Annotated in this window: 105 protein-coding genes, 2 tRNA genes and 1 riboswitch (1 of these 108 running past the window's edge); of the genes, 76 read left to right on the top strand and 31 right to left on the bottom strand. The window is 69.6% G+C overall.

Annotated features, from left to right (window positions below):
* Positions 1-63 precede the first annotated feature (63 nt).
* The 22 genes from J2Y42_RS08440 to msuE all read left to right on the top strand — a co-directional run bounded on the left by J2Y42_RS08440 (position 64) and on the right by msuE (position 29210).
* The gene (locus J2Y42_RS08440) at positions 64-1404 is read left to right on the top strand and encodes a DUF1254 domain-containing protein (protein ID WP_309856863.1); all 1341 of its coding nucleotides are present in this window, start codon (positions 64-66) and stop codon (positions 1402-1404) included.
* Position 1405: 1 nt separating this feature from the next.
* Positions 1406-3541: a phosphate acetyltransferase gene (gene pta / locus J2Y42_RS08445; protein WP_309856866.1), complete on the top strand. Its 2136-nt coding sequence runs from the start codon at positions 1406-1408 to the stop codon at positions 3539-3541.
* Positions 3538-4740, top strand: a complete 1203-nt coding sequence (locus J2Y42_RS08450) for an acetate kinase (protein WP_309856868.1) — start codon at positions 3538-3540, stop codon at positions 4738-4740. The genes pta and J2Y42_RS08450 overlap by 4 nt, the downstream gene beginning before the upstream one ends.
* A gap of 14 nt (positions 4741-4754) precedes the next feature.
* The gene (locus tag J2Y42_RS08455; protein ID WP_309856870.1) at positions 4755-6116 is read left to right on the top strand and encodes an acyl-CoA thioesterase/BAAT N-terminal domain-containing protein; all 1362 of its coding nucleotides are present in this window, start codon (positions 4755-4757) and stop codon (positions 6114-6116) included.
* Between the two features lie 8 nt (positions 6117-6124).
* A complete protein-coding gene (locus J2Y42_RS08460) occupies positions 6125-7414 on the top strand; it encodes an acyl-CoA thioesterase/BAAT N-terminal domain-containing protein (protein ID WP_309856875.1) in 1290 nt (429 codons plus the stop codon).
* Positions 7411-8649 (top strand): acyl-CoA thioesterase/BAAT N-terminal domain-containing protein, encoded by a 1239-nt coding sequence (locus tag J2Y42_RS08465; RefSeq protein ID WP_309856877.1) that lies wholly within the window; start codon positions 7411-7413, stop codon positions 8647-8649. Before J2Y42_RS08460 ends, J2Y42_RS08465 begins: the two co-directional genes overlap by 4 nt.
* Positions 8650-8697: 48 nt before the next feature.
* A complete protein-coding gene (locus J2Y42_RS08470; RefSeq protein ID WP_309856880.1) occupies positions 8698-11241 on the top strand; it encodes a DNA polymerase III subunit gamma and tau in 2544 nt (847 codons plus the stop codon).
* Between the two features lie 3 nt (positions 11242-11244).
* On the top strand, positions 11245-11841 hold the full coding sequence (recR, locus tag J2Y42_RS08475) for a recombination mediator RecR (RefSeq protein WP_309856881.1): 597 nt from the start codon (positions 11245-11247) through the stop codon (positions 11839-11841).
* 463 nt (positions 11842-12304) lie between these two features.
* A complete protein-coding gene (locus J2Y42_RS08480; protein WP_309858078.1) occupies positions 12305-13591 on the top strand; it encodes an aspartate kinase in 1287 nt (428 codons plus the stop codon).
* A gap of 70 nt (positions 13592-13661) precedes the next feature.
* Complete coding sequence (locus J2Y42_RS08485) at positions 13662-14747, top strand: aspartate-semialdehyde dehydrogenase (RefSeq protein ID WP_309856885.1); 1086 nt, start codon at positions 13662-13664, stop codon at positions 14745-14747.
* 119 nt (positions 14748-14866) lie between these two features.
* Positions 14867-16342 carry a malate:quinone oxidoreductase gene (locus J2Y42_RS08490; protein WP_309856888.1) on the top strand — a complete coding sequence of 492 codons (1476 nt, stop codon included), beginning with the start codon at positions 14867-14869 and terminating at the stop codon, positions 16340-16342.
* 242 nt (positions 16343-16584) lie between these two features.
* Positions 16585-18198 carry an ABC-F family ATP-binding cassette domain-containing protein gene (locus J2Y42_RS08495; protein WP_309856891.1) on the top strand — a complete coding sequence of 538 codons (1614 nt, stop codon included), beginning with the start codon at positions 16585-16587 and terminating at the stop codon, positions 18196-18198.
* Between the two features lie 27 nt (positions 18199-18225).
* Positions 18226-19410 carry an Rv2578c family radical SAM protein gene (locus J2Y42_RS08500; protein ID WP_309856894.1) on the top strand — a complete coding sequence of 395 codons (1185 nt, stop codon included), beginning with the start codon at positions 18226-18228 and terminating at the stop codon, positions 19408-19410.
* A 133-nt stretch (positions 19411-19543) separates the two neighbouring features.
* Complete coding sequence (locus J2Y42_RS08505) at positions 19544-20863, top strand: ATP-binding protein (RefSeq protein ID WP_309856896.1); 1320 nt, start codon at positions 19544-19546, stop codon at positions 20861-20863.
* Positions 20860-22104, top strand: a complete 1245-nt coding sequence (locus tag J2Y42_RS08510; protein ID WP_309856898.1) for a hypothetical protein — start codon at positions 20860-20862, stop codon at positions 22102-22104. Before J2Y42_RS08505 ends, J2Y42_RS08510 begins: the two co-directional genes overlap by 4 nt.
* Positions 22101-22808 (top strand): response regulator, encoded by a 708-nt coding sequence (locus tag J2Y42_RS08515; protein WP_309856901.1) that lies wholly within the window; start codon positions 22101-22103, stop codon positions 22806-22808. The genes J2Y42_RS08510 and J2Y42_RS08515 overlap by 4 nt, the downstream gene beginning before the upstream one ends.
* Positions 22809-22852: 44 nt before the next feature.
* A complete protein-coding gene (locus J2Y42_RS08520) occupies positions 22853-23527 on the top strand; it encodes a thymidine kinase (protein ID WP_309856903.1) in 675 nt (224 codons plus the stop codon).
* Between the two features lie 46 nt (positions 23528-23573).
* A complete protein-coding gene (locus J2Y42_RS08525; RefSeq protein ID WP_309856905.1) occupies positions 23574-24881 on the top strand; it encodes a UDP-glucose/GDP-mannose dehydrogenase family protein in 1308 nt (435 codons plus the stop codon).
* A gap of 159 nt (positions 24882-25040) precedes the next feature.
* A complete protein-coding gene (locus J2Y42_RS08530) occupies positions 25041-26825 on the top strand; it encodes a DUF4012 domain-containing protein (protein WP_309856908.1) in 1785 nt (594 codons plus the stop codon).
* A 51-nt stretch (positions 26826-26876) separates the two neighbouring features.
* Positions 26877-27440, top strand: a complete 564-nt coding sequence (locus J2Y42_RS08535) for a hypothetical protein (RefSeq protein ID WP_309856910.1) — start codon at positions 26877-26879, stop codon at positions 27438-27440.
* A 77-nt stretch (positions 27441-27517) separates the two neighbouring features.
* On the top strand, positions 27518-28528 hold the full coding sequence (locus tag J2Y42_RS08540) for an LLM class flavin-dependent oxidoreductase (protein WP_309856911.1): 1011 nt from the start codon (positions 27518-27520) through the stop codon (positions 28526-28528).
* An 88-nt stretch (positions 28529-28616) separates the two neighbouring features.
* Entirely contained in the window at positions 28617-29210 is a 594-nt protein-coding gene (msuE, locus tag J2Y42_RS08545) for an FMN reductase (protein WP_309856912.1), read from the top strand.
* Positions 29211-29404: 194 nt separating this feature from the next.
* On the opposite strand, the gene J2Y42_RS08550 is transcribed toward msuE, so the two are convergent.
* From J2Y42_RS08550 to J2Y42_RS08560, 3 genes are all read right to left on the bottom strand, one after another.
* Positions 29405-29478: transfer RNA gene (locus J2Y42_RS08550), tRNA-Pro, on the bottom strand.
* Between the two features lie 68 nt (positions 29479-29546).
* Positions 29547-30527 (bottom strand): metallophosphoesterase, encoded by a 981-nt coding sequence (locus J2Y42_RS08555; RefSeq protein ID WP_309856913.1) that lies wholly within the window; start codon positions 30525-30527, stop codon positions 29547-29549.
* A complete protein-coding gene (locus tag J2Y42_RS08560) occupies positions 30527-33049 on the bottom strand; it encodes a transglycosylase domain-containing protein (protein ID WP_309856915.1) in 2523 nt (840 codons plus the stop codon). The genes J2Y42_RS08555 and J2Y42_RS08560 overlap by 1 nt, the downstream gene beginning before the upstream one ends.
* 81 nt (positions 33050-33130) lie before the next feature.
* On the opposite strand from J2Y42_RS08560, the gene J2Y42_RS08565 reads away from it, so the two are divergent.
* Both J2Y42_RS08565 and J2Y42_RS08570 read left to right on the top strand, forming a co-directional pair.
* Positions 33131-33298 (top strand): DUF4177 domain-containing protein, encoded by a 168-nt coding sequence (locus J2Y42_RS08565; protein ID WP_157694628.1) that lies wholly within the window; start codon positions 33131-33133, stop codon positions 33296-33298.
* Entirely contained in the window at positions 33298-33768 is a 471-nt protein-coding gene (locus J2Y42_RS08570; protein ID WP_309856919.1) for a RidA family protein, read from the top strand. The genes J2Y42_RS08565 and J2Y42_RS08570 overlap by 1 nt, the downstream gene beginning before the upstream one ends.
* 56 nt (positions 33769-33824) lie before the next feature.
* Here the strand turns inward: J2Y42_RS08570 and acs are convergent, their stop codons facing one another.
* Positions 33825-35774 carry an acetate--CoA ligase gene (acs, locus tag J2Y42_RS08575; protein WP_309856920.1) on the bottom strand — a complete coding sequence of 650 codons (1950 nt, stop codon included), beginning with the start codon at positions 35772-35774 and terminating at the stop codon, positions 33825-33827.
* A 345-nt stretch (positions 35775-36119) separates the two neighbouring features.
* Between acs and J2Y42_RS08580 the strand changes: the two genes are divergently transcribed.
* From J2Y42_RS08580 to J2Y42_RS08600, 5 genes are read left to right on the top strand one after another with little or no spacing between them, the layout of a single operon-like run.
* A complete protein-coding gene (locus J2Y42_RS08580) occupies positions 36120-37139 on the top strand; it encodes a TadA family conjugal transfer-associated ATPase (RefSeq protein ID WP_309856921.1) in 1020 nt (339 codons plus the stop codon).
* A complete protein-coding gene (locus tag J2Y42_RS08585) occupies positions 37136-38047 on the top strand; it encodes a type II secretion system F family protein (protein WP_309856922.1) in 912 nt (303 codons plus the stop codon). The genes J2Y42_RS08580 and J2Y42_RS08585 overlap by 4 nt, the downstream gene beginning before the upstream one ends.
* Positions 38048-38106: 59 nt before the next feature.
* On the top strand, positions 38107-38379 hold the full coding sequence (locus J2Y42_RS08590; RefSeq protein ID WP_309856924.1) for a DUF4244 domain-containing protein: 273 nt from the start codon (positions 38107-38109) through the stop codon (positions 38377-38379).
* Positions 38376-38729, top strand: coding sequence for a hypothetical protein (locus tag J2Y42_RS08595; RefSeq protein WP_309856927.1), 354 nt, complete (start codon positions 38376-38378; stop codon positions 38727-38729). The genes J2Y42_RS08590 and J2Y42_RS08595 overlap by 4 nt, the downstream gene beginning before the upstream one ends.
* A complete protein-coding gene (locus J2Y42_RS08600) occupies positions 38726-39118 on the top strand; it encodes an Rv3654c family TadE-like protein (protein WP_309856932.1) in 393 nt (130 codons plus the stop codon). The genes J2Y42_RS08595 and J2Y42_RS08600 overlap by 4 nt, the downstream gene beginning before the upstream one ends.
* A gap of 44 nt (positions 39119-39162) precedes the next feature.
* On the opposite strand, the gene J2Y42_RS08605 is transcribed toward J2Y42_RS08600, so the two are convergent.
* The gene (locus J2Y42_RS08605) at positions 39163-39408 is read right to left on the bottom strand and encodes a hypothetical protein (RefSeq protein ID WP_179453764.1); all 246 of its coding nucleotides are present in this window, start codon (positions 39406-39408) and stop codon (positions 39163-39165) included.
* 251 nt (positions 39409-39659) lie between these two features.
* Here J2Y42_RS08605 and topA point away from each other — a divergent pair, with 251 nt between their 5' ends.
* The 8 genes from topA (at position 39660) to J2Y42_RS08645 (ending at position 49756) form a co-directional block, all read left to right on the top strand.
* Positions 39660-42500, top strand: coding sequence for a type I DNA topoisomerase (gene topA / locus J2Y42_RS08610; RefSeq protein WP_309856933.1), 2841 nt, complete (start codon positions 39660-39662; stop codon positions 42498-42500).
* The gene (tmk, locus tag J2Y42_RS08615) at positions 42497-43117 is read left to right on the top strand and encodes a dTMP kinase (RefSeq protein ID WP_309856934.1); all 621 of its coding nucleotides are present in this window, start codon (positions 42497-42499) and stop codon (positions 43115-43117) included. Before topA ends, tmk begins: the two co-directional genes overlap by 4 nt.
* Positions 43118-43174: 57 nt before the next feature.
* Positions 43175-44365: a DNA polymerase III subunit delta' gene (locus J2Y42_RS08620; protein WP_309858081.1), complete on the top strand. Its 1191-nt coding sequence runs from the start codon at positions 43175-43177 to the stop codon at positions 44363-44365.
* On the top strand, positions 44362-45936 hold the full coding sequence (locus tag J2Y42_RS08625; protein ID WP_309856936.1) for an alpha/beta hydrolase: 1575 nt from the start codon (positions 44362-44364) through the stop codon (positions 45934-45936). The genes J2Y42_RS08620 and J2Y42_RS08625 overlap by 4 nt, the downstream gene beginning before the upstream one ends.
* A gap of 62 nt (positions 45937-45998) precedes the next feature.
* The gene (locus J2Y42_RS08630; protein WP_309856937.1) at positions 45999-46688 is read left to right on the top strand and encodes a TetR family transcriptional regulator; all 690 of its coding nucleotides are present in this window, start codon (positions 45999-46001) and stop codon (positions 46686-46688) included.
* Between the two features lie 80 nt (positions 46689-46768).
* Positions 46769-46844: transfer RNA gene (locus tag J2Y42_RS08635), tRNA-Thr, on the top strand.
* Positions 46845-46952: 108 nt separating this feature from the next.
* Positions 46953-49505, top strand: a complete 2553-nt coding sequence (locus tag J2Y42_RS08640) for a PKD domain-containing protein (protein ID WP_309856940.1) — start codon at positions 46953-46955, stop codon at positions 49503-49505.
* A gap of 38 nt (positions 49506-49543) precedes the next feature.
* Positions 49544-49756, top strand: coding sequence for a DUF2945 domain-containing protein (locus J2Y42_RS08645; RefSeq protein WP_020075491.1), 213 nt, complete (start codon positions 49544-49546; stop codon positions 49754-49756).
* Between the two features lie 13 nt (positions 49757-49769).
* Here J2Y42_RS08645 and J2Y42_RS08650 read toward each other — a convergent pair whose 3' ends face one another.
* Together J2Y42_RS08650 and J2Y42_RS08655 are read right to left on the bottom strand one after the other, a co-directional pair.
* Positions 49770-51392 (bottom strand): hypothetical protein, encoded by a 1623-nt coding sequence (locus tag J2Y42_RS08650; RefSeq protein WP_309856943.1) that lies wholly within the window; start codon positions 51390-51392, stop codon positions 49770-49772.
* Positions 51389-51988 (bottom strand): sigma-70 family RNA polymerase sigma factor, encoded by a 600-nt coding sequence (locus J2Y42_RS08655; protein WP_309856946.1) that lies wholly within the window; start codon positions 51986-51988, stop codon positions 51389-51391. Before J2Y42_RS08655 ends, J2Y42_RS08650 begins: the two co-directional genes overlap by 4 nt.
* 113 nt (positions 51989-52101) lie before the next feature.
* Between J2Y42_RS08655 and J2Y42_RS08660 the strand changes: the two genes are divergently transcribed.
* The 11 genes from J2Y42_RS08660 (at position 52102) to J2Y42_RS08710 (ending at position 63759) form a co-directional block, all read left to right on the top strand.
* Positions 52102-53709: a D-alanyl-D-alanine carboxypeptidase gene (locus tag J2Y42_RS08660; RefSeq protein WP_309856948.1), complete on the top strand. Its 1608-nt coding sequence runs from the start codon at positions 52102-52104 to the stop codon at positions 53707-53709.
* A 40-nt stretch (positions 53710-53749) separates the two neighbouring features.
* The gene (locus J2Y42_RS08665; RefSeq protein ID WP_309856950.1) at positions 53750-54325 is read left to right on the top strand and encodes an isochorismatase family protein; all 576 of its coding nucleotides are present in this window, start codon (positions 53750-53752) and stop codon (positions 54323-54325) included.
* 79 nt (positions 54326-54404) lie between these two features.
* Positions 54405-56606, top strand: coding sequence for an efflux RND transporter permease subunit (locus tag J2Y42_RS08670; RefSeq protein ID WP_309856953.1), 2202 nt, complete (start codon positions 54405-54407; stop codon positions 56604-56606).
* Positions 56607-56673: 67 nt separating this feature from the next.
* Positions 56674-57705 (top strand): thiamine pyrophosphate-dependent enzyme, encoded by a 1032-nt coding sequence (locus J2Y42_RS08675; RefSeq protein WP_309856956.1) that lies wholly within the window; start codon positions 56674-56676, stop codon positions 57703-57705.
* A gap of 10 nt (positions 57706-57715) precedes the next feature.
* Positions 57716-58690 carry an alpha-ketoacid dehydrogenase subunit beta gene (locus J2Y42_RS08680; protein WP_309858083.1) on the top strand — a complete coding sequence of 325 codons (975 nt, stop codon included), beginning with the start codon at positions 57716-57718 and terminating at the stop codon, positions 58688-58690.
* Entirely contained in the window at positions 58683-59006 is a 324-nt protein-coding gene (locus tag J2Y42_RS08685) for a biotin/lipoyl-containing protein (protein ID WP_018189959.1), read from the top strand. The genes J2Y42_RS08680 and J2Y42_RS08685 overlap by 8 nt, the downstream gene beginning before the upstream one ends.
* A 6-nt stretch (positions 59007-59012) precedes the next feature.
* Positions 59013-59741 (top strand): alpha/beta fold hydrolase, encoded by a 729-nt coding sequence (locus tag J2Y42_RS08690; protein ID WP_309856961.1) that lies wholly within the window; start codon positions 59013-59015, stop codon positions 59739-59741.
* Between the two features lie 46 nt (positions 59742-59787).
* The gene (locus tag J2Y42_RS08695) at positions 59788-60297 is read left to right on the top strand and encodes an Lrp/AsnC family transcriptional regulator (protein ID WP_309856963.1); all 510 of its coding nucleotides are present in this window, start codon (positions 59788-59790) and stop codon (positions 60295-60297) included.
* Entirely contained in the window at positions 60297-61760 is a 1464-nt protein-coding gene (locus J2Y42_RS08700) for an NAD-dependent succinate-semialdehyde dehydrogenase (protein ID WP_309856965.1), read from the top strand. The genes J2Y42_RS08695 and J2Y42_RS08700 overlap by 1 nt, the downstream gene beginning before the upstream one ends.
* A 7-nt stretch (positions 61761-61767) precedes the next feature.
* A complete protein-coding gene (locus J2Y42_RS08705; protein WP_309858086.1) occupies positions 61768-62952 on the top strand; it encodes a thiolase family protein in 1185 nt (394 codons plus the stop codon).
* Between the two features lie 45 nt (positions 62953-62997).
* Positions 62998-63759, top strand: coding sequence for a 3-hydroxyacyl-CoA dehydrogenase (locus J2Y42_RS08710; protein ID WP_089874720.1), 762 nt, complete (start codon positions 62998-63000; stop codon positions 63757-63759).
* Positions 63760-63875: 116 nt separating this feature from the next.
* On the opposite strand, the gene J2Y42_RS08715 is transcribed toward J2Y42_RS08710, so the two are convergent.
* Positions 63876-65330, bottom strand: coding sequence for a helix-turn-helix domain-containing protein (locus J2Y42_RS08715; RefSeq protein WP_309856969.1), 1455 nt, complete (start codon positions 65328-65330; stop codon positions 63876-63878).
* Positions 65331-65445: 115 nt separating this feature from the next.
* Between J2Y42_RS08715 and J2Y42_RS08720 the strand changes: the two genes are divergently transcribed.
* Positions 65446-67278: a phosphoenolpyruvate carboxykinase (GTP) gene (locus J2Y42_RS08720; protein WP_309856970.1), complete on the top strand. Its 1833-nt coding sequence runs from the start codon at positions 65446-65448 to the stop codon at positions 67276-67278.
* A gap of 84 nt (positions 67279-67362) precedes the next feature.
* Here the strand turns inward: J2Y42_RS08720 and J2Y42_RS08725 are convergent, their stop codons facing one another.
* Both J2Y42_RS08725 and J2Y42_RS08730 read right to left on the bottom strand, forming a co-directional pair.
* Positions 67363-69354 (bottom strand): ABC transporter ATP-binding protein, encoded by a 1992-nt coding sequence (locus tag J2Y42_RS08725; RefSeq protein WP_309856971.1) that lies wholly within the window; start codon positions 69352-69354, stop codon positions 67363-67365.
* Between the two features lie 52 nt (positions 69355-69406).
* Entirely contained in the window at positions 69407-69622 is a 216-nt protein-coding gene (locus tag J2Y42_RS08730; RefSeq protein WP_309856974.1) for a hypothetical protein, read from the bottom strand.
* A gap of 96 nt (positions 69623-69718) precedes the next feature.
* Here J2Y42_RS08730 and J2Y42_RS08735 point away from each other — a divergent pair, with 96 nt between their 5' ends.
* From J2Y42_RS08735 to J2Y42_RS08745, 3 genes are read left to right on the top strand one after another with little or no spacing between them, the layout of a single operon-like run.
* The gene (locus J2Y42_RS08735) at positions 69719-70645 is read left to right on the top strand and encodes an ATP-binding cassette domain-containing protein (protein WP_309856977.1); all 927 of its coding nucleotides are present in this window, start codon (positions 69719-69721) and stop codon (positions 70643-70645) included.
* Positions 70642-71523 (top strand): ABC transporter permease, encoded by an 882-nt coding sequence (locus J2Y42_RS08740; RefSeq protein WP_309856979.1) that lies wholly within the window; start codon positions 70642-70644, stop codon positions 71521-71523. Before J2Y42_RS08735 ends, J2Y42_RS08740 begins: the two co-directional genes overlap by 4 nt.
* Before the next feature lie 47 nt (positions 71524-71570).
* A complete protein-coding gene (locus J2Y42_RS08745; RefSeq protein WP_309858089.1) occupies positions 71571-72350 on the top strand; it encodes an ABC transporter permease in 780 nt (259 codons plus the stop codon).
* Positions 72351-72371: 21 nt separating this feature from the next.
* Here the strand turns inward: J2Y42_RS08745 and J2Y42_RS08750 are convergent, their stop codons facing one another.
* Positions 72372-73766, bottom strand: coding sequence for an MFS transporter (locus J2Y42_RS08750; RefSeq protein WP_309856980.1), 1395 nt, complete (start codon positions 73764-73766; stop codon positions 72372-72374).
* 169 nt (positions 73767-73935) lie between these two features.
* On the opposite strand from J2Y42_RS08750, the gene J2Y42_RS08755 reads away from it, so the two are divergent.
* From J2Y42_RS08755 to J2Y42_RS08775, 5 genes are all read left to right on the top strand, one after another.
* Complete coding sequence (locus J2Y42_RS08755; protein WP_309856982.1) at positions 73936-74364, top strand: DUF2269 family protein; 429 nt, start codon at positions 73936-73938, stop codon at positions 74362-74364.
* A 96-nt stretch (positions 74365-74460) separates the two neighbouring features.
* On the top strand, positions 74461-74817 hold the full coding sequence (locus J2Y42_RS08760; RefSeq protein WP_309856985.1) for a metalloregulator ArsR/SmtB family transcription factor: 357 nt from the start codon (positions 74461-74463) through the stop codon (positions 74815-74817).
* Complete coding sequence (locus J2Y42_RS08765) at positions 74814-75296, top strand: SRPBCC family protein (protein WP_309856987.1); 483 nt, start codon at positions 74814-74816, stop codon at positions 75294-75296. Before J2Y42_RS08760 ends, J2Y42_RS08765 begins: the two co-directional genes overlap by 4 nt.
* Before the next feature lie 28 nt (positions 75297-75324).
* Positions 75325-75963 carry a dihydrofolate reductase gene (locus J2Y42_RS08770; protein WP_309856991.1) on the top strand — a complete coding sequence of 213 codons (639 nt, stop codon included), beginning with the start codon at positions 75325-75327 and terminating at the stop codon, positions 75961-75963.
* Entirely contained in the window at positions 75960-76373 is a 414-nt protein-coding gene (locus tag J2Y42_RS08775) for a VOC family protein (RefSeq protein WP_309856993.1), read from the top strand. The genes J2Y42_RS08770 and J2Y42_RS08775 overlap by 4 nt, the downstream gene beginning before the upstream one ends.
* Positions 76374-76410: 37 nt before the next feature.
* Here J2Y42_RS08775 and ribH read toward each other — a convergent pair whose 3' ends face one another.
* The 5 genes from ribH to J2Y42_RS08800 all read right to left on the bottom strand — a co-directional run bounded on the left by ribH (position 76411) and on the right by J2Y42_RS08800 (position 81241).
* On the bottom strand, positions 76411-76887 hold the full coding sequence (gene ribH / locus J2Y42_RS08780; protein WP_309856996.1) for a 6,7-dimethyl-8-ribityllumazine synthase: 477 nt from the start codon (positions 76885-76887) through the stop codon (positions 76411-76413).
* Positions 76884-78185, bottom strand: coding sequence for a GTP cyclohydrolase II (ribA, locus tag J2Y42_RS08785; RefSeq protein ID WP_309856999.1), 1302 nt, complete (start codon positions 78183-78185; stop codon positions 76884-76886). Before ribA ends, ribH begins: the two co-directional genes overlap by 4 nt.
* Positions 78182-78811, bottom strand: a complete 630-nt coding sequence (locus J2Y42_RS08790) for a riboflavin synthase (protein WP_309857002.1) — start codon at positions 78809-78811, stop codon at positions 78182-78184. Before J2Y42_RS08790 ends, ribA begins: the two co-directional genes overlap by 4 nt.
* Before the next feature lie 5 nt (positions 78812-78816).
* Positions 78817-79923, bottom strand: coding sequence for a bifunctional diaminohydroxyphosphoribosylaminopyrimidine deaminase/5-amino-6-(5-phosphoribosylamino)uracil reductase RibD (ribD, locus tag J2Y42_RS08795; RefSeq protein WP_396427142.1), 1107 nt, complete (start codon positions 79921-79923; stop codon positions 78817-78819).
* A gap of 71 nt (positions 79924-79994) precedes the next feature.
* Positions 79995-80150, bottom strand: a riboswitch (FMN riboswitch).
* A gap of 65 nt (positions 80151-80215) precedes the next feature.
* Positions 80216-81241 carry a sugar-binding domain-containing protein gene (locus J2Y42_RS08800; RefSeq protein WP_309857007.1) on the bottom strand — a complete coding sequence of 342 codons (1026 nt, stop codon included), beginning with the start codon at positions 81239-81241 and terminating at the stop codon, positions 80216-80218.
* Positions 81242-81386: 145 nt separating this feature from the next.
* Between J2Y42_RS08800 and J2Y42_RS08805 the strand changes: the two genes are divergently transcribed.
* From J2Y42_RS08805 to J2Y42_RS08820, 4 genes are all read left to right on the top strand, one after another.
* Complete coding sequence (locus tag J2Y42_RS08805; RefSeq protein ID WP_309857010.1) at positions 81387-83126, top strand: glycerol-3-phosphate dehydrogenase/oxidase; 1740 nt, start codon at positions 81387-81389, stop codon at positions 83124-83126.
* A gap of 180 nt (positions 83127-83306) precedes the next feature.
* Entirely contained in the window at positions 83307-84035 is a 729-nt protein-coding gene (locus J2Y42_RS08810; protein ID WP_391507457.1) for an MIP/aquaporin family protein, read from the top strand.
* 72 nt (positions 84036-84107) lie between these two features.
* Positions 84108-85628 (top strand): glycerol kinase GlpK, encoded by a 1521-nt coding sequence (gene glpK, locus J2Y42_RS08815; protein ID WP_309857014.1) that lies wholly within the window; start codon positions 84108-84110, stop codon positions 85626-85628.
* 101 nt (positions 85629-85729) lie between these two features.
* Complete coding sequence (locus tag J2Y42_RS08820) at positions 85730-86668, top strand: RelA/SpoT domain-containing protein (protein WP_309857015.1); 939 nt, start codon at positions 85730-85732, stop codon at positions 86666-86668.
* A 19-nt stretch (positions 86669-86687) separates the two neighbouring features.
* On the opposite strand, the gene J2Y42_RS08825 is transcribed toward J2Y42_RS08820, so the two are convergent.
* The 11 genes from J2Y42_RS08825 to sdhC all read right to left on the bottom strand — a co-directional run bounded on the left by J2Y42_RS08825 (position 86688) and on the right by sdhC (position 95517).
* Positions 86688-87419, bottom strand: a complete 732-nt coding sequence (locus tag J2Y42_RS08825) for an HAD family hydrolase (protein WP_309857016.1) — start codon at positions 87417-87419, stop codon at positions 86688-86690.
* Positions 87416-88009, bottom strand: coding sequence for a GNAT family N-acetyltransferase (locus tag J2Y42_RS08830; protein ID WP_309857019.1), 594 nt, complete (start codon positions 88007-88009; stop codon positions 87416-87418). Before J2Y42_RS08830 ends, J2Y42_RS08825 begins: the two co-directional genes overlap by 4 nt.
* The gene (gene trpS, locus J2Y42_RS08835; RefSeq protein ID WP_309857021.1) at positions 88009-89019 is read right to left on the bottom strand and encodes a tryptophan--tRNA ligase; all 1011 of its coding nucleotides are present in this window, start codon (positions 89017-89019) and stop codon (positions 88009-88011) included. The genes J2Y42_RS08830 and trpS overlap by 1 nt, the downstream gene beginning before the upstream one ends.
* Positions 89020-89063: 44 nt before the next feature.
* Positions 89064-89900, bottom strand: a complete 837-nt coding sequence (locus tag J2Y42_RS08840) for an exodeoxyribonuclease III (RefSeq protein ID WP_309857024.1) — start codon at positions 89898-89900, stop codon at positions 89064-89066.
* Between the two features lie 33 nt (positions 89901-89933).
* A complete protein-coding gene (locus tag J2Y42_RS08845) occupies positions 89934-91163 on the bottom strand; it encodes a YihY/virulence factor BrkB family protein (RefSeq protein WP_309857027.1) in 1230 nt (409 codons plus the stop codon).
* A gap of 95 nt (positions 91164-91258) precedes the next feature.
* Positions 91259-91603, bottom strand: a complete 345-nt coding sequence (locus J2Y42_RS08850) for a DUF4190 domain-containing protein (protein ID WP_309857029.1) — start codon at positions 91601-91603, stop codon at positions 91259-91261.
* Positions 91604-91611: 8 nt separating this feature from the next.
* Positions 91612-92043 (bottom strand): hypothetical protein, encoded by a 432-nt coding sequence (locus J2Y42_RS08855; protein ID WP_309857032.1) that lies wholly within the window; start codon positions 92041-92043, stop codon positions 91612-91614.
* Positions 92044-92129: 86 nt separating this feature from the next.
* Positions 92130-92891, bottom strand: a complete 762-nt coding sequence (locus J2Y42_RS08860) for a succinate dehydrogenase iron-sulfur subunit (RefSeq protein WP_309857034.1) — start codon at positions 92889-92891, stop codon at positions 92130-92132.
* Positions 92891-94693: a succinate dehydrogenase flavoprotein subunit gene (gene sdhA, locus J2Y42_RS08865; RefSeq protein ID WP_309857037.1), complete on the bottom strand. Its 1803-nt coding sequence runs from the start codon at positions 94691-94693 to the stop codon at positions 92891-92893. The genes J2Y42_RS08860 and sdhA overlap by 1 nt, the downstream gene beginning before the upstream one ends.
* A gap of 40 nt (positions 94694-94733) precedes the next feature.
* Positions 94734-95177: a succinate dehydrogenase hydrophobic membrane anchor subunit gene (locus J2Y42_RS08870; protein WP_309857039.1), complete on the bottom strand. Its 444-nt coding sequence runs from the start codon at positions 95175-95177 to the stop codon at positions 94734-94736.
* A 1-nt stretch (position 95178) separates the two neighbouring features.
* Positions 95179-95517: a succinate dehydrogenase, cytochrome b556 subunit gene (sdhC, locus tag J2Y42_RS08875; RefSeq protein WP_018189999.1), complete on the bottom strand. Its 339-nt coding sequence runs from the start codon at positions 95515-95517 to the stop codon at positions 95179-95181.
* Positions 95518-95756: 239 nt separating this feature from the next.
* On the opposite strand from sdhC, the gene J2Y42_RS08880 reads away from it, so the two are divergent.
* Positions 95757-95981 carry a hypothetical protein gene (locus tag J2Y42_RS08880; protein WP_309857044.1) on the top strand — a complete coding sequence of 75 codons (225 nt, stop codon included), beginning with the start codon at positions 95757-95759 and terminating at the stop codon, positions 95979-95981.
* A gap of 16 nt (positions 95982-95997) precedes the next feature.
* On the opposite strand, the gene J2Y42_RS08885 is transcribed toward J2Y42_RS08880, so the two are convergent.
* On the bottom strand, positions 95998-97137 hold the full coding sequence (locus tag J2Y42_RS08885; RefSeq protein WP_309857046.1) for a mannose-1-phosphate guanylyltransferase: 1140 nt from the start codon (positions 97135-97137) through the stop codon (positions 95998-96000).
* Between the two features lie 74 nt (positions 97138-97211).
* Here J2Y42_RS08885 and J2Y42_RS08890 point away from each other — a divergent pair, with 74 nt between their 5' ends.
* From J2Y42_RS08890 to J2Y42_RS08940, 11 genes are all read left to right on the top strand, one after another.
* Positions 97212-98381, top strand: a complete 1170-nt coding sequence (locus tag J2Y42_RS08890) for a glycosyltransferase family 1 protein (RefSeq protein WP_309857049.1) — start codon at positions 97212-97214, stop codon at positions 98379-98381.
* 64 nt (positions 98382-98445) lie between these two features.
* On the top strand, positions 98446-99579 hold the full coding sequence (locus J2Y42_RS08895) for a magnesium and cobalt transport protein CorA (RefSeq protein ID WP_309857051.1): 1134 nt from the start codon (positions 98446-98448) through the stop codon (positions 99577-99579).
* A gap of 177 nt (positions 99580-99756) precedes the next feature.
* Positions 99757-100839 (top strand): BMP family ABC transporter substrate-binding protein, encoded by a 1083-nt coding sequence (locus J2Y42_RS08900; RefSeq protein ID WP_309857053.1) that lies wholly within the window; start codon positions 99757-99759, stop codon positions 100837-100839.
* A 212-nt stretch (positions 100840-101051) separates the two neighbouring features.
* Positions 101052-102572 carry an ABC transporter ATP-binding protein gene (locus tag J2Y42_RS08905; protein ID WP_309857056.1) on the top strand — a complete coding sequence of 507 codons (1521 nt, stop codon included), beginning with the start codon at positions 101052-101054 and terminating at the stop codon, positions 102570-102572.
* Positions 102569-103861, top strand: a complete 1293-nt coding sequence (locus J2Y42_RS08910; RefSeq protein ID WP_309857058.1) for an ABC transporter permease — start codon at positions 102569-102571, stop codon at positions 103859-103861. Before J2Y42_RS08905 ends, J2Y42_RS08910 begins: the two co-directional genes overlap by 4 nt.
* Complete coding sequence (locus J2Y42_RS08915) at positions 103858-105150, top strand: ABC transporter permease (protein WP_309857060.1); 1293 nt, start codon at positions 103858-103860, stop codon at positions 105148-105150. Before J2Y42_RS08910 ends, J2Y42_RS08915 begins: the two co-directional genes overlap by 4 nt.
* Positions 105147-105584, top strand: a complete 438-nt coding sequence (locus tag J2Y42_RS08920; protein ID WP_309857062.1) for a cytidine deaminase — start codon at positions 105147-105149, stop codon at positions 105582-105584. The genes J2Y42_RS08915 and J2Y42_RS08920 overlap by 4 nt, the downstream gene beginning before the upstream one ends.
* A 16-nt stretch (positions 105585-105600) precedes the next feature.
* Positions 105601-106908: a thymidine phosphorylase gene (locus J2Y42_RS08925; RefSeq protein WP_020075449.1), complete on the top strand. Its 1308-nt coding sequence runs from the start codon at positions 105601-105603 to the stop codon at positions 106906-106908.
* Between the two features lie 10 nt (positions 106909-106918).
* Positions 106919-108037 carry an adenosine deaminase gene (locus J2Y42_RS08930; RefSeq protein WP_309857066.1) on the top strand — a complete coding sequence of 373 codons (1119 nt, stop codon included), beginning with the start codon at positions 106919-106921 and terminating at the stop codon, positions 108035-108037.
* 24 nt (positions 108038-108061) lie between these two features.
* Positions 108062-108520, top strand: coding sequence for a PTS sugar transporter subunit IIA (locus J2Y42_RS08935; RefSeq protein ID WP_309857068.1), 459 nt, complete (start codon positions 108062-108064; stop codon positions 108518-108520).
* Entirely contained in the window at positions 108517-108789 is a 273-nt protein-coding gene (locus tag J2Y42_RS08940; RefSeq protein ID WP_018190012.1) for a PTS sugar transporter subunit IIB, read from the top strand. Before J2Y42_RS08935 ends, J2Y42_RS08940 begins: the two co-directional genes overlap by 4 nt.
* Before the next feature lies 1 nt (position 108790).
* Here the strand turns inward: J2Y42_RS08940 and J2Y42_RS08945 are convergent, their stop codons facing one another.
* A complete protein-coding gene (locus tag J2Y42_RS08945; RefSeq protein ID WP_309857073.1) occupies positions 108791-109093 on the bottom strand; it encodes a helix-turn-helix domain-containing protein in 303 nt (100 codons plus the stop codon).
* Positions 109094-109143: 50 nt separating this feature from the next.
* On the opposite strand from J2Y42_RS08945, the gene J2Y42_RS08950 reads away from it, so the two are divergent.
* Complete coding sequence (locus tag J2Y42_RS08950; RefSeq protein WP_309857075.1) at positions 109144-110331, top strand: MFS transporter; 1188 nt, start codon at positions 109144-109146, stop codon at positions 110329-110331.
* A gap of 73 nt (positions 110332-110404) precedes the next feature.
* On the opposite strand, the gene J2Y42_RS08955 is transcribed toward J2Y42_RS08950, so the two are convergent.
* On the bottom strand, positions 110405-112126 hold the full coding sequence (locus J2Y42_RS08955) for a phospho-sugar mutase (RefSeq protein ID WP_309857077.1): 1722 nt from the start codon (positions 112124-112126) through the stop codon (positions 110405-110407).
* Positions 112123-112956 carry a purine-nucleoside phosphorylase gene (locus J2Y42_RS08960; RefSeq protein ID WP_309857079.1) on the bottom strand — a complete coding sequence of 278 codons (834 nt, stop codon included), beginning with the start codon at positions 112954-112956 and terminating at the stop codon, positions 112123-112125. Before J2Y42_RS08960 ends, J2Y42_RS08955 begins: the two co-directional genes overlap by 4 nt.
* A gap of 84 nt (positions 112957-113040) precedes the next feature.
* On the opposite strand from J2Y42_RS08960, the gene J2Y42_RS08965 reads away from it, so the two are divergent.
* Positions 113041-114474, top strand: coding sequence for an NAD(P)H-quinone dehydrogenase (locus J2Y42_RS08965; RefSeq protein WP_309857082.1), 1434 nt, complete (start codon positions 113041-113043; stop codon positions 114472-114474).
* Between the two features lie 15 nt (positions 114475-114489).
* A protein-coding gene (locus J2Y42_RS08970; RefSeq protein WP_309857084.1) for a sodium:proton antiporter crosses the window boundary here: on the top strand, positions 114490-115343 show its start. Its footprint extends 1102 nt past the window's final position; 854 of the gene's 1956 nt are visible here — the first part of the coding sequence; it begins with the start codon at positions 114490-114492; its stop codon lies off the right edge, out of view.

The raw sequence follows: 115343 nt of genomic DNA on the forward strand, positions 1-115343 counted from the left end.
TCTTCTACACCCCGTAGAATGATCCGTGTCTTCCGTGGAGCGATGGATGGACGGGGTGCCGCAGTGACCGAACAGCTGACCGAGCTGGCGACCGAGGCGTACGTGGTGGGCTTCCCGCTCGTGTTCGACCTGGAGCAGGTCGTGCGGTTCACGGAGGAGGGCATCGGGTCGATCCCTCCGACGTCCTACAACTCGTTCGGGCACGCTCGTGAGCTGGCCGGACCGGACGACACGTTCGTGTCCATCAACAACGACACGGTGTACTCGATCGCCCAGGTCGATCTGGGGGTCGGGCCGGTGAGGCTCAGCGTTCCTGCTGCCGGTGACCGCTATTTCGTCCTGCAGTTCGTGGACGCCTGGACCAACAACTTCGCCTACATCGGCACCCGGGCGACCGGGGGAGACGGTGGCGAGTTCCTGCTGCTGCCGCCCGACGATGACGAGACCCCGGCCGCGCCCGACACCTCCGGACTCCCGGCCATCCGCTTCCCCACACGCGTGGCGACGATCGTCGGACGCTGGGCGGTCGACGGCGCCGATGACCTCCCTGCCGTCCACGCGTTGCAGGACGCACTCACGCTGACGCCGCTCCACCAGACGCTCGTTCCACCGCAGGGCGTCCCCGCGGTGGACGGCGGCCAGGGCGAGGCGCTCGACTTCTTCGAGAAGCTGCGCGTGTGGTCGCAGGCGTTCCCGCCGGCGCTGCGCGATCGGCCCGCGCTCGAGTCGTATGCGCCGCTCGGGCTGGTCAGCCCGTACACGATCGCCGAACAGCCCGAAGGGGTGCGCCAGGCGCTCGCCGCCGGGTACGCCCTCGGCAAGGACGCACTGGAGTCGGCCCTGCGCACCTCCGGGACGCTGACCGACCATTGGGCGGTCAACCTCCACGTCTTCGACTACAACCTCGACTTCTTCGAGCTCGGCGCCATCGACGCGCCCGAGTGGAAGCTGCACGACCCGCGCACCCGGTACGCGCTCCGGGCGGCCGCGGCGCTCGGCGGGCTGTGGGGCAACCACGCCTACGAAGCGGCCTACATCATGACCTACGAGGATGCCGACGGCGAACCGCTCAGCGGCGAGCACGTCTACCGCCTGCGGCTGAGCCCCACGCCGCCGGTGGGCGCTTTCTGGTCGCTGACCATGTACGACCTCCCGCACTACTACCTCGTCGCCAACCCGATCGACCGCTACTCGGTCGGCGACAGGACCCGCGGGCTCGTGTACGACGACGACGGAGGACTGACCATCACGATGAGCGCCACCCGACCGACCGACGAGAAGGCGGCCGCCAACTGGCTGCCGGCGCCCACCGGGCGCTTCCGCCCCATCCTCCGCCTGTATCTGCCGGGCGACGAGGTGCTGGACGGGCGCTACGGCATCCCGGCGATCGAGCGGATCGGCTGACGTGGCGCGCTCCATCTACATCACCTCGGCCGAAGGCCACACCGGCAAGTCGACCGTCGCCCTCGGCGTGCTCGAGTCCCTGCGTCACTCCGTCGAGCGGGTGGGCGTGTTCCGCCCGATCGCGCGGTCGACAGACGAACGCGACTACGTTCTCGAGCTGCTCCTCCAGCGGATCACGGCGGACATCTCCTACGAGGACGCGCTCGGCGTGACGTATGAGGACGTCCACACCGACGCGGACGCGGCCCTCGCCGAGATCGTCCAGCGCTTCCGCGCCGTGGAGGCGCGCTGCGACACCGTGGTCATCCTCGGTTCCGACTACACGGACGTCGGCAGCCCGACCGAGCTCGGGTACAACGCCCGGATCGCGGCGAACCTGGGCGCACCGGTGCTGCTGGTGCTCGGCGGGCGGATCGGCCAGGGCTTCGGGGAGCGCCTCGGGCAGGCCGACCCGCGCTCGCCGGAGGAGCTCCGCCAGCTGGCCGAGATCGCCGTCGCCGAGCTGCGCACCGAGCACGCCGGCCTGCTCGCCGTCATCGCGAACCGGGCGGACGACGGGATGCTGGATGAGATCGTCGACGCGGTCGGATCGGTCGTCGGTGCGGCGGCGGTCGCGGCCGGCAGTGCGGACCGCCCGCCGGTGTGGGCGATCCCGGAGGATCCATTCCTGGTGGCGCCGAGCATCCGCTCCATCATGGAGGAGACCGGCGCGACGCTGATCGCCGGCGAGGAGGCGCTCCTGGCCCGCGAGGCGCTGGGAGTGGTCGTCGCCGGGATGTCGATGAACAACGTCCTCCCGCGCCTGGTCGACGGCGCCGTCGTCGTGGTGCCGGGTGACCGCACCGAGGTGCTGCTGGCGGTGCTGATGGCGAACGCGTCGGGCACCTTCCCGTCGATCGCGGGCATCGTCCTCAACGGCGGGTTCGACCTGCCGGAGCCCATCCAGCGGCTGCTCGCGGGACTGCGCTCGCCGCTGCCGATTGTGCGGACCGGGCTCGACACGTACGACACGGTCGTGCGGATCACGCACGCGCGCGGCCGGCTCGCCGCCGACTCGCAGCGCAAGTACGACACCGCGCTCGCCCTGTTCGAACGGCACGTGGATGCGGGCGCGCTCCTCGCGCGTCTCAACGTCTCCCGGCACGACGTCGTCACCCCGCTCATGTTCGAGTACGACCTGATCGAGCGCGCGCGGGCGGCGAAGAAGCACATCGTGCTGCCCGAGGGGGAGGACGACCGCATCCTGCGCGCCGCCCACACCCTGCTGGCGCGCGGTGTCGCCCAGCTGACCATCCTCGGCGAGCCGTTCGAGGTGCGTTCGCGTGCGATCGAGCTGGGTCTCGACCTCTCCGGCGCCGAGGTGCTCAGCCCCTTCGACGATGTGATGCGGCTGCGGTTCGCGACCGAGTACGCCCGGCTGCGCGCACACAAGGGCATCACGATCGAGCAGGCGTCCGACACCATCACCGATACGTCCTACTTCGGCACGATGATGGTGCACCTGGGGCTCGCCGACGGGATGGTGTCCGGCGCCGCGCACACGACGGCGCACACCATCCGGCCGGCCTTCGAGATCATCAAGACGACGCCGGGGGTCTCGGTCGTGTCCAGCGTCTTCCTGATGGCCCTCGCCGACCGCGTGCTCGTCTACGGGGACTGCGCCGTCATCCCGGACCCGACCTCCGAGCAGCTGGCCGACATCGCGATCTCGTCCGCGCGGACCGCCGAACAGTTCGGGATCGAGCCGCGCGTCGCGATGCTGTCGTACTCGACCGGCGACTCGGGCGCCGGGGCGGACGTGGAGAAGGTGCGGACGGCGACCGAGTTGGTGCGGGAGCGCGCGCCGCAGCTCGCGGTGGCGGGGCCCATCCAGTACGACGCGGCGGCGGATGCAGCCGTCGGCGCCGCGAAGATGCCCGGATCGGAGGTGGCCGGGCGGGCGACCGTGTTCATCTTCCCGGACCTCAACACCGGCAACAACACCTACAAGGCGGTCCAGCGGAGCGCGGGCGCCGTCGCGATCGGCCCGGTGCTGCAGGGTCTGCGGATGCCGATCAACGACCTGTCCCGCGGGGCGACCGTCGACGACATCGTCAACACCGTGGCGATCACCGCGATCCAGGCGGCCCTGTCATGAGCGCCGTCCTGGTCGTCAACAGCGGTTCGTCGTCGTTCAAGTACCAGCTGATCGACAGCGAGACCGAGGAGTCCCTGGCCTCGGGCCTTGTGGAGCGGATCGGCGAGTCGAGCGGGCACACCACGCACCGCGGGCCGAACGGCACGAGCGAGCGCACGCTCGAGATCCCGGACCACACGGCGGGGTTCCGCGCGATGCTCGACGCGTTCGCGGCGGAAGGCCCCAGCCTCGACGAGAACCCGTTGGATGCGGTCGGCCATCGCGTGGTCCACGGCGGCAAGCGGTTCTTCGAGCCGACGATCGTCACGCCGCTCGTCGAGATCAACATCGAGGACCTCTCCGACCTCGCACCGCTGCACAACCCGGCGAACCTTGAGGGCATCCGTGCCGCGAAGAAGGCGTTCCCGGACGTCCCGCACGTCGCCGTGTTCGACACCGCGTTCCACCAGACGCTCGCTCCGGAGGCGTACACGTACGCGATCGACGCTGAGCTGGCGGAGCGCCACCGCGTGCGGCGGTACGGCTTCCACGGCACATCGCACAAGTACGTCTCCGAGACGGCGGCGGCTTTCCTCGACCGCCCGCTCGGCGAGCTGCGCCAGATCGTCCTGCACCTGGGCAACGGCGCGTCCGCGTGCGCGGTCGATGGCGGGCGCTCGGTGGAGACGTCGATGGGGATGACCCCGCTGGAGGGCCTCGTCATGGGCACTCGATCGGGAGACCTCGACCCGGCCGTCCTCATCCACTTGGCGCGGCGCGCGCAGCTGTCGACGGACGACCTCGACGAGCTGCTGAACCGCCGGAGCGGGCTCCTCGGCCTCTCCGGAATGGGCGACATGCGCGACGTCCGGCAGGCGGCGGGTCGCGGAGATGACGCTGCGCGGCTCGCGCTGGATGTGACGGTCCACCGCCTGAAGCACTACATCGGTGCGTACACCGCGCTGCTCGGACGCCTCGACGTGCTCACCTTCACGGCCGGAGTGGGCGAGAACGACGCGGCGCTCCGCGCGGAGGTGCTCTCCGGGCTGGAGGTGCTCGGCATCCGGCTCGACCCGGAGCGCAACGCGAGCCCGTCGCGCGACCCGCGGGTCATCTCGGCCGACGACTCCGCCGTGACCGTGCTGGTGGTGCCCACGAACGAAGAACTCGAGATCTCCCGGCAGTCGCTCGCGGCGGTCCGGGAAGCCACCGGGGGCTGACAGGAGCAGAGGCCATGCGGCGACGGCGCGGCGACGGCGAACGGCACGGGATGCCGCGACGTGTGTCCGCCGCGCGCCGCCCGCGGCTGCTGCCGCGAATCGTAGCGGCCGTCGCCTCCGCACTCGTCGCGATCACCGTGCTCGCCGGATGCGGCGCAGGGGATGCGGGTGCCGGCGCCCGGTTCGTGACCTCTCCGCTCGTCCGCTACAGCGCGGTGCTGTGGCCCTTCCCCCTGGAGCTCGTGGGCGCCGAGCCGGGGGCGCGGCTCCGCCTGACCGCACGCCTCGCCACGTCGCACGGAACGTGGACCTCCGCGGCGACCTACACGGTCCCGGCGTCGGGGACGCTCGATCTCGCGTCCGCCCGGCCTCAGCTCGCGCCGTTCACCGAGCCGGACTCGGCGGGGCTGTTCTGGACGCTGCGCGGACCGCAGCTGTCGGGCGAGGCAGCTGCCCGGCAGTGGATGCGCGACACCATCCGCGTCACCGTCGCGGCTTCCGACGCGGGCCGCGTCATCGCCTCCCGTTCGTTCGAGCTCGACGGGCTGGCATCGTCCCTGGCGGTGCGCACGATCTACACGCGCGATCTGCGGCCGGCGATCGATCCGCGCCTGCCGCGGCAGACGCACGAGGACGTCGCACTCGCCACCTTCTACAGCGCGGCGAGCCTGGAGCACCCGCAGACGCCGGTGGTGCTGATGTTCGACGACGCGCGGCCGGGCGCGTCCGGAGACTACGTCGCCCCGGTGATCGCGCAGTTCGGCGCCTCGGTGCTGCGCATCCCGGTCGCCGCGGCGGCGGACGGCGTCCGCTCGACCGGCATCGTCGCGGACACCACAGTAGAGGCCGTGTTCGACTGGCTCGCGGAGCGCCCCGACATCGAGCAGGACCGCGTCTACCTCTACGGAACGGGGGCGGCTGAACAGCTGGCCGTCTGGGCGGCGACCCGTTTCCCCTCCCGTATCCACGGCCTGTTCGTGGCCGGCGGTTCGCCTGCACTGCTGTGCCTGCCGGCGGCGCGGGTGGCCCCGGTGTTCGAGGACTCGTCCGGCCTTCCCTGCCTCTCGGACGCGGGGACGGTCATCCCCTCCGCGGTGCCGTCCATCGACGGCGTCGACGGACCGGTCGTCCTGGGGTGCGGGACGCAGGACGCCACGCTGCCCTCGTCGTGCGCCTGGCAGCGCGCCCTGGCGGCCACCCGGGAGCCGCGCCCCGGTGACAGGACGATCTACGCCGACGGGGCGACGCATCCCGTCAGCGTGCCGCCGGGTCTGCCGATCGCCCTCCCGGCGGTCGGCGGCCAGCCGACCGAGAAGGCCCGTATCGCGTTCTGGAACGCGGTCGGCCGCGACCTGCTCCGGGCGGTGCTGGGATGATCGCGCGCATGCCCGTGAGACGGCTGCTGCGGGTCGCGGTCCTCGGAGCGGTCGCGGCCCTCGTGTTCTCGGCCTGCGCGACGGGCCAGGGAGCGGGCGCGCGGTTCGTCTTCAGCCGCTTCGGCGACGGGATCACGGAGCCCGTCGGCATCCAGGTCGTCGGGCTGCAGCCGGGCGAGCCGGTGGTGCTCACGGCACGGGCGCGCTCCAACGCCGGAGCGTGGTCGTCGCGGGCGGTCTACGCGGTTCCGCCCACGGGAACCGTCCGGCTGTGGTCGCAGGAGCCGACGGCCGCGCCCTACCCCCGTCCGGACAGCTCCGGTCTGCTCTGGAGCCTGACCGGACCGTCGCTCAGTCAGCAGCAGCTGGAGGCGCAGTGGGTGTACAGCCCGCTCGATGTGCGGTTCTCGGCGGAGCAGGCGGGGCACCAGGTGGCCTCCGGCGAACTCCACCGGGCGCCGCTCTCGGCGGGGACGATCAGCCGGGACCTGCTGGGAAGCGACCTGATCGGCACCGGCGACCCGGAGGCCAGCGGCCTCGCGCCGACCGCGTCGGTCGGAACACTGGTCGACTCCGTGCCAACGCCGGTCGACCTGCGGCCCGGCGTCATCGTCATCGACGGGGACGACGGGGGAGCGTCCGGGGCGTTCGTCTCGCGCCGGATCGCGTCGGCCGGTTTCCCCGTCGTCGTGCTTCCGGCGTTCGTCCCCGCCGGACGCATCCCCGGATCGGCCGCGCTCTCGGTCGAGACGTTCGACGCCGTGCTGACGTGGTTCTCCTCCCTTCCCGTCGTGGACGAGGGGCGCATCTTCGTGTACGGCACCGGTCGTGCCTCGTCGCTGGCCCTCTGGTTCGCCGCGAACGACCCGGATCGCGTCCACGGAGCGTTCGCCGCCAGCGGCGCGACGGCGCTCCAGTGCACGTCGTCCGCGGGCAGCCCGCTGCTCATCCAGCACGGGAGGGCGCTGCCGTGCGCCAACCCGGAGCGCACGATCGCGGGCACGGACATCCTTGCGCTGCAGCGCATCAGCGGACCGCTCGTGCTGGCCTGCGGCACCGACGACCGGCTCCTGCCCACGGCGTGCGACTGGACGCGTGCGGGGGAGCAGGCGCGCGGCGACGAGCCGGGGGACGCCTTCCTCTACGCCGACGGCGCCGGCCACGACATCACCACCCCGCCCCTGCTGCCCATCGGACTGAGCGATCTGGATCCCGCGACGGCGCAGGCGACGGAGCAGGCGCGCGCGCAGTTCTGGCAGGTCGTGATCGCGAAGCTGGCGGGGGCGATGCGGCCATGAGGCGGGCGGTGGTGGGCGTGGTCCTCGCGCTGCTGGTCGCATCCCTCGCCGGCTGCGTAGCCGTACCGGGCGCCGGCGGACCGCGCGTCGAGGTCAGCGAGGAGCCGAGCGGCGTCTGGAAGCCGGTCCACGTCCGTGTCGTCTCGTTGCCGCCCGGTGGACGAGTGACGGTTCGCGTGACGGCGCGATCCGGCTCTGCGGTGGGCGAGCGGTGGACCTCGCAGGCCGTCTACAGCGTCCCGTCCTCCGGCGTCGTCGACCTCGACCACGACGTGCCCGCCGAGGCCCCGTTCGGCGGAGCGGACGGGATGGGCCTGTTCTGGACGCTGCAGAGCGAGTCGGGCCGCGAGGCGAACTCCCCGCAGGTGTGGGGCGGATCGACGATGACCGTGGACTTGGAGGCGGTCATCGACGGACGCCGTGTCGCCGCCCGCCGCCTGCATCGGGTCGGGCTGACGTCGGTGGCGCCGTCTCGCGCGGTGTTCGACGACGGCATCACGGGCGACTACTTCCAGCCGGCGTCGGCCGCAGCGGCACCCCGCCCGGCCGTGCTCGTCTTCGACGGAACAGAGCCGGATGTGCAGACCGGCGTGCTCTCGGCGGCCACGCTCTCCGCGATGGGGTACCCGGCGCTCGCGTTGTCGACCTACGGATCGGCGGGCCAGCTCGGGCCGGTCCGCGTCCTCCCTGCCGAGCGCGTCGTCGCCGCCCTGAACTGGCTGCGCGCGCAGCCGGGCGTGGATGCGCGGCGCGTGTTCGTCTTCGGGACCTCGCGCGGCGCGCAGCTCGCCCTCTGGACCGCGGTCGCGCATCCCGAGCTGGTCTACGGCGCCATCGCGCCCGCCGGGACCACCGGGCTGGTCTGCCCGTCGCCCGTGCCCGGTCCGGCGATCACCGTCGGAGGCTCGTGGGTGCCCTGCCTCAGCGGCACCCGTGTGGTGACGCGGGCGGCCGTGCTCGATCTGGACCGCATCCCCGGTCCGGTGGTCCTGGGATGCGCGGGGGAGGACGAGCAGCTCGGGAACGGCTGCCGGTGGCTCGACGTCGCGGCCGAGGTGCGGCCGGCGCGCGGGGGAGACGCGTACCTCCGGGCGCCGAAGGCGACGCACACCTTCTACCTCCCGCCGTACACGCCGCTCGACCTGCCCGCCGCGCCGCAGGCGCAGCCGACCGAGGACGCCCGGGTAGCGCTGTGGTCGGCGATCGGCCGCGCCCTCAACGTGCGCGGCCCGTGATCGCCCGCGACCCAGCCGAATGTCGGCGGCGGTGAGTAGCATGTGTGAGTGGTAACCGCCCTGTATCGCCGCTATCGGCCCGACACCTTCGCCGAGATGATCGGCCAGTCTCAGGTGACGGAGCCGCTGATGACGGCACTGCGCACCAACCGGGTGAATCACGCCTACCTGTTCTCGGGTCCCCGCGGTTGCGGCAAGACCACCTCGGCCCGCATCCTGGCGCGCTGCCTGAACTGCGCAGAGGGGCCCACCGACACCCCGTGCGGTAAGTGCGCCAGCTGCATCGAGCTGAGCCGCGACGGCGGCGGCTCCCTCGACGTGGTCGAGATCGACGCGGCCAGCCACAACGGCGTCGACGACGCGCGCGACATCCGCGAGCGTGCGATCTTCGCCCCCGCCCGCGACCGCTACAAGATCTTCATCCTCGACGAGGCGCACATGGTCACCCCGCAGGGCTTCAACGCCCTGCTGAAGATCGTGGAGGAGCCGCCGGAGCACGTGAAGTTCATCTTCGCGACGACCGAGCCCGAGAAGGTGATCGGGACGATCCGTTCCCGCACCCACCACTACCCGTTCCGGCTCGTCCCTCCCGCGCAGATGCTGGAGTACGTGCAGAGTCTGTGCGACAGCGAGGGCATGACGGTCGCACCGGGAGTCCTCCCGCTGGTGGTGCGTGCGGGCGGCGGTTCGCCGCGCGACACGCTCTCCCTGCTCGACCAGCTGATGGCCGGGTCCGAGAGCAGCGCCATCGACTACGAGCGGGCGGTCGCCCTCCTCGGCTACACGCACGCCGCGCTGCTCGACGACGTGATCGACGCGATCTCGGCTCGGGATGCGGCAGGCGCCTTCGCGGCGGTCGACCGCGTCATCCAGACCGGTCAGGACCCGCGGCGGTTCGTCGAAGACCTGCTGGAGCGGCTGCGCGACCTGATCGTGGTCGCCGCCACGAGCGTCGAGGGGGCGGCGGCCGTGCTGCGCGGCGTCCCGCAGGACGAGCTCGACCGGATGGGCGTGCAGGCCATGAAGTTCGGCGCCGCAGAGCTGAGCCGCGCCGCCGATATCGTGAACGCCGCGCTCACCGAGATGACCGGCGCGACGTCGCCGCGGCTCCACCTCGAACTCATGATCGCCCGCGTACTGGTGCCGTCGAGCGACGAGAGCGAGCGCGGTGCGCTCGCCCGCGTGGAGCGGCTCGAGCGCCGCGTCGGCGTGAGCGACGCCATCGGCTCCGAGCCCGGTCGCGCCGAGGGCGGTCGGACGGAACGTGTGGCCGCCGAGCGCGGCGCACCGGCCGTGGCGAGCTCGGCCCCGTCTCGCGAGCCGGCCCGTGCCGCGGCCCCCGCGGCCCCCGCGGCTTCTTCGGCTGCGCCGACGACGCCGTCTGCTCCTGCGCCCGTCGCATCCGTTGCGGCTCCCGATGCTGCCTCGGCAGAGCCGGTCGCCGAGGCCGAGCCCGCCCCGGAGACCGCCACGGCCACGCCGTCGGGCGACGAGACGCCCGTAGCGGCTCCGGCCCCGACAGAGCAGCCCTCCGCGACCGCCGCGTCGCAGGCTCCGGCGGCACCCGTCGGTCCCGTCACCACCCAGCAGGTCAAAGACGCCTGGCCGCAGATCCTCGACGCCGTGCAGCGGGCCAAGCGCAGCGCGTGGATGGTCGTCTTCACCGCGCAGGTGCGTTCGCTGAACGGCGACGTCCTGTCTCTGTCGTTCCCCAGCGACAACGACGTCCAGAGTTTCCGGCAGCCCGACGCCGGTGGCGCCCCGGGCGTCAGTGAGTACCTGCGTCAGGCGATCGTCGATGTCCTCGGCATCCGCGTGAAGTTCATCGCGAAGGCCGACTCGGCTCCCGGGTCCGGCGGATCGCCCCGTCCCTCCGCCGGTGCGCCCGCCGCGCCTGCGGCCGAGACGTGGCCGGGTGCCGAGCCGGGTGGTGCCCGACAGGCGGCGCCGGCCGCACCCACGGCATCCGCTCCGGATATGTCGGCCCAGTCCGGCACCGCCTCTCCGCGGTCGACCGCGCCCGACGCCGGGTCCTCGCGCGCGGCCGCTCCGGCCGCCGCTGCTCCGGCTGCGGCCGCTCCGGCTGCTGTCGTCACCGAGTGGGCGACCGTCACCATCCCCTCCTCGAGCGAGACCGCTGAGGCGGCCGCGACGGTGACCTCCGCCGTGGTCACCATGGAGCGTCCGGCCGCGCCGTCCACAGCACCGCAGGCACCCACGCCTGCCGCAGCTCCGCCCGGCGCTCCCGCGACGGAGGAGCCGCCGTTCGACGACGTCCCGCCGCCCGAGATCGAGCCGCCATTCGAGCCGCCCGTCCCGGAGGAGCCCGCGGGCGACTGGGCCGCCGCCCCGTCCGCCACGGCCGTCGCCGCTCCGCCAGCGACACCGTCGGCGCAGCCCGCGCGCAGCGCGGAGAGCGCGTCGTCCGGCGATGCCGCACGCGCGGCGCGTCCGTCCTCAGCCCCGGCCGCGGGTTCCCGCACGCCGACCTTCCAGCAGCCGCAGCGCTACGGCGAGGCGGTTGTCCGGGAGATCCTCGGTGCCACCTTCATCGAGGAGCAGCCCGCACCTCCGACCCCGGGGATGAGGTAGCCGGTGTACGAAGGCATCGTCCAGGAGCTGATCGACGAGCTCGGGCGGCTGCCGGGCATCGGCCCGAAGTCCGCTCAGCGCATCGCGTTCCACATCCTGCAGACCGAGACGTTCGACGTCACCCGCCTCGCGGAGGTGCTGCTCGAGGTGCGCGACAAGGTGCGCTTCTGCGAGATCTGCGGCAACGTGACGGAGGAGCCGACCTGCTCCATCTGCCGCGACCCGCGCCGCACGCCGACCCTCATCTGCGTGGTCGAGGAGGCGAAGGACGTCGTCGCGATCGAACGCACCCGCGAGTTCCGCGGGCTGTACCACGTGCTCGGCGGGGCGATCAGCCCCATCGACGGTGTCGGACCCGACGACCTGCGCATCCGCCAGCTGATGCAGCGGCTGGCTGACGGCACGGTCCAGGAGGTGATCATCGCCACCGATCCGAACCTGGAGGGTGAGGCGACGGCCACCTACCTCAGCCGCCTGCTCACCACGCTCGAGATCCGTGTGACGCGGCTCGCGTCCGGTCTGCCGGTCGGCGGAGACCTCGAGTACGCCGACGAGGTCACCCTGGGCCGCGCGTTCGAGGGCCGCCGCCAGGTCTCCTGACCTCGCCCGGCCTGACCACCTCCGCCCACCTCCGCCCAGCCCCACCTCCGCGGAGTACTCATCTCCGCCCAGCCCCACCTCCGCCCACCTCCGCCCAGCCCCACCTCCGCTGAGCACTCACCTCTGCTCAGCCCCCACTCCCGCGGTGCGGAACGGAGGAGTTCCCACCTCCACGGCGGGGCATCGGCCTCCGTTCTGCGCAGATCCCGTCCATCTCGCGCGCAGACTCCTCCCTTCCGCATCACGTCGTGCCACGCCCGGAACGGAGGAGTCCTCACCCGCCACGCCGTGTGCCGCTCCTCAACGGAGGAAGTCGGCTCTGGAACGCCCCGCGAACTCCTCCGTTCGGCACTCCGCATGCACACCTCCTCCGATGACCGCCCTTGTCCACAGGTGTCGTCACATGAAGGAACGGTCATATCCCGATCGGTAGGATGGGAAGCCCGTGAGTTCAGGAGAGTCTGTGGCCCTCATCGTCCAGAAGTTCGGCGGTTCGTCCGTCGCGACAGCTGAGAGCATCAAGCGCGTCGCGAAGCGCATCGTCGAGACGCGCAAGGCCGGCAACGAGGTCGTCGTCGCCGTCTCTGCCATGGGCGACACGACGGACGAGCTCATCGACCTGGCGCACGAGGTCACCCCGATCCCCGCGCCCCGCGAGCTCGACATGCTGCTCACCGCGGGTGAGCGCATCTCGATGGCGCTGCTCGCGATGGCGATCAAGAGCATGGGATACGACGCCCGATCGTTCACCGGCAGCCAGGCCGGCATGATCACCGATGCGCAGCACGGCTCCGCACGCATCGTCGACGTCACGCCCGGCCGCATCCAGGATGCGCTGACCGAGGGCGCCATCGCGATCGTCGCCGGATTCCAGGGCTTCAGCCGGGAGTCGCGCGACATCACCACCCTCGGCCGCGGCGGGTCCGACACGACGGCCGTCGCCCTCGCCGCCGCCCTCGGCGCGGAGGTCTGCGAGATCTACACCGACGTCGACGGCGTCTTCACCTCAGACCCGCGGCAGGTTCCGCTCGCCCGCAAGATCGGCCGCATCACCAGCGAGGAGATGCTGGAACTCGCGGCCGCCGGCGCAAAGGTGCTGCACATCCGCGCCGTCGAGTACGCACGGCGACACAACGTGACGCTGCACGTGCGCTCGTCGTTCTCCAACAAGGAGGGCACGTATGTCCTCAACGAAGCAGCGGCCGCCGAGGCCGCCAAGAAGGATGGAACCGTGGAAGAGCCCATCATCTCCGGCGTGGCCACCGACCTGAGCGAGGCCAAGATCACCGTCGTCGGCGTGCCCGACGTGCCCGGCAAGGCCGCGCAGATCTTCAAGATCGTCGCGAAGGCGAACGCGAACGTCGACATGATCGTCCAGAACGTGTCCGCTGCGGCCACCAGCCTCACCGACATCTCCTTCACCCTCCCCAAGTCGGAGGGGCAGCGCGTGCTGACCGCCCTCACCGCCGAGCGCGACGAGGTCGGCTACCAGTCCCTCCAGTACGACGACCAGATCGGCAAGCTGGCCCTGGTCGGCGCCGGGATGCGCACCAACTCGGGGGTCTCGGCGAAGCTCTTCGAGGCGCTCTACGACGCGGGCATCAACATCGAGATGATCTCTACCAGCGAGATCCGCATCTCGGTCGTCACCCGCGCCGACACGGTTGCTGAGGCCGCCCGCGTCGTCCACACGGCCTTCGGGCTCGACGGGGATGAGAAGGCCGTCGTCTACGCCGGCACCGGCCGGTAGTACGCGCGGCGAACGGGAATGGCCGCGCGACCGGCGCGGTTGACCACACGAAACGACCCAAGGGGCTGACATGACCGAGTTCACCGATTTCGACAGCAACGGCGTCCGTCTGGCCGTCGTCGGCGCGACCGGCCAGGTGGGCGGCGTGATGCGCCGGCTGCTGGAGGAGCGCGCGTTCCCGGTGAAGAGCATCCGCTTCTTCGCCTCCTCCCGCTCGGCCGGCACGACGCTGCCGTTCAAGGGCCAGGAGATCACGGTCGAGGATGTCGCGACCGCCGACGTCTCCGGCATCGACATCGCCCTGTTCTCGGCGGGTGCCACGGGCTCCAAGGCGCACGCCCCCCGGTTCGCCGAGGCGGGCGCCATCGTGATCGACAACTCGAGCGGCTGGCGCATGGACCCGGACGTCCCGCTCGTCGTCTCGGAGGTCAATCCCGACGCCATCGCCGACGCGCGCAAGGGCATCATCGCGAACCCGAACTGCACGACCATGGCGGCCATGCCGGTTCTGAAGCCGCTGCACGACGAGGCCGGCCTGTCGCGCCTCGTGGTCAGCACCTACCAGGCAGTCTCGGGCTCCGGTCTCGCCGGTGCCGAGGAGCTCGCCGAGCAGGCGCGTGCCGCGATCGCCGACGAGCACCTGCTCGACCTGGTGCACGACGGCTCGGCGGTGACGCTGCCCGAGCCGGTCAAGTACGTCCGTCCGATCGCGTTCGACGTCATCCCGCTGGCCGGCTCCATCGTCGACGACGGGTTCAATGAGACCGACGAGGAGAAGAAGCTGCGCAACGAGTCGCGCAAGATCCTCGACCTGCCGGGTCTCCTCGTGAGCGGCACCTGCGTGCGCGTCCCCGTGTTCACCGGTCACTCGCTCTCCATCAACGCCGAGTTCGAGAAGCCGATCAGCCCCGAGCGCGTCGCCGAACTGCTGGCCGACGCCCCCGGCGTTCAGCTGACGGATGTCCCGACCCCGCTGCAGGCCGCAGGGAGCGACCCCAGCTTCGTCGGCCGCATCCGCGCGGACGAGGGTGCGCCGGAAGGCCGCGGCATCGCGCTGTTCATCAGCAACGACAACCTGCGGAAGGGCGCAGCGCTCAACGCGGTGCAGATCGCCGAGCTGGTGGCCGAGCGCCTGACGAATCCCGTCACCGCCTGATCGACTCGGGCCGTTCGCCGGGTGAGCGCAGTTATCTCGATATCGAGATAACTGCGCGGCCGCGGACCGCGTCTGCTCGCGCGGGCGGTCCGGTCGTCGCCGCATCATAGGATTGACGGGTGAGCAATTCTCCCATCGACGTCGTCCTGATCGGCGGCGGCATCATGAGTGCGACGCTGGGGGCCATGATCCAGCGTGTCCAGCCCGACTGGAGCATCCGCATCTACGAGCGCCTGGGCGAAGTGGCCCAGGAGTCGTCGAACCCGTGGAACAACGCCGGCACCGGCCACGCCGCCCTGTGCGAGCTCAACTACATGCCCGAGGCCTCCGACGGCACCGTCGACCCCGCCAAGGCGATCAGCATCAACGAGCAGTTCCAGCTCAGCCGGCAGTTCTGGGCGAGCCTCGTGGCCGCCGGCGATCTCCCCGAGCCGCACACCTTCATCAACTCCACGCCGCACATGACCTTCGTGCGCGGCCGTGACAACGTGCGCTACCTCCGGAAGCGCTACGAGGCGCTGAAGGACCAGCCGCTGTTCGCGGGGATGGAGTACTCCGAAGACCCCGCGGTCATCGGCGAGTGGACCCCGCTGCTGACCAAGAAGCGCAACGCGAAGCAGCGCATCGCCGCGACCCGGCAGACCTCCGGCACCGACGTCGACTTCGGTGCCCTGACGCGTGCGCTCATCGACAACCTGATCGAGAACGGTGCAGAGCTCGCTCTCAATCACACCGTCCGCAGTATCAAGCGCACCAAGGACGGCCTCTGGCGGCTCAACGTCAAGCACGAGGTCGGCAACACCCCTCACATTGCGACCGCACGGTTCGTCTTCGTCGGCGCGGGCGGCGGTGCGCTGCACCTGCTGCAGAAGTCCGGCATCCCCGAGATCAAGGGCTTCGGCGGGTTCCCGATCTCGGGTCAGTTCCTGCGGACTACGAACCCGAAGCTGGTCGCGCAGCACCAGGCGAAGGTCTACGGCAAGGCCGCCGTCGGCGCCCCGCCGATGTCGGTGCCGCACCTCGACACCCGTGTCGTCGACGGCCAGGCGTCGCTGCTGTTCGGTCCTTACGCCGGATTCAGCCCGAAGTTCCTGAAGACGGGCTCGTGGTTCGACCTTCCCGGCTCCGTCCGCCCCGGCAACATCGGCCCGATGCTGGCCGTCGCCCGCGACAACTTCGACCTCATCAAGTACCTCGTCGGCGAGCTGCTCGCCAACCGCGCGAAGAAGCTGAAGGCGCTGCAGGAGTTCATGCCGACGGCGAAGATGGAGGACTGGGAGCTGATCACCGCGGGCCAGCGCGTACAGGTGATGAAGAAGGATGCCAAGAAGGGCGGGGTCCTCCAGTTCGGCACCGAGGTGGTCGCGGCGGAGGACGGCTCGATCGCCGGCCTCCTCGGAGCCTCGCCGGGCGCATCCACCGCCGTCCCGATCATGGTGGACCTGCTGAAGCACTGCTTCCCCGACCGTTTCGGCGACTGGCTTCCGACGCTGAAGGAGCTCATCCCGACGGTCGGCACGACGCTGAACGACCGCCCGGACGAGGCCAAGCGGGTGCTCGACACGACGGCGGAGACCCTGCAGCTGCAGCAATAGTCCTCTGGACGCGTCTTCTGGACGCATCCTCTGGACAACGGCGTGGACGACCTGTTATGGTCGTCCACGCTATGAAGTGAGAACCTCCTGACGTCCCGCGCCTGAGGCGCCGTCGATGTGAGTGAGGACCCTTCGGTCGCTGCGCTGCCCGGTCAGGCACCTGGGCGCTCCGGCGCCACTCACGACGGAGATCGCCCGGCGGGAAACCGCTCCTCGTGGAGCGCCCGGAAAGGCGGTTCCCCATGCCAACGATCACTCTCACCCCGCTTCGCGCTGAGGGCGTCTCGGTCGCCTACGGCGATCGTCGCGTGCTCACCGACGTCTCCATCACGGTCGGACCCGGCACCCGGCTCGGCCTCATCGGCGAGAACGGCGCGGGCAAATCCACTCTGCTGCGGGTCCTGGCCGGCGCCGAGGCGCCCGACGCGGGCTTGCTCACACGGCCGGAACGGACCGGCTTCCTCTGGCAGGAGGTGCAGTTCGAGCCTGGCGACACCCTCGCGGCGGTGATCGAGCACGCGCTCGCCGACGTTCGTGCGATCGAGCGTGAACTCGAGGAGGCGGCCTCTGCGCTCGGCTCCGGCGATCCGGCCTCAGACGCGCGTTATGACGCCGCCCTCGCGGCGGCCGAGCGCGCCGAGATCTGGACCGTCGATGCCCGCCGCGACGAGCTGCTCGACGGACTCGGTGTCGGCGGCATCCCGCTGTCGCGGACATTGAGCGAGGTGTCCGGCGGTCAGCGCAGCCGGTTCGCGCTCGCCGCTCTGCTCCTCGCCCGCCCGGAGGCCCTTCTGCTCGACGAGCCGACGAATCACCTGGACGACGAGGCGGCGTCCTTCCTGGAGCGACAGCTGCGGGGGTGGGCGGGACCCGTCGTGTTCGCCAGCCACGACCGCGCGTTCCTCGACGCGGCGGCCACCAGCCTGCTCGACCTCGACCCCGCGCGCTCGGGCACCACGGTGTTCGGCGGCGGATACAGCGCGTACCTGGCAGAGAAGGAGGCGGAGCGCGCGCGATGGGAGAAGCAGTACGCAGACGAGCAGCACGAGCTCAAGGAACTCGAGCGCGCCGTTGACGTGACCGCGCGATCCATCGCCTGGTCCGGAAAGGTGCGCGACAACGACAAGTTCGCCAAGGCGTTCAAGGGCAACGCCCTCGACCGGCAGATCAGCCGGCGCATCCGCAACGCGGACGGACGGCTGGAGGAACTGCGCGTCGGTCAGGTGCGCAAGCCGCCGGCTCGCCTGGAGTTCGCGGGCATCCCGTCCGGGTTCCAGGTGCTCGGCGACGGGTCGGGGCTGCTGGTCCAGGCGCGCCAGGTGCGCGTCCCGGGCCGCCTCCAGGTCGACGAGTTCGCCGTCGGGCCGTCCAGCCGCATCCTCGTCACGGGCGCGAACGGGGCGGGCAAATCGACGCTGCTGTCCGTGCTCGCCGGTCGCCTCGAACCAACGAGTGGTGCCGTTCAGCGTCGGCGCGGGCTCCGCGTCGGACTGCTGGAGCAGGATGTGCGGTTCGCCGACCTGGCGCTCTCGCCGCGCCGGATCTACGAGGCGACGGTGGGGGAGCGGAGGGCGGAGGCCGTGCCGCTCACTTCGCTCGGGCTCGTCGCCCCGCGCGACGCCGACCGGCCGGTCGGCGCGCTGTCCATCGGTCAGCAGCGCCGGCTCGCGCTGGCCCTGATCCTCGCCCGCCCGCCGCACGTGTTCCTGCTCGACGAGCCGACCAACCACCTCTCCCTGGCGCTCGCGACGGAACTGGAGGATGCGTTGGGCGCCTACCCGGGCGCGGTCGTGGTCGCGAGCCACGACCGCTGGCTCCGCTCCGGGTGGAAGGGGGAGACGGTGCACCTTGCTTAAGATTCGAACATATGTTCGAATAGAGGCATGCGCTGGAGTGGTCAGGAGTTGTCGGTCGATGAGCCGTCCGCCCTGCCCGGGCTTGCGCGGCTGAACAATCTGGTGCGCTCCGTGCGCACCCCCGACTTCGCCGGCATCACGTTCCACGAGGTGCTGGCGAAGTCGGCGCTCAACCGCATCCCGGGTGGCGGAGGGCCGATGCCGTTCGGGTGGACGATCAATCCGTACCGGGGGTGCTCGCACGCCTGCGTGTATTGCTTCGCGCGGCCGACGCACACCTACCTCGACCTCGACTCCGGCAAAGACTTCGACAACGAGATCATCGTCAAGGTGAACGTGGCCGATGTGCTGCGCAAGGAGCTCGCCAAGCCCAGCTGGGGCCATCATCCGGTCGCACTGGGCACCAACACCGATCCGTACCAGCGGGCGGAGGGCCGGTACGGGTTGATGCCCGGAATCATCGACGCGCTGGCCGACTCGGGCACGCCGTTCAGCATCCTCACGAAGGGGTCACTGCTGCGGCGCGATCTCGACCGGCTGGTCGAGGCGAACAAGCGGGTGCCTGTTGATCTCGCCATGTCGATCGCGGTCTACGACGACGACCTGCAGCAGTCGGTCGAGCCCGGCACTCCGACGACCAAGGCTCGACTCGCGACGGTCACAGCGGTGCGCGAGCACGGCCTCGACTGCGGCGTCTTCCTGATGCCGATCATCCCGTACCTCACCGATACTCGCGCGCACCTCGACGAGGCGCTGCGGCAGGCGAAGGAGGCGGGCGCAACCTCCGTTCTCTATTCGGCGCTTCACCTGAAGCCGGGCGTCAAGGAGTGGTTCTACCTGTGGCTCGGGCGCGAGCATCCCGAGCTGCTCCCGCAGTACCGGCGCATGTACGGGCGTGGAACTTATGCGCCGCAGGAGTATCGCCGATGGCTCGCCGGGCGGATCAAGCCGCTGATCCGAGCGCATGGTCTGGAGCGCGGTCGCGAAGATCCGATGACCGGCGGTGTCCGCTCCAGTGCGCTCGGGATGCTGCGTGACGACGAGGGGGAGCGGCAGCTGGTGGGGTCTGCTGTGCGTGCCACGGGGTCCGCCTCGGCGGGATCCGCGCCGCGCTCTGCCGGATCGGCCGCGTCGCAGGGAGAGGCGCCGGACGCGGCGTCGATCGTGAGTGCATCCCTGACCGGATTGGGGGTTCAGCCGACCCTGTTCTGAGAGTGGTCCTCTCCGAGTCAACTCCACAGCGACATCGTGCGGTCGCGATGTCCGGACGCGCGTCGATCGGGGTACGAGCGGCCGGGGTACACAGAGTCCGCGTCGGATGCCATAATCCGGGAGGGACCGAGGAGTGCTCGGGTCCGGAAGGGACGACGACGTGTCGCTCGGTCTGCCCAGCCATCTGGCACGACCTGCGAACTCGCGCGCCCTCGCCACAGCAGCCCGCTGGGCCGGCCTGATCTGCCTCGCCGCCGCCGTCGTGAACGTCGGCACCGCGAGCCTGGTGGACGGCAACGTGACCTCCTGGGTGACACTGCTCGTGCTGATGCCGATGGTCGCCCTGCTGCTGGCGCTGGCCCGCGGCCGAACGGCGGGTCTCACGATCGCGTACCTCCTCGTCGGCACCGTCTGCACGTACTTCTACGTCGTCGCCCTGTTCACCAGCACGCCGGCATACACCGACACCAATCTCTTCGTGGTCGCTCTGCCGGTGGTCGCGATGACGCTCGTCGGCGGAACGGGCACGGGGGCGCTCGCGGGAATCCTGTGGGCGACTCTCGGCTTCGCCCTCGCCGAGGCGGCCGTGATCCTCGGTGCTGCGACGACCGGGCGTGCGTACATTCCCGACGCCATCTCACTCGGGGCGTACCTCCTCCTGGTCGGCGTGCTCACCTATGACGGACTGACCCGGGGAACACGGTCACGTGCGCAGGCGGCCCTGCATCGCGCGGTGCGCGACGCCCGGCTGGTCGATCTCCGCCGAGAGCTGCTGGCCGCATCCACCGCCGATCTCCACGACACGGTGCTCAGCGAGCTGGTGGCCGTCGCCGGTGCGCAGCCCGGGCCACTGGACGAGCGACTCGCCCGCCGCATCGACGCCGACCTCAGCGGGCTCGCCGCCGTGCCGACAGCGGATGGCCTCGGCGTCGCCGGGGCCGGGGTTCCTGGGGCCGCCGCGGTCGCCGGGGTCGCCGGGGTCGCCGGAGCCCCACGGGTCGCCGGGCTCGCGGGGATACGAGACGCGGATCCTTGGTACGACAGCGAGCTCCACCGCGCCATCGAGGCGGCGCGCGACGAGGGGCTCACGGTCGACATCTCGGGCGACCGCACGGCGTACACGACCCTCGGCGACGACGCCCGTCGCGCCCTCGGTCTGGCCGTCCGGCAGTGCCTCGTCAACGTCGTCCGGCATTCCGGGAGCCCGAGCGCCGAGGTGGCGCTGTCGGCCGGCAGCGGCTCCCTCTCGGTCATGGTGGTGGATGGCGGAAGCGGCTTCCCGACGTCGGCTCCTGCCGCCGATCGGCTGGGTCTCCGGCAGTCCGTCGGCGACCGCATCGCCCGGGTGGGCGGCACGGTCGACATCTACTCCAGCGCCGATGTAGGGACCACCGTCATCCTGACGGTTCCGATCGGCCCGGAAGCCGCCGTCTCCGAGGGGCGCGCCGGATGACCGCCCTGAACCCGCGCACGATCGTCGGAGCGCGCTCCGTGACGCTCGAGCGGACGCCCCAGCGCCTGGACCCGCTCGGAGCCCAATCGGCCTGGCCGCTGGTGCCCCTGCTCGGAGGTGTCGCGCTGGCATACGCGGTGTACTCGACGATCATCCATGCCGACCAACTGCGAAGCGTCTCCCTCGCGATCGTCGCCATCGGCGTCCTCCTCCTCTCCGTCGTGATCGCCACCCTCCGCACCCATCCCGGGCTCGCCCCGTTCGGCCGCTGGTCCCACTTCTCGGTGGTCGCGTTCGCCGTCACCGCCGCAGCGCTGTTCGACTCCTCCGTGTGGGGCCGCAACGAACGCATCCAAGACGACTGGGGTCAGATCGCCGTCGCGCTCCTGCTCATCGCCATGCCGCTGTACCGCCCGATCGGCGAGGTCGCCGGCTCGGCTGTCGTCGCCGCGATCGTCCTCGGCGGGCTGGCCGGAGCCCAGCACTCGCTCGTCATCGCGAACGTCCCCCTGGTGTACGCCACGGTGGCAGCGACGCCCATCCTCGCCCTGGCCGCCGGTGGCGCCGGGTACGCCTGGACGCTGACGGGCGAGACGCTGCGCTGGCGCGAGGTCGCGCGCGAAGGCCAGCTCCGGTTGGAGGGCGAACTCCGCCAGGCAGCCGAGAGGATGATCGCGCAGGAGCGCATGACCGCGCTCAACGCCGAGGCAGTGCCGTTCCTCACGGCGATCGCCCATCGGGGCGCCGTGACCGAAGACGACATCGTGCGCGCACGAGGCATCGCCGAGCGTCTCAGAGGGATGTCCGTGCGCGCCGTCTCGCGCACCTGGCTGGAGGACACCCTCGAACTCGCGCTCGCACCTAGACTAGTGGAGGTGCCCGCCGCATCCATCGACGATGGGACCGGGCCGCGGGTCGACGACCCGGACCGCCTCGAACGGGTGCTGACTGCCGACCAGCGAGCCATCGTCGGCGCCCTCATCGCGACGGTGGCCGCCCGCCCGGGCCTCGAACCCCGGTCCGTCCTCCTCGAAGCGAGCGAACCCGAACGGCCGTCGTTCGCGTTGCATGCGAAGATCGCCGAGCCCCGCGCCGAGCTGCGCCGCGAGCTCCTGCCGTTCGTCAGCTCCCTCAACTCCGTCGCCATGCGCGCCACGATGCGGCTGCGCGGTGACGGCGTCACGATCCGATTCGCCTACCCCGAAGGCGGATTCCCCGACAGCGAAGGCAGAAGACGATGAGACTATTGCGTCCGGACGAACCGGGAGCGACGGCGACCTCGGCCGCCGGACGGTCGGCGGAGCCGCCGATCCGTCTGGCGATCCTCGACGACCACGAGATCCTCCTCGACAGCCTGGCGTCGTGGATCGAGAAGAACGCACCCGAGTTCGACTTGGTCGTGAGGGCCGGCAGCTGGCTGGAGCTGGTGCACAGCGACGCGTTCCCGACCGACCTCGTCATCATGGACCTGCAGCTGAAGGAATCGGTCTCCATCGGAGCCCGCGTCCGCACCTGCCGCGCGGCCGGCGCGAAGGTCGTCGTCCTCAGCGCCGTGGACACCCCGGAGGACCGGGATGCGGCGCTCGCCGCCGGTGCCGTCGCGTACGTCACCAAGTCGCAGCCGATGACGGAGCTCGTCGCCGCAGCCCTGTCGGCATCGGGTCGCGGAGTCGGCAGGGCCGCCGCCGCACCGACCGCATGGCGGCCGAAGCCGCTCATCCCCGATTCCGCCCGCCCGCGGTTGAGCGACGGAGAGCGGCAGGCGCTCATCCTCTACGCCGATGGGCGGACCACGTCCGAGGTGGCGCGCGCCATGAACGTGCAGTACGAGACGGCCAAGACGTACCTGCGGCGGGTGCGCGAGAAGTACGGGAAGGCCGGTCGTCCGACGAGTTCCCGCGCGGACCTGATCCGCCGGGCTGCGGAGGACGGGTACCTCACCTGACGCGCCGTCGGGCTTCCGGCATCCCCGCCACATAGGATCGGTGCGTGGCAAAACTGTATTTCCGCTACGGAGCGATGAACAGCGGCAAGAGCACGGCCATGCTTCAGGCCGCCTACAACTACGAGGAGCGCGGCCACCGCGTCCTGCTCACGAAGCCGTCGATCGACACGAAGGGCGACCTGGGCATCCTGTCCCGACTGGGCGTCACTCGCGAGGTCGACTTCCTCATCGCGCCCGAGACCGATGCTTATGGAGCCTTCCAGCGGCACCGCGAACGCACCATCAAGCGCTTCGACACCGACATCAGCGCCCTTCTGGTGGATGAGGCCCAGTTCCTCACCGAGGCGCAGGTCGACGATCTGCTGCGCATCGCGCTGCTCGACAACGTCCCGGTGCTCGCCTACGGCATCCGTACCGACTTCCAGACGGTCGCATTCCCCGGCAGCCGTCGGCTGCTGGAGGTCGCGCACAGCCTGGAGGAGCTGAAGACGATCTGCCGCTGCGGCCGCAAGGCGATCTTCAACGCGCGCAAGATCGACGGGGTGTTCGTCTTCGACGGCGACCAGGTCGCGATCGACGGTGCGTCGGTCTCGTACGAGTCTCTCTGCGGAAACTGCTACCTTCAGGAAAGTCGAGGAGTGCTCAACAATGGCCGCCGGCATTGGCCGGTCGAGGCGGCTCCCGCCTACGTCGACGAGCCTGACCCCGACTTCACCTGATCCTCACCACGCCCGAAGGCGACTTCACCCGAAGGAACTGCACACCATGAGAATCTCCGTGATCGGCTGCGGCTACCTCGGAGCGGTCCACGCCGCGTCGATGGCCCACCTGGGGCACGACGTCGTCGGCATCGACGTCGACGAGGCCAAAATCGCCCTCCTCTCCGCCGGTCGTCCGCCGTTCTTCGAGCCTGGCTTGCCGGAGGTGCTCGAGTCGGCGGCTCCGTCGGGGCGTCTGCGCTTCACCACGGACTTCTCGGCCGTGTCCGAGGCCGACGTCCACTTCGTCGCCGTCGGCACACCGCAGGTCGCGGACGGGGATGCGGCGGACATGCGCTTCGTCGACGCCGCGTTCGCCTCCCTCCTGGAGCACGTGAAGCCCGGCGACCTCATCGTCGGCAAGAGCACCGTCCCGGTCGGGACCGCCGCGCGTCTGGCGGAGCTGGTCGCACAGGCGCAGCCGGAGGTCACCCTCGCCTGGAATCCCGAGTTCCTCCGTGAGGGATTCGCGGTCAGCGACACCGTGAGCCCGGACCGGCTCGTGTACGGCGTGCCCGAGGGCGAGGCGGGGGAGCGGGCCGCCCGGCTGCTCGACGAGGTCTACGCTTCCGCGGTCGCCGCCGGGACTCCGGTCATCGTGACCGACTACGCCACCTCCGAACTCGTGAAGGTCTCGGCCAACGCCTTCCTCGCCACGAAGATCTCCTTCATCAACGCGATGGCCGAGATCGCCGAGGTGACCGGCGCGGATGTGACCAAGCTCGCCGATGCGATCGGCCACGACGCACGCATCGGCCGCCGCTTCCTCAACGCGGGAGTCGGATTCGGCGGCGGCTGCCTCCCCAAGGACATCCGCGCGTTCAGCGCCAGGGCCCGCGAGCTCGGCAAGGGCGACGCCGTCCGCTTCCTCGACGAGGTGGACCAGATCAACCTGCGCCGCCGGACGCGCGTCGTCGAGCTGGTGCGCGAGGAGGCCGGTGGCCTGGCCGGCGTGCGTGTCGGCGTGCTGGGACTCGCGTTCAAGCCGCACTCGGACGACATCCGCGACTCCCCGGCGCTGGACATCGCCATGCGACTCGCCGACGCGGGGGCCATCGTCACCGCGACAGATCCTCAGGCCGTCGACAACGCGCGACGTCGTGCGCCACAGCTGCGGTTCGCGGAGACGGCCGAGGAGGCCGTCCGGGATGCGGACGTCGTCGTCCTGATCACGGAATGGCCGGAGTTCACCGGCCTCGATCCGGCGGCGGTCGGCGAACTCGTGGCACATCGCACGGTGATCGATGGACGCAATGCGCTCGACCCGGCGGCATGGCGCGGCGCCGGGTGGACGTACCGCGGTTTGGGCCGCTGACAGCCTCTGCGTAACTCGCCCCATTTGGGGGCCGCCAAAAAAGTGAGGATTTGTTAGATTTGTCGCATGGCGACAGGTCTCACGGAGCCGGACGCGCCGCCGCGTCCTGCGGTTGGGCCGTCGGTCGCGCCGCGAAGACGTCGAAGGCTCCGACATCCCGTGCTCGTCGGCATCCTCGTGGGGCTGGGCGCCATCCTGCTTTTCACCATCGTGTGGATTGGTGTCCGGGGCTTCCTGGCCCAGCGCGCCCTCACGGACGCGATCCCGGCGGCCGAGCAGGTGAAGTCCGCGATCGCGACGGGAGACCTCCCCGCCGCGGGTCGCGCCGCCGACTCGTTGAGCCGGAAGACGCACGAGGCCGCGGCGCTCACCTCTGACCCGGTCTGGGTCACCGTCGAAGCCGTCCCGTGGCTCGGGCCGAACCTCGCGGCGGTCCGCACGGCCGCAGCCGCCTCCGACGATGTGGCCTCGCGCGTCGTGCGTCCGTTGGTCGCCGCGGGCACCGGTGTGGACCTCCGGGCGCTGGCCATCACGGACGGCCAGATCGACCTCGCGCCCATCACGGCAGCGCAACCTGCTGTCGCGAAGGCGCGGACCGCGTTCATCGCCGCCCGCGCGAGCGTCGCGACGATCGAGACGGGCGCTCTCGTGAGTCCCGTCGCGTCGGGTGTGGATCGCCTGCACGATGTGCTCGACAAGGCGGCCCCCGAGATGGACGCTCTGGGCAACGCCGTTCGCCTTCTTCCCTCGATGCTCGGCGCCGACGGCCCGCGCGACTACCTCCTGGCCGCACAGAACCCGGCAGAGCTCCGCGCGACGGGCGGCCTGATCGGCGCCGTCGCCCTCGTGCACGCCGACAACGGCGCCGTGACGCTGCAACGCCAGGAGGCGGGCACCTCCATCGGTCCGTGGAAGACGCCGGTCGCCGACGTCCCGCTCAACACCGAGGGCCTCTACGGGCCACTCGTCGGGCGATACCTGCAGGACGCCAACCTCACTCCGGACTTCCCGCTCGCCGCAGCGACCGCCTCGCGGATGTGGACCACGACGTACGGCGGCACCGTCGACGGCGTTGTCGCGGTCGACCCGGTCGTGCTCAGCGGCCTTCTCAAGGCGACGGGCCCCGTGACCTTGCAGACCGGTGATCGCCTCACCTCCGCCAATGCCGTGAAGCTGCTCCTGAGCGACGTCTATCAGCGCTACGAGGATCCGGCGCAGCAGGATGCCTTCTTCGCGTCCGCCGCGAGTGCCGTGTTCGACCGGATGTCGTCCGGCGACGTGGATGCGAAGAAGCTGCTGACGGCGCTGGCGGACGCCGGCGAGTCGCGGCGCGTGCTGATCTGGACGACGCACTCCGAGGACCAGAAGGTGCTCGCGGGCACCACGCTCGCCGGCGGCCTTCCCGCATCCGACCTGTCGACAGCAGGTATCGGCGTGTATTTCAACGACGCGACCGGCGCCAAGATGGACTACTACCTCCGCACCTCGGTCGCCGCCGGATCCGCCGTCTGCCGCGCCGACGGCAAGCCGTCCACCGTCGTCACCGTGACGCTGACCAACAGGGCGCCTGCGGACGCCGGGACCTCTCTTCCGCGCTACGTGACCGGTGGCGGGACCTACGGCGTGACACCGGGCAACATCCGCACGCGGGTCGCCGTCTACGGACCGACGGGCGGTCTCCTCGCCGCGACGCTGAGCGGGGGAGAGAACTACACCACCGTCGCCGGCGTCGATCGCTCCCGGCCGGTCAGCCTCTACACGGTGGAGCTGGCTCCGGGCGAGTCGAAGACCGTCACCGTGCAGTTCCTGAACGACCAGCAGACGTCGTCGGACCTCAGCGTCGTGACCACGCCGACGCTTCCGGGAGACGGCACGACCCCCGATGTGGGGGCACGCAACGCCGTCGCGCCCATTGTCGTCCAGTGCTCGTCCGTCGTAAAGTGAGAATTACTCATTAACCGGACCGCGAGCCGGGCCCCAACAGAAAGGCGGCCGATGTTCAAGAAGATTCTGGCGGCTATCGCCGTGACCGCGGGGCTGCTGCTTGCGGCTCCGGCCGCGGCGAACGCCGTCAACTACACCGACGGCGCGCAGTGCAAGTTCGATGTCAGCGTCGCAGAGGCGGGCGGCACGGCCACCCTCATCTGCATCCCGGGCACGTGGTCGCCCGGTGAGGCGATCAACTGGACCGTGACAGGGCAGGACGGCGCCGGCTTCAAGCTCGCCTCGCTCCGCACCGCCGACAGCAGCCTCTCGTTCGTGAAGCACGCGAACGCGGACGGCAGCGACGTCCTCACCGTGACGCTCCCCGCGAGCGCCTCGGGCACCTACAGCGTCGTCGGACACGGACAGAGCAGCGGCCACGAGTGCCCCGCCTCCCTGACCGTCCTGCCGGCCGACCAGGCGAGCACCGTCCTCGACCCGGGCAGCAGCGACGGACTGGCCCACACCGGCTCCGTCGTCGCCACCTGGGCGGCGTGGATGGGCGGCTCGCTCGTCGTCCTCGGTCTGATCGCCCTGGCGATCGTTGGCTGGGTGCGCAAGCTCAAGGCGTCCTGACGATCCATCCCCGGTGATTCCCGGTCGGCCTCGAGCCGACCGGGAATCGCTGTGTCCGGGGCTGCGTTGCACCTGGGGTGAGCAGCATCCCCATCAACGTCCTCGACCTCGCCAGCCGCCCCGCCGGGGGCACCAACGCCGATGCCGTCGCCGGCACCATCCAGCTCGCGCAAGCGGCCGAACGGCTCGGCTACGAGAGGTTCTGGGTCGCCGAGCACCACGGCATGCCCGCCATCGCGTCGAGCGCCCCGGCCGTCCTCATCGCTGGAGTCGCTGCGGCGACGGAGCGCATCCGCGTCGGCAGCGGAGGAGTGATGCTGCCCAACCACGCGCCGCTGGTGGTGGCCGAGCAGTTCGGCACCCTGCGCGCCCTGTACGGCGACCGCATTGACCTCGGCATCGGCCGCGCCCCGGGCACCGACGGCGCCACCGCGATGGCTCTGCGTCGGAGCCCGGAGGGACTCGGCGTCGAAGACTTCCCGCAGCAGCTCCTCGACCTTTTCGGCTTCTTCTACGGCGGCATGAGCGACGCCAACCCCCTGCACGGCATCACCGCCATCCCGGGCCTCGGCGACGCACCGCAGATCTGGCTGCTGGGCTCGAGCGGCTACAGCGCCCAGGTGGCCGCCGCCCTCGGCATCCCGTTCGCGTTCGCCCACCACTTCGCCGGCGAGAACACCGAGGCCGCGCTGAACCTGTACCGCTCGCGATTTGAGCCGAGCGACACGCTGGCCGAGCCGCACACGATGATCGCGGTGAACGTCATCGCGGACGAGGACCCGCAGACCGTGCGCGCGCTGTCGCTTCCCGGTCAGCTGTCCTTCCTGCGGATGCGTCAGGGACTGAAGCCCGAGCCGGTCAGCGTGGAGGAGGCGCTCGCCCACGAGTTCACCCCGCTGGAGGAGGAGTTCATCGCCGCCCGCAACGCCCGTCAGGCGATCGGAACGCCCGACGAGGTGAAGGCGCGGCTGGAGGCCCTGCTGGCGTCCACCCAGGTGGACGAGCTGATGATCTCGTCCGGCGCCGCAACGCTCGAGGGGCGCATTCGCTCGCTGGAGATCGTCCGGGAGCTGTACCCCGCAGCATGACGGACCGTGACGCCGCCCCGAGCGATGCGGGGCGGCTCCGGGTACCGTTGGGCGAAATCCCGGTCCCCAGCCAGAAGGCGGTTCCCACATGTCGCATCCACTCAACGTGGTCGGAGTGAGCGGAAGCCCGACCCACCCGTCGCGCACCACCGTGCTCGTGGACGAGGTCACGCGCGCCTATGCCGAGGCGTCCGGGGGCATCGCCCGCACCATCCGGCTTGCGCCCCTTCTTCCGGAGCTCGGCGCCGGTCCCTTCCGGAACAGTCTCAGCCCGACGGTCACGGAGGCCCTCGAAGCCGTCGAGAACGCCGACATCCTCGTGGTCGGGTCGCCCGCCTACCGCGCCACGTACACGGGCCTGTTCAAGCTCTTCTTCGACCATGTCGGCCAGTACGCCCTGGTCGACAAGCCGGTCGTCCTGACGGCGACGGGAGGCAGCGACCGGCACGCGCTGCTGGTCGAGCACCAGATGCGTCCGCTGTTCGGGTTCTTCCAGTCGCTGACGCTGCCCCTGGGCATCTACGCGGCGGAGAGCGACTTCGAGGACTACGCGATCCGATCTCAGGACCTGCGGGATCGCATCGACACGGCCGTGGCGCGGACGTTGCCTCTGGTGCGTTCGCGGATCGACCCGGAACTGCGGGTGGCCGAGGTGGAGTTCGCCCGGCCGGACGCGTTCTGAGTTCGTCGGCAGCTTCTCCACGGGCGTTGCGCGGTGCGCCCCACCCGCTACCCCGGACGCCGGTCCTCGCTGGCGCTCGGAGCGGCGCCCGGGGCCCCTCGCGGGCGGGGACCCCGGTAGACACCAGCGAGTAATGAAAAAGTGAAGGCCCCCGGCTCGCATCGCGAGCCGGGGGCCTTCACTTTTTCATTACGTCGGGGTGACAGGATTTGAACCTGCGGCCTCTTCGTCCCGAACGAAGCGCGCTACCAAGCTGCGCCACACCCCGAAGGCCTCATCCAGGATACACGAGCGGGGGAGTGGTCATGACCACAGCACCCTCCTCGGCGCCTCGCTTCACGGTGCTGGAGTCAGCGTGACCAGGGACGCCTCCGGCCGGCAGGCGAAGCGCACCGGCGCGAAGATCGACGTGCCGAGGCCCGCCGACACGTTCAGATAGGCGGAGCGGAACGCGTGGCGCCACACGCTCAATCCCTTCACCTGCGCGCGCGGGATGTCGCAGTTCGTGACCAGCGCGCCGAAGCCCGGCACGCAGACCTGGCCGCCGTGCGTGTGGCCCGCGAAGATCATCGACGCACCGTAGGTGACGAAGGCGTCGAGGATGCGGCGATACGGGGAGTGCGTGACCCCGATGGTGACCGCCTGCCGCTGCTCGCTCGGGCCTTCATCCGGCCACGCGTTGTCGTCGGAGAACGGGTCGTCCTCGCGCAGCTCGTCAAGCGCGCCGGGGATGGCCTCGACGCGGTCGAAGCGGATGTGCGGGTCGTCGACGCCGAAGAACTCGAGATGGGCCCCACCGATCTCCAGGCCGGCTGCGCGGTTGTCGAGGTCTGTCCAGCCGAGGTCGCGGAAGTAGGCCGTCAGGGCGGCGGTGTCGAGCCGTGGCGCGGTCGACGGGCGCTTCTTGGACGGGCCGAGGAAGTACTTCAGCGGGTTCTTCGCCTGCGGTCCGAAGTAGTCGTTGGATCCGTGTACGAAGACGCCCGGGATGCCGCGGAAGCCGTCGTATGCGGCGCGGACGCCCTCGAGACCCCGGGCATGGCCGAGCACGTCCCCGGTCTCGACGATCAGGTCCGGCTTCAGCCGGGCGAGGGAACGGATCCACTCCTGCTTGTCCCGCTGCCAGGGCGCCATGTGCAGGTCGGAGAGGTGGAGGACGCGGATCGGCCGCGCTCCGGCCGGGAGCACCGGCGCGCTCACCTCGCGCAGGGTGTACGCGCGACGCTCGACCAGAGAACCGTAGGCGAACGCGGCAGCGCCCGCCCCGGCGAGGAACGCCAGGGCGGACGCCGCCGGTCGAAGGACTCCGCGCGCCACTATCCGCCCGTACCCGGTGTCGGCTGTACGGCCGGCGCGGCCAACGTCAGGGTGACCTGGGTTCCCGGCTTGGCCGGGGCATTGCCCGCCGGATCCTGTGCCTGCACGACAGCGGTGGGACTGTTGCCGCCGGCGGTCTTCACCTTGAATCCGGCAGCGGTCAGCGTTGCGAGCGCGTCACCGTACTTCTGGCCCACCACGTTCGGCACGGCCACGAGGGAGCCGTTGCTGGTGAACAGGGTGATGGCGGTTCCCTTGGTGACCTGGGTTCCCGGGGCGGGGTCGGTTGCCGAGATCGTTCCGGCGGGGGCGACCGAGTCCTGCGGGCCGCCGTCGGCCGAGTCGAGTCCGAGTCCGGTCAGGATCGACTTCGCCTCGTCGGGCGTCTTACCGGTCAGATCCGGAACAGCGACCTGGACGCCGCGCGTCAGCTTGTCGGGAGCGGCCGGGAAGTCGTCGCCGCCGTACTTGCCGACAGCGGCCGTCATCATGATGCGCATGACGTCCGTACGAGCCGATGCGGGCGACTTGCCGTGGGTCGGGTACACCTTGCGGAAGTCGACGTGGTTGTTGATGTTGCCGACCCAGTACGCGCCGGCGACCTTCGTCGTGGCCGCGACGAGCCACAGCTGGTCGTTGTACTCCGTCGTTCCCGTCTTGCCGAGCATGTCCTTGCCGGTGCGGTTCATCCCTGCCGCGGTGCCGTTCTGGATCGGACCCTGGAGCGCCTTCGCCATCGTGTTCGCGACCGCCGGATCGACGGACTGCGTGCAGGCGCTCTGCGGCACCTTCACGTCCTTGCCGTTCGCATCGAGGATCTTGTCGATGGCGATCGGCGAGCAGGTCATCCCGTTGTTGGCGATGCCGGCGAAGGCGGTGGCCATGGTCAGCGGGGCGATGTAGTTGGTGCCCAGCACCGAAGCGGGGTTGGTGTCCAGCGGCTCGCCCTTGGCGGTGTGGACTCCGAACGCCTCGGCGTCCTTCTTGATCTCGCACAGGTCCACCTGGGAGGCCATCGAGATGAAGGCCGTGTTGATGGACAGCGTCGTCGCGCTCTGAGCGTTGCGGATGCCCGTCTCTCCCGGCGAGTCGTTCTGCGGGGTGTAGGTGCCGCTCCAGTTGCCGGCGCACGAGTCCTTGAACGACTTGTAGGTCCGGATGTTGGCGTTGACGGGTTCGCTCAGGGAGTGGCCCTGCTTGAGCCACTCGGCGAGGGTGAAGACCTTGTAGGTGGAGCCGACCTGGAAGCCGCCCGAGCCGCCGTACTTCTGGTCGGTGGCCAGGTTCACGGACGAGAAGTCGGTACTCGTGTTGAGCACCTCCGGGTCCTGGCTGTACTTCTTGTTCTGCGCCATGTAGAGCACCCGCCCGGTGCCCGGCTGCACACCTACCAGCACGCCGCCGATGTCGGCCTTCGGGTAGGAGGCCGGCACGTACGAGTTGATGGTCTCCTCGGCGACCTGCTGCAGCTGGAGGTCGAGGCTGGTGTAGATCTTGTAGCCGCCGCGGTTGAAGTTGGAGGCGCGGGTGTCCTCGTCGGCGCCGAAGGTGGGGTCGTTGAGGATGATTTTCTGGACGTAGTCGCAGAAGTACGCCGACCCGCCCGCGGTCTGGCAGCCGCGCTCGGAGGGGGTGATCGCCGGCTGGATCGGGGTCTTGACCGCCTCCTCGTACTGCGCCTTCGTCAGGCGCTTGTACTGGTACATCTTCTGGAGGATGTAGTCGCGGCGGTCCTTGTTCTTCGCGTACCCGTTCGCGGCGCCGTTGGTCTCCGAACCCGGGTTGTCGATCTTGAGGCTGGTCGGCTCATTGACGATCGCGATCAGGCTGGCCGCCTGCGCGGGCGTGAGCGCTGCCGCGGTCGTGTTGTAGTAGTAGTGCGCGGCGGCCTCGATGCCGTACACGGTGCCGCCGAAACCGGCGATATTGAGGTACCCGACCAGGATCTGGTCCTTCGTGTACTTCTTCTCGATCCCGATCGCATACTTCATCTCCTTGACCTTGCGGTCGGGGGAGACGCCCGTGGAGTCGTCCACGCACTGCTGGTACTTGGTCTTCTGCTCCTTGGTCTTCACCGGGAGCGCCTCGCACTTCTGCAGCAGCACGTTCTTCACGTACTGCTGGGTGATCGAGGAACCACCCTGCACACCGCCACCGGCGACGGTGGAGAGCACACCGCGCACCGTGCCCTGGATGTCGACACCGCCGTGCGTGTAGAAGCGAGGGTCCTCACCCGCGATCGCGGCATCCTTCGCCGCCTGCGAGATCTGGTCGAAAGCGACCGGCAGGCGGTTCTGGGAGTAGAACGTGGCGAGCGGGACGTCCTGGTCGCCGTTCTTGGCATAGATGGTGGTCGGCTGGGCCAGCTGGTCGACGTTCAGGTACTCCGGGAGTCCCTCGAACACGCCGATGCTGTTGTTGGCCGCCATCCCCGTCACAGCGATCGCGGGCGTGACAGCGGCGGTGACCAGAAGACCGGCCACAACACTCATGCCGATGAATGCACCGGCGGCGCCGAGCACACCTCTAGCCTGTGGTTTTTGCGCAGACATAGGATCAGAGTAGGTGATGAACCTGCAAAATCCCCCGATCCGAGGAGCACGATGCCGCGCTGGGAGTACCTGACCACCCCGCTGATGATCCACAACACCGCAGCGATCCTGAACAACTGGGGGTCGGAAGGCTGGGAGCTGGTGCAGATCGTCACCGGTCCGGAGGGCGGACTCGTCGCCTATCTGAAGCGCCCCGTGACGGATGGGGAGCAGGCCTGATGGCGGACGTCGAAGCGCGTCTCGCGCAGCTCGGGATCGACCTGCCCGACGTGGTCCCACCGGTCGCGGCATACACGCCGGCGGTGCTCGACGGGCACCACGTCTACACCTCGGGGCAGCTGCCGATGGTGGCCGGAGCCCTTCCCGCGACCGGCAAGGTCGGTGAGGGCGCCGGTCTCGTCGCGCCCGCCGACGCCAAGGAGTACGCACGGATCTGCGCGCTGAACGCGCTCGCCGCGGCGAAGAGCGTCCTCGGCTCCCTCGATCGAGTGACCCGGGTGGTGAAGGTCGTCGGCTTCGTCTCCTCCGACCCCGCGTTCACCGGCCAGCCTGCGGTCATCAACGGGGCATCGGAGGTGCTCGGCGACATCTTCGGCGACGCCGGCGTCCACGCCCGCTCCGCGGTGGGCGTCGCGGTGCTGCCCCTCGACGCGCCGGTCGAGGTGGAGCTGATCCTCGCCGTCGACTGAGCCCGGATACGACGGAGGGGCGGCACCCACCGGTGCCGCCCCTCCGTCGTCTGCGCTTAGGAGAGCTTGGCCTGGATCGAGCTCATCACCGCGGTGTCCGCCAGGGTCGTGGTGTCGCCGACCTCCCGGCCCTCGGCCACGTCGCGCAGCAGGCGCCGCATGATTTTGCCCGATCGCGTCTTCGGCAGCTCGGTGACGATGAAGATGTCACGAGGCCGCGCGATCGCACCGATCTGTTCGGCGACGTGCTTGCGCAGCTCTGCCGCGACATCCATCGCACCGGCCTGCTCCAGCTGGTTCTGCTTGATGATCACGAACGCGACGACGGCCTGTCCGGTGGTCTCGTCGTTCGCCCCGACGACCGCGGCCTCGGCCGTGAAGGGATGCGCGACAAGCGCGGATTCGATCTCCGCTGTCGACAGGCGGTGGCCGGAGACGTTCATGACGTCGTCCACCCGGCCGAGCAGCCAGATGTCGCCGTCCTTGTCGTAGCGAGCGCCGTCGCCGGCGAAATACTTGTCGCCGAACTTCGACCAATAGGTCTCTTTGAAGCGCTCCGGGTCGCCCCAGATGCCGCGGAGCATGCTCGGCCACGGCTCCGTGACGACGAGCAGGCCGCCCTGGTCCTTGCCGACGGGCGTGCCCGCCTCGTCGAGGATGTCGATCGAGATGCCCGGCAGGGGCACCTGGGCGCTCCCCGGTTTCAGGGTCGTGACACCCGGGAGGGCCGAGACCATGATCGCGCCGGTCTCGGTCTGCCACCAGGTGTCGACGATCGGGGTCGTGTCGCCGCCGATGACCTCGCGGTACCACATCCACGCTTCCGGGTTGATCGGCTCCCCGACCGAACCGAGGACGCGCAGGCTCGACAGGTCGAACTTCTGCGGGTGCTGCCGTCCCAGCTTCATGAACGAGCGGATCGCGGTCGGCGCCGTGTAGAAGATCGAGACCTTGTACTTCTCGATCAGCTCCCACCAGCGGCCGGGGTGCGGCGTCTCGGGGGTGCCCTCGTACATCACCTGCGTGGCGCCGTTCGCAAGCGGCCCGTAGACGACGTAGGTGTGGCCGGTGATCCAACCGACGTCGGCGCTGCACCAGTAGACGTCCGACTCCGGGTGCAGGTCGAAGACGAACTTGTGGGTGAAGGAGGCCTGCGTCAGGTATCCGCCGGTGGTGTGCAGGATGCCCTTCGGCTTCCCCGTCGTACCTGACGTGTAGAGGATGAAGAGCGGCTGCTCGGCGGGGAACGCCTTCGCCACGTGATCGGCGTCGACCAGCGCGATCTCGTCGTGCCACCACAGGTCGCGACCCTCGGTCCAGGCGACCGCGTTCTCGCCGCGCTTGACCACGAGCACGTGCTCGACCGTGGTGGCGTCGCCGGTGAGCGCCGCATCCACCGCATCCTTGAGCGGGAAGACGCGGCCCTTACGCCAGCCGCCGTCGGCGGTGATCACCAGCTTCGCCTCGGCGTCGTCGATGCGCGAGCGGAGGCTCTCGGCGCTGAAACCGCCGAAGACGACGGAGTGGACCGCACCGATTCGAGCGACCGCGAGCATGGCGATGACGGCCTCGGGGATCATCGGGAGGTAGATCGCCACGCGGTCGCCGGCACGGATGCCCAGGCTGGTGAGCAGATTGGCCGCCTTCTTCACCTCGGCCGTGAGCTCGGCGTACGTGATCGTCCGGGTGTCGCCGGGCTCGCCCTCCCAGTGGATCGCGACGCGGTCGCCGTTGCCGGCGAGCACGTGCCGGTCGAGGCAGTTGTACGCGACGTTCAGCTCGCCGTCGTCGAACCACTTGGCGAAGGGAGGCTCACTCCAGTCGAGCGTGCGCGTGAACGGCGTGTGCCAGTGCAGCAGGTCGCGAGCCTGGTCGGCCCAGAACCCCAGCCGGTCGGCGGCCGCGCGCTCGTACAGGCCCGCGTCGGCGATCGCGTTCGCAGCGAACTCGTCGCTCGGCGGGAACCGGCGGGCTTCGTGCAGCAGGTTGTCGATTGTGTTGCTCATGGGGAGTCTTTTCGCTCCTTTGCGATGCGGTCGATACGAGTCGTGGCGCGACAATGCCTGACTCTACAACCTGGTCGAGCGGCCGCCCCAGGAGACTTGCGTTTGCATCGATTCTGCGTAAACTGGACCCCGGCCGAATGTAAATTCGTGCGTGCGGCGCAATCGATTCCCCCCAATCCTGCGCCGCAGTGGCCGCACCTGTTCCCCCCAATAGGTGCGGCCCCCCTTCTTTAACCGGCAGTCCGGCTCCTGCGGCAGTTGTTCACAGTCGGATCCGGCGGCGAGTTCTCCACCGATATGGTGAGCAGTCCCCGGACGCCCGTAGGCCATCTTTAGCGTCGTCGCATGACGAACCACCAGCGCGGCGACGAGTCCCCCGGACTCTGGCGCACCTTCGGACCACTCGCTCCCTACCTTCTGCGGCCGGGCGTCACCGACCTCTTCGTGACCGCATCCGGGGAGCTGTGGAGCGACGGGCCGCCGGACGGTTTGCGGCGGGAGGACGGCTGGCGCGCCGACAGGCGGACCGCGCGGGAGCTGGCGGTTCGGCTGATCGCCGCGGGCGGTCGGCACATCGACGAGGCGACGCCGTTCGTGGATGTCCGGCTGACCGGGGGCGTGCGGGTCCATGCCGTCCTCCCGCCTGTGTCCACCGGAGGCGCCCTGCTCTCGATCCGCGTGCCCGCGCGGGAGCAGCCGACCCTCGACGAGCTGGTCGCCCGTGGAGGAATGGGCCCGCTCGCACGCGATCGGCTGCTCGAGGCCGTGCGGGCGAGGACGAATCTCCTGATCACCGGCGCAGGCGGCGCTGGCAAGACGACGCTCCTGGCGGCGCTCCTCGGCAACGCCCCGCCGGATGAGCGGATCGTCGTGATCGAGGATGTCGCGGAGCTGCGCATCCCTCATCCGCACGTCGTCGGCCTCGAGACCCGGCAGCCGAACCTGGAAGGTGCCGGTGGAGTCGACCTGCGCAGGCTCGTGCGCGAGGCCTTGAGGATGCGCCCGGACCGGCTTGTGCTCGGAGAGTGCCGGGGTGAGGAGGTGCGCGACCTTCTGGCCGCCCTCAACACGGGCCACGACGGTGGCGCCGGCACCCTGCATGCGAACTCGCTGGAGGACGTTCCCGCGCGTCTTGAAGCACTCGGCGCATTGGCCGGGTTGGACGACCACGCGTTGGCGAGACAGGCCGTGAGCGCGATCGGGCTGGTGGTGCATCTTTCGAGGGCCGACGGTGTCAGAAGGGTGTCCGGCTTCGGGCGCTTGCGGCTGGATGCCGCGGGCCGGTTGGCCATCATGGAGCTCGGTACGGATTGCGCGGGGACAGTCGGTGCCGGCGATGCTGACCGCGTCGGTTCACGCCCGTGAGACGAGTGCCCGCGCCGGCGGGGACGCGGCCGGATGACCTTGCCGCGCTCGCCGAGTCACTGGCCGTGCTGCTCGACGCCGGTCTGCCCCCGCGGTCCGCCTGGGAAGCCGCTGCCGTATATGGCGCGCATCCGCTTGCGAAGCGGGTCGCGGACGCCCTCAGGGACCAGCCGTCGTGCGCGTCTGCTCTTCTGCGGGCAGCGGACGACGGCGACATGCGGATGCTGGCGGCGGCGTGGCGGGTCGCCGAGCGGACGGGCGCTCCGCTGGGCCACGCATTGCGCGCGATGGCGGAGACGCTCAGGGACGCTGCGGAGACCGAACGTGAGGTCGACGTCGCTCTGAGCGGTCCCCGCGCGACGGCGAGGCTGGTCTCATGGTTGCCGGCTGTCGGGGCCGTGCTCGCCGGAGCGCTCGGGGCCGACCTCGTTGGCGCACTGGGATCGATACCCGGGGCGACGGCGGTCGGTGCCGGGATCCTCCTCATGCTGGCAGGCCGGTGGTGGATGCGGGCGCTGGTCACGCGCGCGGTCGCACGCCTGCGTCCGCCAGGGCTCGCGGAGGAACTCGTCGCCGTCGGTCTGGCGGGTGGCGTGTCGGCCGGCGCGGCCCGGGAGATCGCCAGAGAGGCCGCGGAGGAGTCCCGACTGGGCTCAGTGGACGAGGGAGGCGTCGCGCAGGTTCTCAGGTTGGCCTCCGCGGCCGGGGCGCCCGCGAACGAGCTCCTGACTGCTGCCGCGCGCCAACAGCGCCGAACGGCGCGGGCGGACGGCCGTCGGCGAGCGACAACCCTCGGGGTCCGGCTGATGGTGCCCTTGGGCGTCTGCGTCCTCCCCAGCTTCCTGTTGGTGGCGGTCGCACCGCTCGTGCTGTCGCTGTTGTCGTCCACAACGGCGGGACTGCGATGACTTTCCACAGATCGGCGCCCAGGCGCCCGGCCGCGAGCCTCGGAACGAAGGATGGAGTCATGAACCACATGACGAGCGAAGAACGAACAGCCGAGGTCGCCGCGCGTGCGGGCGGCACCGACAGGCGACCACTGTTGCGGCGGATCGGGCGAGAATTCGGCCGACGGTTTCGGCGACGGCTCGCCGACGACCGAGGCGCGGCGACCGCCGAATACGCCATCACGATCCTGGCCGCCGTCGGATTCGCCGGTCTCCTGGTCGCCGTGCTGAAGGGCGATGAAGTGAAGGCGATACTCTCCGACCTGGTGCACCGTGCGCTGTCGGGCGGATGACCGGCAGAGCGGCGTCCGGCCGCGAGGTCCGCGACGACCGGGGCAGTGTGACGGCCGAGTTCGCGGTCGCTCTCCCTGCGGTGCTCGCCTGCCTCGCGCTCTGCGTCGGTGCTCTCTATGGGGCAGTGCAGTACGGCGCACTCGCGGGCGGGGCGGCGACGGCGGCGCGATTGGAGGGCCGGGGCGACGACCCAGGCGGTTCGATCCCGGATGGAGCGGCGGCGGTGACCGAGAGGGAAGGACGGACGGTGTGCGTGCGGCTGACGGCGGAGGGCGATACGGTCCTGAGCCGCCTCGGGATACGGCTCAGTGTGCGGGCGTGCGCTCTCGACGAGGCGGCCGTGGGATGAGACGGAGGTTTCTCGAGTCGCCGTGCTGCCGCTTGACGTTCGTGGCGGCTTTGGCTTCGGACGACCGAGGTAGCGGCTCTGTGCTCGCGCTGGCAGCAGTGTGCGCGGTGGTCACGGTGGCGTCCGGCGGAATCGCGGTGGTGGGAGCCGGAGCGGCGCACGCGCGTGCGGCGATGGCAGCCGACCTGGCGGCGCTGGCCGGCGCCGACGTGGCGAGCGGTCGTGCAGGTGGGGTGCCCTGCGACGTGGCGCAGGGCGTCGCGCAGCTGAACGGGGCCGCGTTGACGAGCTGCGAGCAGAACGGGGTGGTCGTCACGGTGACCGCGTCCGCTCCCTACCTCGCCTTCGCGGCGACCGCCTCGGCACGCGCCGGACCGCCCGGCGGGTGATAACCCGGGCCGGGAGGTGTCTGCGCGCCTCGGTGCGGTTCCGGTCAGTCGAAGACGGTCTCGAGATAGCGGTAAGAGACGGCAGTGGGGCGCTGCCCGCGGCCGTCATCGGACGCGTACTCGAGCTCCGCTCCCGACGCCCTCACGTAGAGGTAGTGCTTGGAGCCTGCTGGTGCCGAGATCTCCAGCCGGGGGCGGGCGTCTCCGGAGTCGAGGAAACCGGTCGAGATTGTCTTGCCCTCGAGCGGTCCGTCGATCAATTTGGCGGTGTACGTCATCGTCGTTGCCATACCCGCATTGTCCTCCCGAGAGGATCGCCGGCATAGGGTCGGCGGACGGTTCGTGCGGCTGCGCCGACGGCGAACGCCGAACACTCGATTAGGCGGACAAGCGGCGAAGGTGTGTATGGTTTGCCTGTCGGCCGCACGGACCATGCCAGGCGTGGACCGGCGTCTGCAGGGGGAGCGCGCCACGCCGGTCCAGTCGTGACGACAACCGTGAGCTGTGGCGACACAGTGTGTGCATATATAAGAGGAGTCAGGTGCCTGACACGAAGAAGCTCGTCATCGTCGAGTCTCCGAACAAGGTGAAGTCGATCGCCCAGTATCTCGGCGACGGCTACGAGGTCATGGCCTCGGTCGGGCACATCCGCGACCTCATCGAGCCGAAGAACCTGCCGCCCGAACTCAAGAAGGGCTCGCTGGGCAAGTTCTCCGTCGACGTCGAGAACGAGTTCGAGCCCTACTACGTGGTGTCCGACCAGAAGAAGAAGACGGTCGCCGACCTCAAGCGCGCCCTCAAGAACGCCGATGAGCTCCTCCTCGCAACGGATGAGGACCGCGAAGGAGAGGCCATCGCCTGGCACCTCGTCGAGGTGCTGAAGCCCACGGTGCCCGTCAAGCGGATGGTGTTCCACGAGATCACCCGCGAGGCCATCGAGAAGGCTCGCAACAACACACGGGAGATCGACACCGCGCTCGTCGATGCCCAGGAGACCCGCCGTATCCTCGACCGCCTCTACGGCTACGAGGTGTCGCCCGTGCTCTGGCGCAAGGTCGGACCGGGCCTCTCGGCCGGTCGCGTGCAGTCGGCGGCCACCCGGCTCGTCGTCGACCGCGAGCGCGAGCGCCTGGCATTCGTCCCCGCCTCGTACTGGGGACTGACCGCTCAACTGGCACCGGAAGACGCGAACGCCTTCGAAGCGCGCCTCGCCCGGATCGACGGCGACCGCGTCGCCACGGGCCGCGACTTCGACGACCACGGTCGTCTCACGACGAAAGCCCGGACGCTCGACGAGGCCTCCGCGACGACGCTCGCGGCGGCGATCCGTCAGCCGAGCACGACCGTCGCCGTCTCCAAGGTCGACTCCAAGCCCTACTCGCGGCGCCCCGCGGCCCCGTTCACCACCTCGACCCTCCAGCAGGAGGCGGCGCGCAAGCTCCGCTTCTCCGCGCGGCAGACGATGAGTGTGGCTCAGACGCTTTACGAGAACGGGTACATCACCTATATGCGCACCGACTCCGCGTCGCTGTCGCAGCAGGCGACGAACGCGGCACGGACGCAGGCGGCGAAGCTGTACGGCCCGGAGACGGTCCCCGACAAGCCGCGCACCTACGCGTCCAAGAGCAAGAACGCGCAGGAGGCGCACGAGGCGATCCGTCCGTCGGGCGAGACTTTCCGCACCCCTGCCGAGCTGGAGCGCTCGCTGCGCGGACCCGAGCTGCGACTCTACGAGCTGATCTGGAAGCGGACGGTCGCCTCCCAGATGGCCGACGCCAAGGGCCAGACCGCCTCCGTCACCGTCGAGGCGCGCGTCTCGGAAGGACCGCTCGACGGGACGGTGGCCGAGTTCACGGCCAGCGGCACCGTCATCACCTTCCGAGGCTTCCTGAACGCGTACGAGGAGAGCCGGGACGAGGAGCGCAACAGCAACGACTCGGCCGAGGCCAAGCTTCCGCCGCTCACCGAGAAGCAGGCTCTGAGCGTCCACGACATCGCCGCCGACGGCCACGAAACCACCCCGCCGCCGCGGTACACAGAGGCGAGCCTCGTCAAGACGCTCGAAGAGCTCGGGATCGGGCGCCCCTCCACCTTCGCGAGCATCATCTCGACCATCATCGACCGCGGATACGTGACCCAGCGCGGCCAGTCCCTCGTCCCCAGCTGGGTCGCCTTCTCGGTCGTCCGGCTGCTCGAGGACTACTTCGGCGACCTGGTGCAGTACGACTTCACCGCCGAGATGGAGGACGACCTCGACCGCATCGCCGACGGTGAGGCCGAGCGCATCGACTGGCTGAACAGCTTCTACTTCGGCAGCGACAAGCACAAGGGTCTCCGCCGGGTCATCGACAACCTCGGCGACATCGACGCCCGCAGCATCAACTCCATCGCCATCGACGACGGAGTGACGCTCCGCATCGGCAAGTACGGCCCGTACCTCGAGGTGTCCGAGCCGGAGGCCGGTCCCGACGCCCAGCCGCGCCGGGTCAACATCCCGCCGGAGCTGGCTCCCGACGAGCTCACCCCCGCCAAGGCGCACGAGCTGATCGAGGCGCCGGTCCAGACCGACCGTGTGCTCGGGACGAATCCCGAGACCGGCAAGCTCGTGCTCGCCAAGGACGGCCGTTTCGGACCATACGTCACCGAGGCGGACCTCGAAGAGGAAGCTGCGGTTGACCCCAAGACGGGCGAGGTGAAGGAGCCGGCGAAGACCACCAAGAAGGCCGCCGCCGCCAAGCCGCGCACGGCATCCCTCTTCAAGTCGATGGATCTGGCGACCCTCGACCTCGACACGGCACTCAAGCTGCTCGACCTCCCGCGCGTGGTCGGAGCGGACCCGGAGAGTGGCGAAGAGATCCAGGCGCAGAACGGCCGCTACGGCCCGTACCTCAAGAAGGGCTCCGACACCCGGTCGCTCCCGAGTGAGGACGACATCTTCGACATCGACCTGCCGGGCGCGCTGGAGCTGTTCGCGCAGCCGAAGTACGGCAACCGCCGGGCATCGAGCGCTCTCAAGGAGTTCGACGCCGATCCGGTCAGCGGCAAGCCGATCCGCGTGAAGGACGGGCGCTTCGGCCCGTACGTCACCGACGGTGAGACCAACGCCACGATCCCGCGCGGCGAGACCGTGGACGAGGTCGACTTCGACCGCGCGGTCCAGCTGCTCGCGGACAAGCGGGCGAAGGGACCGGCTAAGAAGCCGGCGCGGAAGACCGCAGCAGCCAAGACGACCGCGAAGACGACGACCGCGAAGACGACGACGGCCAAGACGACGACGGCCAAGAAGCCCGCCGCCAAGAAGCCGGCCGCCAAGAAGCCGGCCGCCAAGAAGCCGGCCGCCAAGAAATCCACGACCGCCGCGGCGAAGAAGTCCGCCGAGTGAGCGAGGGCCTCTTCATCACGCTCGAGGGCGGAGACGGGGTCGGCAAGTCCACGCAGGCGGCCCTCCTCGAGGAGTGGCTCACCGGACGCGGGCGCACCGTCGTGCGCACCCGCGAGCCGGGCGGCACCGATGCGGGCGTCGAGATCCGTGAGATCGTCCTCCACCACCGGGGAGACATCGCGCCGCGCGCAGAGGCTCTGCTCTACGCGGCCGACCGTGCGCACCACATCGCGACGGTGGTCCGTCCGGCCCTGTCCCGCGGCGACATCGTCGTCCAGGACCGCTACATCGACTCGTCCGTCGCCTACCAGGGCGCCGGACGCGTCCTCGACGCCCAGCAGATCCGCGACCTCTCCCTGTGGGCGGCCGAGGGGCTGCTGCCGGACCTCACCATCCTGCTGGACCTGGACGAGGACACCGCACGCACCCGCCTCGACTCCGCTCGGACCCGGTACGACCGGCTGGAGGCGGAGCGCTCGGACTTCCACGCGCGCGTCCGCGCCGGCTACCTCGCGCTGGCCGAGCAGGAGCCCGAGCGCTTCCTGGTCGTGGATGCGAGCCGGCCCGTCGAAGAGATCGCCGCAGAGATCCGCGACCGCCTCGCCGCGCGCGTCTGAGGGCCGTCGTGCGGAGACCGAGCGAGGGTGTCCGTCGTGCCAGCTAGCCTGGAGACCATGACGGTGTGGGACGAGCTCACGGGCCAGGACGAGGCGATCGAGGTCGTCCGCGCTGCCGCGATCGGCTCCGCCGCAGGCACCGGAGCAGGCGCTCCCGGCCGCGGGATGACGCACTCCTGGCTCATCACCGGTCCGCCCGGATCCGGCCGGTCGAACCTCGCCTACGCTTTCGCCACCGCGCTGCTCAGCCCCGGCACCCCCGAGGGCGATCTCGCGACCCGCCGTCAGGTCGACGCCCGCACACACCCTGACCTCGCCGTCCTGAGCACCGAGCGCGTCATCATCTCCATCGACGAGGTCCGCGCCCTCGTCGCCAGCTCGCAGTTCGCGCCGTCGGTCGGCCGGTACCGCGTGATGGTGATCGAAGATGCCGACCGGATGACGGAGCGCACCTCCAACGTGCTGTTGAAGGCGCTCGAGGAGCCGCCGGAGCGGACCGTCTGGATCCTGTGCGCACCGAGCGACGCCGACCTGCTCCCGACCATCCGCTCCCGCGTCCGCACCGTGCGGCTGCGGGTGCCCAGCGTCGACGATGTCGCCCGCCTCATCCAGCGGCGCGACGGGGTGGATGCGGAGACCGCCGAGCGCGCTGCTCGCCACGCGCAGAGCCACATCGGCATGGCGCATCGCCTCGCCACCCACGAGGAGGCCCGCCGCCGACGCGAGCAGACGCTCGAGCTGGCGCTCGGCATCCGTTCGGTATCCGACGCCGTCCTCGCGGCGGCATCACTGCTCGAGATCGCCGGCGCCGACGCGAAGGCGATCACCGAGGAGCGGGATGCGGAAGAGCGCGAGCACGCCCTCCGCTCGCTCGGCATCGAACCGGGCGGCACGATCCCGCCGGCGCTTCGCGGCCAGCTGCGCCAGCTCGAAGAGGATCAGAAGCGGCGTGCGACCCGCAGCCTCCGCGACGGCATCGACCGCATCCTCGTCGATCTGCTCTCGCTGTACCGCGACGTGATGATGATCCAGCTCGGCAGCGACAGCGAACTGGTGAACCGCGAGCTGCGTGCCGAACTCGATGCTCTCAGCACCCACACGACTCCGGCCGCTACGCTCGCCGCGATGGACGCCGTCGCGACCGCGCGCGAACGCATCGACGGCAACGTCGCCCCGGCCCTCGCCCTCGAGGCCATGCTGACCACCATCCTGCGCGGCACGACCGCTCGAAAGGGGAACGACCTGTGATCACCCGACCCGGCCGTGCCCCGGTACGCGACCAGGCCGCGCGACGGCGCACCGGCCGCACCGCTCTCGTCGCCCTCGCGGCCGTCGTCGCGCTGACCCTCAGTGGTTGCGTGACCTGGTTCCTGCCCGCGAAGACGGTGACGACGTCCACGCCAGCTCCCGGGGACGTCTCCGCCGAGCTGCAGCCGTACTACAGCCAGGTGCTCCACTGGACGAACTGCAGCGGCGGCAAGCAGTGCACCACCGTCAAAGCCCCACTCGACTGGGACCACCCCGGCAAGGGCGACGTCGAGCTCGCGCTCATCCGTCAGCCGGCGAAGGGGACCAAACAGGGCTCGCTGCTCACCAACCCGGGCGGACCCGGCGCGTCCGGCTTCGACTTCGTCAAGGACTCGGTCGACTTCGTCGCGGACGACACACTTCAGCAGCACTTCGACATCGTCGGCTTCGACCCCCGCGGCGTCGGCCGGTCCACCGCGGTCAAGTGCTACGACGCCGAGCAGATGGACCAGTACCTGTACGGCATCACCCCCGGTGAGCGCGGCTCCGACCAGTGGATCGCCGAGAACACCACCATCGCCAAGGACTTCGGCGAGGCGTGCAAGAAGAACACCGGCGCTCCCCTCCCGAAGGTGGACACCGTCAGCGCTGCGCACGACCTCGATCTGCTCCGAGCGACGCTCGGGGACAAGAAGCTCAACTACCTCGGCTACTCGTACGGCACTTACCTCGGCGCCGTCTACGCGGGGTTGTACCCGGGCAAGACCGGCCGGCTCGTGCTGGACGGCGCGCTCGATCCCGCCGCCAGCAATTTCGATGTGACCGAGGTGCAGGCCAAGGGATTCGAGAGCGCGCTGCGCGCCTACCTGACCGACTGCCTGACTCGGAAGGATTGCCCGTTCACCGGTTCGGTGGACGACGCGATGAGCACTGTTGGGCAGCTGCTCGCAGCGGTCGAGAAGAGCCCGATCCGCAACTCCGACGGCCGCGAGCTCGGCGCCAACACCCTCGTCACGGCGATCATCACGCCGCTGTACGACGCGACCGCGTGGTCGTACCTCGACAAGCTGTTCGAGTCGGTGATGAAGGGGAGCGCATCCGTCGCCTTCTCCCTCGCGGACACCTACAACAACCGCGACGCCGACGGCACGTACTCGGACAATTCCACCGAGGCGTTCGTCGCCATCAACTGCCTGGACTACAGCTACGACGCCGATCCCGCACTCATGCGCCAGCAGGCGGCGGAACTGGCCAAGGCCGCCCCCGTGATCGGGCCGTACATGGCCTACGGCGACATCGGCTGCGCCAACTGGCCGTACCAGTCGACAGGCCAGCGCGGCCCCATCTCGGCGGACGGTTCCGCGCCCATCCTCGTCGTCGGCACCACCAACGACCCCGCGACGCCGTATGTTTGGGCGAAGAACCTCGCCTCCGAGCTCCAGAATGGACACCTGCTCACCTACAAGGGCGAGGGGCACACCGCGTACAACAAGTCGAACTCCTGCGTGAACGACACGGTGGACGACTACCTCGTCAACGGCACCGTTCCGACCGACGGGAAGATCTGCTGACCGCAGGCGTCCACCGTTCGGGTGAGTGGTGCAATTTTGCAGGGAGTGAAATAATCGAAGGCGTGTCAGTGGCCCCCGATTCCACGCTGAACGAGCTCGGCCTCCGCGAGCGAAAGCGCATCGCGACCCGACGCGCGATCCAGCTCGCCGCCGTCGAGCTCGCCAGCGAGCGCGGCTTCGACCGCGTGACGATCGACGAGATCAGTCACGTCGCGAACGTGTCGCCGCGTACCTTCTTCAACTACTTCCCCTCGAAGGAGTCCGCCATCATCGGCGAGCTCCCGGAGCTCCCGGACGAGGAGACCATCGAAGAGTTCGTCTCGGCCGGCCCCGGCCAGCCGATCCTCGACGGGATCAGCACCCTGCTGGTGGCCGCGATCGACCTGGGGGACACGGGGGACGGGGAAGCGGAAGCGCCCCAGGCGCCCGAGAGCGTCCACCGTCTGCACACCCTCCGCAGGGCCCTCCTCAAGGACAACCCGGAGCTCTTCGCGCTGCGCATGGCCAGCATGCACAAGTTCGAGGATGCGCTGAGCGGTGTCGTCCAGCGCCGTCTTGCTCACGACGACCCGGATCTTGCTGCCGACGAAGAAGCCCTGCACCAGCGCGCCCGGTTGGTGACCTACGTCGCGTTCGCGGGCATGCGGCACGCGTGGTCCTGCTGGGCCGACCACGGCGGTGTCGAGCCGCTCTCCGACCGCCTGCGCAGCTCGTTCGAGCAGCTCTCGGCGCTCGGAACGCAGGTCCGCTGACACTGTTCCGGCATGGTCGGCAGTACCCCGCGTGATCGGGTAAGCTATCTTCCTGTGCGCCGGATGGATGTCCGGCCCACGCCGCCCTAGCTCAGTCGGCAGAGCATCTCACTCGTAATGAGAAGGTCAAGGGTTCGATTCCCTTGGGCGGCTCCATCGCTTCCTCCTCCCGAACATCCGGGCAGATTCTTCGTGCGCATCCGCGCCCCTCGGAGTAGCCTGAGGGCACAAACTGAGGATCAATCAAGTCTGCCCGAGGCTGTCATGGATGCAACATCGAAGTCCCGCCGGGCGCGCGCGCTCGGGCTGTTCACCGCGGTGCTGAGCGCGCTGCTCCTGATCGGAGGTGGTGTCGCGGGCCCGGCGTCTGCGGACACCATGCCACCCGATCCGAACGACCCCGCCTCTCCGCCCACCGTGGGGGCGACCGCGCTGCCCACCGTCCAGATCGACGGCGTCGCCTGGGCGCAGACGGTCGTCGGCGACACGGTGTACGTCGCGGGCAAGTTCGGCACCGCCCGCCCGGCCGGGTCGCCCGCCGGATCGAACACCACCCCGCGGAGCAACTTCCTCGCCTACAACATCACGACGGGCTCCCTCATCACGAGCATCAACGTGCCGCTGAACGGGCAGGCGCTCGCGATCGCGGCCTCCCCTGATGGCTCCCGCGTGTACATCGGCGGCGACTTCACGTCGGCTGCCGGGGCGACCTACTACCGCATCGTGGCGATCAGCACCGCCACCGGCCAACCCATCAGCTCCTTCCGGCCGGTCATGGAGAGCCAGGTCCGGGCGCTCGCGGTGACGAACTCGGCCGTCTACGCGGGTGGCACGTTCTCCAGCGTGAACGGCGTCTCCCGCGGCTACATCGCCAAGATCGACGCGTCCAACGGGTCGCTCGTCACCTCGTGGTCGGCGTCGGCCGACAACGTGGTCGACGCGCTCGCGGTGAGCCCGGACGGGAACCGCGTCTACGCCGGGGGCCGCTTCAAGAACGTCAACGGATCCGCGCACTACGGGCTTGCGATGCTGAGCGGTTCGACCGGTTCGGCTCTGCCCTTCCCCGCGAACAGCGTGGTCCGGGATGCCGGAGCGAACGCCAGTATCACCTCCCTCCAGGCGACCAGCGACCGCGTCTACGGCTCCGGGTATGTGTTCGGCAGCGGGGGCAACCTCGAGGGCAGCTTCGCGGCGGACGGCGTGACCGGCTCCCTGATCTGGCTGGAGGACTGCCACGGTGACACCTACTCGATCGTTCCGCTGAACAATGCGCTGTATGCGGCCGGCCACCCGCATGACTGCCGCAACGTCGGCGGTTTCCCCGAGACCAATCCGCGCACCTTCCACCACACGATCGCGTTCTCGAAGGCACGCACCGGGACGCTGACCAACGACGGCAACACGTCGTACGCGAACTTCCGCGGCCAGCCGTCGCCGACCCTCCTCAACTGGTTCCCGGACTATGTGACGGGGTCGTACACCGGTCAGGGTCAGGCGGCGTGGAGCGTCGCGGGGGACAGCCGCTACCTCGTCGTCGGCGGAGAATTTCCGGCCGTCAACGGGACGGCCCAGTACGGGCTCGTCCGGTTCGCGGCCGACTCGGTCGTGCGCAGTACCACCGGCCCGAACAACAACACGGCACTGACACCGAACGCCACGTCGCCGACGGCCGGGCAGGCGAAGATCAGCTGGACGGCGACGTACGACCAGGACAATGTCTCCCTGACCTACGCACTCGCGCGGGACGGCGACACCGCGCATCCCATCTCCCAGGTCACCCGCACCTCGACCTTCTGGAACCGGCCCGGGATGTCGTTCACCGACACGGGGCTCGCGGGCGGCAGCGCGCACACGTACACGCTGACGGTCACGGATCCCGACGGGAACCGGATCGCCCGAACCGGCAACCGCGTCGTGATCCTCGGCGGCGGAGCGAACCAGCCGCCCACGGCGAGCTTCACCGCCGGCACCAACGGTCTCGCGGTCGCGGTCGACGGTAACGCCTCGAGCGACCCCGACGGCGCGATCGCCTCGTGGAACTGGAACTTCGGCGACGGCGGCACCGCCACTGGGGCGACCGCGGGGCACACCTATGCGAACGCCGGTACGTACACGATCACGTTGACCGTGGCGGACAACGTCGGCGCGACGGCGTCGACGACGCGCCAGATGACCGTCGCAGCGACGAGCGGAAGCACGGTCGCGAAGGACGGCTTCGAGCGGACTCTGACCAGCGGATGGGGATCGGCGGAGGTCGGCGGCGCGTGGACGGCCTCGGGCACGACATCCTTCTACACGGTCTCGTCCGGGACCGCGCGGATGAACGTCCCGGCCGGTTCCACGCGCACCGAGACGCTCGGCAGCGTGTCGTCGAGCCGGACGGACACGACGGTCACCTTCACGACGGACTTCGCGCCGACCGGCGGAGGGATCTTCGTCTCGGCGATCGGGCGGCAGCTCGGTTCGGCCGTGTACGAGGGCCGTGCGTGGCTCAGCGCCAGCGGAGCCGTGCAGGTGCAGCTGCTCGCCAACGGGACGACGCTGCAGGCGGTACCCGTGAGCGGACTGACCTACAGCGCAGGGCAGCAGCTCTCTCTGCGGGTGCAGGCCGTCGGCTCCTCGCCCACGACGTTGCGCGCGAAGGTCTGGCCGTCGACACAGGCCGAGCCGGCCGCGTGGCAGGTCACGGCGACCGACTCCACGGCGGGTCTGCAGTCGGCCGGGGGCGTCGGCCTCCGTGCGTATCTCTCGGCCTCCGCGACGGCGACGCCGATCACGGTGCGTTTCGACAACTTCCTCGTCACCGCGGTGCCCTGACCCTCGCGCATGGTCGCTGTCGGTGGTTGGCTGCGGTCATGGCGGACGAACTGAAGCATGGCGACCACGTCGAGTGGTCCTCGCACGGCGTGGATGTGCCCGGCGAGGTCGAGAAGAAGCTCACCGACGACACCGAAGCGGCCGGACGGACCGTACGGGCGTCGAAGGACGACCCGCAGTACCTCGTGAAGAGCGACAAGACCGGCAAGGAGGCCGTGCACAAGCCCGACGCGCTGCACAAGAAGAAGTGACGGACGGCTCCCGTCAGCCGATCGACTCGATGTGATTGCGTCGGTGGCTGATGAGGTACCCGCCGTCGAAGGCCCAGGCCTCGTAGTCCTGCCGCTCCCGCGTCCAGATCAGGTCACCGGATGCCAGATCGTGAGCTGTGCCCGGCTCGGCTTCGCCATCGAAGTCATATCGGTTCGCGAGCCCGAACACCTGGTAGAACGCGCCCTGAGCCGTGACCGACGGTGCCTCCACCGGCGAGCCCGACTCGTGGCTGACCGCGCACCTCGGTTCGGAGGACGCGAGGAGGAAGGCATCACGGCGCACGTCGAGCATCACGGGTGATGACACCGCCGTGTCCGTGAAGCACGCAGGCGTCGGAATCGTCCACCGTTCCTCGCCGGTCGTCTGATCGATCAGCGTCAGTGTCTGGGCGCCCCGGATGAAGAATTCGCCGGTATCGACCTGTAGATAGCCGTTCACGACGCCCGGCACCGTCCCCGGGGTCGCAGCCCCGAACACTCTGGGCGAATCCGGTGCCGTCCTCGTCCAGAGCTTCCGGCCGTCTGGCCCGTACGCGATGAGCTCCACGGACGCGTCGGACGGTGATGCTGCCCACCCCAGAGTGACCTGGCTCATCGGCTGGTACAGATGAACGGTCTGGGGGAGAGGCGACGAGGCCCCCGTCTGCAGATCGACCATGGCCTGCTCGTAGTTCGATGATTCTGTGTATCCGTCCACAGTCATGCTGGAGAATCCAGGCCTGATCGAGCCCAGGCTCGATCCTCGCATCCCGATGGATTGACTCCACTTCGGGTGAGCGAGGTCCGTCGGATCGGCTCGGCTGAGGATGTCGTCAGCCGTCGATCGCCCATCCGCATCGCGGAAGTGTTGGACCATGATGACGTCGCCGGAGTCGTCGGGCACCGGCTGCATGTCGTGTTGAGGCATGAAGTCGTCCCAGGCGGGCTGGAAGGTGCCGACGGTTCGTCCCGTGGCGAGGTCGAGGACATCGTGCGGGCCCACTCCCGCCTCTCGTGAGGCGAGCACGGCACGTCCGGACGTCCCGAGCACGTCGAAGGCGGCCCCGAACGCCACACCGTTCGGGGTGAACTTCCACTCGCGCTGCCAGAGGATCGAACCACTCGAGGTGTCCACGAGGGTGACACCGAAGTCCTCACCGAGGTGGTTGATGCAGTCCGAACCCTCGTACTCCTTCGGCCGCAGGCCCGAGACGTAGACCGCCCGCGAGTCGCTGAGGGTGTACGTCTGCGTGCCGGTGCAGTCCGCGTCACCCGGGAGGTCCAGCGACCAGCGCGTCGTCGCGCGGAGGCTGTCGACATCGTGGGGCATCACAGGGGACGACTGGACGAGCGGCCGGGATGTCGGCGCGGGCGTCGGGGTCGGCGTGGGCGTCGGCGTGGTCGTCTGCGTGGGCGACGGAACCGGCGCGGGTGGGGCGTCGTCGCCCCCGAGGTGGATGACGCCGGTGAGGGCGAGGGCGGCCGTCCCGCCGGCGAGCACGATGGCGACGCCGGAGAGCACGCTGGTCAGCAGGATCTGGAGGCGCCTGCGGCGGCGCGGCTCGTCGGCGACGGTGTCGATCAGCAGCTGCCGGATGGCGGCGCTGCGGTCGGGGGTGAACTCCGTGGTGCTCATCGTGCACCTCCTTCGAGGATCGTCGTGGTCGGTTCCGCCGCGAGCGGCGATGCGAGTTCGGTGAGGCGCTTGCGGGCGCGTGACAGGCGCGACTTCACGGTGCCCTCCGGCACGCCGAGCGCTTCCGCGGCTTGAGCGGCGGTCAGCTCTTCGAGGATGCAGAGGGTGATGACGTCCTGGTCGCGCTTGCTCAGCCGGTCGAACGCCTCCCGTACCTGACGGTCGCGCTCCGCGCCGTCGAGGGTGTCGTCGACTGCGGGCGCGTGGTCGTCCTGCGGCGCCGGTGCGGGCAGCTTCCCGAGCGCGGTGCGGTAGCGCCGCAGGCCGCGGGTGTGGTTGCGCACGGCGTAGTTGGTCGTGACGAGCAGCCAGCCGATGATGGACCCGTCGACCAGGCGGACCGACTCCCGCTTGCGCCATGCCTCCAGGAAGACCACCGCCGTCACATCCTCGGCGTCGTGCGGCTCGCGCACCAGCCTCAGTGCGTGCCCGAAGACGCGGTCGCGGTGCCGGTCGAACAGCGACGCGAAGGCGGGGCCGTCCCCGTCGCGTGCCGACGACCAGGCCGCAGCCTCGTCGAAACCATCCGTGCTCATACCCTCTACTGTCCGCAGGCGCGCGGATCGTTCCCTTTTGTGCTGAGGGAATCGCCGCATCCACCGGCCGGGGGAGCGTAGCAGCATTCAGAAACCCCAGGTAACATACCCGGATGCACGAATCGGATCAGCCGGTCACCGGACCCGACCCGTCGAACCTCCCGACCACTCCCACTCCGCTCGCCGACTCCTCTGCCGGCTCGGAGCCGCCCGCGACCACGGGCTCGGGTCGTCGCGCCGCCGCGCGGCCCGCGCAGTCCGCCGGCCTCGCGGGTGTCGCGGCCGGGGTGCTCGCAACGATCCGGAAGCACCCGAAGACGTGGATGGCCGCAGCCGCCGCCGTCGTCTTCCTGCTGCTCGGGACCGGGAGCGTCGCCCTCGGGGCCACCGTCGGTTCCCCGGCGGCGGCAGCGGGTCCGATCAGCAGCGCGACCCCATCGCCGACGCAGACCGCGACCGCCACCCCGACTCCCACGCCGACCGTCGACCCGGCGCGTCCCGTCCCGGCGAACCAGGCGGCGGCGACGCGCGTCCGCACCTGTTCCGTCGCCGGCCTCGCTGCCGACGGCCGCCTCGGAAACCTCGAGGCGCAGGTCGTCAACGCCAAGACGGGTCAGACCCTGTTCGACCGCAACGGCGTGAAGCCCGGTCCGACCGCCTCGGTTCTGAAGACGCTCACCTCGGCTGCGGCACTCGCGACCCTGGGCCCGGACTACCGCGTCTCCACGACGGTCGTGGCCGGCAGCACGCCCGGCCAGGTCGTCATCGTCGGCGGCGGAGACGTGACCCTCTCGCGGCTGCCCGACGGCCAGGCATCCTTCTACACCGGAGCGCCGAAGATCCAGGACCTCGCCAACCAGGTCAAGCAGGCCATGGGCGGCCAGCAGATCACCTCGATCGTGGTGGACGCATCCCTCTTCGGGGCCCCGTTCTGGCAGCCGAGCTGGGATGAGCGCGAGGAGCGGGTCGTCGAGGGTTCGACCCCGTACATGACCGCGCTCATGGTCGACGGCGACCGTGACGACCCGACCGCCGTCGAGTCACCGCGCAGCACCGATCCGGTGGGTCGTGCCGTGCAGTACTTCCAGCAGTACCTCGGCACCAACGTCGGCGTGAGCCAGGGAGTCGCGCCTGCCGGCGCTCGCCAGCTGGGCGTCGTCCAGTCGCAGCCGGTCACGACACTGATCGATCAGGCGATGCGGGTCTCCGACAACACGATCATGGAGGAGCTCGCCCGCCTCGTCGCCATCAAGAACGGCGCGGGCAACACCTTCGACGCCCTGAACGCCGGTGTGCTCGCCGGGCTGAAGGGATACGGGATCGACACCGCGGGCATCCACATCGCCGACGGCTCCGGCCTCAGCGGCGACAACGCCGTTCCGCCGTCGTATCTGACGCAGCTGTTCATCAAGGTGCTCAACCGCCAGAACGGCCTCGGCGTGGTGTACGACGGGCTGCCCGTGGCCGGCCAGTCGGGAACGCTCGGCCCGGGCTACAACCGGTTCACCGGCGCGAACTCCGTCGCCCGAGGCGCGGTGTTCGCCAAGACCGGCTGGATCGACAACGGATACACGCTCTCCGGCATCATCAACGCGGCCGACGGCACGCCTCTGACGTTCGCCGTCTTCGCTCTCGGACCGGTGAGCGACAACGCGAAGCAGGCGATCGACACGCTCGTCACCGGCTTCTACAAGTGCGGCGACAACCTCTCCAACGGCTGAGCCGGCCGGCGCAGCGACGACCATCACCGGGAGGACGGGAATGGGCAAGGCGCTCTTCATCGTGGACGTGCAGAACGACTTCACCGAGGGAGGCGCGCTCGGTGTCGAGGGAGGAGCCGCTGTAGCGGCGGGCGTCACCGCCTTCCTCCGGGAGCATGCCGACGACTACGAGGTGATCGTCGCGAGCCGTGACTGGCATGACGCCGACAATGACAACGGCGGCCATTTCGCGACGGACGACGAACCGGATTTCGTGGAGAGCTGGCCGCGGCACTGCGTCGCTGGTTCCCCCGGTGCAGAGTATCACCCGGCGTTCGACACCTCGCGTGTGACGTTCCACGTTCACAAGGGCCAGGGCGTGCCGGCGTACTCGCTGTTCGAGGGCCGGACGGAGGCGGGCGCCACCGTGCACGAGATCCTCGAGGAGCGGGGCATCCACACCATCGACGTGGCGGGGATCGCGACCGACTACTGCGTTCGCGCGTCCGCTCTGGATGCTCTCGCCCACGGCCAGCACGTCCGCGTGCTGACCTCTTTGATCGCCGGGGTGGCCGAGACGTCGTCCCAGGCGGCGCTCGCGGAGCTGGCGCACGCAGGGGCGGAACTGGTGGACTGATCCCGCGAGCTTCCGCGTGGACGCTCAGAGGCATCCAGGGTAGGGTGATTGCTAGCTCATCTAGTAATCAGGAGGCGAAGTGTCGAAGGAAGCTCCGGAGCGGACCACGGAGGCCCGCGTGCCGGCCCGCTGGCTGCGCATCGTCGTGCCGACCGTGCTGGTGCTCGTCTGGCTGGTCCTCGCCGGTATCGGAGGACCGACCTTCGGCAAGCTGTCCGGTGTCTCGAGCAACGACCAGGCGGCATTCCTTCCGGCCAGCGCGGAGTCGACCGAGGTCCAGGAGTGGCAGAAGCGGTTCACCGACTCCGGCTCCATCCCCGCGATCGTGGTGGTCGAGGCCGACGAGAGCATCCCGAAGAGCGAGCTGGGCACGACGTATGCCGACCTCGGCGAGAAGCTCGGCGAGGTCGATGGAGTGGAGCCTGCGCCCGAGGGACAGTCCACGAGCGTCGCGGGACCCATCCCCTCGGAGGACGGGCTCGCCGTCGAGTACATCGTCCCGATCTCCGACTCCGATGAGCTGAAGTCGGTCGTCGCGGACCTCCGCGCGGTCGCCGATGACGCCGTGCCCGAGGGTGCGCAGGTGTGGGTCACGGGTCCGGCCGGCCTCACCGCGGATCTGGTGAACGCGTTCGGAGGCATCGACGGCATCCTGCTGCTGGTCGCCGTCGCAGCGGTCTTCGTCATCCTCCTGCTGGTCTACCGGGCCCTGCTCCTGCCCTTCCTGGTGCTGCTGACCTCGGTCTTCGCCCTGTGCGCGGCGATCCTGATCGTCTACCTGTTCGCCCTCTGGGGGTGGATCAAGCTGTCCGGCCAGAGCCAGGGCATCCTGTCGATCCTCGTCATCGGCGCAGCGACCGACTACTCGCTGCTTCTCGTCTCGCGCTACCGGGAGGCGCTCGAGGTCGAAGAGTCGCGATGGGTGGCCATCCTGCGCGCCTGGAAGGCGTCGTTCGAGCCGATCGTCGCCTCCGGCGCGACCGTGATCCTGGCCCTGCTGTGCCTGCTGTTCTCCGACCTGAACTCGAACAAGAGCCTCGGGCCGATCGCGGCGATCGGCATCGTGTTCTCCCTGTTCTCGGCTCTCACCTTCCTCCCCGCGCTTCTCGCTGTGTTCGGGCGCGCGTCGTTCTGGCCGTTCCGGCCGGTCGTCGGCGGCCACGCGCACAAGCACGTCGAAGGCACCACACTGACGGGTCTCGAAGGCGTTCGCGGGGTCTGGCGGCGCGTCGGGGGCCTGATCGCCCGACGCCCGCGCGTGACCTGGATCGTGTCGTTCGTCCTGCTCGTGGCCTGCGCGCTGGGGCTTACGCAGCTGAAGGCGAACGGCGTGCAGCAGACCGACGTCATCCTCTCGCAGTCCGACGCCGTCGACGGGCAGGCCGTGGTCGCCAAGCACTTCGACGCGGGTTCCGGCTCGCCGGTGCTCATCGTCGCGCCGGAGAGCGAAGCGGATGCCGTGCTCACCGCGACCGAGAAGACGGACGGCATCGCCTCCGCCGCCTTCTACACAGGAGGAGGCCGGCCGCAGGCAGGAGTACCGGCCGATCCCGTTGTGAAAGACGGCCACGTCCTCATCCAGGCCACCCTCGCCTCCGAGCCCGACTCCGCCGAAGCCGAAGACGTCGTGAAGGGGCTCCGCGACTCGCTCTCCAGCGACGGTTCGGTGCTGGTCGGCGGAGTGACGGCCATCGCGCTCGACACCAACGAGACGGCGCAGAGCGACCTGATCAAGATCATCCCGATCGTGCTCGCGGTGATCCTGCTCATCCTGATGCTGCTGCTCCGGTCGATCGTCGCGCCGGTGATCCTGATCGGCAGCGTCGTGCTGTCGTACGCGGCCGCGCTCGGCGTCTCGGCGCTCGTCTTCAACCACGTCTTCGGGTTCCCGGGGGCGGATGCGGCGGTGCCGTTGTTCGGGTTCGTGTTCCTTGTGGCGCTCGGCGTCGACTACAACATCTTCCTGATGACCCGGGTGAGGGAGGAGTCGCTGCGCATCGGAACCCGGCCCGGGATCCTGCGCGGTCTGGGACTGACCGGCAGCGTGATCACGTCGGCCGGCATCGTGCTGGCAGCGACGTTCGCCGCACTCGCGGTCATCCCGATCCTGTTCCTCGTGCAGATCGCGTTCATCGTCGCCTTCGGTGTGCTCCTCGACACCGTCGTGGTGCGCTCCCTGCTGGTCCCCGCGGTGTCGTACGACATCGGCCGCGCCATCTGGTGGCCGTCGAAGCTGTCGCGTAGCAAGATGCATAGCGACAGGGCCGAAGTCTCGTCCTGATCGGGCAGTCTGACCAGCCCGCACTGTGCGTGTTGCTCGATCGGAGGTGGTGCGCGAAAGTGGCGTCATGACCATGACCACCACCGAGCGCGCCGCGGCGGCGCATCCCGACGATGCAGCGCTGCTCCGGCGGCTGTACCGGACGATGGCGACCGTCCGACGCCTCGACCTCGACGGTGTCGCGATGCAGCGACAGGGCATCATCCCCGGCTACGCCCCGATGCGCGGTCAGGAGGCCGCCCAGGTGGGCAGCGCCGCCGCCCTCGACCTCACTCGCGACTTCGCCTTCCCGACCTACCGCGAGCTCGGCGTGGCGGTCGCCATGGGCGTCGACCCGGTGGCTTACCTGGCATCGCACCAGGGCGCCTGGCACGGCGGACTCTGGGATGCGGCCGCCGCACGGCTCGCCCCGATCAACGCCGTGGTCGGCGGCGCCGTCACCCACGCCGTCGGCTGGGGGCTCGGCGCGAAGCTCGACCGCACCGGGGGAGTGGCGATCGCCTACTTCGGCGATGGCGCCAGCTCGCAGGGCGACATCCACGAGGCCATGAACACCGCGGCCGTCTCGCAGCTCCCCGTCGTGTTCTTCTGCCAGAACAACGGCTGGGCCATCTCCGTGCCCACCGAGCAGCAGGTCGCCGGCGGGTCCGTCGCGGCGCGTGGCGCCGGATACGGGATGCCGGGCGTGCGCATCGACGGAAACGACGTCCTCGCCGTCTACGACGCGACCACCGAGGCCCTCGAGCGCGCCCGTACCGGCGGTGGACCGACCATCATCGAGGCGATGACCTACCGCATGGGCCCGCACTCCACGTCCGACGACCCCGGTCGATATCGCACCCTCGACGAGGAGCAGAGCTGGCTCGCGCGCGACCCGCTCGCCTTGTGCGAGCAGCAGCTGCGCCAGACCGGGACCGTCGGGGACGAGTTCTTCGCCGAGGTCGCCGACACCGCCGGCGCCCTCGCCGACCGGGTGCGTGACGACGTCGCCGCCCTCGGTGGACGCCCCGCCGAGGAGATGTTCGACTTCGTCTTCTCCGACCCGCCCGCCGCCCTCCTCGGGCAGCGCCGAGCCTGGGAGGAGTCGCGCCTTGGCTGAGCTCAGCACGATGCAGCGCGCCCTGAACCGCGCGCTCGACGACGCGCTCGCCGCCGATGACCGCACCCTCGTGTTCGGTGAGGACGTCGGAACCCTCGGCGGCGTCTTCCGGGTCACGGACGGCCTGAAGGCCAAGTACGGCGGCGACCGCGTCTTCGACACCACGCTCGCCGAGTCCGGGATCATGGGCATGGCGGTCGGGCTCGCGATGGCCGGATGGCGGCCGGTGCCGGAGATCCAGTTCGACGGCTTCTCCTATCCCGCCGTCGACCAGATCGTGAACCAGGTAGCGCGCATGCACTACCGCAGCCGCGGCGCGTTCGGGATGCCGATCACGCTCCGCCTGCCGAGCTTCGGCGGCATCCGCGCGCCCGAGCACCACGGCGAAAGTCTGGAGGCGCTGTTCGCGCACGTCCCCGGCCTGAAGGTCGTGGCGCCCTCGACGCCGGCTGAGGCCTACACGCTGCTGCGGCAGTCGATCGACGACCCGGACCCGGTCATCTTCCTCGAGCCGAAGTCGCGCTACTGGCACAAGGAGTCGGTCTCGCTGGACGAGCCGGAGGAGCGCCTGCCCGTCGGAACCTCTCGCGTGGTCCGGCCCGGCAAGCACGTCACCCTCGTCGCCTGGGGCGCGATGGTCGCCCGCTGCCTGCAGGCAGCGGAGCTCGGCGCCGAGGACGGCGTGGAGATCGAGGTCGTCGACCTGCGCTGGCTGAAGCCGATCGACGCCGACGGGCTCGCCGCCTCCGTCGCACGGACCCGCCGAGCCGTCGTCGTGCACGAGGCGCCGCTGACCGCCGGGCTCGGCGCCGAGGTGAGCACCCTCATCACCGAGCGCTGCTTCGACGACCTGAAGGCGCCCGTCCAGCGCGTCACCGGGTGGGACGTCCCCTATCCGTCGCCGGTGCTGGAGGATGAGTACCTGCCGTCCATCGACCGCATCCTGGACGCCGTCCAGAAGACCCTGGAGTACCGCCGTGGCTGAACGAACCTTCGACCTCCCCGACCTGGGTGAGGGCCTGCAGGAGGCGACCGTGCTGGAGTGGCTGGTCGCCGAGGGCGACCACGTCGAGCGCAACGCGCCCCTCGTCGAGGTCGAGACGACCAAGTCGGCCGTCGAGCTGCCGTCCCCGCAGTCCGGCGTGGTCGCGCGCTTCCACGTCGCCGAGGGCGAGGCGCTCGAGGTGGGCGCCCCTCTCGTGACGTTCACCGTCGAGGACGACCAGGCCGGCATCGTCGGCACCGTCCCGACGGAGGAGGCCCCGCGCCGCCGCGTTCGCCTCTCGCTGCCGGAGGACTGACCCGGGATGCGCATCCACGTCGAGAGGCACCCGGGCGACGACCCCGTGCTGCTGGTCCACGGCTTCGCGTCGACCGGCGCGCTCACCTGGGACGCGACCGGCTGGATCCGTGCGCTCGCCGAGGCGGGTCGCGGCGCGATCGTTCCGGACCACCGCGGTCACGGCGCCAGCGAGGCGCCGCACGACGCCGACGCGTACTCGCCCGACATCCTCGCCAGCGACCTCCTTGCCGTCCTCGACGAGCAGGATGTCGGACGCGTGGATGTGATGGGCTACTCGATGGGCAGCTGGGTGTCGCTCGCGCTCGCCGCACTCGCGCCCGACCGCGTCCGCCGGCTCGTGATCGGCGGCGTGGGCACGGTCGAGCAGTTCGGCCACTGGGGTGTCTCGGCGGTGCAGTCCGCCCTCCGTGACGACGCCTCCTCGCTCGACCCCGCCAGTCCGCTGGCGCCGCTGCTCGCATCGCTGCGCCAGGCTCCGGGCGTCGATCGCGAGGCGCTCGCGGCCTGTGCCGCCGGCATGGCCGCGCATCCGCTCCCACTGGCGAGCTCCGTTCCCACGATGCTCGTCGTCGGCGATGCGGACCCCGTGGCGGACGGTGCCGACGAGGCCGCGCGTCTGCTGGGCGCGGAACTCGTCGTGCTGCCGCGCCGCAACCACGTCACCACGTTGAGCGCCCGCGGCTTCAAGCAGGCTGCTCTGCCCTTCCTGGGAGCTTCGGTCAGCGTGCCGTAGGCGCGTACCCTGCGTCGTACGATGTGCGAGGACCGAAGGAGGCCGCATGATCGACAAGCTCGACGCCGATCTGATCGCGCTGCTGACCGAGGAGCCGCGGCTCGGGGTGTTCGAGGCGTCGCGGCGTCTCGGTGTGGCGCGCGGGACCGTGCAGGCGCGGCTGGATCGGCTGCAGCGGACCGGGGTCGTGCGCGACTTCGCGCCGACGATCGACACCGACCGGCTCGGGTATCCGGTGACCGCTTTCGTGACCGCCGAGATCGCCCAGGGTGACCGGGATGTCACGGTCGTCGAGCACCTGCAGGCCATCCCCGAAGTGCTCGAAGTACACACCATCACGGGTGCCGGTGACCTGATGATCCGCGCCGTGGCCCGCTCCAACGCAGACCTGCAGCGGGTGATCGACCGCATCGTCAGCGATCCGGGCATCATGCGGACGTCGACGGTCATCGCCCTCGCCACCAAGATCGACCACCGAGCGGTGCCGCTCGTTCAGGCGGCGGTGGCCCCCGACGACACCAACAACGACGCGAAGAACGAGGAGGAACGCGGCTGATGGATGAGAAGGCTCTGCTGGAGCGTGTGCCGGACGGACTCTACATCGGAGGGGAGTGGACCACCGGATCGGCGGGCACCTTCCCGGTGTACGACCCGGCGACGGGCGACAAGCTCACGGACATCGCCGACGCGTCGCCGGAGGACGGCATCCGCGCGCTCGACGCTGCCGTCGCCGCCGCGGACGACTGGGCCGCAACCCCGGCCCGCGCCCGCGGCGAGATCCTCCGCCGCGCCTTCGACCTGCTCCAGGAGCGGCGCGACGAGTTCGCGCTGCTGATGACGCTCGAGATGGGCAAGCCCCTCGCGGAGGCGAGCGGTGAGGTCACCTACGGCGGCGAGTTCCTCCGCTGGTTCTCGGAGGAGGCCGTCCGCATCTCCGGCCGCTATGGGAGCAACCCGGAGGGCACCGGGCGCATGATCGTCTCGCAGCATCCCGTCGGCCCGTGCTTCCTCATCACCCCGTGGAACTTCCCCCTCGCGATGGCGACGCGGAAGATCGCACCGGCGCTCGCCGCGGGCTGCACGGTCGTCATCAAGCCGGCGGAGCTGACGCCGCTGACCACGCTCTACTTCGCCAAGCTGCTGGAGGATGCGGGACTCCCCGGCGGCGTGCTCAACGTTGTCACGACGACGACCTCCGGCAAGGTGTCCGCTCCGATCATCGCCGACCCGCGGTTGCGGAAGCTGTCGTTCACCGGCTCGACGGAGGTCGGCCGAAAACTGCTGCAGCAGGCGTCCGAGAACGTGCTCCGCACCTCCATGGAGCTCGGCGGCAACGCGCCGTTCGTCGTATTCGACGACGCCGACCTCGACAAGGCGGTCGACGGCGCGATGCTGGCCAAGTTCCGCAACATCGGCGAGGCCTGCACAGCGGCCAACCGGTTCATCGTTCACGAAGACGTCGCCGACGAGTTCGCTCGACGCGTGACCGAGCGCGTGAACGGCCTGAAGGTCGGCCGCGGGACCGACGACGGCGTCACCATCGGCCCCCTCATCAACGAGGACGCGATCGACAAGGCGTCGGAGCTGCTCCAGGACGCGGTCAGCCGCGGCGCATCCGTGCTCACCGGCGGCTCGCGTGTCGGCGGGACGGGCACCTTCTTCGAGCCGACGGTCGTGACCGACGTCCGCGCGGGCAGCGAGATCCTCCGCCAGGAGATCTTCGGGCCGGTGCTGTCGATCATCCGCTTCTCCGACGAGGACGAGGCGGTGCGGCTCGCGAACGACACCGAGTACGGGCTCGTCTCGTACGTGTTCACGAAGGATCTGGCGCGCGGGCAGCGGATGATCGAACGCCTCGAGACGGGCATGATGGGCCTCAACGTCGGCGTCGTCTCCAACGCGGCGGCCCCGTTCGGCGGAGTGAAGCAGTCCGGACTGGGACGCGAGGGCGGTTTCGAGGGCATCCACGAATACCTGAACACGAAGTACACGCTCACCCCGAACCCGTTCGGAGCCTGAGATGGCGCTGTCCGAAGCGGTCATCGTCGACGTCGTCCGCACGCCCTCCGGGCGCGGCAAGCCGGACGGCGAGCTGTCCGACATCCATCCGGCCGACCTCCTGGCCGGCGTGCTGCTCGAACTGGTGGGGCGCACCGGCATCGATCCCGCCATCGTCGACGACGTGATCGGTGGATGCGTCACCCAGTCGGGCGAGCAGGCCGGCAACATCACCCGGACGGCGGTGCTGAGTGCGGGGTTCCCCGAGAGCGTCCCCGCGGTGACGATCGACCGGCAGTGCGGCTCCAGCCAGCAGGCCGCGGCGTTCGCGGCGCAGGGCGTGATGTCGGGGGCGTACGACGTGGTGATCGCCTGCGGTGTCGAGTCGATGAGCCGCGCGCCGATGGGGTCGAACGTGCAGGGCGCATCCCTCGGCGGCGAACTGCTGAAGACGCGGTACCCGGACGGACTGGTGAACCAGGGCGTCGCCGCGGAACTGATCGCCGACCGCTGGGGTTTCAGCCGGGCGCAGCTCGACGACTACGCCGCGGACTCGCACGGCCGCGCTGCCTGGGCCGCGGCGAGCGGCGCGTTCGAGGGGGAGCTTGTCGGAGTCCCCACGCCCGACTCCGGCAGCGTCGTCGCGGACGAGACCATCCGTCCGGGGACGACCGTCGAGAAGCTGGCGCAGCTGCAGCCGGTGTTCCGCACCGACCGCCTGGCGGAGCGCTTCCCGCAGCTCGAGTGGCGCATCACCGCGGGCAACTCGTCGCCCCTGACCGACGGCGCCTCCGCCGCCCTGATCATGAGCGCGGATGCGGCCAAGCGGCTGGGCCTGCGTCCGCGCGCCCGATTCCACTCGTTCGCCGTCGCCGGGAGCGACCCGTTGCTGATGCTGACCGGCATCCTTCCCGCCACCCGAAAGCTGCTCGACCGCAGCGGGGTGCGGATGGACGAGATCGACGCGTACGAGGTCAACGAAGCGTTCGCGCCCATCCCTCTGCTCTGGCGCGAGGAGTTCGACGCGGACCCGTCGCGGCTCAACCCGCACGGTGGGGCGATCGCGCTCGGGCATGCGCTCGGCTCGTCCGGCACGCGCCTGCTGGCGACGCTGCTCAACGAGGTCGAGTCGCGCGGCGGGCGCTACGGCCTGCAGACCATGTGCGAGGGCGGCGGCACCGCCAACGCGACCCTCATCGAAGTCCTGCGCTGACCGCGCATCGACGCAACGGCCCACAGAACGACACGAAGGAGAACCATGCAGCTCGACGGATGCTCGGCCATCGTCACCGGCGGAGCCAGCGGACTCGGAAACGCCACCGCGCGCGCACTCACCGAGGCGGGCGCCCGTGTCGTCATCCTCGACCTCCCCAGCTCGGAGGGCGAGAAGGCCGCGATCGCCCTCGGCCCCGGCGCACGGTTCATCGCCGCGGATGTCACCGACGAGGCACAGGTGCAGGCGGCGGTGGACACCGCATCAGGTCTCGCCCCGCTGCGCGTCGTCGTCAACTGCGCAGGCATCGCCACTGCCGAGAAGGTGCTGGGTCGCGACGGCGTCATCCCGCTCGAGCACTTCGAGCGCGTGATCCGCGTGAACCTGATCGGCACGTTCAACGTCGTGCGCCTCGCGGCTGCTGCGATCGCGCAGACCGAGCCGGTCGGTGAGGAGCGCGGCGTGATCGTCAACACGGCGTCGGTGGCCGCGTTCGACGGCCAGATCGGCCAGCCGGCCTATTCCGCGTCGAAGGGTGGGGTCGCGGCCATGACGCTGCCGTTGGCGCGGGAGTTCGCGCGCAGTCTCATCCGCGTCATGACGATCGCGCCGGGGATCTTCGAGACCCCGATGATGGCCGGGTTGCCGCAGGCGGCGCAGGACTCATTGGCCGCGCAGGTGCCGCATCCCTCGCGGCTCGGCCGGCCGGCGGAGTATGCCGCGCTGGTGCGCGCGATCGTCGAGAACCCGATGCTCAACGGGGAGACGATCCGCCTCGACGGCGCGATCCGGATGCAGCCCAAGTAATCCGAGCGCCCGACCTCCCGCCAACAGCTCCTGAGTTTTTCGGCCGCATGGCGGGGTGTCGCGCGGAAAAACTCAGGAGCTGTTGGCGTGGGTCGGGGGCAGCGGAGGCAGGCGCGTCAGGCGCCCGAGTGCGCCTCCAGGAACGCGTAGACGTCGGAGTCGTCGACGCCCGGGAACGACCCGGACGGCAGCGGCGACAGGATGTGCGCGTGCAGCCGCGCGCTCGGCCACGCCTTGCCCGCCCAGCGTCCGGACAGCGTCGCGGGCGGACGCTTGCAGCACGACTCGTCGGGGCAGCGCGACTCGGCGCGCACGGTCGTTTCGCGGCCGCGGAACCACTTCGCCTCATCGAACGGCACGCCGACGCTGATCGAGAAGCCGCCCTCCGCGGTCGTCCCGGTCTGCGTCGCACACCAGTACGTGCCGGCCGGGGTGTCGGTGTACTGGTACAGCTCCGTGGTCCGGTTGGTGTGGGTGAACGCCGTCCGCGCTCCCCATTTCCGGCAGACGACCTGCCCCTCGATGGACCCGGTCACATCCGTCGGCAGCGGGAGCCCGTCGTTCTCGTAGCCCTTGTACAGCGCTCCGTCGTCGCCGACGCGGAGGAAGTGCATCGTCATGTCGAGGTGGCTGGTCGCCAGGTTCGTCAGCCGGAGCGCGGCCGCCTCGTGGGTGACACCGAAGGCGTCGCGGAAGTCCTCCACGGCGAGGTCCTTGTCCTTCTTCGCCTGCTGCAGGAAGGCGACGGCGGCCTCGCGCGGCATGAGGCAGCAGGCAGCGAAATAGTTGATCTCCAGCCGCTGCCGGAGGAAGTCCGCGTACGACGCAGGGCGGGTATGCCCGAGCAGCCGGTGCGCCATCGCCTGGAGCGCCATCGATCGGAGGCCGTGGCCACCGGGAATCGACGCGGGCGGCAGGTAGATCCGCCCGTTCTCAAGGTCGGTGATCGACCGCGCCGACCGGGGGAGATCGTTGACGTAGATGAGCTCGAAGCCCAGCTGCTCGGCCATGACGCTGACCTCGCGGTGCGTCAGGGCTCCGCGGACATGGCCCGACGCCCGGACCCGCTGCTCCGCGAGCTCCTCGATCTCGGGCATGTAGTTGTGCTGGGCGCGCATCCGCTCGCGCAGTTCGGTGTTCGCCCGCCGGGCCTCCTCGGGCGTCGCGATCGCCTCGCTCGCACGCCGGCTCAGTTCGCGGTGCAGGCCGACGATGGCCCGGAGCGTCTCGGTCGGGGTGCCCTTGGTCGGCTTGACCGTCGGCAGCCCGAGCGAGGCGTACAGCGGGCCGCGCTGCGCCCGGGCGAGCTCGATCTCGAGGGCGGCGCGCTCGTCCGGCGGCTCGGCCGACAGGAGGTCGGCCGGCTGGACGCCGAGCGCGGCGGCGAGCGAACTCAGCAACGAGATGCGGGGTTCGCGCTTGCCGTTCTCGATCAGCGACAGCTGGCTGGCGGCGACGCCGGCCGCCGCGCCCAGGTCGTCGAGGGTCATGCCGCGCCGGGTGCGGAAGTGCCGGATGCGGTGGCCGAGCGTGGCGAGGTCGATGTCGCCCGTGTCCACGGGAGTGCTCATCGCTTCACGATAGCGAAAGATTCGCGATTCTTACAGGGAAAATCCTGGCCACAACCTCCGGAACCTCGCGGATGCTGGAGGTGACTCCACTTCTTACGACGAAAAGGACTCCGTCATGAGCATCGCCGAGCTGACCCTCACCGACACGGCCCCGTCCGACGGGATGGACGCCGTGCGCGCCTGGGTCGACGACATCGCCGCCCTCACGCAGCCGGACGAGGTCGTCTGGTGCGACGGCTCCCTCGCCGAGACCGACCGGCTGACCAAGCAGCTCGTCGCGGAGGGCAAGCTCATCCGGCTGAACCCCGAATGGCGGCCCAACAGCTTCCTCGCGCGCACCGACCCCGGCGATGTCGCCCGGGTCGAGGACCGCACGTTCATCTGCTCGGAGGACGAGACGGACGCCGGCCCGACGAACAACTGGCGGGAGCCCGACGCGATGCGCGCCGAACTCCGCGAGGTGTTCGCGGGGAGCATGCGCGGGCGGACGATGTACGTCGTCCCGTTCTCGATGGGACCGGTCGGCGGCCCGATCTCGCAGGTCGGTATCCAGCTCACCGACTCGGCGTATGTGGCCGTGAGCCTCGGGATGATGACCCGCGTCACCGAGACCGTGCTCGACCTGATCTCGGCCGGGCAGCCGTGGGTTCCGACCGTGCACAGCGTCGGCTTCCCGCTCGTCGACGCCGACGGGACCCGACGCGACGATGTGCCGTGGCCGTGCAACACGACCAAGTACATCGTGCAGTTCCCGGAGACCAGGGAGGTCTGGTCGTACGGCTCGGGATACGGCGGCAACGCCATCCTCGCGAAGAAGTGCTTCGCCCTGCGGATCGCGTCGGTGATGGCGCGCGACGAGGGCTGGCTGGCCGAGCACATGCTCATCATCAAGGTGACGTCGCCCGAGGGCCGCGTCTTCCACTTCGCCGCGGCGTTCCCGTCGGCGTGCGGCAAGACGAACCTGGCGATGCTGCAGCCGAGCATCCCGGGCTGGACGGTCGAGACCATCGGCGACGACATCGCGTGGCTGCGCCCGGGCCCGGACGGCCGGCTGCGCGCGATCAACCCGGAGGCGGGCTTCTTCGGCGTCGCGCCGGGCACCGGCGAGAGCACGAACCGCACGGCGGTCGAGACGCTGTGGGGCAACACGATCTTCACCAACGTGGCACTGCGCGACGACGGCGACGTCTGGTGGGAGGGACTGACCGACGAGCCGCCTGCCCACCTGATCGACTGGGAGGGGAAGGACTGGACGCCCGACAGCGGTCGCCCGGCCGCGCATCCGAACTCCCGCTTCACCGTGAGCGCCGCACAGTGCCCGTCCATCGCCGACGACTGGGATGCCTTCGACGGCGTGCCGATCGACGCGATCCTGTTCGGCGGACGGCGCGCGACGAACGTCCCGCTCGTGGCGCAGGCGCGTGACTGGCGTCACGGCGTGTTCATCGGGGCGACGATCTCTTCGGAGCGCACCGCCGCGGCAGAGGGGACGGTCGGCGAGCTCCGGCGCGACCCGTTCGCGATGCTGCCGTTCTGCGGCTACAACATGGCCGACCACTGGGCGCACTGGCTGGAGATGGGGGAGCGGCTCGGGGAGCACGCGCCGGCCGTGTTCCAAGTGAACTGGTTCCGCATGGGAGACGACGGGCGCTTCCTGTGGCCGGGCTTCAGCGAGAATTCCCGCGTGATCGAGTGGATCGCTCGGCGTGTGGAGGGGAGTGCCGGAAGCGTCACGACGCCGATCGGGCAGCTGCCGGTGGTGGAGGAGCTGGACCTGGAGGGCCTTGACCTGCCGGAGGACGACGTGGCAGCCCTGTTCGAGGTCGACCCGCAGAGCTGGCTCGCGGAGTGCGACCTGACGGACGAGTTCTTCGCCCGTTTCGGCTCCCGCGTCCCGGCCGCCCTCCGCGCCGAACTCGCCTCCCTCCGTTACCACCTGCGCGCCTGACCGCCCCCCGTCGAGTACGCAAAAACTGCACGCAATCCGAGTGGATCGCGTGCAGTTTTTGCGTACTCGACGGTGGGGGGAAGCTCAGACGAGGAGTTGGTGCTTGGCGAGGTCGCGGTAGAGCGGCGTGGTCTCGACGAGCTCGGAGTGCGTGCCGCTGCCGATGACGCGGCCGTGGTCGAGCACCACGATCTGGTCGGAGTCGACCACCGTGGACAGCCGGTGCGCGATCACGAGCAGCGTGCGGTCCTCCGCCACGGCGTCGATCGCCTCCCGCATCAGCTGCTCGTTGCGCCCGTCGAGGCTCGACGTCGACTCGTCGAGAAGCAGGACGGGCGGAGCGGCCAGCAGCGCACGCGCGATCGCGAGACGCTGGCGTTCGCCGCCGGAGAGCATGATGCCGTCCTCCCCGACGGGTGCGCCGAGGCCGAGCTCGCTGCGCTCCAGCACCTCGGTCAGGTTGACGGCGTGCAGGACGTCGATGCACTCCTGGTCGGTCGCGTCCGGCGCGGCCAGCGTCAGGTTGTCGCGCAGCGAGCCGGCCAGCACGGGCGCGTCCTGCTCGACATAGCCGATCTGGGAGCGGAGGCTGACGCGGTCGAGGGTGCGCACGTCCATCCCGCCGAAGCGCACCTCGCCCGCCTGCGGGTCGTAGAACCGCTCGACGAGCGCGAGGATGGTCGACTTGCCCGCACCGGACGGCCCGACGAGCGCCGTCCGCTTGCCGCGCGGGACACGGAAGCTGACGCCCTGGAGCACTCCGCCGTGCCGCTGCGTGCCCTTGTCCGAGCCGGCTCCGGCCGCGGCCTCCGCCTCGGCGACGACGTCCGCTCCGGTCAGCGCCTCGAACGCGAGTCGCTCCGGTGTCGGCTGCTCGGGCGTCTGCTGCTGGCCGCCGCCGCTGGCCGGGCGGGAGCCATCCGCCGTATCCTCCGGCGCGGTGCCCTCCGGATACGCGAACCGCACGTCCACGAACTCGATCGCGGGCGCCTCCGGCGCGAGCGCTTCGTTCGCGGCGCCGACGGTCAGGGCCAGCGGCGCGATGTCGCGGTCGTGCTGGTCCTCGGTCGGCAGGTCGAGGATCTCCTGGATGCGGCCCAGCGCCCCGAGCGCCGAGTTGACCGCCGCGATGGCGCCGAACGCCTGTCCGAGCGGCAGGATCATCATGAACAGGAACAGGATGAACGCGACCAGGTTCGCGACCGTGATGGCTCCGCTGGCGACGCGGAAGCCGCCGACGCCGAGCACGACCAGGAACGACACCTGCATCGCGATGCCTGCCACGGGGACGACGAGCGCCGAGATCTTCGCGACCCGGATGCCCATCCGCCAGGCTCCGGTCGCGTCCTCGTCCACCGCAGCGATCTCGCGCTCGGTCGCGTTGGAGGCCCGGATGGTCCGCACCGAGCTGATCGCCCGCTCGACAGCGGCGGCCAGGTCGCCGACCTTGTTCTGCGCCTTCTGGCTCGCGACACGGATGCGGCCGGAGAGCAGCACGACGACGACGATGGAGACGGCCACGACGAGCACGGTGAGTCCGAGCAGCACCGGGTCGATGATGAGCATCGCGATCAGAGCGCCGATGAACGTGAGCGCCCCGCCGATCGCCTCGACCAGACCCTGCGTCAGGACGGCACGCAGCAGCGTGGTGTCCGACCCGACCCGGGAGACCAGGTCGCCCGTGCGCCGGGTGTCGAACTCGCTGATCGGCAGCCGCAGCAGCCGCCCGACGAGCTTGCGCCGAGACGACAGCACGACGCCTTCGCCGGTGCGCTGCAGCAGGTAGTGCTGGTACCCCGAGATGATCCCGGAGATCACCACGAGGGCGATGAGGCCCCACACCAGGCCGCCGAGCGGCTCCTGCTTCCCGACCACCTCGATGACCTGGCTGACCAGGAGCGGCTGGGCGAGGCTCGCCGCGGCGCCCAGGATGCTGAGCACGATGACGAAGGCGAGGACACGCTTGTGCTCCAGCAGGTACGGGAGCAGCTGCGAGAACCGCGCGCGGGGGCCGGCGTCGTCGGTGGGCCGTCCGAAGCCGCGACGGCGGCGGGCGGGGGCTGACGTGGTGGACATGACGGTGTCTCCGTTCGGGGAGGAGGAGGGGCGTCGGGATCGTTGCTTTGCGCTAACTCCGACCGTACTTCTTGTGAACTGCCTGTTTGCTGACACCGAGGGCGAGCGCGATCAGCTGCCAGGTCGCGTTGGCGTTGCGGGCGCGGCGCACGGCGACCGCCTCGAGTCGGTCGAGCTCGCGGTGCATCTTCGCGATCGCGCGGAGGGCGACGATGGGGTCGGCGGAGTCGGCGTCGCCGGCCAGGGTCTGCAGCGTTCCGGAGTCCATGGCGTCAACCATAGTTGACCCCGGGCGCACCGTCAACCTGGATTGACTTCTCCTGACCCCTCCGAATGTCCCCGGTCGCGGCTACAGTGCTGAACTATGCCGACGCCCGTCATCGCCGCCCGAGATCTGGTCAAGAAGTACAAGGACTTCCCGGCCGTCGACGGCGTGAGCTTCGAGGTGGAGCCGGGGGAGTCGTTCGGGCTCCTCGGGCCGAACGGCGCGGGCAAGTCCACCACGATGCGCATGATCGGCGCGGTCTCCACCCGCACCGCCGGCTCGCTGAGCATCCTCGGTCTCGATCCCGACACCTACGGGCCCGAGATCCGGTCGCAGCTCGGCGTTGTTCCACAGGCGGACAACCTCGACACCGAGCTCCGCGTGCGCGACAACCTCATCGTCTACGGGCGATACTTCGGCCTGCCGTCCTCCCGCGTGCGTGCGCGGGCGGACGAGCTCCTCGCCTTCGCGCAGCTCGAAGACAAGGCGAAGGCGAAAGTCGACGATCTCTCCGGCGGGATGAAGCGCCGGCTCACCATCGCCCGCGCACTCATCAACGACCCGCGCATCCTGCTTCTCGACGAACCGACGACCGGCCTCGACCCGCAGGCGCGCCACATCCTCTGGGACCGCCTCTTCCGCCTCAAGGAGCAGGGCACGACTCTGGTGCTGACCACGCACTACATGGATGAGGCCGAGCAGCTCTGCGACCGCCTGGTCGTCGTCGACAAGGGCACCATCATGGCGGAGGGCTCGCCGGCGGCCCTGATCCGCGAGTACTCCACCCGGGAGGTGCTCGAGGTCCGTTTCGGCTCGGAGCGCAATGCGGAGGTCGCGGAGCGCCTCGACGGCATCGGCGACCGCATCGAGGTGCTGCCCGACCGCATCCTCGTCTACAGCGACGACGGCGAGGCCGAGCTCGTGCGCATCGCCGAGCGCGGCCTGCACCCGCTGACGAGCCTGGTGCGACGGTCGAGCCTCGAGGACGTGTTCCTCCGGCTCACCGGACGGAGCCTGATCGAATGAGCGTGGCAGTCGGCCCCGCCGGGGGAGCGGCCGGCGATCCCGGCCCCGAGGCCCGCGCCGAGGCGCGGGAGGCGCTCGCCGCGGCCGCGCGACCGCGGCGCTTCGGCGCCTGGTACGTGGCCGAGCACCGCTTCCGGGTGATGCGCTCGTACCTGCAAACCGTGCTGGTCACCGGGTTCGGTAACCCGCTGCTGTATCTGCTCGCGATGGGCCTCGGGCTCGGCTCGCTGGTCAGCGCCAACATGGGCCCGAACGCCGTGGACGGCGTGAGTTACCTCGCTTTCGTCGCTCCCGCGCTCCTCTGCACGGCCGCGGTCACCGTGGCGAGCGAGGAGTTCACCTACCCGATCATGCTCGGGTTCAAGTGGAACCCGACCTTCTACGGCATCAACGCCTCCCCGATCTCGCCCGGCCAGATCATCGACGGCGTCGTCATCGCCGTGGTCGCCCGCATCCTGGGCACGAGTGCCATCTACTTCGCGTTCATGGTGCTGTTCGGCGCGGTCCCGAGTCCGTGGGGCTGGGTCAGCATCCTGGTCGGCACTCTGGGCGGCCTCGCCTTCGGCGCGCCGATCATGGCGTACGTGGCGACGCTGGAGCAGGACACCGGCCAGATCGCCATGCTGATGCGGTTCGTCCTGCTGCCGATGAGCCTGTTCTCGGGCACGTTCTTCCCGCTGTCCTCGATGCCGCCCTTCCTGCAGTGGATCGGGTGGATCTCGCCGCTCTGGCACTCCACCGAGCTGAGCCGCGTGTTCACCTACGGAATGAGCGAGCCGCTCTGGCTCTCTGTCGTCCACGTCGTGTACCTCGCCGCGCTCTTCGTCGCGTTCTGGCTGTGGAGCCGCCGCATCGCCGCGAGGAGGTTGAACAAGTGACCGCGACCGACCAGCGTCTCGCCGCCTCCACAGCGCGCCCGCGCGCGATGCGTGCGCTTTACGCCGGCAACGCCCGCTCCGTGATGCAGCGCGGCTGGTCCGCCACGCGCAGCACCAACTGGCTGGTGATCGTCTCGGGCTTCTTCGAGCCGATCTTCTACCTGCTGTCGCTCGGGATCGGCTTCGGGGCGCTCGTCGGCGACGTGCAGACCTCGTCCGGTCAGACGGTGCCGTACGCGGCCTTCATCGCTCCGGCGCTGCTCGCCACCGCGGCGATGAACGGCGCCGTGTACGACTCCACCTGGAACGTCTTCTTCAAGATGCACTTCGCGAAGCTGTACGAGGGGATGCTGGCCACCTCGCTCGGGCCGCTCGACGTGGCGCTGGGCGAGATCCTGCTTGCCCTCCTGCGCGGCGCGCTGTACGCGCTCGGCTTCATGCTGGTGATGCAGGCGCTCGGACTCAACCTGTCGTGGTGGGCCCTGCTCGCGCTGCCCGCGGTGCTGCTCATCGCGTTCGGCTTCGCCAGCTTCGGGATGGGCATCACCAGTTACATGAAGACGTTCCAGCAGATGGACTGGATCAACTTCATCCTGCTGCCCATGTTCCTGCTGTCGGCGACCTTCTACCCGATCACCGTGTACCCCGAAGCGATCCAGGTGATCATCAAGGCGCTCCCGCTATGGCACGGCGTCGAGCTGGTCCGTGGTCTCACCACGGGCATGGTCGACTGGGGGATGCTGTGGCACGTCCTGTACTTCCTGGTCATGATCCTGCTCGGCCTGATTCTGACCACCCGGCGCCTGCGCGCTCTCTTCCTCGACTGAAACGGCGAGAGACCGAGCGCGTCAGCTCACGTTGTCGGTGAAGTCGATGTCGCGCGTCTCCTTCGAGAGCAGGAGGGCGATCAGCGTCAGCACACCGGCGAGAGACAGGTAGACGCCGACCCAGAATGTGCTGCCGTCCGCGAGCGTCCACAGCCACACCGCGATGGTCGGCGCGACGGCCGCGCCGAGCACGCTGGACAGGTTGTAGGAGATCGCCGAACCGGTGTAGCGGACGTTGGTCGGGAACAGCTCGGGCAGCTCCGCGCCCATCGGCCCGAAGGTGAGTCCCATCAGCGTGAAGCCGATGATGAGGAGCGCCATCGTGCCGACCGTGCCGCCCGCGAACAGCGGGACGAACAGCAGACCGAACACGATGATCCCCAGGGTGACCCAGATCAGCGTCTTGCGACGGCCGAAGCGCTCGGCGAGCGGACCGGCGACCAGCGTGAAGATGCCGAAGAACACGACACCGATGATGAGCATGATGAGGAAGTCGTTGCGGCTGTAGCCGAGGCCGGGCACGAAGGTCGACGCGTCGAAGGGCTTTCCGGCCTTCTCCGCCGCGGCCTGAGCCTGCTGGGCGGACGCCGCCGTGGTGCCGTAGGTCAGCGTGAACGCCGTCATCAGGTAGAAGAGCACGTACGTGGCCAGCATGATGAAGGTGCCGAGCACGATCTGCCACCAGCTGGTGCGGAAGACGCGGGCGAGGGGAAGCTTGGCCACCTCGCCGGTGTCGACGACCTTCTGGAACGCCGGGGTCTCGACGAGCTTCAGCCGCACGTACAAGCCGACGATGACGAGCACCGCGCTCAGGAGGAACGGGATGCGCCAGCCCCAGGCGGCGAAGGCGTCGGGGGAGATCGTCAGGCTGAGGATGAGGAACAGCACATTGGCGACGATGAAGCCGATGGGAGCGCCGAGCTGCGGGAAGGTCCCGTAGATCGCGCGCTTGCCGGCCGGGGCGTTCTCGGTGGCGAGCAGCGCGGCGCCGCTCCACTCACCGCCGAGCCCGAGGCCCTGGCAGAACCGCATCACCACGAGGAGGAACGGCGCCCAGAACTCCCAGCCCGTCACCTGCGCGGTCGGGAGGCACCCGATGAGGACGGTGGCGATGCCCATGGTGAGCAGCGAGCCGACGAGCGTTCCCTTGCGGCCGATCCTGTCGCCGAAGTGGCCGAACAGGATGGAGCCGACCGGCCGCGCGATGAAGGCGACGCCGAAAACGGCGAACGACGACAGCAGGGCGGTCGTCGGGTTCTCGTTGGTGAAGAACAGTGCGGGGAACACCAGGACTGCGGCGGTCGCGTAGACGTAGAAGTCGTAGAACTCGATCGACGTGCCGATGAGGCTGGCAAGGATGACGCGCCCGCGGGTGTTCGCGGGTGCCGGCGTGGTGACGGGGGCCGTCGTAGACATGCGTGTGGAGAGCTTCCGGTGAAGGCGAGAGAGGCCGCATGGCGTGCGCGGCGTCGGTCGGGCGGAAGGCGCGCGTGGGCGGGAGGTCGGAACGCGCTTGTGGCGCACCTTCTACCCTATGCGGCCTGGGCGGGGCCGCCGAATCGGTGTGCTCGCTACGCTGAGGGGCATGGAAACACTCTTCGCCGTGCTGCACGTCGTGACCGCCGTCTTCATCGTCGGTCCGATGGCCATCCTTCCCATGACGGCGATGCGCGCCGTCCGCGCGGGCGACGCCCGTCAGGTCGAGACGCTCGCGAAGTCGACCAACCTGCTGTCGCTGCTGTCCCTGCTGGTCGTGCTGTTCGGGTTCGGCGTCATGGGGCTGGCGGACAAGAAGTACGACCTCAGCGTGACGACGCCGTGGATCCTGTGGTCGATCATCCTCTACGTCGTCGCCCTGGCGCTGACCCTGTTTGTCGTCGTGCCGGCGATGCGCCGCGCCGCCGAGGCGCTGCGCGACGGCACCGCGTCCCGGTACCCGCAGATCGCCGCGGGATCGGGGGTCGCGAGCCTGCTGCTTCTCGCGGTGGTCGTGCTCATGGTCTGGAAGCCGTAGCCGCATCCCCTCGCTGCGCGCTCCGCTCTTGACGCGGGGCGCGCATTCTTCTACTCTCGTATTCAACAGAATGATTGATAAACGAAACGGTTGATCATGCAGGATGAGGACGGTCTCGACCGGGCGTTCGCCGCCCTGGCGGATCCGGTGCGCCGGGCGATCGTCGCCCGCCTCAGCCGGGGTCCGGCGACGGTGAACGAGCTGGCGGAGCCGTTCGACATCACCCTGCAGGCGGTGTCGCGGCACATCGCCGTGCTCGAGGCGGCCGGCCTCGTCTCGCGAACGCGGGAGGCTCAGCGTCGCCCCGTCCATCTCGATGCCGCAGCGCTCGAGCGCCTCACCTCCTGGATCGACCGCTACCGGCTCGAGGCGGAGTCGCGTTACCGCCGCCTCGACGCCGTCCTCACCCACCAGCAGACCAGCAGCACCCCGAACAGGGAGAAGAGATCATGAGCAACCCCGTCGTCATCGAAGCCGTGCCGGGTACGTCGTACGCCGACCTCACCCGGGAGTTCGACGCTCCCGCAGCGGCCGTCTTCCGCGCCCACGCCGACCGCGATTCGTTCGCCGAGTGGATCGGCCCGCGCAGCCTCAGCACCACCATCACCGAGTGGGACTTCCGAACCGGCGGCGCGTACGCCTACGAGCAGCGCGACACCGACGGATCCGTCTACGCGTTCCGCGGCGTGTTCCACAGCGTCGTCGAGAACGAGCTGATCATCCAGACGTTCGAGTACGTCGGGATGCCGGACGAGGTGGCGCTCGAGCGCATGCGCTTCGAGGAGCTGCCGGACGGCCGATCCCGCCTGTCCGCCCGGTCGGTCATGAGCTCGCGCGAAGCGCTCGAGAGCATGATCGAGAACGGGATGGAGTACGGCGTCCGTGAGGGATACGAGAAGCTCGACGAACTGCTGCTCCGGCACGGTGCGTGAGCGGATGAGCGAAGGAAGGGAACGGACCATGGGCACGACCTATCTCCACGCGGTGGCGTCGCTCGACGGCTTCATCGCCGACGACAACGACGATGTCGGACCGCTGCACGACTGGTACTTCAACGGCGACCATCCACTCGACGTGGAAGACCATCCCGAGGTGCACAGTGGTCCGTTCCGAGTCTCCGCGGCCTCGGTCGACTACGTCAGCGGCATATGGTCGCGGCAGAGCGCGCTCGTCATCGGCCGTCGGCTCTTCGATCTCACGAACGGATGGGAGGGGCACCCTCCGGCGAGTGATCACGTGGTGGTCGTCTCGCACCGCCCGAAGCCGGACGGCTGGCATCCGGAGGCGTCGTACCACTTCGTCGACTCGGTGGAGGGCGCCGTGGCGCTCGCCCAGGAGCTCGCCGGCGACGGCGAGGTCGGCGTCACCGCCGGCGACATCGGTGGCCAGGCCCTCGCGCTTGGTCTCATCGACTACGTCGCAATGGATCTGGTGCCCGCCGTGTTCGGAAGCGGCAAGCGCTACTTCGGATCGTTCACGGGCGGACCGCTCGTGCTCGACGATCCGGACGTCGTGATCCAGGGGGAGCGTGTGCTGCACCTGCGTTACCCGGTGCGCCGCGGACCCGCGTCGCCGAACACCGACCAGGAGGCATCATGACGATCGCCAATCCCACCCCGCCCGTCCCCGCCGGGGCGATGATGCTCGAACTGGTGATGCTGCCGGTGACGGACATCGACCGCTCCATCGAGTTCTACCGGGACAGCGTCGGCTTCACGCTGGATGTGGATGTGCGCCCGGCCGACGGCGTCCGCGTCGTCCAGCTGACACCGCCGGGTTCGTACTGCTCGGTCACGATGACGAGCGGGATCGGGCAGGCGCCGTCGAAGCCCGGCTCTGTACGCGGCCTGCATCTCGTCGTCGCCGACATCGGGGCGGCGCGCGCGGCCCTCGTCGAGCGCGGGGTCGACGTGTCGCCGGTCCAGGACATGGGGGGCGTGTTCTATGCCTGGTTCGCCGACCCCGACGGAAACACGTGGGCGCTCCAGCACATGCCCTGGCGGGCATAGACCGGAGCGCCCAGGCGCTTCGTCGTCGCGGTACGCCTCAGGCCCGCAGCGAGCGGAGGGCGACGGCGGTCGCGAGCGCTGCGTGAGCGGCCTCGGCGCCCTTGTCCTCCTTGGAATCCTCGAAGCCGGCGCGATCGAGGCCCTGGGCCTCGTCGTCGAGCGTCAGCACGCCGAATCCGACGGGCTTGCCGGTGTCGATCGCGACCCGGGTGAGGCCGTCGGTCGCGGCGGCCGACACGTACTCGAAGTGCGGGGTGCCGCCCCGGATGATCACGCCGAGCGCGACCACTGCATCCGCGCCCGCTTCCAGCGCGGCCTTGGAGACGACGGGCAGCTCGAAGCTGCCGGGAACACGGACGAGCGTGTGGGTCGCGCCCGACGCATCCAAGGTCCGCTTCGCGCCGGCGATGAGGCCCTCGCTGATCGTCTCGTGCCAGCTGCCGGCGACGACGACGACGTTCAGGCCGCTCCCGTCGATCCGCTCCTCGGCGTTCGGGGCTCCCGCTCCGCTCATCGTGCAGTCCTCTCCGCCGCGAGTCCCGCGGCCGTCTCGGTGGTCGGGGACACCGGGTTGATGTCTCCGATCGCGTGACCCATGCGGTCGCGCTTGGTCTCCAGGTAGCCCTCGTTGAAGGCGCCGACGCCGACGACGAGCGGAACGCGCTCCTCCACCTCGATGCCGTGCTCCTCCAGCTGGCGCACCTTCTCGGGGTTGTTGGTCAGCAGACGCACCGACTCGATGCCGAGATCCTGCAGGATGGCCGTGGCCGCCCCGTAGTCGCGGGCGTCGATCGGGAGGCCGAGGGCGAGGTTGGCGTCGAGCGTGTCGAGCCCCTCCTCCTGCAGCTTGTACGCGCGCAGCTTGTTGATCAGGCCGATGCCGCGGCCCTCGTGCCCGCGCAGGTAGACGACGACGCCGCCCTCCCGCTGGATGGTGTCGAGCGCGGCGTCGAGCTGCGGCCCGCACTCGCACTTCAGCGAGCCGAACGCCTCACCGGTCAGGCACTCCGAGTGGACGCGGATCAGCGTGCCCTCGCGCTGCGGGTTGCCGGCCACGATGGCGACGTGGTCCGCGCCCGTCATGCGGTCGCGGTAGGCGCGCATGCGGAACGGCCCGTGCGTCGTCGGAACGGTGGTCTCGACCTCGAAGATCACCCGGGAGGTCTCGGGGATGGGCGTCACCGTCTCCAGCGGCTGGTCGCAGTGGAACTCCTGCAGGTACGCGATGAGCGCCTCGATCGTGACGACGAGAACTCCCTCGCGCTGACCCAGCTCGATGAGGCCGGGGAGGCGCATCATCTCGCCGTCGTCGGCGACGATCTCGGCGATGGCGCCGACCGGCGTCATCCCCGCGAGCTTGAGCAGATCGACCGCGGCCTCGGTGTGCCCGTCGCGCTCGCGGACTCCGCCTTCCACCGCACGGAGCGGAAGGATGTGACCCGGCCGGTGCAGGCTCGACGGCGTCGAGTCCAGGTCGGCGAGCACGCGGAGGGTGTGCGCGCGGTCGGCCGCGCTGATGCCGGTGGAGAGGCGGTTGGCCGCATCCACGCTGACCGTGTAGTTGGTGCCGCGGTCGTCCTCGTTGTGGGCGACCATCACGGGCAGCTCGAGACGGTCGGCGATCTCGTTCGTCATCGGCGCGCAGATGAAGCCGGACGAGTTCTTCACCGTCCAGGCGATCCACTCCTGGCTCGCCAGCTCGGCGGCGAGCAGGACGTCGCCCTCGTTCTCACGGCTCTCGTTGTCGACGACGATGACCGGCCGGCCGGCGCGCAGCTCCGTGAGGGCCTCGGGGATGGTGGCCAGGCTCATGATGCGCTCCGTTCGCTCAGTGCCGGTTCGAGCGCCAGCATGCGCTCCACATGACGGGCCAGGATGTCCGTCTCGATGTTGACCCTGTCGCCCACGACGCGCTCGCCGAGGGTCGTCGCGGCCAGCGTCTCGGGGATCAGCGAGACCTCGAACCAGCCGTCGTCGCGTCCGCCACCCACGGCGCTGACCGTGAGGGAGACGCCGTCGATCGCGATCGAACCCTTGCGTGCGACCAGCGGCGCGTGCTCGGGGTCGAGGCTCAGCCGCACGACGCGCCAGGCGCTGCCGTCGGTGATCGCCAGCACGGTCGCCGTGCCGTCGATGTGGCCTTGGACGATGTGCCCGCCGAGGCGGTCGCCCACCTGCGCCGCGCGCTCCAGGTTGACCCGGCGGCCCGGCTGGACGCCGTCGAGGGTGCTGATCGCGAGTGTCTCGGCCATCACATCCGCCGTGAACGTCTCGGTGTCCTTGTCGATGACCGTCAGGCAGACGCCGCTGACCGAGATGGAGTCGCCGTGCCGGGCGTCGCTGACGGCCAGCGGTCCGCGCACGGTGACGCGCGCCGCGTCGTCGGTGTGCTCGACGGCGGTGATCTCGCCCAGCTCTTCGATGATTCCTGTGAACATGATCGTCAGCCCTCCTGGCCGGTGGGAATCGGGGGTGTGGGGAAGATGTCGGCGCCGGCCACGTCGACGCGGTCGGCTCGATCTGCGGCGGTGCGGGGTGCGCCGTCCGGGACGGGGACGGCGCGGATGAGAAGGTCGCCGCCGAGCCGCTCGACGTCGATCACGCGCAGGCGCCGCTGGTCGGCGATCGTCTCGACACCGAGGTCGCCGAGGGCGACCCGGGGGCCGCCGAGGAGCGTGGGCGCGAGGTAGATCGCGTACTCGTCGACGAGGCCGGCGGCGACGAAGGCGCTCGCCAGCGTCGGACCGCCCTCGACGTAGACCCGCCGGAAGCCGCGCTGGTGGAGGTCTGCGACCACCTCGTCCAGGTCGTGCGTTCCCTCGAAGATGACCGGGTTGGGGTGACGGAACACCGCAGCGTCCTTCGGGATGGCGCGGGTGCCCACCACGACCGGCGTCGGCTGGGTGCCCATCAGCTCGCCCGCGTCGCCCCGCGCCGTGAGGCTCGGGTCGTCGGCGAGCACTGTCCCGGTGCCGACGACGATGGCGTCGGACGCCTCCCGCTGCTCGTGCACGCGCTGGCGGGCCGCCGCGCCGGTGATCCACTTGCTAGTTCCGTCGGCCGCCGCGGCGCGGCCGTCGAGGCTGCTCGCCCACTTCACGACGATGTACGGCCGGCCGAGCCGGGCGGCGGTCAGCCAGTCGCCCAGGAAGGCGTCGATCTCGTCACGCAGCACGCCGCCGACCACCTCGACACCGGCCTCGCGGAGGCGCTGGGCGCCGCCGCTGGAGTGGTGCCCCGGATCGTCGGTCCCGTAGACCACACGCGCGACGCCCGCCTCGATGAGGGCCTCGGAGCACGGGCCGGTGTGGCCCCAGTGGTTGCACGGCTCGAGCGTGACGACGGCCGTCGCCCCGCGAGCGCCGCCCTCGGGCAGCTGGCTCAGCGCATCCACTTCGGCGTGCGCCGTGCCGACACCGCGGTGCCAGCCCTCGGCGAGCACACGGCCTTCGGCGTCGAGGATGATGCAGCCGACCCGCGGGTTCACGCCCGTGGCGGGACCGTTCGCGGCGAGCTCGAGAGCCGTGCGCATGGGGGCTTCCCACGTCATCCCGTTGCCATCCTGTCTCTCGTCGAGACGTGTCGCCGGGGTCGCGTGGGCGCCAGCCCATACAGGCTGCCCACCGTGCTTCCTCCCATCCGGACTGAGCGAGCGGGCGTTCGCCTGCACGCATTACCGTCGGTGCCGGAATTCCACCGGCTCAGCAGGACGCCTGGGCGTCCCGCTCGCGGACTGTCACCGCCGGTTCGGACTTTCACCGACCCCGGAGCACGTATTTCGTTGTCGAGTCTAGATCAACGCGCCGACGCGCCGTCTATTCCCGGTCGCGTGCGACGTCGCATTACGCGGCGGCGACGGCCGCGGGCTCGGCGGCTGACTCCAACGGGGCGGGCTGCGTCAGCTGTACGAGCGCCCGTGCCGTCCCCTCGTCGACGATCAGATCGGTGATCAGCCCGGCGGCGAGGGCGCCACGGAGGCTGTGGACCTTGGACGGGCCGGAGACGATGCAGACCCGGCGCGGCACGCGCTTGATCAGGTCGATGTCCGGGCCGCTGGCGCGTTCGTTCAGAGGGATGCCGTGGTGGCTGCCGTCCTCGCGGAAGAAGACGGTCGCGACGTCGCCGACCACACCGGACTCGTCGAGCGACGTGTAGTCGGCCTGGTCGAGGTAGCCGCCGGCGTAGACGTGCGAGCGCACCTCCGAGAACGGGGAGCCGAGACCGAACAGGGCGACATCCATGCGCTCCTGGATGTCGAGGATGCGCCGGGTGCTCCGCTCGCGCCACATGGCGATCTTGGTCTGCGGGTCGTCGAAGAGGGCCGGCACCGGGAACTCCTGGATGGTTCCCGAATACGTGTCGCCGAACCGGCGCAGGATCTCGGACGCGTAGAGCACGCCGGTCGTATAGGTGTTGCCCGCCCCGTTGAGCTGCACGAACTCGACATTGTGCAACTCCTTCGGGATGAGGTGCCGGCTCAGGGCGCTCATGGTCGAGCCCCACGCGATCCCCACGGTCTGGTTGGAGTCGATGAACCGGTCGAGAATTCGTGCAGCCGAGATGGCGACGCGCTCCAGACGGTCGACATCGCTGATCGCGCTCGGCATGGGGACGATGTGCGCGGCGATGCCGTATCGCTCGTGGATCGTCTGCTGGATGCGGCTCGCGCCCTCGTGCGGTTCGGCGATCTGGATGGTGACGAGTCCGGACGCGCGCGCGTAGCTCAGCAGCCGGGAGACGCTGGAGCGCGACGTGTGCATCTCGTGCGCGATCGCCTCCATCGTGAGGTCCTGCATGTAGTAGAGGTGGCCGGCCTTGAGGGCGTCGCGGACCTTGTCGGGCAGGTGCTCGGTGTCGGGCTGGGGCATTCGGGGCCTCCTTCTCGTTCGGCACGTTCTCTTCAAGCGGATGGGGGCGGGTGCACGTATGTGCATCGAGCTTGATCGAAGTTGTGCCGGCACGAAAACTATAGCTGCACCACCACCCCACACGAGTAGCAATCAGGAGAAGACCGTGACGACGAAGTCGACCACCCGCACCGAGGTCCAGCGCCTCCGCGAACGCCCCCGAGCACAGGTGCTCGTCGTCGGCGGCGGCATCAACGGACTCGGCACCTTCCGCGACCTCGCCCTGCAGGGCGTCGACGTGATCCTCGTCGAGCGCAACGACTTCGTCTCCGGCGCATCGGCGGCCTCGAGCCACATGATCCACGGCGGCATCCGCTACCTCGAGAACGGCGAGTTCCGCCTGGTTAAGGAGTCGGTGACGGAGCGCAACGGCCTGCTCAAGATCGCGCCGCACTACGTGAAGCCCCTCGAGACCACCATCCCGATCTTCTCCACCTTCTCCGGCATCCTCGCGGCCCCGCTCCGCTTCCTCACCCACAAGCAGGGCAAGCCGAAGGAGCGCGGCGCGTTCCTCATCAAGACCGGCCTGACGATCTACGACTCCTTCTCGCGTGACGGCGGCTCGGTGCCGCGCCACAGGTTCCACGGCCGCAAGAAGTCGCTGGAGACGCTGCCGGCGCTCAACCCGGACCTCAAGTACACCGCCACGTACTTCGACGCCTCGGTGCACGACCCGGAGCGTCTGGCCCTCGACGTCCTGGCTGACGGTCTCGCGGCCGGTCCGCACGCCCGTGCCGTCAACTACGTCGAGGCGATCGGTACGCGCGACGGCGGCGTGCTGGTGCGCGACCGCGAGACCGGCGAGGAGTTCACCATCACGGCGGAGGTCGTCGTCAACGCCTCCGGCCCGTGGACCGACCTGACGAACGAGGCGCTCGGACAGGAGACGAGCTACATGGGCGGCACCAAGGGGTCGCACATCGTGCTCGACAACCCCGAGCTGCTGGAGGCCTGCCAGGGTCGTGAGATGTTCTTCGAGAACAACGACGGCCGCATCGTCCTCATCTACCCTCTCAAGGGTCGCGTCATGGTCGGGACGACCGACATCGACGCCGACATGTCCGGGCGCGCGGTCATCACCGAGGACGAGATCGACTACTTCATCGAACTGGTCTCGCACGTTTTCCCACGCATCCCGGTCACCCGCGACCAGATCGTCTACACCTTCTCCGGCGTCCGCCCGCTGCCGCACCACGACGACACCGCTCCCGGCTTCGTCTCGCGCGACTATCGGATCGTGCCCGGCACGGTCGCGGGCCTCGGCGACACCACGGTGCTCAGCCTGGTCGGCGGCAAGTGGACGACGTTCCGTGCGCTCAGCGAGCACCTCGCCAACGAGACGCTGAAGGCACTCGGCGCGACCCGCACCGTCCAGACCCTCGGACTGCCGATCGGCGGCGGCGCGGGCTTCCCGACCACTCCGCAGGCGGAGCGCGACTGGATCGCCCGCTACGGCGCGGACGTGGGGGATGAGCGGGCGGCCACGCTGCTGCACCGCTACGGCACCAAGGCCACGTATGTCCTCGACGCGATCGCCGGCTGGGATGGGGACGACACCCCGCTCGCCGCAGCGCCCTCGTACTCTCGTGCCGAGATCGACCACGTCGTGCGCAGCGAGCACGTCGTGCACCTCGACGACGTCTTCCTGCGACGCACGAGCCTCGCGTTCACCGGCGCGGTCACTCTCGAGCTCGTGCACGAGATCGCCGAAATAACGGCAAACGCGCTCGGATGGTCGCCAAATCGGCGCGCGGAGGAGGAAGATTCGTTCGTAGCGGACCTCGCCGACGCCCACCGGGTGCAGTTGAAGTCGGGAGACGGGAGCGAAGCCGCGGCGCTTCGATAATGCACGAACGTGCATGACACGGTTCTTGTCACGGTGGGCGTGACCGCAATAGCGTTCAAATGCCCACCCTGACAAGAGCCTCACCAGAACGCACAACAGGGTGCGGGTCAACTGAACAACTGGAAGGTCAACGTGGACAATATCGGTGTAGATTTCCTGTCCGAGCTGGTAGGCACAGCGATGCTGCTCCTGCTCGGTACCGGTGTCGTGGCGAACGTCGCCCTCATCAAGAACAAGGGCTTCAACGGCGGGTTCCTGATGGTCAACTTCGGTTGGGGCCTCGCGGTGTTCGCGGGTGTGATCGTCGCCTACAACTCCGGTGCGCACCTGAACCCGGCTGTGACGCTCGGTCTCGTCGCCAACGGCGCCAAGACGTTCGGATCGGCGGCGGCGCACACGCTGGTGCCGGTGAACTTCATCACGGTGCTGCTGTACATCCTGGCTCAGCTGATCGGTGCCATCATCGGCGCCGTCCTCACCTACCTGGCGTACAAGCGGCACTTCGACGAGGAGCCGGACCCCGCGAACAAGCTCGGCGTCTTCTCGACCGGCCCCGCCATCCGCAGCTACGGCTGGAACCTGGTCACCGAGATCATCGGCACCTTCGTCCTGGTCTTCGTGGTGATCGCCTTCGGCCACCAGCCCGGTCAGGCGGCCGGTCTCGCCGCCCTCGGCGCGCTGCCCGTCGCCCTGCTCGTGGTCGGCATCGGTGCCAGCCTCGGTGGTCCGACCGGGTACGCCATCAACCCTGCCCGTGACCTCGGTCCGCGCATCGCCCACGCCTTCCTCCCGATCAAGGGCAAGGGCTCGAGCGACTGGGCGTACTCGTGGGTCCCGGTCGTCGGGCCGATCATCGGCGGTCTGGCCGCCGGATGGCTCGCGCTGCTGCTCCTCCCCATCCTCAAGTGACATCGGGGGCCGGCCGGGAGTGATCCCGCCGGCCCCTCCCCGTTCCACCCCCAAAGAACAAAGGAGTTACCTATGGCCGACTACGTCGTCGCCATCGATCAGGGCACGACCAGCACCCGGGCGATCATCTTCGACAAGTCCGGGTCGATCGTCTCGACCGGGCAGCTGGAGCACGAGCAGATCTTCCCGAAGGCCGGCTGGGTCGAGCACAACCCGATCGAGATCTGGAACAACACCCGCGAGGTCATCGGCCAGGCGCTCTCCAAGGCCGACCTGACCCGCCACGACATCGCGGCGGTCGGCATCACCAACCAGCGCGAGACCGCGGTGGTCTGGGACAAGAACACCGGCGAGCCGGTCTACAACGCCATCGTCTGGCAGGACACCCGCACACAGCCGATCGTCGACCGCCTGGCGGCCGACGGCGGCACCGAGCGCTTCAAGCAGATCGTCGGCCTTCCGCTGGCGACCTACTTCTCGGGCACGAAGATCGTGTGGATCCTGGAGAACGTCGAGGGCGCCCGCGAGCGCGCCGAGGCGGGAGACCTGCTGTTCGGCACGACCGACACCTGGGTGCTCTGGAACCTCACGGGCGGCCCGGACGGCGGTGTCCACGCCACCGACGTGACCAACGCCTCCCGCACGCTGTTCATGGACCTCGAGACGCTGACCTGGCGTGACGACATCCTCGAGGTGTTCGGCGTTCCGAAGTCGATGCTCCCCGCGATCAAGAGCTCGTCCGAGGTCTACGGTCAGGTCGAGGCGTCCAGCCTCCTCCGCGAGGTGCCGGTCGCGGGCATCCTCGGCGACCAGCAGGCCGCGACGTTCGGCCAGGCCGCGTTCGACACCGGCGAGTCCAAGAACACGTACGGCACCGGCAACTTCCTCATCTTCAACACCGGTGAGGAGATCGTCCACTCGAAGAACGGTCTGCTGACGACCCTCGGCTACAAGCTCGGTGACGCGGCGCCGCACTACGCGCTGGAGGGCTCGATCGCGGTCACCGGCTCGCTGGTGCAGTGGCTGCGCGACAACCTCGGGATCATCTCGAGCGCTCCGGAGATCGAGGAGCTCGCCAAGACGGTCGACGACAACGGCGGTGCGTACTTCGTGCCGGCGTTCTCTGGCCTGTTCGCGCCGTACTGGCGTGCGGATGCGCGCGGTGCGCTCGTCGGCCTCACGCGCTACGTGAACAAGGGCCACATCGCCCGTGCGGTGCTGGAGGCCACGGCCTTCCAGACCCGCGAGGTGCTGGATGCCGTCAACGCGGACTCCGGCGTCGACCTCACGGAGCTCAAGGTCGACGGCGGCATGATCGCCAACAACCTGCTCATGCAGTTCCAGGCCGACATCCTCGGCGTCCCCGTGGTCCGTCCGGTCGTCGCTGAGACGACCGCCCTCGGTGCCGCGTACGCTGCGGGCCTCGCGGTCGGGTTCTGGTCGGACCTCGACGACCTGCGCAAGAACTGGCAGGAGGACAGCCGCTGGACGCCGAACATGGAGCCGGAGGAGCGCGAGCGTCAGCTCCGTCTCTGGAAGAAGGCCGTCACGAAGACCTTCGACTGGGTCGACGACGACGTGCGCAACGCCTGAGCCCGTCCCTCACCACGAAGCGCCGTCCGGCATCCGCCGGGCGGCGCTTCGGCGTTTTGAACTCTGGTCTGGTGTCACATCCGATCACTAACGTTGGAAGCATGCCACATCAGCTCACTCATCAGCTCGTCGAGAACCTCTACGCGGCCCGTCATCGCCAATGGAACAGCGCGAGGACTAGCGTCGAGAACTTCCTGAGCGATCTGTGCCACGAGCTGCTCGAAGGCGAGGACCCGTACAGGTTGAAAGTCACGGGGAGGATCAAGGACGCGCAGCGAGCCTTTGAGAAGGCGCAACGCAAGCTGCCGTCGGGCATGGAACTCGCGAGCATGGACGACGTCACCGACGTCGTCAAGGACATCGTCGGAGTGAAACTGCTGTGCAAGACGTTGCGCGATTCGGACCTGGCAGTCGAAGCGATTACGGCGAGGTGTACCGCGCCGGGAAGTGTCATCCGATTTCACAATCCCGACGAGAACGAGGACTACGTCGCGACACCGAAGCCGAGTGGGTACCGCGCACGCCACCTTCTTCTCGAGCTGGATGTCGCCGGCCGGGACTCGCGGATCGTAGTCGTGGAGGTGCAGGTCAAGACGATGCTGCAGGACGCGTGGGGCGAGCTGACGCACGAAGACCTGTACAAGTCCGGACCGCTCGTCCCGTCGTCCCATCACGGTGACCTGGCCCGCACCATGGCCGGGCTCCTGTGGGAGGTCGACCAGCTGGCCGACATCATCGCCCGCCAGACCGACAGCCGCATGCAGCCGACCCTGGAAGAGACACAGCCGGGTGCGACTGCCGACGCTAACGACCGGATCGTAGAGGTCACCCACACCGGCGCTCGATACGCGCTCGCCACGGACGATCAGGGCCGTCGCGGGCTCATCCCCGCGGTCGTGATCAGGGATCTTGTGGCGCCTAGAAGACACATCAATGTCGACGACTACGTCTCCGTCGGCCAGAGATTGACCGTTCAAGCCGTCGATACCGGTGACGGCTACTACTTCCACCCGCTCAAGCCGGACGAGCTCAGCTCATGAGTGCGTCGCACCGCGGCGTTCAGGCCAGGAGAGGAACGAGCTCGGCGAGGGAGGCGATGGTGCGAACGCCGGCGGTGGCCGCGTCGAGTTCGTCTTCGGGGGACGGCACGGCGTTGCGACGGTTGAGCCAGACGCCGGTGAGACCGGCTCGTGCGCTGGCGATCGCATCCGTGCGGAGCCGGTCGCCGACATACGCGGCCTGATCCGCGCGAACGCCGAAGGCGCCGCACGCGGCGTGGAAGATCGCCGAGTCGGGCTTGGCCACGCCGACCTCGCCGGACGCGATCAGGTGCTCCATGCGAGCGTCGAGTCCGACCGCCTCCACCTTCCGGCCCTGGAAGGCCAGGTCGCCGTTGGTGATGAGGCCGAAGCGCACGCCGGGGAGGGCAGCCTGGAGGGCGTCCAGGGCCGGGAGGGCGTCGTCGTGCAGCGACCAGGCGGCCACGTAGTGCTCGAAGTAGTCGGCGAACCAGGCGCTCGCCTGGGCGTCGTCCAGCTCGACCCCGTGCCGGGCCGCGAAGTCGCGGGCGCGCGCCTGCCGCTGACCCTCGAAGTCGAGGCGGCCGGCGAGGTACGAGTGGTAGTGCTCCTCCTCGAGGTCGTGCCAGAGCGTCACGACCTCGTCCGCTTCGGCGGTGCCGTAGGGCGGTCCGAGGCTCTCGGCATACCGCAGGATGCCGGCCTCGACGGCCGTCCGGTGCGCGAACAGGGTGTCGTCGAGGTCGAACAGGACGACACGGATGTCGCTCACGCCGGAACCTGCACGAACGAGACATCGGGCCAGTCGCCCGCAGGGCGCCCTGCGTCCTGCGGCAGGAGGGTGCCACGCCACTCGTCGAACCGCTCGCCCCGCTGTTCGGCGCCGCCGGGCACGATGCCGTCCCACCGGAAGCCGGCTCGTCGGGCGACGGCGGCGCTGGCGGCGTTCCCGGCGAGAGCGCGCCACACCAGCTTGCGCAGCGCCAAGCCGTTCGGAGCCGGGGCGAAACCGTAGTCGACGACCAGAGCGGTGGCCTCGGACATGATGCCCTTCCCGCGGGCCTCCGGCGCCATCCAGTAGCCGATCTCGCCCTGGTGCTCGCGGATATCGCCGATGCTGATCATGCCGAGCAGCACGTCATCGACACGGACCGCCCACGTGCAGACCCGGCCGCTCGCCCAGCCGTCGGGAACCACGCTCGTCACGAATCCCACGGCGTTCTCACGCGTGTACGGCGACGGCACGGTCGTCCAGCGAGCGATCGCCGGGTCGGCGCAGACGTCGGCGATCCGGTCGACATCCGCGTGCCCGGGCGTCGACAGCGTCACCCGCGCGCCCGTCAGGACGACCGGCGCCGGCATCAGCGGGCTCGCCGGAGGAAGCCGATGCGCTCGTACGCCTTCTCGAGGGTGCCCTCCGCGACCTCGCTCGCGCGCTCGGCGTTGACCGCGAGGATGCGGTCGAGCTCGGCGGGGTCGGCGAGCAGGTCGAGCGCGCGCTGGCGGACGGGAGCGAACTCCTCGACCACCACCTCCACGAGGCCCTTCTTGAAGTCGCCGTAGCCCTTGCCCTCGTACTCCAGCTCGACGGACTCGATCGATCGGCCGCTGAGCGCGGAGAAGATCGAGAGCAGGTTGGAGATGCCCGGCTTGCCCTCGCGGTCGAACGAGACGACGCCGTCGGTGTCGGTGACCGCGCGCATGATCTTCTTGCGGGTCACATCCGGCTCGTCGAGCATCCAGATGATGCCGGCGCCCGACTCGGCGGACTTCGACATCTTCGACTCCGGGTTCTGGAGGTCGTAGATGCGTGCGCTGTCCTTCAGGATCATCGCCTGCGGCACGACGAACGTCTGGCCGAAGCGGCTGTTGAAGCGCTCGGCCAGGTCGCGCGTCAGCTCGACATGCTGGCGCTGGTCGTCGCCCACAGGCACGATCTCGGTGTCGTAGAGCAGGATGTCCGCAGCCATCAGCACCGGGTACGCGAAGAGCCCGACCGAGGTCGCGTCGGCGCCCTGCTTCTGCGACTTGTCCTTGAACTGCGTCATCCGCGACGCCTCGCCGAAGCCGGTGATCGTGTTCAGCACCCAGGCCAGCTGCGCGTGCGCGGGCACGTGGGACTGCACGTAGAGGGTGGAGGCGGACGGGTCGATCCCGGCGGCGATGTACTGCGCCGCCGTTCGGCGCGTCTTCTCGCGCAGTTCGGCGGGATCCTGCGCCACCGTGATGGCGTGCAGGTCGACGACGGAGAAGAACGCGTCGTGCGTGCTCTGCAGCTCCTTCCACTGCAGGAGGGCGCCGATGTAGTTGCCGAGGTGCAGCGAGTCGGCCGATGGCTGCATGCCGGAGTAGAGGCGGGGGAGTGTCGTCATGGTTCTGCTTTCGAAATCTGGAGGGATGCGGAGGCTTCGGGCCGTCAGAGCGCGTAGTCGACGACCACAGGCGTGTGGTCCGACCATCGCTCGTCGTAGGCGGCCGCACGGTCGACCGACCAGCCCGTGACCCGCTCCGCGAGTGCGGGGGTCGCCAGCTGGTAGTCGATGCGCCATCCGGTGTCGTTGTCGAACGCCTTGCCGCGCCACGACCACCATGTGTAGGGCCCCTCGACCTCGCCCGCGTGCTTGCGGACGATGTCGACCCAGCCGAGACCGGCGCCGGCGTTGTACGCCGGGTCTCCTTCGGCGCCGAGGATGCGGTCGAAGTACTCGCGCTCCTCCGGCAGGAAGCCGGCGCGCCTGACGTTGCCCTTCCAGTTGCGGATGTCGAGCGTGCGGTGACCGACGTTGAGGTCGCCCATCACGACCGCGAGCTCGTTGTGCTTCTGCAGCTCGGGGAGCCGCGCCTCCATCGCGTCGAGGAAGCGGTACTTCTCGGTCTGCTTCTCTGTGCCCGCCTCGCCCGAGTGGACATAGGCGCTGACCACGGTGATCACCGTGCCGCCGACCTCGTAGTCGGCCTCCAGCCACCGGCCCGCGCTGTCGAATTCGCTGGGGCCGAGCTCTACCCGGTGGATGGATGCGCGGTGCCTGCTCGCGATCGCGACGCCCGCGCGGCCCTTGGCGGTGGCGGGGTCGTGGACGATGTCCCACTCGTCGCCGAGGAGCTCCTGGAGGTCTTCGGACGAGGCCCGGACCTCCTGGATGGCGAGGACGTCGACGTCGCGCCCATCGAGCCAGGCGCCCATGCCCTTGCGGAAGGCGGCGCGGATGCCGTTGGCGTTGATCGTGGCGATGCGCAAGCGACTCGAGGGCATGCTTCCAGCCTACCGGGGGCGGCCGACACCGGTTCAGCCGACCGGTTGTCCGTCGAGGAGGTCGTTCAGCCGCTGCTCCGCGCGGGCGACGCGACGCTGCGCGGGAAGCCGGGAGAACCAGCGCGCCGTCGCTAGATCGTCCTGCGCCTGCGCCAGCTCCGAGCGGGCGACGAGCACGCGCGCCTCGTGCTCGGCCGCCGCACGCTCCGCGGCCGCCTCCTCCGGCGTGACGGCGCGCGGCGAGAGACCGCTGTCGAACATCCCGATCGCGATCCACGACGCCGACAGCAGGATGACGCGCGAGATGAGGTTGAACCACAGCAGGAGACCGATGAAGACGGCGAAGGTCGCCAGCAGCGGGTTCTTGTACGCGCCGCGGAGCAGCAGACCGCCCAGGGCGCTCAAGCCGGCGAGCACGAGTGCGCCCAGCAGCGCGCCGAAGAAGAGATTGCGCCAGGGGATCGCCACCCGGGACATGACGCGGAACATCGCGCCGAGGGTCACGATGTTGAGCGCGACCGACACCACCAGGCCCGAGAACCGCGCGACGGCGTTGGTCCAGAAGGAGTCGGCCGACAGCCCGGCGAGGTCGAGAAGGAGCGTCAGGGCCTGGGTGCTGATGATGGTGAGCAGCGCCGACAGCACGAACAGCACGCCGAAGATGAGCGCCAGCCCCAGGTCGCGCACCTTCTGGAGCACGTAACTCGTGGTGTCGCGGCTGAGACGGAACACCGCCCGGACCGCCTGTCGCGTGTAGTAGAGCCAGCCGATCGCGGTCCAGATCAGGCCGATGGCGGCGATCACGCCCGTCCAGCCGAAGGAGGAGGCGTTGCGCAGCTGCTCCTGCGGGATGACCCCGACCGTTGCGCTCGTCTCGATCAGCCCGGGAACCGTCCGGTTGATCAGGGCCACGAGCGCGTCGAACACCGCCTCGTTGCCGGCGAGCCAGTAGCTCGCGACGGAGAACCCCACCCACACGGCGGCGAACACGGCGAACAGCGACTGGTAGCCCATCCCGGCGGCGCGCAGATTGCCATCCGAATACGAGTAGTTGATGTACACGCGGTACGGGCGCAAAGCCTTGACCCACTTCGCCCAGACGGAGACGCGCGCCACGGGCCGCTCGAACCGGCGCACCAGGGGGTCGGCACGCTCCACCAGGCGCTCTCGCAGCGACTCGTCGGCCTCCGGCTCCACGTTGCCCGCGGCGCGCTGGAGGTCCGGCTCCGGTGGAGACGGCTCGCCTCGGGACTTCTTGGCCACGCCGTCAGGATAGCGAGCGGCCGTGCCGCTCGGAGATGCACGACGGCAGACGAGCGAGAGGGTCCAAGGCCGGGAGAGGGCGGTTACCGGCCCGCTCAGGTGGCCAAGGAGGGGTCGGCCACGCTCGCAGCGATGCCGATAGCGATGACCACCGCATACAGGAGACCAATGAGGAGGCCCAGCGCGAGGAAGCAGTAGCCGACGATCACGCCGGCCAGTGCGAGTCCGCGGCCGTTCTCGCCGGTGCGTTTGATCTGGCCGAAAGCGATGTGCCCGCAGATCACAGCGGCGATAGGAAACACGAATGCCGTGACGAGCGAGACGACCGCCAGGACGTTGGTCCCCGCCGGTGCGGCGCCATAGGTGTACGGCGGATGTGGCGGGTGAACCGGCCGCGGCGGCTGCTGGGCCTGCTGTCGGTGCTGATCGACAGTGCTCATGGTGTCTCCTAACGGGCGACGCTGACGGCGAGGACGCCGGCGCGCTGTAGTGCCGAGTGGATGGCGTTCGCCGTTTCCTGGAACGCCCTGTTGACCTTGGCCGCTCCGACAGCGCCGCCCTTGAGCGCCCCCGCCGTCATGTCGCGGTTCAGGCGTGCCACCAGGTGGCTCTCTGCGTCCACCATCAACTCGACAAGGAACGTCACCTGAAACTTGCTGCCGGCCAGCGCGCCAAGCAGCAAGGTCATCCCGATGCTCCCGCGCTTCGCGAGAAGTCCGCCTTTCGGCGTGGCTGAGACGGAGAATCCCTGAGCTTCCAGGGCGGAGGCGACCAGACGTCGTCCAGCGTCGTGGTCACCCAGCAGGATGAAGTCGTGTGCAGCGGGCATGGTCTTCCATTCGGGTAGGGTGCGCCAAGGGTCGGCCTCGGCAGTCGTCACTACATATAGACGGCAAAGCACCCCGGATATGACGCGAGCCCCGGACGCAAGTGCGCTCGGGGCTCGGAGTCGGGATGGGTGGCGGTCTACGGACGGCCGCGCATGATCGCCTGCTTCACCTCGGCGATCGCCTGCGTGACCTGGATGCCGCGCGGGCAGGCGTCGGTGCAGTTGAAGGTCGTGCGGCAGCGCCACACGCCCTCCTTGTCGTTGAGGATGTCGAGGCGCACCTGCGAGTTGTCGTCGCGCGAGTCGAAGATGAAGCGGTGCGCGTTGACGATGGCGGCCGGGCCGAAGTACTGGCCGTCGGTCCAGAACACCGGGCAGGACGACGTGCACGCGGCGCAGAGGATGCACTTCGTGGTGTCGTCGAAGCGAGCGCGGTCGGCCACCGACTGGACGCGCTCCTTGCCCTTCTCCGGCTTGGAGTTCGCGACGAGGAACGGCTGCACCTCGCGGTACGACTCGAAGAAGGGCTCCATGTCGACGATGAGGTCCTTCTCGAGCGGCAGGCCCTTGATCGCCTCGACGTAGATCGGCTTCGAGATGTCGAGGTCCTTAATCAGCGTCTTGCAGGCGAGGCGGTTGCGGCCGTTGATGCGCATGGCGTCCGATCCGCAGATGCCGTGCGCGCACGAGCGGCGGAAGGTCAGCGAGCCGTCCTGCTCCCACTTGATCTTGTGGAGGGCGTCGAGGATGCGGTCGGTCGGGTACAGCTCGACGTCGAAGTCCTGCCAGCGCGGTTCCGTGTCCACGTCCGGGTCGAAGCGGCGGATGATGAGCGTGACGGTGAACGACTCGACCGGGGCCTCGGGGGCCGGGGGAGTCTCGAGCACGGCGTTCGACATCAGTACTTCCTCTCCATCGGCTGGTAGCGGGTCACCACGACGGGCTTCCAGTCGAGCGTGATGTGGTCTGCGGCGTCCGACGAGTGCGGGTCGCCGGTGAGATAGGCCATGGTGTGCTTCATGTAGTTCTCGTCGTCGCGCTTCGGGAAGTCGTCGCGCATGTGGCCTCCACGCGACTCCTTGCGGTTGCGCGCGGAGTAGACGACGACCTCGGCGAGGTCGAGCAGGAAGCCGAGCTCGACGGCCTCCAGCAGGTCGGTGTTGTAGCGCTTGCCCTTGTCCTGCACCTGTACGTTGCGGTAGCGGTCGCGCAGCTCATGGATGGTCTGCGTGACCTGGGCGAGCGACTCGTCGGTGCGGAACACCTGGGCGTTCCGGTCCATCTCGTCCTGCAGCTCCTTGCGGATGGCGGCGATGCGCTCCGTGCCGGTCGAAGTACGCAGTTCGTCGATCATGCGGCGGACGGCGCCGGCCGGGTCCTCCGGCAGCGGGACGGCCTCGGCGGTCTTGACGTACTCCACCGCGTTGTTGCCCGCTCGCTTGCCGAAGACGTTGATGTCGAGCAGCGAGTTGGTGCCCAGACGGTTCGAGCCGTGCACGGACACGCAGGCGCACTCGCCTGCGGCGTAGAGGCCCGGGACGACGGTGGTGTTGTCGCGCAGCACCTCGGCGGCGGTGTTCGTCGGGATGCCGCCCATGGCGTAGTGCGCGGTCGGCATCACGGGAACGGGCTCGACCACCGGGTCGACGCCGAGGTAGGTGCGGGCGAACTCGGTGATGTCGGGGAGCTTCGTCTCCAGCACCTCGGCGCCCAGGTGCGTGCAGTCGAGCAGCACGTAGTCCTTGTGCGGACCGGCGCCGCGTCCCTCAGCGACCTCCTGGACCATGCAGCGGGCGACGATGTCGCGCGGCGCGAGGTCCTTGATCGTGGGGGCGTAGCGCTCCATGAACCGCTCGCCGGAGGCGTTGCGGAGGATGGCGCCCTCGCCTCGGGCGCCCTCGGTGAGGAGGATGCCGAGGCCGGCGAGGCCGGTCGGGTGGAACTGGAAGAACTCCATGTCCTCCAGCGGCAGGCCCTTGCGCCAGATGATGCCGACGCCGTCGCCGGTGAGGGTGTGGGCGTTGGAGGTGGTCTTGTAGATCTTGCCGAAGCCGCCGGTGGCGAAGATGATCGCCTTCGAGTGGAAGACGTGCAGCTCACCGGTCGACAGCTCGTAGGCGACGACGCCGGCCGGCTGGGGCACCCCGTCGACCTCGTTCATGATCACGTCGAGCACGTAGAACTCGTTGAAGAAGTTGATGCCGAGCTTGACGCAGTTCTGGAACAGCGTCTGCAGGATCATGTGCCCGGTGCGGTCGGCGGCGTAGCACGCCCGGCGGACCGGAGCCTTGCCGTGATCGCGGGTGTGGCCGCCGAAGCGGCGCTGGTCGATCTTGCCCTCGGGGGTCCGGTTGAACGGCAGGCCCATGTTCTCGAGGTCGATGACCGCGTCGATGGCCTCCTTGGCGAGGATCTCCGCCGCGTCCTGGTCGACGAGGTAGTCGCCGCCCTTGACGGTGTCGAAGGTGTGCCACTCCCAGCTGTCCTCCTCGACGTTCGCCAGGGCTGCGGCCATGCCGCCCTGCGCCGCACCCGTGTGGGAGCGCGTCGGGTAGAGCTTCGAGATCACGGCGGTGCGGGCGTGGGGCCCCGCCTCGATCGCCGCGCGCATCCCGGCGCCGCCGGCGCCGACGATGACGATGTCGAACTCGTGGTAGTGGACGCCGTCGATGACGGTGGATTCAGTAGCTTCTGTTGTCACAGGGTTTCCGTGTCGATTCGTCGCTGGTCGGGAGGCGGGGTCAGCGAGCCGGGCAGAAGGACGGCAGGTCGGCGGCAGCGGCGCCGGCCGGGCACGGGTCGAACGTGAAGATCACGAGCGTTCCGAGCACGATCAGCACGACGACCGCGGCGAGGACGGCCCACTTCAGGATGCGGTTCACGACCCGGTTGTACGCGTAGTCGTTGACGAGCGTCCGCATCCCGTTGCCGCCGTGGATCATGGCGAGCCACAGCATCAGGAGGTCCCAGACCTGCCAGAAGAGCGTCGCGTACTTGCCGGCGACGAAGGCGAAGTCGATCTGCTTGACGCCGTCGCCGAGGACGAGGTTGATCAGCAGGTGGCCGAAGATGAGGATCACGAGCAGGACGCCCGAGAACCGCATGTAGATCCAGCCCCACTTCTCCCAATTCTTGCCGCGGGAGGATCGGGCTGCGGGGGTGCGCGGCGCCTCGATGGTCGTCACGTCAGTTCACCTCCGAGAAGATGTGGACGAGCTGGACGGGCACGAAGCCGGCCATCAGGATCACCCAGAGCGCGATGACGATCCAGAACATGACCTTCTGGTACTTGACGCCCTTGCTCCAGAAGTCGATCAGGATGATGCGGATGCCGTTGAAGGCGTGGAACACGATGGCCGCGACGAGGGCGATCTCGCCGAGTCCCATGATCGGGTTCTTGTAGGTGCCGATCACCGCGTTATAGGCCTCGGGGCTCACGCGGATGAGCGACGTGTCCAGGATGTGGACGAGAAGGAAGAAGAAGATGGCGACGCCGGTGATGCGGTGGAGGACCCACGACCACATCCCCTCACGGCCACGGTACAGAGTTCCGCCGGGCCGGGTCTTGGCCGGCTGCAGGGTCCCTGTCGCTTGGTCTGACACGGACAACCCTCCCTGGTTGCTGATCGCTGATGCGGCGCGGTGAGCGCAGCGCCAGTCTATGCCGGGTGGGGTCCAGCCGCCTCTTAGGGTGACCTCAGTTATCTCGATGTCGAGATAACCCGCCCTGTACGCCGGGATCGGCCGGGCGTACCGTCCACGCCATGACACAGGACGAACCGATCATGCAGGGAAGCACCGACGCGACGGACGAGAGCAAGGTCGCCGGCATCGTCGAGCAGGTCCGGGCGGACATGCAGTTGCGGGGCTCCGAGGACAGCGAGCGGCTGCTGAAGCAGCGTCTCGACGAGACGGGCATCCAGCTTCCGCAGGAGGAGATCTCGCGGCTGGTCGCCGAGATCCAGAACGGCCCGTCGGTCGTCGACTGACCGACCGGCCGACCGGCTAGAGCACGTCGGTGGAACCGGTGATCTTCAGCGCGTCCACCACCGACTTCACCCGCTGGGCGTTCTCGCTGGTGGTGACGAGCAGTGCGTCCGGGGTGTCGACGACGACGATGTCCTTGACGCCGATCAGGCTGATCACCCGCTTGCTCTGACTCACGACGATTCCGCTCGACGAATCGGAGAGCACCCGGGCGTTCTCGCCGAGGATGGCGAGGTCCGACTTGCGGCCCCCGGAGTTGAGCTTCGCGAGCGAGGCGAAGTCGCCCACGTCGTCCCAGTCGAAGTAGCCGGGGATGACGGCAAGTCTGCCTGCGGCGGCCGCGGGCTCCGCGACCGTGTAGTCGATGGCGATCTTCTCGAGCTCGGGCCAGATCCGGTCGACGGCCGGGCCGCGGGTCGCGGGGTCGTCCCAGGCCTCCGCCAGCTCCAGGAGCCCGGCGAGCAGCTTCGGCTTGTTGCGGCCGATCTCCTCCAGGAGCTTGTCGGCGCGCGAGATGAACATGCTCGCGTTCCACAGGTACGAGCCGTTCGCCAGGTAGCGCTCGGCGGTCTGCAGGTCGGGCTTCTCCTTGAAGGAGTCGACCGCCAGCGCGCTCGGGGCGCCGGCGATCTCGAGGCGCTCGCCGTAGTGGATGTAGCCGAACCCGACGGCGGGCTCCGTCGGCTGGATGCCGATGGTCGTGATGTAGCCCGCGCGCGCAGAGGCGGCCGCCTCGCGCACCGCCGACTGGAAGAGCGGCAGGTTGTTGATCACGTGGTCCGCGGCGAACGAGCCGATGATCACGCCGGGCTCCCGGCGCTCCAGGATGGCGGCGGCGAGGCCGATGGCCGCGGTGGAGTCGCGCGGCTCGGACTCCAGCACGACGTTCGGGTCGGTGAGCGACGGCAGCTGCTGCTCGACGGCGGCGCGGTGGGCGCGGCCGGTGACGACCATGATGCGCTGTTCGCCCGAGAGAGGAGCGAGGCGGTCCCAGGTGTCGCGCAGGAGCGTCTGGCCCGAGCCGGTCAGATCGTGCAGGAACTTCGGGGCGTCGGCGCGTGACAGGGGCCACAGCCGCGAACCGATGCCGCCGGCCGGGATCACGCTGTAGAAGCGCTCGATGGGCGGGCCCTGTGTGATCCTGCGCTTCTGAGTCATGCCGAAAGGATAGCGAGCGTCGCCGGACACCGGCTGTTCACGGTGACGACACCGGCGCCGCCTAGCGTTGCGGCATGCGGGTCGCAGTGGTCAGCGAGAGCTTCCTCCCCACCGTCAACGGGGTCACGACGAGTGTGCTGCGGGTCCTCGACCATCTGGCGGCCGAGGGGCACGACGCGATCGTCATCTGTCCGGATGCGGGGGCTCCGGCGGACTACAACGGGTTCCGCATCCACCAGGTGCCGTCGGTCGCGTACCGCCAGTTCCCGGTCGGGCTGCCGAGCCCCCAGGTTCAGCGCATCCTCGCCGGCTTCGGCCCCGACGTGCTGCACGCCGCCTCTCCGTTCTTCCTGGGGGCCCAGGCGATCGCGGCGGCCAACCGGATGGGCGTCCCCTCTGTCGCGATCTACCAGACGGACGTCGCCGGTTTCGCCCGCCGCAACGGGCTGGGCGTCACCTCGGCCATCGCCTGGAAGTACGTCCGCTGGGTGCACGAGGGCGCCGACCTCACGCTGGCGCCGTCGGCGGCGAGCGAGTACGACCTCCGCACGGCCGGCGTCACCCGGGTCGCCCGCTGGGGACGCGGTGTCGACCTCGTGCGGTACCACCCCAATAAGAGGAGGACGCCGGCGGCGGTCGCCCTGCGCGAGCGTCTCTCGCCGGACGGCGAGACGGTCGTCGGCTACGTCGGCCGCATCGCTCCAGAGAAGCAGGTGGAACGGCTGCGCGCACTCCGCGGGATCGGCGGAGTGTCGCTCGCGATCGTCGGGGACGGCCCGTCGCGCGACGCCGTTGCCCGCGAGCTCCGCGGCATCCCGGTGACCTGGCTGGGCCGGCTCGGCGGTGAAGACCTCGCTGCCGCCTACGCCGCCTTCGACGTCTTCGCGCACACCGGCTCCGAGGAGACCTTCGGGCAGACGGTGCAGGAGGCTCACGCGTCGGGACTGCCGGTGGTCGCGCCGCGCGCGGGCGGCCCGATCGACCTCGTCGAGCATGGCGTGGACGGGCTGCTGTTCCGCCCATCCGACGACCGCGCCCTCCGCGCCGCCGTCTCGATGCTCGTCCACGACGGCGCCCTGCGCCGCCGCATGGGGGAGGCCGGACGCCGTGCCGTGCTCGGACGCAGGTGGGATGTCGTGTGCGGCGAGCTGACGCGTCACTACGAGCGCGTCATCCTCGACGCCGTCGCCGCCGTGGATGTCACCCGCGTCCAGCGTCCGGAGGGGTCGCGAGCGTACAGTTAGGTGGCCCCTCGGGCCGTCCTGAACTCGTGTCGACTCGACGTCGTCCGGACCACGGAGGTGACTTATGGCCAACCAGAACCGACGCGGCATCCCGATGCCCTTCGTGACGCGCACCCGCCGGGTCGACCCTCCCTCTCCGGCCGTGGCCGCGCCGCCCGTCGAGACCCACCCGGGGCGGCGCAGCATGGTCGACAGCGCGATCTACGCCGACGGCGTCCGCGTCGCCTCGCCGACCTCCCTCGCCGAGACCTACGCAGCACTCGACCGCACCCCGGGCGGGGTCGCCTGGATCGGCCTCTACCGGCCGAGCGAGCAGGAGCTGCTCTCGCTGTCCGAGGAGTTCAACCTCCACCCGCTGGCGATCGAGGACGCCATCGTCGCCCACCAGCGCCCCAAGCTGGAGCGCTACGACACCGTCCTCTTCGTCGTGCTCAAGGCCGCGAACTACCTGGACGTGCCGGAGGAGGTCGACTTCGGCGAGCTGCACCTCTTCGTCGGACGCAACTTCGTCATCACGGTCCGCCACAGCGAGTCGCCGGACCTCTCGCACGTCCGGCAGAGGATGGAGGGCGAGCCGGAGCTGCTCGCGCTCGGGCCGCAGGCCATCCTCTACGCGATCATCGACGCGGTGGTGGATGCGTACAGCCCGGTCGTCGCGGGTCTCGCCAACGACATCGACGAGATCGAGACGCAGGTGTTCGGCGGAGACGCCTTGGTCTCCCGCCGCATCTACGAGCTGTCCCGGGAGGTCATCGACTTCCAGCGGGCGACGCATCCCCTCTCGGCGGTCATGCTGGCGCTCGAGCGCGGCTCGGCCAAGTACGGCGTGACGCAGGAGCTCGAGCGCCGGCTGCGCGACGTCGCCGACCACCTCACGCAGGTCAATGAGCGGGTGGACGGGTTCCGCTACCTGCTGCGCGACATCCTGACGGTGAACTCGACTCTCGTCTCCGAGAGACAGAACGAAGAGATGACACGGTTGGCGCACTCCAGCAACCGGCAGGGCGAGGAGGTCAAGAAGATCTCCTCATGGGCGGCCATCCTGTTCGCGCCGTCGCTCATCGCCGGCATCTACGGCATGAACTTCACGCACATGCCGGAGTTGTCCTGGCCGTTGGGGTACCCGCTCGCGGTCCTGGCGATGCTCGGGCTGAGCGGTCTGCTGTACTCCATCTTCAAGCGGCGCGGCTGGCTCTGAGCATCCTCCCCGAATGGGGGCCGGGCTGCTCGAATGAGCACGTGCCAACCGGGTGAGCGTTTGTAACGCTTGCATGAAGAACCCGGATTTTCGAACGGAGTGGTTCGTCACATTCGGTAACGTGAACCGCAGAAGCCTGCGATTACCCGCGCGGCTACGCATCTTGGAGGAACAACCTTGTCAATCACAGCCCGAAAGGCCGGACTCCTCGGCCTCGCGGCGGTCGGCGTCATGTCGCTGCTCGCTGCCTGCTCGGCTGCCCCGTCGGACAGCTCGTCCGGTGGCGCCGCCAAGAGCGACTTCCTGCCCTGCATGGTCTCCGACTCCGGTGGATTCGACGACCACTCGTTCAACCAGCTCGGCTACGAGGGTCTGCAGCAGGCCGCGAAGTCGCTCGACGTGAAGTACAAGCAGGCGGAATCGAAGAGCGAGAACGACTTCTCTCCGAACATCCAGAGCATGGTCGACGCCAACTGCAACCTCGTCGTGACGGTCGGCTTCCTTCTCAAGGACGCGACGGAGAAGGCCGCGAAGGCCAACCCGGACGTCGACTTCGCGATCATCGACGACAACGAGATCCAGGCGAAGAACGTCAAGCCGATCATCTTCGACACGGCCCAGGCCGCGTTCCTGGCCGGCTATGCAGCCGCCAGCTACTCGAAGACCGGCATCGTCGGCACCTTCGGCGGAATGCAGATCCCGACGGTCACCATCTTCATGGACGGCTTCGCCGACGGTGTGAAGTACTTCAACGATCAGAAGGGCAAGTCGGTCAAGGTCGTCGGCTGGGACGTCGACAAGCAGAACGGCCTCTTCACGGGTGGCTTCGACGCCAACGAGACCGCGAAGAACACCGCTCAGGGCATCATCGACCAGAACGCCGACGTCATCATGCCGGTCGGCGGCCCGATCTACCAGTCGGCCGCTCAGGCGATCAAGGACTCCGGCAAGCCGATCGCGATGATCGGTGTCGACGCCGACGTCTACGAGTCCGACCCGACCGTGAAGGACCTGCTCCTCACCTCGGTCATGAAGGGCATGAAGCCGGCGACCGACGACGTCGTGACCCAGGCGGCCAAGGACAAGTTCGACAGCAGCCCGTACGTGGGCACGCTGAAGAACGACGGCGTGGGCATCGCCCCGTTCCACGACTTCGAGTCGAAGGTCGACTCGGGTCTGCAGGGTGAGCTCGACAAGATCAAGGCCGGCATCATCGACGGCTCGATCAAGGTCACCTCGCCCTCGTCGCCCAAGCAGTAACAGCGACGAGAACGCTCGACGGGGAGGTCAGCCACGGCTGGCCTCCCCGTTCCGTTCCACCCCCGCCTTCCTTGCTCATCTGAGCACACACTGACATCTGCGCAGGAAGGTAGGGTTGAGGATGCGCGACGAGGCCACCAGCCGTTCCGCGTGCCCCTCCTCACAAAGGCTCTTCGCTCCCCCCGGGCGAGTAGAGAAGGAAACCCACCCGAATGAAGCTCGAACTCCGCGGGATCACCAAACGGTTCGGTCCCCTGGTCGCGAACAACCACATCGATCTGACCGTCGAACCCGGTGAGATCCACTGCCTGCTCGGCGAGAACGGTGCAGGCAAGTCCACCCTCATGAACGTGCTCTACGGGTTCTACCAGCCCGACGAGGGCGAGATCCTGCTCGACGACGTCGTCCAGCACTTCGCCGGCCCGGGCGACGCCATGAAGGCCGGAATCGGCATGGTGCACCAGCACTTCATGCTCATCCCCGTGTTCACCGTCGCGGAGAACGTCATGCTCGGTCACGAGCAGACCAAGTTCGGCGGCCGGCTCGACCTCAACGCCGCCCGGGCGAAGGTCCGGGAGATCTCCGCCCGCTTCGGCTTCGACGTCGACCCGGACGCGCTGGTCGAGGACCTCCCGGTGGGCGTCCAGCAGCGCGTGGAGATCATCAAGGCGCTGTCGCAGGATGCCAAGGTGCTGGTCTTCGACGAGCCGACGGCCGTGCTGACGCCGCAGGAGACCGACGAGCTCATGGCGATCATGCGCCAGCTCAAGGAGCAGGGCACCGCGATCGTCTTCATCACGCACAAGCTGCGCGAGGTCCGCGAGGTGGCCGACCGCATCACGGTCATCCGGCTCGGCAAGGTGATCGGCGAGGCCCAGCCCACCGCCACCAACGTCGAACTCGCGTCGATGATGGTCGGCCGTGCGGTCTCGCTCACGGTGGACAAGAAGCCGGCGAGCCCCGGCGCCCCGGCGCTCGTCGTCAAAGACCTCTCGGTGATCGACCCGATCGGGCAGATCGTCGTGAACAACGTGAGCTTCGAGGTGGCCGCCGGTGAGATCCTCGCGATCGCCGGCGTTCAGGGCAACGGCCAGACCGAGTTGACGGAGGCGATCATCGGCCTCCAGTCGCGTGTGCAGGGCCAGATCCTGCTCGACGGGAAGCCGATCCAGGGCCACAGCGTCCGCAAGGTGCTCGACGAGGGTGTCGGGTTCGTGCCGGAGGACCGCAACGAGGACGGCCTGGTGGGAGAGTTCTCCATCCAGGAGAACCTGATGCTCGACCGCTCGACGAGCGACCCGTTCGTGAAGGCGGGAAACATCCAGTTCTCCTACCTCAAGCAGTTCGCCGAGGAGAAGGTGCGCGAGTTCGACGTGCGCACGCAGTCCATCGACGAGAAGGTTGGCCGGCTCTCCGGCGGCAACGCGCAGAAGGTGGTGCTCGCCCGGGAGCTCAGCCGGGAGCTGCGGCTCTTCGTCGCGGCGCAGCCGACGCGCGGCCTGGACGTCGGCTCGATCGAGTTCGTGCACAAGCGCATCGTCGAGACCCGGGATGCGGGCATCCCCGTGATCGTGGTGTCGACCGAACTCGACGAGGTCGCCGCCCTCGCCGACCGCATCGCGGTGATGTACCGCGGAGGAATCGTAGGAATCGTGCCGGGCGACACACCACGTGACGTGCTCGGCCTCATGATGGCCGGCGAGTCGCCGGAGCAGGCAGGAGCAGCAGCATGACGGGGACGCCCACGTCCGGCCAGCCCGTGGCGCCGGCCCAGCCCGTGGGGCCCGGGAAGCCGGCCCCGGCGGGCGAGGAGCCCTCGCGCTGGAACCAGGCGGTCCGCGAGATCATGAGCGGGCCCGTGGTCATCTCGATCCTCGCGGTCGTCCTCGCTCTGGTCGTCGGCGCCATCCTCATCGCGGTCACCGACCCGGAGGTGCAGCGCGCGGCGGGCTACTTCTTCGCCCGGCCCGGCGACACGTTCGCCGCCATCTGGACGTCGGTCTCCGACGCGTACGTCTCGATGTTCCAGGGTGCGATCTACAACTTCCGCCGACCGTCGTTCAGCGCGGGGATCCGACCGCTGACCGAGACGCTCACCTTCGCCACTCCGCTGATCGTGAGCGGTCTCGGCGTCGCGCTGGCGTTCCGCGTCGGCCTGTTCAACATCGGTGGTCAGGGGCAGATCCTCATCGCCGCCGCCGCATCCGCCTGGGTCGGTTTCTCGTTCGACCTGCCGCCGGTCATCCACCTGGTGCTCGCCGTCGTCGCAGGCATCGTCGGCGGAGCGATCTGGGCGGGCATCGTCGGCCTGCTGAAAGCGCGGACCGGCGCGCACGAGGTGATCGTCACGATCATGCTCAACTACATCGCGTTCTACCTCATCTCGTACATGCTGCGCACGCAGGGGCTTCTGCAGGCACCGGGGTCGAACAACCCGAAGGCGCCGGCGGTGCACGCCAACGCGGTCTTCCCGCCGCTGCTCGGAGCTCAGTACAACCTCACCTGGGCCTTCGTGCTCGTGATCGGCGCGACGGTCTTCGTCTGGTGGCTGATCAACCGGTCGAGCCTCGGCTTCCGCTTCCGCGCGGTGGGTGAGAACCCGAACGCCGCACGGGTCGCGGGCATCAACGTCAAGAACGTGTACGTCTACGCCATGCTCATCGCCGGTGGACTGATCGGCATCACCGGCGCCAGCCAGGCGCTCGGGGTCTTCCCGCAGGGCATCAGCTCCGGTGTGGATGCGGGCATCGGCTTCGACGCGATCACGGTCGCGCTGCTCGGTCGGTCGCGGCCGTGGGGTGTGTTCATCGCCGGCCTCCTCTTCGGAGCCCTCAAGGCCGGTGGGTACACCATCCAGGCGGCGAACGACATCCCGATCGACATCGTGCTGATCCTGCAGTCCCTCATCGTCCTCTTCGTCGCCGCGCCGCCGCTCGTGCGCGCGATCTTCCGCCTGCCCGCTCCGGGGAGCACTCCCCGGAGACAGCGCCCCATCGTCACGAAGGAGGTGGCGGCCAAGTGAGCACCACCGCCCCCGTCGTTCCCGATTCCTCGCCGATCGTCCTGGAGAAGGCGGAGATCCGATCCTGGAAGGCGCCGATCGCGTTCGGCATCTTCGTGCTGGTCAGCCTCATCCTGTTCTTCGGGTTCTCCCGGCACGGCGAGAGCACGTTCCGCTTCTCGGAGAAGTCGGATGCCGTCCGGCTGCCCACGCTGACGGTCGACAGCTTCGTCACCACCACGGTCGTGACCATCTTGCTGATCGTGCTCACCCTGTGGAGCGCGTACCTCTCCTATCGCGCACGCAGGACGCCGATCTGGGTCGTCATCGTCTTCTCGCTGCTGTTCATGTTCGGCTTCCTGACCTGGGCCGACTCGGGCAGCCCGTACCCGGTTCCGGTGACGGGCCTCCTGCTCGGCACGATCAGCCTCGCGGTCCCGCTGGTGTTCGGCGCGCTCGGCGGCGTCGTCTCCGAGCGCGGCGGCGTGGTGAACGTGGCCATCGAGGGCCAGCTGCTCGCCGGCGCATTCGTCTCCGCGATGACGGCGACGCTCACCGGAAGCTGGGTCGTCGGTCTCATCGCCGCGATGGTCGCCGGTGTGCTGGTGTCGTTCCTCCTCGGTGCGTTCGGGATCAAGTACCTCGTCGACCAGGTGATCGTCGGCGTCGTGCTCAACGTCCTCGTCGTCGGCATCACGAGCTTCCTCTACTCGAAGGTGCTCGCGGGCGACCCGCAGCTGCTCAACCACCCGCCGCGCCTGCCGAACTGGCCGATCCCCGTGCTCAGCGAGATCCCGATCGTCGGCAAGGTGCTGTTCGACCAGTCGATCATCGAGTACCTCATGTACATCGCCGTGTTCCTGGTCTGGTTCGGCCTGTTCAAGACGCGCTGGGGGCTCCGGCTCCGTTCGGTCGGCGAGCACCCTGAGGCGGCGGACACGGTCGGCATCAAGGTCAACAGCACCCGGTTCTGGAACGTCTCGCTCGCGGGCGCCATCGCGGGCCTGGGTGGCGCGTACTACACGCTCGGCTCGGTCGGCGCCTTCTCGAAGGAGATGACCGCCGGTCAGGGCTTCATCGCCCTCGCCGCCGTGATCTTCGGGCGCTGGGACCCGATCAAGGCCACCCTCGCCGCCCTGCTGTTCGGCTTCGCCACGAACCTGCAGAACGTGCTCAGCACCATCGGATCGCCGGTGCCGAGCGAGTTCATGCTGATGCTCCCGTACGTCGTGACGATCCTCGCCGTGGCCGGTCTCGTCGGCATCTCGCGCGCCCCCGCGGCGGACGGAAAGCCGTACATCAAGTCATGAGCACCGTGGATCAGGACCCCGATTCGATCGACTGGGATGCGCTGCGCTCCGCCGCGACGGAGGCCATGTCGCACGCGTACGTCCCGTACTCGAAGTTCCCGGTCGGCGCGGCCGCGCTCGTGGACGACGGCCGGATCGTGAGCGGCTGCAACGTCGAGAACGCCAGTTACGGCGTGACGCTGTGCGCCGAATGCGGGCTCGTCTCGTCGCTCGCGATGACCGGCGGCGGCCACCTCGTCGCGTTCACGTGCGTGAACGGAGACGGCGACATCCTGATGCCGTGCGGCCGCTGCCGCCAGTTGCTCTACGAGCACTCGGCGGAGGGGATGCTGCTCGAGACGGTCTCCGGCATCCGCACCATCGACCAGGTGCTGCCCGACGCTTTCGGGCCGCGCCAGCTCGCCGCCTACGCGGCCGAGCACGACAACGACTGAACAGAGGAACACCTTCGTGACCGACCGTGCAGGAGAGGTCGAGGCGTTCGACGCCGTCGACCTGATCAGGACCAAGCGCGACCGCGGCGAGCTGAGCACCGCCGAGATCGACTGGCTCGTCGACGCGTACACCCGCGGCTATGTCGGCGACGAGCAGATGTCGGCGATGACCATGGCGATCTTCCTCAACGGGATGACGCGCCGCGAGATCAAGGACCTCACGCTCGCGATGATCGCGTCGGGCGAGCGGATGGACTTCTCGGGACTCGGCAAGCCGACCGCTGACAAGCACTCCACCGGCGGCGTCGGCGACAAGATCACGCTGCCGCTCATGCCGCTCGTCGCGACGTTCGGCGTCGCCGTGCCGCAGCTGTCCGGACGTGGTCTCGGTCACACCGGCGGCACCCTCGACAAGCTCGAGAGCATCCCCGGCTGGCGGGCGAACCTCAGCAACGAGGAGATGTTCGCCCAGCTGCGCAACGAGGGCGGCGTCATCTGCGCGGCCGGGTCGGGGCTCGCTCCGGCGGACGGCAAGCTCTACGCGCTGCGCGACATCACCGGGACGGTCGAAGCCATCCCGCTGATCGCGTCCTCGATCATGTCGAAGAAGATCGCCGAGGGCACCGGTGCCCTGGTGCTCGACGTGAAGTTCGGCTCCGGTGCGTTCCTCAAGGACATCGAGCGCTCGCGCGAGCTCGCCCGCACGATGGTCGAGCTCGGCCGGGATGCCGGCGTCGCCACCTCCGCTCTGCTCACGGACATGAACGTCCCGCTCGGTCTCGCGATCGGCAACGCGAACGAGGTCCGCGAGTCGGTGGAGGTGCTCGCCGGCGGCGGCCCCGCCGACATCGTCGAGCTGACCGTCGCGCTCGCCCGCGAGATGCTGACCCTCGCCGGACGCCCGGACGAGGACGTCGAGGCGGCACTGAAGGACGGCCGCGCCATGGACAAATGGCGCGAGGTCATCCGTGCTCAGGGCGGCGATCCGGATGCCGCGCTGCCCGTTGCGAAGGAGACGCACACCGTCGTCGCCGAGCAGGACGGCATCCTGGTCGAGCAGCAGGCGCTGCCCTTCGGCATCGCCGCCTGGCGGCTCGGCGCCGGACGCGCGCGCAAACAGGACCCGGTGCAGCACGCGGCGGGGATCGACCTTCACGCGAAGCCCGGCGACGAGGTCCGGGCCGGTCAGCCGCTGTTCACCCTGTCGGCGGACGAGCCCGCCCGGTTCGAGCGCGCACTCGAGGCTCTGGAGGGCGCCTACCGGATCGCCGCCCCCGGCACCGCGTACGAGCGCGGCCCGCTGATCGCCGACCGCATCGCCTAGGGTTGGACTCATGAGCGACGCCTGGAACGAGTACACGCTGGCCGACGGCACGGAGATCCGCCCGCTGCCGAAGGTCTCCCTCCACGACCACCTCGACGGCGGACTCCGGCCCGCCACGGTGATCGAGCTGGGCCAGGAGATCGGGCTGGAGCTGCCGGCGCAGGATGCGACCGAGCTGGGCCGCTGGTTCGGCGAGAAGTCGAACTCGGGCTCGCTCGTCGAGTACCTGAAGACCTTCGACCTGACGACCGCCGTGATGCAGACCCGTGAGGGCCTGGTCCGGGTCGCCCGGGAGTCGGTGCAGGATCTGGGCGCCGACGGCGTCGTGTACGGCGAGCTCCGCTGGGCTCCCGAGCAGCACCTCGCCGGCGGTCTCAGCCTGGACGAGACCGTCGAGGCCGTTCAGGAGGGCATCGAGCAGGGCATCGACGACGTCCGCGGTGCCGGGGGACGCATCCGCATCGGTCAGCTCGTCACCGCCATGCGCCACAACGACCGCGGCCTCGAGATCGCCGAGCTCGCCGTACGCCACCGCGACCGTGGCGTGGTCGGCTTCGACATCGCCGGCGCCGAGGCGGGTTTCCCCGCCTCCAACCACCGCGCCGCCTTCGACTACCTGGCGTCGCAGTTCTTCCCGGCGACCGTCCACGCGGGCGAAGCCGACGGCCTCGACAGCATCCGCAGCGCACTCCTCGACGGCCGCGCGCTGCGCCTCGGCCACGGCGTGCGCCTGGCAGAGGACATCACGGTGGAGCGCCAGGACGACGAGAACACGTACGTGACCCTCGGCACGCTCTCGCAGTGGGTCAAGGACCGCGAGATCGCCCTCGAGACGAGCCCGACGTCGAACCTCCAGACCGGCGCCATCGCCGCGTGGGGTGACGACATCCTGGATCACCCGTTCGACCTGCTCTACCAGCTGGGCTTCCGCGTCACCGTCAACACCGACAACCGCCTGATGAGCGGCACGACGCTGACCCGCGAGCTGAGCATCCTCGCCGACGCGTTCGCCTACGACCGCACCGACCTGGAGATCTTCCAGCTCAACGCCGCGGCCGCATCCTTCCTGCCTCTGGAGGAGCGCGAAGAGCTCTCAGAGATCATCACAGCGGGTTTCGAGGGTTCGTAACCCCTCGGGCGTTACGCTGAAGATATGTCACTGCCACCGCTGCCTGATTCCGCCATCACCGTCGGCGCGCACGCCGCCGACTGGCGTGAGGCGGTCGAGCTGGCAGGGCAGGCGCTGGCGCGCTCCGGTGCGACGGAACAGGGCTACGCGCAGCGGATGATCCAGGTCATCGAGGAGTTCGGCGCCTACATCGTCATCGCTCCGGGCCTCGCTCTCGCGCACGCGCGGCCGGGGCCGGACGTGAACGCGGACGGGCTCTCCGTCGTCACACTCGACGAGCCGGTGGTCTTCGGGCACCCCCACAACGACCCGGTCTCCGTCGTCCTCGGGCTGGCCGTCTCGACGCCGGAGGCTCATGTGACGAGCGTCGCCGAGCTTGCGAATGTGTTCAACGACCCGGAGGCGATCCCGGCTCTGGCCGCGGCGACCGACGTGGCCGACGTGCAGCGCATCCTCACGGTCAGCGAGGAGGCCTCGCGGTGAAGATCGTCGCCATCTGCGGCGTCGGCGTCGGCACGTCCGGCATCCTCAAGGTCAACGCCGAACGCGTGCTCGACCGGCTGGGCATCGACGCGGACGTCACGGCGTCCGACGCGGCCAACATCGCCGAGGCAGCCTCCGACGCGCAGGTCGTGCTCACCTCGCCGGAGCTCGTCGACCGCATCGGTCGCACGAACGCCGATGTGATCGTGGTGGAGAACTACTTCGATCTGGACGAGCTGGAGCGCAAGCTCGACGAAGCGCTCGGCTGACTCAGCCCTGCAGCAGGGCCTCGACGAGCCCGGGGAAGCGCTCGTCCAGCTCGTCCCGGCGCAGCTGGATCTCGTGCGTGCGGCCGGAGACGATGGTGCGCGTGACGCCGGCTTCGCGCAGCGTCTTGAAGTGATGCGCCATGGTCGACTTCTGGACGTCGACGCCCCATTCGGTCATGGACTTGGGATGCGGGCGGCCGTCCGCGAGGACCCGGACGATCTGCAGCCGGATGGGGTCGGCGAGGGCGCGCAGCACATCCACGAGCTGCACATCCGCCATGGCGGGCGCGGGGTAATCGGTCATCTCACCACAATTGTTTGACAAGCATCGAACAATAGTCGTACCGTAACGGTATGACGTTCATCGAACAATCGTACCGCAGGACGCTCCCCGCTCTGCTGGTGCTCGCCCTCGCCCTGTTCGTCGTCGGCACGAACGCGTTCGTGATCGCGGGCCTCCTGCCGCGCGTCGGCGCGAGCATTGGCGCGACGGCGACCCAGGTCAGCTGGTCGATCACCACCTACTCGCTGGTCGTGGCGGTCGCCGCACCGGCCGTCTCCATCCTCCTTCCGCGCGTGCCGCGCGCGACTCTCATGGCCGCCGGACTCGCGGTCTTCGCGATCGGGACGGCCGCCTCGGCGCTCGCCCCCGACCTCCCGGTGTTCATCGCCGGACGCACCTTCTCCGGCCTCGGGGGTGCCGCCCTGGTACCGACGGCCACCGCCGCTGCCGCCTCGCTCGCCCGGCCGGGCAAGCGTGGACAGGCCCTCGCGATCGTGGGAGCCGGTTTCACGCTGGCCACGGCGGTCGGGTCGCCGCTCGGCACCGCCCTCGGCGGCGTCGCGGGCTGGCGCTTCGCGCTCTGGTGCATCGTCGGGATCGCCGTGGTGCTCGTCGTGGCCATCCCGCTCGTCGTTCGCGGCGTGCCCGTCCCCGCCGCCGTCAGCCTGCGCCGCCGGCTCGCGCCCCTGGCCGACCTCCGTATCGTCGCGCCGCTCGGGACCACGCTGCTCATGGTCGCCGGCTTCAACGTCGTCTACATCTTCTCGGCGGCCGTGACCCGCGCCTCCACCGGCGGCTCGGGGGCGCTTCTCGCCATCCTGCTTCTCGCTTACGGGGTCGCCGGGGTGGCAGGCAATTCGTTCGCCGGTCCGCTCACCGACCGCTTCGGCAGCAGGATCGTCGCGATCGTCGCCCTCGCCGGTCAAGCCGTGATGCTGGTGGTCCTCGCGTTCGCGGAAGCCTCCTTCGTGGCCTCCGTGATCGTGTTCGCCCTCTGGGGCGTCGCGGCGTTCGCCATCGCCATCCCGGTGCAGCACCGCCTCGTCCACGTCGACCCGGAGAGCTCGGCTCTCGCGCTGTCGTGGTACTCGACGGCGATGTACGTGGGGATCGCGATCGCCCCACCGATCGGAGCGTTCGCCTTGGCCGCGGGAGGGGCCGTGGCCGTCCCCTTGGCCGGTGCCCTGGTCACTCTGGGAGCGCTCGGCGTCTTCGTCGTCGGCTACCTGGCTCGGGCTCCGCGCGCTGTGACCGTCTGAGGCGGCCCGAACGAGTCTGGCGCGGCCCTGTCGATACAGGACCGCGCCAGAGCGTCGTCGGCGGACGCCGGGATCAGGCGACGAGCGAGCGCATCGCCTCGGCCAGTGCGGCGACCCGGGCGGTCGCGGTCCGCCGGCGCTCCTCGACCGTGCCCTCGTCGCTCGAGGCGTCGATGTAGATCTTGAGCTTGGGCTCAGTTCCGCTGGGGCGGACCATGACACGGGAGCCGTCCTCCAGCAGGATGCGCAGCACGTCGCTCGGAGGCAGACCGCCGAAGCCGTCGCGCAGGTCGTCGATCTGCGTCACGCGCACCTCACCCAGGTGGCTGGGCGGTGTGGAGCGCAGCGCCGCCATGATCTCGCCGATCCGCGAGAGATCCGTCACCCGGAGCGAGATCTGGTCGCTCGCGAAGAAACCGAACCGCTCGGCGAAGGCCTCCAGGCGTCCGGCGATCGTGACGCCGTCCGCGGCGAGCCCGTTCGCCAGATCGAGCAGGGCGACGGCGGCCGAGATGCCGTCCTTGTCGCGGACGGTATCCGGGTTCACCAGATACCCCAGCGCCTCCTCGTAGCCGTAGACGAGGCCGGGAGCGCGGGAGACCCACTTGAAGCCGGTGAGGGTGTCCGCGAAGTCGAGCCGGTACGCGTGTGCGACCGCGGCCAGGGCGGGCGACGAGACGACCGAGCAGGCCAGCGTCCCGAAGGCGCCGCGCTCATCCGCTCGCTCGACAGCGATCTCGGCGGCGCGCCAGCCGAGCAGCGCGCCGACCTCATTGCCGGAGAGCCGCCGGTACCCGTCGGGAGTAGAGGGGTCGGGAACGGCGACGGCGAGCCGGTCGGCGTCCGGGTCGTTGGCGATCACCAGGTCGGCCCCGGCCTCGCGGGCGGTCTGGAACGACAGGTCCATCGCCCCGGGCTCCTCGGGGTTCGGGAACGCGACGGTCGGGAAGGCGGGATCCGGATCGATCTGCGCCGACACTGGGGTGGGGGAGGCGAACCCGGCCCGCGCGAACACCTCGCGCGCGGTGCGCCAGCCGACGCCGTGCATCGCGGTGTAGACGAACGACACCGCATCGCGCGGGGTCTCGGTGACCGCCACCGCGACGGTCGCGTCGATGTAGGCCTGCTCGACGTCGTCGGGGGCGATCTCGTAGCGGTCGGAGCGCGGCAGGTCGGCCACGCTGCCCCGGGCGACATCGAGAATGTGGGCGGCGATCTCGGCGTCGACCGGCGAGACGATCTGCGAGCCGTTGTCCTCGCCGCCGAGATAGACCTTGTAGCCGTTGTCGTTCGGCGGGTTGTGGCTGGCGGTCACCATGACGCCGGCGCTCACATCCAGATGCCGGACCGCGAACGCGAGCACCGGTGTCGGCAGGAGGCGGGGGAGCAGCACGGCACGGATGCCCGCACCGGCCATCAGCTCGGCGGTGTCGCGGGCGAAGACATCCGAGTTCTTGCGTCCGTCGTAGCCGATCACGACCGACGGCGTTCCGCCCTCGGCGTGCTCCAGCAGCCAGCGTGCGAAGCCCGCGGCCGCCTGGGCCACGAGCACGCGGTTCATGCGGTTGGGGCCGGCGGCGATGGCGCCGCGCAGACCGGCCGTTCCGAACGCGAGCCGCTCGTCGAACCGCGAGTGCAGGTCGGCGATCGCCTCGGCCGAGCCGGCCTCGGCGGCGACGATGAGCGCATCCAGCTCGTCGCGGGTCTCCGGGTCGGGGTCCTGGGCCATCCAGGCACGGGCCTCGGCGAGGAGCTCCGGGGTGTCCTTCTTGGTGGACGTCGCGTTGTCGGTCACAGGGCCTCCACGATCTGGGCGAGAAGGGCGCTGATCACCGGCTCCGCGGCACGACCGGCGTCGATGACCTCCTGGTGGCTGAGCGGTGTCTTCTGGATGCCGGCCGCCAGGTTGGTGATGAGCGACATGCCCAGGATCTCCATGCCCGCCTGCCGGGCGGCGATCGCCTCGAGTGCTGTCGACATCCCGACGATGTGACCGCCGATGGTCTTGGCCATCTGGACCTCGGCCGGCGTCTCGTAGTGCGGACCGCGGAACTGCGTGTACACGCCCTCGTCGAGGGTGGGATCGATGTTCCGGGCGAGAGCGCGAAGACGCGGAGAGTAGAGGTCGGTGAGGTCGATGAAGGTCGCGCCCTCGAGCGGGGAGTCCGCCGTGAGGTTGATGTGGTCGGAGATGAGGACGGGCGTGCCCGGCTTCCAGTGCTCCTTGATGCCGCCCGCTCCGTTGGTGAGCACCATCGTGGTCGCTCCGGCGGCCGCTGCGGTGCGGACGCTGTGGACGACCCGGCGCACGCCGTGCCCTTCGTAGTAGTGGGTGCGCGCGCCGATGACCAGCGCGTGCTTGCCGTTCGGCAGGCGGATGGAGCGCAGCGTTCCGACGTGGCCCTCGAGTGCCGGCTTGCTGAAGCCGACGATCTCGGTGGCGGGGACGGTGGCGACGGTCTCGCCGATCAGATCGGCGGCACGGCCCCAGCCGCTGCCCAGCGTGAGCGCGATGTCGTGGCGCTCGACGCCCGTCTTCTCGGCGAGCTGGCCCGCGGCCTCCCGCGCGACCTCGAACGGGTCGGCAGAGGGGTCGTCGAGCGGGTTCGTGATGGATTCCAGCATGGACCAACTCTACTGAGCGGCCGGCTTTCCACAGGCTCGTCGCCGAATGCGCATCGGTGCACCCCATACGGAAGAATGGAGCGCATGGCGTACGAATTCGAGCGGAAACAGCGCATCGCGGTCCTCGGCGGCGGTCCCGGCGGTTACGAGGCGGCACTCGCGGGCGCACAACTCGGCGCCGACGTGACCCTGGTCGAGCGTTCGGGGGTCGGCGGGTCCGCCGTCATCACCGACGTGGTTCCCTCGAAGAGCCTCATCGCCACCGCCGAGGCGACCAATTCGCTCGCCGAGGCGGCCGACCTCGGCGTCCAGTTCTTCTCCCGCGGTGAGACGGGCAAGCCGGTGCGCCCCGAGATCGCCGTCAACCTCGCCGCGGTCAACAAGCGGTTGATGGGCCTCGCCCGCCAGCAGTCGGAGGACATGCGCGCCGAGCTCGTGCGCGCGGGCGTCCGCATCGTGACCGGAGAGGGCCGGCTCGACGGCTCGAGCGCGATCATCGTCTCCACCTCCAAGGATTCCGGCACCGACTTCGACCGGGTGGAGGCCGACACGATCGTCGTCGCCGTCGGCGCCCGTCCCCGGGTGCTGCCCTCCGCGGTGCCGGACGGGGAGCGCATCCTCACCTGGACCCAGCTGTACGACCTGCAGACGGTGCCCTCGCATCTCATCGTCGTGGGCTCTGGTGTCACCGGCGCCGAGTTCGCGTCGGCGTACACGGCGCTCGGGTCCAAGGTGACGCTTATCTCTTCGCGCGATCAGGTGCTCCCGGGCGAGGACGCGGATGCGGCGCACGTCATCGAGAACGTCTTCAAGCGCAACGGCATGCAGGTCCTCTCGAAGTCGCGTGCCGAGTCCGTCGTCCGCACCGAGGACGGCGTCGTCGCCACACTCACCGACGGGCGCACGATCGAGGGGTCGCACTGCCTCATGGCCGTGGGCTCCGTTCCCAACACCTCGGGCATCGGGCTCGAGGAGGCCGGAGTGCAGGTGACCAACTCGGGGAACATCCGGGTCAACCGGGTCGCGCGCACCTCCATCCCGAACATCTACGCCGCCGGCGACTGCTCCGACTCCCTCCCGCTCGCCTCGGTCGCGTCGATGCAGGGCCGCACTGCCGTGTTCCACGCGATGGGCGACGCGGTCAATCCGATCGAGCTGCGCAACGTCAGCTCCAACATCTTCACCCAGCCCGAGATCGCGACGGTCGGCTGGAGCCAGAAGCAGATCGAGGAGGGCATCGCGCAGGGCGACATCTACAAGCTGCCCCTCAAGTCCAACCCGCGCGCCAAGATGCTCGGCATCCGCGACGGTTTCGTGAAGCTCTTCGCCCGCACCGGATCCGGCACCGTGATCGGCGGCGTCATCGTCGCCCCGCGGGCGTCGGAGCTGATCTTCCCCCTCGCTCTCGCCGTGGAGCAGCGTCTGACGGTGGATCAGGTGGCGCGTGCGTTCACGGTGTACCCGTCCCTCTCCGGCTCTATCACCGACGCAGCGCGCGCGATGCACATCGTGCTCTGACGGGAGGGCCGGGGGATGGAGGTCGGGCTCGTCATCGGAGTGCTCGCGGTGCTCACCATCGCGGCGGCGACGACCTTCGGGCCGCGGTTCGGCGTCGCTTCGCCGTTGATCCTGGTGGTCATCGGCATCCTCGTGAGCCTGCTGCCGTTCGTCCCGGCGATCGAGCTCGAGCCCGAGTGGATCCTCGCCGGGGTGCTCCCACCACTGCTGTACTCGGCGTCCGTGTCCATGCCGGCCATGAACTTCCGGCGCGAGTTCGGGGCGATCGGCGGGCTCTCCGTCCTGCTGGTGATCGTGAGTTCCGTCCTGCTCGGGCTGTTCTTCGCGTGGGTCATCCCGGGGCTGGGGCTCGGCTGGGGTATCGCCCTCGGTGCCATCGTCAGCCCCACCGACGCCGTCGCCACCGGGATCGTCAAACGGGCGGGCGTCTCGCCGCGCGTCGTCGCCATCCTCGAGGGCGAGAGCCTGCTGAACGACGCGACCGCGCTGGTGCTGCTGCGCGCCGCGGTGGCCGCGGCCGGTGCGTCGTTCACCCTCGGCGCGGTGACGCTGTCCTTCGTGTACTCGGTGCTCGTCGCCGTCGTCTTCGGCGGGGTCGTCGGCTGGCTGAACCTGATCGTCCGCGCCCGGGTGAAGGACGCGACGGTCAACACGGTCATCTCGTTCACCGTGCCGTTCCTCGCCTCGATCCCGGCCGAGGCGCTCGGGGCGTCGGGCCTCGTGGCCGCCGTCGTCGCCGGGCTCGTGACCGGCAGCCGCGCGCCGCGCGTGCTCTCGCCGGAGCACCGGTTGTCGGACGCGCAGAACTGGCGCACGGTCGAGCTCATCCTCGAGGGGCTCATCTTCCTGACGATGGGCTTGGAGCTGTT

The organism is Leifsonia sp. 1010 (genome assembly GCF_031455295.1).
Taxonomy (GTDB): domain Bacteria; phylum Actinomycetota; class Actinomycetes; order Actinomycetales; family Microbacteriaceae; genus Leifsonia.

Bases quoted from the DNA above. Each gene is read 5' to 3' on its own strand.
- J2Y42_RS08450 (WP_309856868.1), top strand. From the start codon at position 3,538: ATGAGCGCCGTCCTGGTCGTCAACAGCGGTTCGTCGTCGTTCAAGTAC.
- J2Y42_RS08455 (WP_309856870.1), top strand. From the start codon at position 4,755: ATGCGGCGACGGCGCGGCGACGGCGAACGGCACGGGATGCCGCGACGT.
- J2Y42_RS08460 (WP_309856875.1), top strand. From the start codon at position 6,125: ATGCCCGTGAGACGGCTGCTGCGGGTCGCGGTCCTCGGAGCGGTCGCG.
- J2Y42_RS08465 (WP_309856877.1), top strand. From the start codon at position 7,411: ATGAGGCGGGCGGTGGTGGGCGTGGTCCTCGCGCTGCTGGTCGCATCC.
- J2Y42_RS08485 (WP_309856885.1), top strand. From the start codon at position 13,662: ATGACCGAGTTCACCGATTTCGACAGCAACGGCGTCCGTCTGGCCGTC.
- J2Y42_RS08495 (WP_309856891.1), top strand. From the start codon at position 16,585: ATGCCAACGATCACTCTCACCCCGCTTCGCGCTGAGGGCGTCTCGGTC.
- J2Y42_RS08500 (WP_309856894.1), top strand. From the start codon at position 18,226: ATGCGCTGGAGTGGTCAGGAGTTGTCGGTCGATGAGCCGTCCGCCCTG.
- J2Y42_RS08510 (WP_309856898.1), top strand. From the start codon at position 20,860: ATGACCGCCCTGAACCCGCGCACGATCGTCGGAGCGCGCTCCGTGACG.
- J2Y42_RS08515 (WP_309856901.1), top strand. From the start codon at position 22,101: ATGAGACTATTGCGTCCGGACGAACCGGGAGCGACGGCGACCTCGGCC.
- J2Y42_RS08525 (WP_309856905.1), top strand. From the start codon at position 23,574: ATGAGAATCTCCGTGATCGGCTGCGGCTACCTCGGAGCGGTCCACGCC.
- J2Y42_RS08535 (WP_309856910.1), top strand. From the start codon at position 26,877: ATGTTCAAGAAGATTCTGGCGGCTATCGCCGTGACCGCGGGGCTGCTG.
- msuE (WP_309856912.1), top strand. From the start codon at position 28,617: ATGTCGCATCCACTCAACGTGGTCGGAGTGAGCGGAAGCCCGACCCAC.
- J2Y42_RS08565 (WP_157694628.1), top strand. From the start codon at position 33,131: ATGCCGCGCTGGGAGTACCTGACCACCCCGCTGATGATCCACAACACC.
- J2Y42_RS08570 (WP_309856919.1), top strand. From the start codon at position 33,298: ATGGCGGACGTCGAAGCGCGTCTCGCGCAGCTCGGGATCGACCTGCCC.
- acs (WP_309856920.1), bottom strand. From the start codon at position 35,774: ATGAGCAACACAATCGACAACCTGCTGCACGAAGCCCGCCGGTTCCCG.
- J2Y42_RS08580 (WP_309856921.1), top strand. From the start codon at position 36,120: ATGACGAACCACCAGCGCGGCGACGAGTCCCCCGGACTCTGGCGCACC.
- J2Y42_RS08590 (WP_309856924.1), top strand. From the start codon at position 38,107: ATGAACCACATGACGAGCGAAGAACGAACAGCCGAGGTCGCCGCGCGT.
- J2Y42_RS08595 (WP_309856927.1), top strand. From the start codon at position 38,376: ATGACCGGCAGAGCGGCGTCCGGCCGCGAGGTCCGCGACGACCGGGGC.
- J2Y42_RS08600 (WP_309856932.1), top strand. From the start codon at position 38,726: ATGAGACGGAGGTTTCTCGAGTCGCCGTGCTGCCGCTTGACGTTCGTG.
- J2Y42_RS08605 (WP_179453764.1), bottom strand. From the start codon at position 39,408: ATGGCAACGACGATGACGTACACCGCCAAATTGATCGACGGACCGCTC.
- J2Y42_RS08620 (WP_309858081.1), top strand. From the start codon at position 43,175: ATGACGGTGTGGGACGAGCTCACGGGCCAGGACGAGGCGATCGAGGTC.
- J2Y42_RS08640 (WP_309856940.1), top strand. From the start codon at position 46,953: ATGGATGCAACATCGAAGTCCCGCCGGGCGCGCGCGCTCGGGCTGTTC.
- J2Y42_RS08645 (WP_020075491.1), top strand. From the start codon at position 49,544: ATGGCGGACGAACTGAAGCATGGCGACCACGTCGAGTGGTCCTCGCAC.
- J2Y42_RS08650 (WP_309856943.1), bottom strand. From the start codon at position 51,392: ATGAGCACCACGGAGTTCACCCCCGACCGCAGCGCCGCCATCCGGCAG.
- J2Y42_RS08655 (WP_309856946.1), bottom strand. From the start codon at position 51,988: ATGAGCACGGATGGTTTCGACGAGGCTGCGGCCTGGTCGTCGGCACGC.
- J2Y42_RS08660 (WP_309856948.1), top strand. From the start codon at position 52,102: ATGCACGAATCGGATCAGCCGGTCACCGGACCCGACCCGTCGAACCTC.
- J2Y42_RS08665 (WP_309856950.1), top strand. From the start codon at position 53,750: ATGGGCAAGGCGCTCTTCATCGTGGACGTGCAGAACGACTTCACCGAG.
- J2Y42_RS08675 (WP_309856956.1), top strand. From the start codon at position 56,674: ATGACCATGACCACCACCGAGCGCGCCGCGGCGGCGCATCCCGACGAT.
- J2Y42_RS08680 (WP_309858083.1), top strand. From the start codon at position 57,716: ATGCAGCGCGCCCTGAACCGCGCGCTCGACGACGCGCTCGCCGCCGAT.
- J2Y42_RS08690 (WP_309856961.1), top strand. From the start codon at position 59,013: ATGCGCATCCACGTCGAGAGGCACCCGGGCGACGACCCCGTGCTGCTG.
- J2Y42_RS08695 (WP_309856963.1), top strand. From the start codon at position 59,788: ATGATCGACAAGCTCGACGCCGATCTGATCGCGCTGCTGACCGAGGAG.
- J2Y42_RS08700 (WP_309856965.1), top strand. From the start codon at position 60,297: ATGGATGAGAAGGCTCTGCTGGAGCGTGTGCCGGACGGACTCTACATC.
- J2Y42_RS08710 (WP_089874720.1), top strand. From the start codon at position 62,998: ATGCAGCTCGACGGATGCTCGGCCATCGTCACCGGCGGAGCCAGCGGA.
- J2Y42_RS08715 (WP_309856969.1), bottom strand. From the start codon at position 65,330: ATGAGCACTCCCGTGGACACGGGCGACATCGACCTCGCCACGCTCGGC.
- J2Y42_RS08720 (WP_309856970.1), top strand. From the start codon at position 65,446: ATGAGCATCGCCGAGCTGACCCTCACCGACACGGCCCCGTCCGACGGG.
- J2Y42_RS08725 (WP_309856971.1), bottom strand. From the start codon at position 69,354: ATGTCCACCACGTCAGCCCCCGCCCGCCGCCGTCGCGGCTTCGGACGG.
- J2Y42_RS08730 (WP_309856974.1), bottom strand. From the start codon at position 69,622: ATGGACTCCGGAACGCTGCAGACCCTGGCCGGCGACGCCGACTCCGCC.
- J2Y42_RS08735 (WP_309856977.1), top strand. From the start codon at position 69,719: ATGCCGACGCCCGTCATCGCCGCCCGAGATCTGGTCAAGAAGTACAAG.
- J2Y42_RS08740 (WP_309856979.1), top strand. From the start codon at position 70,642: ATGAGCGTGGCAGTCGGCCCCGCCGGGGGAGCGGCCGGCGATCCCGGC.
- J2Y42_RS08745 (WP_309858089.1), top strand. From the start codon at position 71,571: ATGCGTGCGCTTTACGCCGGCAACGCCCGCTCCGTGATGCAGCGCGGC.
- J2Y42_RS08750 (WP_309856980.1), bottom strand. From the start codon at position 73,766: ATGTCTACGACGGCCCCCGTCACCACGCCGGCACCCGCGAACACCCGC.
- J2Y42_RS08755 (WP_309856982.1), top strand. From the start codon at position 73,936: ATGGAAACACTCTTCGCCGTGCTGCACGTCGTGACCGCCGTCTTCATC.
- J2Y42_RS08760 (WP_309856985.1), top strand. From the start codon at position 74,461: ATGCAGGATGAGGACGGTCTCGACCGGGCGTTCGCCGCCCTGGCGGAT.
- J2Y42_RS08765 (WP_309856987.1), top strand. From the start codon at position 74,814: ATGAGCAACCCCGTCGTCATCGAAGCCGTGCCGGGTACGTCGTACGCC.
- J2Y42_RS08770 (WP_309856991.1), top strand. From the start codon at position 75,325: ATGGGCACGACCTATCTCCACGCGGTGGCGTCGCTCGACGGCTTCATC.
- J2Y42_RS08775 (WP_309856993.1), top strand. From the start codon at position 75,960: ATGACGATCGCCAATCCCACCCCGCCCGTCCCCGCCGGGGCGATGATG.
- ribH (WP_309856996.1), bottom strand. From the start codon at position 76,887: ATGAGCGGAGCGGGAGCCCCGAACGCCGAGGAGCGGATCGACGGGAGC.
- ribA (WP_309856999.1), bottom strand. From the start codon at position 78,185: ATGAGCCTGGCCACCATCCCCGAGGCCCTCACGGAGCTGCGCGCCGGC.
- J2Y42_RS08790 (WP_309857002.1), bottom strand. From the start codon at position 78,811: ATGTTCACAGGAATCATCGAAGAGCTGGGCGAGATCACCGCCGTCGAG.
- ribD (WP_396427142.1), bottom strand. From the start codon at position 79,923: ATGACGTGGGAAGCCCCCATGCGCACGGCTCTCGAGCTCGCCGCGAAC.
- J2Y42_RS08800 (WP_309857007.1), bottom strand. From the start codon at position 81,241: ATGCCCCAGCCCGACACCGAGCACCTGCCCGACAAGGTCCGCGACGCC.
- J2Y42_RS08810 (WP_391507457.1), top strand. From the start codon at position 83,307: ATGCTGCTCCTGCTCGGTACCGGTGTCGTGGCGAACGTCGCCCTCATC.
- glpK (WP_309857014.1), top strand. From the start codon at position 84,108: ATGGCCGACTACGTCGTCGCCATCGATCAGGGCACGACCAGCACCCGG.
- J2Y42_RS08820 (WP_309857015.1), top strand. From the start codon at position 85,730: ATGCCACATCAGCTCACTCATCAGCTCGTCGAGAACCTCTACGCGGCC.
- J2Y42_RS08830 (WP_309857019.1), bottom strand. From the start codon at position 88,009: ATGCCGGCGCCGGTCGTCCTGACGGGCGCGCGGGTGACGCTGTCGACG.
- trpS (WP_309857021.1), bottom strand. From the start codon at position 89,019: ATGACGACACTCCCCCGCCTCTACTCCGGCATGCAGCCATCGGCCGAC.
- J2Y42_RS08840 (WP_309857024.1), bottom strand. From the start codon at position 89,900: ATGCCCTCGAGTCGCTTGCGCATCGCCACGATCAACGCCAACGGCATC.
- J2Y42_RS08850 (WP_309857029.1), bottom strand. From the start codon at position 91,603: ATGAGCACTGTCGATCAGCACCGACAGCAGGCCCAGCAGCCGCCGCGG.
- J2Y42_RS08860 (WP_309857034.1), bottom strand. From the start codon at position 92,891: ATGTCGAACGCCGTGCTCGAGACTCCCCCGGCCCCCGAGGCCCCGGTC.
- sdhC (WP_018189999.1), bottom strand. From the start codon at position 95,517: ATGTGGTCGTGGGTCCTCCACCGCATCACCGGCGTCGCCATCTTCTTC.
- J2Y42_RS08880 (WP_309857044.1), top strand. From the start codon at position 95,757: ATGACACAGGACGAACCGATCATGCAGGGAAGCACCGACGCGACGGAC.
- J2Y42_RS08885 (WP_309857046.1), bottom strand. From the start codon at position 97,137: ATGACTCAGAAGCGCAGGATCACACAGGGCCCGCCCATCGAGCGCTTC.
- J2Y42_RS08890 (WP_309857049.1), top strand. From the start codon at position 97,212: ATGCGGGTCGCAGTGGTCAGCGAGAGCTTCCTCCCCACCGTCAACGGG.
- J2Y42_RS08895 (WP_309857051.1), top strand. From the start codon at position 98,446: ATGGCCAACCAGAACCGACGCGGCATCCCGATGCCCTTCGTGACGCGC.
- J2Y42_RS08905 (WP_309857056.1), top strand. From the start codon at position 101,052: ATGAAGCTCGAACTCCGCGGGATCACCAAACGGTTCGGTCCCCTGGTC.
- J2Y42_RS08910 (WP_309857058.1), top strand. From the start codon at position 102,569: ATGACGGGGACGCCCACGTCCGGCCAGCCCGTGGCGCCGGCCCAGCCC.
- J2Y42_RS08920 (WP_309857062.1), top strand. From the start codon at position 105,147: ATGAGCACCGTGGATCAGGACCCCGATTCGATCGACTGGGATGCGCTG.
- J2Y42_RS08930 (WP_309857066.1), top strand. From the start codon at position 106,919: ATGAGCGACGCCTGGAACGAGTACACGCTGGCCGACGGCACGGAGATC.
- J2Y42_RS08935 (WP_309857068.1), top strand. From the start codon at position 108,062: ATGTCACTGCCACCGCTGCCTGATTCCGCCATCACCGTCGGCGCGCAC.
- J2Y42_RS08945 (WP_309857073.1), bottom strand. From the start codon at position 109,093: ATGACCGATTACCCCGCGCCCGCCATGGCGGATGTGCAGCTCGTGGAT.
- J2Y42_RS08950 (WP_309857075.1), top strand. From the start codon at position 109,144: ATGACGTTCATCGAACAATCGTACCGCAGGACGCTCCCCGCTCTGCTG.
- J2Y42_RS08960 (WP_309857079.1), bottom strand. From the start codon at position 112,956: ATGCTGGAATCCATCACGAACCCGCTCGACGACCCCTCTGCCGACCCG.
- J2Y42_RS08965 (WP_309857082.1), top strand. From the start codon at position 113,041: ATGGCGTACGAATTCGAGCGGAAACAGCGCATCGCGGTCCTCGGCGGC.